The organism is Amycolatopsis keratiniphila (genome assembly GCF_000400635.2).
Taxonomy (GTDB): Bacteria; Actinomycetota; Actinomycetes; order Mycobacteriales; family Pseudonocardiaceae; genus Amycolatopsis; species Amycolatopsis keratiniphila.
The window spans coordinates 227157-339545 of record NC_021252.1 but is presented as its reverse complement, the minus strand read 5'-3'; the positions used below and the strand labels follow the sequence as shown (position 1 = coordinate 339545).

At 68.2% G+C, this 112389-nt stretch carries 110 protein-coding genes and 3 tRNA genes (2 of these 113 running past the window's edge); 50 read left to right on the top strand and 63 right to left on the bottom strand.

Going from position 1 to position 112389, the window contains the following annotated elements; genetic code table 11:
* Positions 1 to 36 carry the 3' end of a TetR/AcrR family transcriptional regulator gene (locus AORI_RS42615; protein ID WP_016330778.1) on the top strand. The gene continues 555 nt to the left of window position 1, outside the view, so 36 of the gene's 591 nt are visible here — the last part of the coding sequence; its start codon lies off the left edge, out of view; it ends in the stop codon at positions 34 to 36.
* A gap of 403 nt (positions 37 to 439) precedes the next feature.
* On the opposite strand, the gene AORI_RS42610 is transcribed toward AORI_RS42615, so the two are convergent.
* Complete coding sequence (locus AORI_RS42610; protein WP_016330777.1) at positions 440 to 943, bottom strand: GbsR/MarR family transcriptional regulator; 504 nt, start codon at positions 941 to 943, stop codon at positions 440 to 442.
* 94 nt (positions 944 to 1037) lie between these two features.
* Here AORI_RS42610 and AORI_RS42605 point away from each other — a divergent pair, with 94 nt between their 5' ends.
* Positions 1038 to 1934 carry an ABC transporter ATP-binding protein gene (locus AORI_RS42605; RefSeq protein WP_016330776.1) on the top strand — a complete coding sequence of 299 codons (897 nt, stop codon included), beginning with the start codon at positions 1038 to 1040 and terminating at the stop codon, positions 1932 to 1934.
* On the top strand, positions 1931 to 3565 hold the full coding sequence (locus AORI_RS42600) for an ABC transporter permease (protein ID WP_016330775.1): 1635 nt from the start codon (positions 1931 to 1933) through the stop codon (positions 3563 to 3565). The genes AORI_RS42605 and AORI_RS42600 overlap by 4 nt, the downstream gene beginning before the upstream one ends.
* A 44-nt stretch (positions 3566 to 3609) precedes the next feature.
* On the opposite strand, the gene AORI_RS42595 is transcribed toward AORI_RS42600, so the two are convergent.
* The 6 genes from AORI_RS42595 to AORI_RS42570 form a co-directional block, all read right to left on the bottom strand.
* On the bottom strand, positions 3610 to 3993 hold the full coding sequence (locus tag AORI_RS42595) for a hypothetical protein (protein ID WP_016330774.1): 384 nt from the start codon (positions 3991 to 3993) through the stop codon (positions 3610 to 3612).
* 35 nt (positions 3994 to 4028) lie between these two features.
* A complete protein-coding gene (locus AORI_RS82675; RefSeq protein WP_081809623.1) occupies positions 4029 to 4340 on the bottom strand; it encodes a hypothetical protein in 312 nt (103 codons plus the stop codon).
* Positions 4341 to 4393: 53 nt separating this feature from the next.
* Positions 4394 to 4951: a TetR/AcrR family transcriptional regulator gene (locus AORI_RS42585; protein WP_016330772.1), complete on the bottom strand. Its 558-nt coding sequence runs from the start codon at positions 4949 to 4951 to the stop codon at positions 4394 to 4396.
* Positions 4952 to 5014: 63 nt separating this feature from the next.
* Complete coding sequence (locus AORI_RS42580; RefSeq protein WP_016330771.1) at positions 5015 to 5800, bottom strand: metal-dependent hydrolase; 786 nt, start codon at positions 5798 to 5800, stop codon at positions 5015 to 5017.
* A 54-nt stretch (positions 5801 to 5854) separates the two neighbouring features.
* Positions 5855 to 6208 carry an STAS domain-containing protein gene (locus AORI_RS42575; protein ID WP_016330770.1) on the bottom strand — a complete coding sequence of 118 codons (354 nt, stop codon included), beginning with the start codon at positions 6206 to 6208 and terminating at the stop codon, positions 5855 to 5857.
* A 214-nt stretch (positions 6209 to 6422) separates the two neighbouring features.
* Positions 6423 to 6731, bottom strand: a complete 309-nt coding sequence (locus tag AORI_RS42570; RefSeq protein WP_016330769.1) for a WhiB family transcriptional regulator — start codon at positions 6729 to 6731, stop codon at positions 6423 to 6425.
* A gap of 136 nt (positions 6732 to 6867) precedes the next feature.
* Here AORI_RS42570 and AORI_RS42565 point away from each other — a divergent pair, with 136 nt between their 5' ends.
* The 3 genes from AORI_RS42565 to AORI_RS42555 all read left to right on the top strand — a co-directional run bounded on the left by AORI_RS42565 (position 6868) and on the right by AORI_RS42555 (position 8557).
* Entirely contained in the window at positions 6868 to 7284 is a 417-nt protein-coding gene (locus AORI_RS42565) for an ATP-binding protein (protein WP_016330768.1), read from the top strand.
* On the top strand, positions 7281 to 8054 hold the full coding sequence (locus tag AORI_RS42560; protein ID WP_016330767.1) for a SigB/SigF/SigG family RNA polymerase sigma factor: 774 nt from the start codon (positions 7281 to 7283) through the stop codon (positions 8052 to 8054). The genes AORI_RS42565 and AORI_RS42560 overlap by 4 nt, the downstream gene beginning before the upstream one ends.
* Before the next feature lie 77 nt (positions 8055 to 8131).
* The gene (locus AORI_RS42555) at positions 8132 to 8557 is read left to right on the top strand and encodes an ATP-binding protein (RefSeq protein WP_016330766.1); all 426 of its coding nucleotides are present in this window, start codon (positions 8132 to 8134) and stop codon (positions 8555 to 8557) included.
* Here AORI_RS42555 and AORI_RS42550 read toward each other — a convergent pair.
* Entirely contained in the window at positions 8526 to 9002 is a 477-nt protein-coding gene (locus AORI_RS42550; protein WP_016330765.1) for a MarR family transcriptional regulator, read from the bottom strand. The two genes, AORI_RS42555 and AORI_RS42550, sit on opposite strands and share 32 nt — an antisense overlap.
* A 55-nt stretch (positions 9003 to 9057) precedes the next feature.
* Between AORI_RS42550 and AORI_RS42545 the strand changes: the two genes are divergently transcribed.
* The gene (locus tag AORI_RS42545) at positions 9058 to 9693 is read left to right on the top strand and encodes a nitroreductase family protein (RefSeq protein ID WP_016330764.1); all 636 of its coding nucleotides are present in this window, start codon (positions 9058 to 9060) and stop codon (positions 9691 to 9693) included.
* Here the strand turns inward: AORI_RS42545 and AORI_RS42540 are convergent.
* Both AORI_RS42540 and AORI_RS42535 read right to left on the bottom strand, forming a co-directional pair.
* Positions 9671 to 10327, bottom strand: coding sequence for an alpha/beta hydrolase (locus AORI_RS42540; protein WP_016330763.1), 657 nt, complete (start codon positions 10325 to 10327; stop codon positions 9671 to 9673). The genes AORI_RS42545 and AORI_RS42540 overlap by 23 nt on opposite strands.
* A gap of 28 nt (positions 10328 to 10355) precedes the next feature.
* The gene (locus tag AORI_RS42535; protein WP_394329966.1) at positions 10356 to 11003 is read right to left on the bottom strand and encodes an HNH endonuclease family protein; all 648 of its coding nucleotides are present in this window, start codon (positions 11001 to 11003) and stop codon (positions 10356 to 10358) included.
* Positions 11004 to 11180: 177 nt separating this feature from the next.
* On the opposite strand from AORI_RS42535, the gene AORI_RS42530 reads away from it, so the two are divergent.
* Positions 11181 to 12173, top strand: coding sequence for an SEL1-like repeat protein (locus AORI_RS42530; protein WP_016330761.1), 993 nt, complete (start codon positions 11181 to 11183; stop codon positions 12171 to 12173).
* On the opposite strand, the gene AORI_RS42525 is transcribed toward AORI_RS42530, so the two are convergent.
* Positions 12170 to 13063, bottom strand: coding sequence for an SWIM zinc finger family protein (locus tag AORI_RS42525; protein WP_016330760.1), 894 nt, complete (start codon positions 13061 to 13063; stop codon positions 12170 to 12172). The two genes, AORI_RS42530 and AORI_RS42525, sit on opposite strands and share 4 nt — an antisense overlap.
* A 4-nt stretch (positions 13064 to 13067) precedes the next feature.
* Positions 13068 to 13736 carry an SDR family oxidoreductase gene (locus AORI_RS42520; RefSeq protein WP_016330759.1) on the bottom strand — a complete coding sequence of 223 codons (669 nt, stop codon included), beginning with the start codon at positions 13734 to 13736 and terminating at the stop codon, positions 13068 to 13070.
* 47 nt (positions 13737 to 13783) lie between these two features.
* On the opposite strand from AORI_RS42520, the gene AORI_RS42515 reads away from it, so the two are divergent.
* The 4 genes from AORI_RS42515 (at position 13784) to AORI_RS82665 (ending at position 17821) form a co-directional block, all read left to right on the top strand.
* Positions 13784 to 14341, top strand: a complete 558-nt coding sequence (locus AORI_RS42515; protein WP_016330758.1) for a TetR/AcrR family transcriptional regulator — start codon at positions 13784 to 13786, stop codon at positions 14339 to 14341.
* Between the two features lie 383 nt (positions 14342 to 14724).
* Positions 14725 to 16086 (top strand): DNA cytosine methyltransferase, encoded by a 1362-nt coding sequence (locus tag AORI_RS42505; RefSeq protein WP_123798240.1) that lies wholly within the window; start codon positions 14725 to 14727, stop codon positions 16084 to 16086.
* Positions 16087 to 16370: 284 nt separating this feature from the next.
* On the top strand, positions 16371 to 16847 hold the full coding sequence (locus tag AORI_RS82670; protein WP_081809622.1) for a DNA mismatch endonuclease Vsr: 477 nt from the start codon (positions 16371 to 16373) through the stop codon (positions 16845 to 16847).
* 125 nt (positions 16848 to 16972) lie between these two features.
* Positions 16973 to 17821, top strand: coding sequence for an Eco29kI family restriction endonuclease (locus tag AORI_RS82665; protein ID WP_081809621.1), 849 nt, complete (start codon positions 16973 to 16975; stop codon positions 17819 to 17821).
* 197 nt (positions 17822 to 18018) lie between these two features.
* Here AORI_RS82665 and AORI_RS42500 read toward each other — a convergent pair whose 3' ends face one another.
* From AORI_RS42500 to AORI_RS42490, 3 genes are read right to left on the bottom strand one after another with little or no spacing between them, the layout of a single operon-like run.
* Complete coding sequence (locus tag AORI_RS42500; protein WP_123798238.1) at positions 18019 to 18639, bottom strand: hypothetical protein; 621 nt, start codon at positions 18637 to 18639, stop codon at positions 18019 to 18021.
* 2 nt (positions 18640 to 18641) lie between these two features.
* Positions 18642 to 20300, bottom strand: coding sequence for a DEAD/DEAH box helicase (locus AORI_RS42495; protein WP_016330754.1), 1659 nt, complete (start codon positions 20298 to 20300; stop codon positions 18642 to 18644).
* Between the two features lie 4 nt (positions 20301 to 20304).
* The gene (locus tag AORI_RS42490; protein ID WP_016330753.1) at positions 20305 to 22635 is read right to left on the bottom strand and encodes an ATP-binding protein; all 2331 of its coding nucleotides are present in this window, start codon (positions 22633 to 22635) and stop codon (positions 20305 to 20307) included.
* A 548-nt stretch (positions 22636 to 23183) separates the two neighbouring features.
* Between AORI_RS42490 and AORI_RS83185 the strand changes: the two genes are divergently transcribed.
* Entirely contained in the window at positions 23184 to 24647 is a 1464-nt protein-coding gene (locus tag AORI_RS83185) for a PIN-like domain-containing protein (protein WP_123798236.1), read from the top strand.
* A 230-nt stretch (positions 24648 to 24877) separates the two neighbouring features.
* Here AORI_RS83185 and AORI_RS42480 read toward each other — a convergent pair.
* The 8 genes from AORI_RS42480 to AORI_RS42445 all read right to left on the bottom strand — a co-directional run bounded on the left by AORI_RS42480 (position 24878) and on the right by AORI_RS42445 (position 31882).
* Positions 24878 to 24951 (bottom strand) — tRNA-Arg (locus AORI_RS42480).
* A 42-nt stretch (positions 24952 to 24993) separates the two neighbouring features.
* A tRNA-Ser gene (locus tag AORI_RS42475) sits at positions 24994 to 25083 on the bottom strand.
* A 65-nt stretch (positions 25084 to 25148) separates the two neighbouring features.
* The gene (locus AORI_RS42470) at positions 25149 to 26798 is read right to left on the bottom strand and encodes a phosphatidylglycerol lysyltransferase domain-containing protein (RefSeq protein WP_016330751.1); all 1650 of its coding nucleotides are present in this window, start codon (positions 26796 to 26798) and stop codon (positions 25149 to 25151) included.
* A 30-nt stretch (positions 26799 to 26828) separates the two neighbouring features.
* Positions 26829 to 28805, bottom strand: coding sequence for an acetoacetate--CoA ligase (locus AORI_RS42465; protein ID WP_016330750.1), 1977 nt, complete (start codon positions 28803 to 28805; stop codon positions 26829 to 26831).
* 19 nt (positions 28806 to 28824) lie between these two features.
* A complete protein-coding gene (locus tag AORI_RS42460; protein ID WP_016330749.1) occupies positions 28825 to 29586 on the bottom strand; it encodes an ESX secretion-associated protein EspG in 762 nt (253 codons plus the stop codon).
* Positions 29586 to 30722, bottom strand: coding sequence for a PPE domain-containing protein (locus tag AORI_RS42455; protein ID WP_016330748.1), 1137 nt, complete (start codon positions 30720 to 30722; stop codon positions 29586 to 29588). Before AORI_RS42455 ends, AORI_RS42460 begins: the two co-directional genes overlap by 1 nt.
* On the bottom strand, positions 30722 to 31201 hold the full coding sequence (locus tag AORI_RS42450; RefSeq protein WP_016330747.1) for a hypothetical protein: 480 nt from the start codon (positions 31199 to 31201) through the stop codon (positions 30722 to 30724). Before AORI_RS42450 ends, AORI_RS42455 begins: the two co-directional genes overlap by 1 nt.
* 48 nt (positions 31202 to 31249) lie before the next feature.
* Positions 31250 to 31882: a dienelactone hydrolase family protein gene (locus AORI_RS42445; RefSeq protein ID WP_016330746.1), complete on the bottom strand. Its 633-nt coding sequence runs from the start codon at positions 31880 to 31882 to the stop codon at positions 31250 to 31252.
* Between the two features lie 97 nt (positions 31883 to 31979).
* Here AORI_RS42445 and hisC point away from each other — a divergent pair, with 97 nt between their 5' ends.
* On the top strand, positions 31980 to 33035 hold the full coding sequence (hisC, locus tag AORI_RS42440) for a histidinol-phosphate transaminase (RefSeq protein WP_016330745.1): 1056 nt from the start codon (positions 31980 to 31982) through the stop codon (positions 33033 to 33035).
* 49 nt (positions 33036 to 33084) lie between these two features.
* On the opposite strand, the gene AORI_RS42435 is transcribed toward hisC, so the two are convergent.
* The gene (locus tag AORI_RS42435) at positions 33085 to 33846 is read right to left on the bottom strand and encodes a sulfite exporter TauE/SafE family protein (RefSeq protein ID WP_016330744.1); all 762 of its coding nucleotides are present in this window, start codon (positions 33844 to 33846) and stop codon (positions 33085 to 33087) included.
* Between the two features lie 108 nt (positions 33847 to 33954).
* Entirely contained in the window at positions 33955 to 34581 is a 627-nt protein-coding gene (locus tag AORI_RS42430) for a GNAT family N-acetyltransferase (protein WP_016330743.1), read from the bottom strand.
* A 74-nt stretch (positions 34582 to 34655) separates the two neighbouring features.
* On the opposite strand from AORI_RS42430, the gene AORI_RS42425 reads away from it, so the two are divergent.
* A complete protein-coding gene (locus AORI_RS42425; RefSeq protein ID WP_016330742.1) occupies positions 34656 to 35348 on the top strand; it encodes a FadR/GntR family transcriptional regulator in 693 nt (230 codons plus the stop codon).
* A 77-nt stretch (positions 35349 to 35425) separates the two neighbouring features.
* A complete protein-coding gene (locus AORI_RS42420; RefSeq protein ID WP_016330741.1) occupies positions 35426 to 36241 on the top strand; it encodes a class I SAM-dependent methyltransferase in 816 nt (271 codons plus the stop codon).
* A 206-nt stretch (positions 36242 to 36447) separates the two neighbouring features.
* Here the strand turns inward: AORI_RS42420 and AORI_RS42415 are convergent, their stop codons facing one another.
* Positions 36448 to 36948: an FBP domain-containing protein gene (locus AORI_RS42415; protein ID WP_016330740.1), complete on the bottom strand. Its 501-nt coding sequence runs from the start codon at positions 36946 to 36948 to the stop codon at positions 36448 to 36450.
* Positions 36949 to 37032: 84 nt separating this feature from the next.
* On the opposite strand from AORI_RS42415, the gene AORI_RS42410 reads away from it, so the two are divergent.
* Positions 37033 to 38511 (top strand): adenylate/guanylate cyclase domain-containing protein, encoded by a 1479-nt coding sequence (locus AORI_RS42410; protein WP_043847846.1) that lies wholly within the window; start codon positions 37033 to 37035, stop codon positions 38509 to 38511.
* Here the strand turns inward: AORI_RS42410 and AORI_RS42405 are convergent.
* Complete coding sequence (locus tag AORI_RS42405; RefSeq protein WP_081809620.1) at positions 38498 to 39535, bottom strand: beta-ketoacyl-ACP synthase III; 1038 nt, start codon at positions 39533 to 39535, stop codon at positions 38498 to 38500. The genes AORI_RS42410 and AORI_RS42405 overlap by 14 nt on opposite strands.
* A 155-nt stretch (positions 39536 to 39690) precedes the next feature.
* Between AORI_RS42405 and AORI_RS42400 the strand changes: the two genes are divergently transcribed.
* Both AORI_RS42400 and AORI_RS42395 read left to right on the top strand, forming a co-directional pair.
* Positions 39691 to 40164 carry an Lrp/AsnC family transcriptional regulator gene (locus tag AORI_RS42400; protein ID WP_016330737.1) on the top strand — a complete coding sequence of 158 codons (474 nt, stop codon included), beginning with the start codon at positions 39691 to 39693 and terminating at the stop codon, positions 40162 to 40164.
* 280 nt (positions 40165 to 40444) lie between these two features.
* Positions 40445 to 40849, top strand: a complete 405-nt coding sequence (locus AORI_RS42395) for an SsgA family sporulation/cell division regulator (protein WP_016330736.1) — start codon at positions 40445 to 40447, stop codon at positions 40847 to 40849.
* A 75-nt stretch (positions 40850 to 40924) separates the two neighbouring features.
* Here AORI_RS42395 and AORI_RS42390 read toward each other — a convergent pair whose 3' ends face one another.
* Positions 40925 to 42019, bottom strand: coding sequence for a S1 family peptidase (locus AORI_RS42390; RefSeq protein WP_016330735.1), 1095 nt, complete (start codon positions 42017 to 42019; stop codon positions 40925 to 40927).
* A 472-nt stretch (positions 42020 to 42491) separates the two neighbouring features.
* On the opposite strand from AORI_RS42390, the gene AORI_RS42385 reads away from it, so the two are divergent.
* From AORI_RS42385 to AORI_RS42355, 7 genes are all read left to right on the top strand, one after another.
* On the top strand, positions 42492 to 45431 hold the full coding sequence (locus AORI_RS42385; protein ID WP_043848516.1) for an ATP-binding protein: 2940 nt from the start codon (positions 42492 to 42494) through the stop codon (positions 45429 to 45431).
* Positions 45432 to 45825: 394 nt separating this feature from the next.
* Positions 45826 to 46677, top strand: coding sequence for an ESX secretion-associated protein EspG (locus AORI_RS42380; RefSeq protein ID WP_016330733.1), 852 nt, complete (start codon positions 45826 to 45828; stop codon positions 46675 to 46677).
* 31 nt (positions 46678 to 46708) lie between these two features.
* On the top strand, positions 46709 to 47119 hold the full coding sequence (locus tag AORI_RS42375) for a hypothetical protein (RefSeq protein WP_016330732.1): 411 nt from the start codon (positions 46709 to 46711) through the stop codon (positions 47117 to 47119).
* An 11-nt stretch (positions 47120 to 47130) separates the two neighbouring features.
* On the top strand, positions 47131 to 49107 hold the full coding sequence (locus AORI_RS42370) for a WXG100 family type VII secretion target (protein WP_016330731.1): 1977 nt from the start codon (positions 47131 to 47133) through the stop codon (positions 49105 to 49107).
* The gene (locus AORI_RS42365; protein WP_016330730.1) at positions 49104 to 49433 is read left to right on the top strand and encodes a type VII secretion target; all 330 of its coding nucleotides are present in this window, start codon (positions 49104 to 49106) and stop codon (positions 49431 to 49433) included. Before AORI_RS42370 ends, AORI_RS42365 begins: the two co-directional genes overlap by 4 nt.
* Positions 49430 to 49954 carry a YbaB/EbfC family nucleoid-associated protein gene (locus AORI_RS42360; protein WP_016330729.1) on the top strand — a complete coding sequence of 175 codons (525 nt, stop codon included), beginning with the start codon at positions 49430 to 49432 and terminating at the stop codon, positions 49952 to 49954. The genes AORI_RS42365 and AORI_RS42360 overlap by 4 nt, the downstream gene beginning before the upstream one ends.
* A gap of 34 nt (positions 49955 to 49988) precedes the next feature.
* Complete coding sequence (locus AORI_RS42355) at positions 49989 to 54944, top strand: RHS repeat-associated core domain-containing protein (RefSeq protein ID WP_016330728.1); 4956 nt, start codon at positions 49989 to 49991, stop codon at positions 54942 to 54944.
* A gap of 69 nt (positions 54945 to 55013) precedes the next feature.
* On the opposite strand, the gene AORI_RS42350 is transcribed toward AORI_RS42355, so the two are convergent.
* From AORI_RS42350 to AORI_RS42340, 3 genes are all read right to left on the bottom strand, one after another.
* A complete protein-coding gene (locus tag AORI_RS42350) occupies positions 55014 to 56087 on the bottom strand; it encodes a GGDEF domain-containing protein (protein ID WP_016330727.1) in 1074 nt (357 codons plus the stop codon).
* A gap of 356 nt (positions 56088 to 56443) precedes the next feature.
* Positions 56444 to 57706 carry an MFS transporter gene (locus AORI_RS42345; RefSeq protein ID WP_016330726.1) on the bottom strand — a complete coding sequence of 421 codons (1263 nt, stop codon included), beginning with the start codon at positions 57704 to 57706 and terminating at the stop codon, positions 56444 to 56446.
* A 72-nt stretch (positions 57707 to 57778) separates the two neighbouring features.
* The gene (locus AORI_RS42340; RefSeq protein WP_016330725.1) at positions 57779 to 58495 is read right to left on the bottom strand and encodes a CTP synthase C-terminal region-related (seleno)protein; all 717 of its coding nucleotides are present in this window, start codon (positions 58493 to 58495) and stop codon (positions 57779 to 57781) included.
* Positions 58496 to 58571: 76 nt separating this feature from the next.
* On the opposite strand from AORI_RS42340, the gene AORI_RS42335 reads away from it, so the two are divergent.
* Entirely contained in the window at positions 58572 to 59420 is an 849-nt protein-coding gene (locus AORI_RS42335) for a LysR family transcriptional regulator (RefSeq protein WP_228688283.1), read from the top strand.
* On the opposite strand, the gene AORI_RS42330 is transcribed toward AORI_RS42335, so the two are convergent.
* Both AORI_RS42330 and AORI_RS42325 read right to left on the bottom strand, forming a co-directional pair.
* Positions 59408 to 60073 (bottom strand): hypothetical protein, encoded by a 666-nt coding sequence (locus tag AORI_RS42330; RefSeq protein ID WP_228688282.1) that lies wholly within the window; start codon positions 60071 to 60073, stop codon positions 59408 to 59410. The two genes, AORI_RS42335 and AORI_RS42330, sit on opposite strands and share 13 nt — an antisense overlap.
* 114 nt (positions 60074 to 60187) lie before the next feature.
* Positions 60188 to 61012, bottom strand: coding sequence for an SDR family NAD(P)-dependent oxidoreductase (locus AORI_RS42325; RefSeq protein WP_016330722.1), 825 nt, complete (start codon positions 61010 to 61012; stop codon positions 60188 to 60190).
* Between the two features lie 146 nt (positions 61013 to 61158).
* Here AORI_RS42325 and AORI_RS42320 point away from each other — a divergent pair, with 146 nt between their 5' ends.
* Both AORI_RS42320 and AORI_RS42315 read left to right on the top strand, forming a co-directional pair.
* Complete coding sequence (locus AORI_RS42320; RefSeq protein WP_016330721.1) at positions 61159 to 61920, top strand: trypsin-like serine peptidase; 762 nt, start codon at positions 61159 to 61161, stop codon at positions 61918 to 61920.
* Positions 61921 to 61927: 7 nt separating this feature from the next.
* Positions 61928 to 62146: an RNA-binding S4 domain-containing protein gene (locus AORI_RS42315; protein WP_016330720.1), complete on the top strand. Its 219-nt coding sequence runs from the start codon at positions 61928 to 61930 to the stop codon at positions 62144 to 62146.
* A gap of 77 nt (positions 62147 to 62223) precedes the next feature.
* Here AORI_RS42315 and AORI_RS42310 read toward each other — a convergent pair whose 3' ends face one another.
* A complete protein-coding gene (locus AORI_RS42310; protein WP_123798234.1) occupies positions 62224 to 63168 on the bottom strand; it encodes an Ldh family oxidoreductase in 945 nt (314 codons plus the stop codon).
* Positions 63169 to 63281: 113 nt separating this feature from the next.
* Between AORI_RS42310 and AORI_RS42305 the strand changes: the two genes are divergently transcribed.
* The 3 genes from AORI_RS42305 to AORI_RS42295 all read left to right on the top strand — a co-directional run bounded on the left by AORI_RS42305 (position 63282) and on the right by AORI_RS42295 (position 64088).
* Positions 63282 to 63569 carry a DUF2277 domain-containing protein gene (locus AORI_RS42305; RefSeq protein ID WP_016330718.1) on the top strand — a complete coding sequence of 96 codons (288 nt, stop codon included), beginning with the start codon at positions 63282 to 63284 and terminating at the stop codon, positions 63567 to 63569.
* Between the two features lie 23 nt (positions 63570 to 63592).
* On the top strand, positions 63593 to 63955 hold the full coding sequence (locus tag AORI_RS42300) for a DUF4190 domain-containing protein (protein WP_043847845.1): 363 nt from the start codon (positions 63593 to 63595) through the stop codon (positions 63953 to 63955).
* A 44-nt stretch (positions 63956 to 63999) separates the two neighbouring features.
* A tRNA-Ser gene (locus AORI_RS42295) sits at positions 64000 to 64088 on the top strand.
* 50 nt (positions 64089 to 64138) lie between these two features.
* On the opposite strand, the gene AORI_RS42290 is transcribed toward AORI_RS42295, so the two are convergent.
* Positions 64139 to 65863, bottom strand: a complete 1725-nt coding sequence (locus tag AORI_RS42290; protein WP_016330716.1) for an RICIN domain-containing protein — start codon at positions 65861 to 65863, stop codon at positions 64139 to 64141.
* Positions 65864 to 65966: 103 nt separating this feature from the next.
* Between AORI_RS42290 and AORI_RS42285 the strand changes: the two genes are divergently transcribed.
* Complete coding sequence (locus AORI_RS42285; RefSeq protein WP_016330715.1) at positions 65967 to 66374, top strand: YciI family protein; 408 nt, start codon at positions 65967 to 65969, stop codon at positions 66372 to 66374.
* Between the two features lie 8 nt (positions 66375 to 66382).
* Positions 66383 to 67516: an RNA polymerase sigma factor gene (locus AORI_RS42280; protein WP_043848513.1), complete on the top strand. Its 1134-nt coding sequence runs from the start codon at positions 66383 to 66385 to the stop codon at positions 67514 to 67516.
* Here AORI_RS42280 and AORI_RS42275 read toward each other — a convergent pair.
* The gene (locus tag AORI_RS42275) at positions 67506 to 68009 is read right to left on the bottom strand and encodes a MarR family winged helix-turn-helix transcriptional regulator (protein ID WP_016330713.1); all 504 of its coding nucleotides are present in this window, start codon (positions 68007 to 68009) and stop codon (positions 67506 to 67508) included. The genes AORI_RS42280 and AORI_RS42275 overlap by 11 nt on opposite strands.
* A gap of 539 nt (positions 68010 to 68548) precedes the next feature.
* Here AORI_RS42275 and ypfJ point away from each other — a divergent pair.
* Positions 68549 to 69460, top strand: a complete 912-nt coding sequence (gene ypfJ / locus AORI_RS42270) for a KPN_02809 family neutral zinc metallopeptidase (RefSeq protein ID WP_016330712.1) — start codon at positions 68549 to 68551, stop codon at positions 69458 to 69460.
* Positions 69461 to 69607: 147 nt separating this feature from the next.
* Here ypfJ and AORI_RS42265 read toward each other — a convergent pair whose 3' ends face one another.
* Positions 69608 to 71149 (bottom strand): M28 family metallopeptidase, encoded by a 1542-nt coding sequence (locus AORI_RS42265; protein ID WP_200870951.1) that lies wholly within the window; start codon positions 71147 to 71149, stop codon positions 69608 to 69610.
* Between the two features lie 80 nt (positions 71150 to 71229).
* Between AORI_RS42265 and AORI_RS42260 the strand changes: the two genes are divergently transcribed.
* A complete protein-coding gene (locus AORI_RS42260; RefSeq protein WP_016330710.1) occupies positions 71230 to 72207 on the top strand; it encodes an NAD(P)H-quinone oxidoreductase in 978 nt (325 codons plus the stop codon).
* On the opposite strand, the gene AORI_RS42255 is transcribed toward AORI_RS42260, so the two are convergent.
* Positions 72204 to 73403: a cysteine desulfurase-like protein gene (locus AORI_RS42255; protein WP_016330709.1), complete on the bottom strand. Its 1200-nt coding sequence runs from the start codon at positions 73401 to 73403 to the stop codon at positions 72204 to 72206. The genes AORI_RS42260 and AORI_RS42255 overlap by 4 nt on opposite strands.
* A 134-nt stretch (positions 73404 to 73537) precedes the next feature.
* On the opposite strand from AORI_RS42255, the gene AORI_RS42250 reads away from it, so the two are divergent.
* Complete coding sequence (locus tag AORI_RS42250) at positions 73538 to 74146, top strand: bacterial proteasome activator family protein (RefSeq protein ID WP_016330708.1); 609 nt, start codon at positions 73538 to 73540, stop codon at positions 74144 to 74146.
* Between the two features lie 69 nt (positions 74147 to 74215).
* On the opposite strand, the gene AORI_RS42245 is transcribed toward AORI_RS42250, so the two are convergent.
* From AORI_RS42245 to AORI_RS42225, 5 genes are all read right to left on the bottom strand, one after another.
* Positions 74216 to 75370 (bottom strand): epoxide hydrolase family protein, encoded by a 1155-nt coding sequence (locus tag AORI_RS42245; RefSeq protein ID WP_016330707.1) that lies wholly within the window; start codon positions 75368 to 75370, stop codon positions 74216 to 74218.
* 114 nt (positions 75371 to 75484) lie between these two features.
* A complete protein-coding gene (locus AORI_RS42240) occupies positions 75485 to 75730 on the bottom strand; it encodes a hypothetical protein (RefSeq protein ID WP_016330706.1) in 246 nt (81 codons plus the stop codon).
* A gap of 4 nt (positions 75731 to 75734) precedes the next feature.
* Positions 75735 to 77312, bottom strand: coding sequence for a hypothetical protein (locus AORI_RS42235; protein ID WP_016330705.1), 1578 nt, complete (start codon positions 77310 to 77312; stop codon positions 75735 to 75737).
* Entirely contained in the window at positions 77309 to 78277 is a 969-nt protein-coding gene (locus AORI_RS42230) for a spore coat polysaccharide biosynthesis protein glycosyltransferase (RefSeq protein WP_016330704.1), read from the bottom strand. The genes AORI_RS42235 and AORI_RS42230 overlap by 4 nt, the downstream gene beginning before the upstream one ends.
* Positions 78274 to 79020: a cytidylyltransferase domain-containing protein gene (locus tag AORI_RS42225; RefSeq protein WP_016330703.1), complete on the bottom strand. Its 747-nt coding sequence runs from the start codon at positions 79018 to 79020 to the stop codon at positions 78274 to 78276. Before AORI_RS42225 ends, AORI_RS42230 begins: the two co-directional genes overlap by 4 nt.
* Before the next feature lie 49 nt (positions 79021 to 79069).
* Here AORI_RS42225 and pseB point away from each other — a divergent pair, with 49 nt between their 5' ends.
* Positions 79070 to 80053, top strand: coding sequence for a UDP-N-acetylglucosamine 4,6-dehydratase (inverting) (gene pseB, locus AORI_RS42220; protein ID WP_016330702.1), 984 nt, complete (start codon positions 79070 to 79072; stop codon positions 80051 to 80053).
* Positions 80046 to 81179: a DegT/DnrJ/EryC1/StrS family aminotransferase gene (locus AORI_RS42215; protein ID WP_016330701.1), complete on the top strand. Its 1134-nt coding sequence runs from the start codon at positions 80046 to 80048 to the stop codon at positions 81177 to 81179. The genes pseB and AORI_RS42215 overlap by 8 nt, the downstream gene beginning before the upstream one ends.
* On the opposite strand, the gene pseI is transcribed toward AORI_RS42215, so the two are convergent.
* Genes pseI through AORI_RS42195 form a run of 4 tightly spaced genes read right to left on the bottom strand, consistent with a single transcriptional unit; the run spans position 81176 to position 83854 of the window.
* Positions 81176 to 82231 (bottom strand): pseudaminic acid synthase, encoded by a 1056-nt coding sequence (gene pseI / locus AORI_RS42210; protein ID WP_016330700.1) that lies wholly within the window; start codon positions 82229 to 82231, stop codon positions 81176 to 81178. The genes AORI_RS42215 and pseI overlap by 4 nt on opposite strands.
* Positions 82232 to 82240: 9 nt before the next feature.
* Positions 82241 to 82759 carry a GNAT family N-acetyltransferase gene (locus AORI_RS42205; protein WP_016330699.1) on the bottom strand — a complete coding sequence of 173 codons (519 nt, stop codon included), beginning with the start codon at positions 82757 to 82759 and terminating at the stop codon, positions 82241 to 82243.
* Entirely contained in the window at positions 82756 to 83190 is a 435-nt protein-coding gene (locus AORI_RS42200) for a hypothetical protein (RefSeq protein ID WP_016330698.1), read from the bottom strand. The genes AORI_RS42205 and AORI_RS42200 overlap by 4 nt, the downstream gene beginning before the upstream one ends.
* A 34-nt stretch (positions 83191 to 83224) precedes the next feature.
* Positions 83225 to 83854 carry a hypothetical protein gene (locus AORI_RS42195; protein ID WP_037333414.1) on the bottom strand — a complete coding sequence of 210 codons (630 nt, stop codon included), beginning with the start codon at positions 83852 to 83854 and terminating at the stop codon, positions 83225 to 83227.
* A 145-nt stretch (positions 83855 to 83999) separates the two neighbouring features.
* On the opposite strand from AORI_RS42195, the gene wzm reads away from it, so the two are divergent.
* Genes wzm through glfT1 form a run of 3 tightly spaced genes read left to right on the top strand, consistent with a single transcriptional unit; the run spans position 84000 to position 86677 of the window.
* Complete coding sequence (gene wzm, locus AORI_RS42190) at positions 84000 to 84944, top strand: galactan export ABC transporter permease subunit Wzm/RfbD (RefSeq protein ID WP_016330696.1); 945 nt, start codon at positions 84000 to 84002, stop codon at positions 84942 to 84944.
* A 3-nt stretch (positions 84945 to 84947) separates the two neighbouring features.
* Entirely contained in the window at positions 84948 to 85772 is an 825-nt protein-coding gene (gene wzt, locus AORI_RS42185) for a galactan export ABC transporter ATP-binding subunit Wzt/RfbE (protein WP_016330695.1), read from the top strand.
* Positions 85769 to 86677: a galactofuranosyltransferase GlfT1 gene (gene glfT1, locus AORI_RS42180; RefSeq protein ID WP_016330694.1), complete on the top strand. Its 909-nt coding sequence runs from the start codon at positions 85769 to 85771 to the stop codon at positions 86675 to 86677. Before wzt ends, glfT1 begins: the two co-directional genes overlap by 4 nt.
* Positions 86678 to 86731: 54 nt before the next feature.
* Here glfT1 and AORI_RS42175 read toward each other — a convergent pair whose 3' ends face one another.
* The 4 genes from AORI_RS42175 to AORI_RS42160 form a co-directional block, all read right to left on the bottom strand.
* The gene (locus AORI_RS42175) at positions 86732 to 88189 is read right to left on the bottom strand and encodes a hypothetical protein (protein ID WP_016330693.1); all 1458 of its coding nucleotides are present in this window, start codon (positions 88187 to 88189) and stop codon (positions 86732 to 86734) included.
* 10 nt (positions 88190 to 88199) lie between these two features.
* A complete protein-coding gene (locus AORI_RS42170) occupies positions 88200 to 88751 on the bottom strand; it encodes a DUF3558 family protein (protein ID WP_016330692.1) in 552 nt (183 codons plus the stop codon).
* A 6-nt stretch (positions 88752 to 88757) separates the two neighbouring features.
* Positions 88758 to 89234 (bottom strand): hypothetical protein, encoded by a 477-nt coding sequence (locus AORI_RS42165; RefSeq protein WP_228688281.1) that lies wholly within the window; start codon positions 89232 to 89234, stop codon positions 88758 to 88760.
* A 143-nt stretch (positions 89235 to 89377) separates the two neighbouring features.
* Positions 89378 to 90142, bottom strand: a complete 765-nt coding sequence (locus AORI_RS42160; protein WP_043848511.1) for an ESX secretion-associated protein EspG — start codon at positions 90140 to 90142, stop codon at positions 89378 to 89380.
* 114 nt (positions 90143 to 90256) lie between these two features.
* Here AORI_RS42160 and AORI_RS42155 point away from each other — a divergent pair, with 114 nt between their 5' ends.
* Complete coding sequence (locus AORI_RS42155; protein WP_016330689.1) at positions 90257 to 90499, top strand: hypothetical protein; 243 nt, start codon at positions 90257 to 90259, stop codon at positions 90497 to 90499.
* On the opposite strand, the gene AORI_RS42150 is transcribed toward AORI_RS42155, so the two are convergent.
* The 3 genes from AORI_RS42150 to AORI_RS42140 form a co-directional block, all read right to left on the bottom strand.
* On the bottom strand, positions 90496 to 91509 hold the full coding sequence (locus AORI_RS42150) for an acyl-CoA dehydrogenase family protein (protein ID WP_016330688.1): 1014 nt from the start codon (positions 91507 to 91509) through the stop codon (positions 90496 to 90498). The genes AORI_RS42155 and AORI_RS42150 overlap by 4 nt on opposite strands.
* Positions 91510 to 91642: 133 nt before the next feature.
* Positions 91643 to 93568, bottom strand: a complete 1926-nt coding sequence (locus AORI_RS42145; protein ID WP_016330687.1) for a glycosyltransferase — start codon at positions 93566 to 93568, stop codon at positions 91643 to 91645.
* 6 nt (positions 93569 to 93574) lie between these two features.
* Positions 93575 to 94057 (bottom strand): GtrA family protein, encoded by a 483-nt coding sequence (locus AORI_RS42140; protein ID WP_016330686.1) that lies wholly within the window; start codon positions 94055 to 94057, stop codon positions 93575 to 93577.
* Positions 94058 to 94158: 101 nt separating this feature from the next.
* On the opposite strand from AORI_RS42140, the gene AORI_RS42135 reads away from it, so the two are divergent.
* The 4 genes from AORI_RS42135 to AORI_RS42120 all read left to right on the top strand — a co-directional run bounded on the left by AORI_RS42135 (position 94159) and on the right by AORI_RS42120 (position 97741).
* Positions 94159 to 95529 carry a decaprenylphosphoryl-beta-D-ribose oxidase gene (locus AORI_RS42135; RefSeq protein ID WP_043848510.1) on the top strand — a complete coding sequence of 457 codons (1371 nt, stop codon included), beginning with the start codon at positions 94159 to 94161 and terminating at the stop codon, positions 95527 to 95529.
* Positions 95526 to 96281, top strand: coding sequence for a decaprenylphospho-beta-D-erythro-pentofuranosid-2-ulose 2-reductase (locus AORI_RS42130; RefSeq protein ID WP_016330684.1), 756 nt, complete (start codon positions 95526 to 95528; stop codon positions 96279 to 96281). Before AORI_RS42135 ends, AORI_RS42130 begins: the two co-directional genes overlap by 4 nt.
* Positions 96282 to 96461: 180 nt before the next feature.
* Positions 96462 to 97148: a hypothetical protein gene (locus AORI_RS42125; protein WP_016330683.1), complete on the top strand. Its 687-nt coding sequence runs from the start codon at positions 96462 to 96464 to the stop codon at positions 97146 to 97148.
* On the top strand, positions 97148 to 97741 hold the full coding sequence (locus AORI_RS42120; RefSeq protein ID WP_016330682.1) for a hypothetical protein: 594 nt from the start codon (positions 97148 to 97150) through the stop codon (positions 97739 to 97741). Before AORI_RS42125 ends, AORI_RS42120 begins: the two co-directional genes overlap by 1 nt.
* 4 nt (positions 97742 to 97745) lie before the next feature.
* Here AORI_RS42120 and AORI_RS42115 read toward each other — a convergent pair whose 3' ends face one another.
* The 5 genes from AORI_RS42115 to glf form a co-directional block, all read right to left on the bottom strand.
* Positions 97746 to 99251: a hypothetical protein gene (locus tag AORI_RS42115; protein WP_043848509.1), complete on the bottom strand. Its 1506-nt coding sequence runs from the start codon at positions 99249 to 99251 to the stop codon at positions 97746 to 97748.
* Between the two features lie 38 nt (positions 99252 to 99289).
* Positions 99290 to 99640: a hypothetical protein gene (locus AORI_RS42110; protein ID WP_016330680.1), complete on the bottom strand. Its 351-nt coding sequence runs from the start codon at positions 99638 to 99640 to the stop codon at positions 99290 to 99292.
* Between the two features lie 98 nt (positions 99641 to 99738).
* Entirely contained in the window at positions 99739 to 100698 is a 960-nt protein-coding gene (locus AORI_RS42105) for a decaprenyl-phosphate phosphoribosyltransferase (RefSeq protein ID WP_016330679.1), read from the bottom strand.
* Positions 100695 to 101210: a phosphatase PAP2 family protein gene (locus AORI_RS42100; RefSeq protein WP_043848508.1), complete on the bottom strand. Its 516-nt coding sequence runs from the start codon at positions 101208 to 101210 to the stop codon at positions 100695 to 100697. Before AORI_RS42100 ends, AORI_RS42105 begins: the two co-directional genes overlap by 4 nt.
* The gene (gene glf / locus AORI_RS42095; protein ID WP_007030611.1) at positions 101203 to 102429 is read right to left on the bottom strand and encodes a UDP-galactopyranose mutase; all 1227 of its coding nucleotides are present in this window, start codon (positions 102427 to 102429) and stop codon (positions 101203 to 101205) included. Before glf ends, AORI_RS42100 begins: the two co-directional genes overlap by 8 nt.
* Before the next feature lie 81 nt (positions 102430 to 102510).
* On the opposite strand from glf, the gene AORI_RS42090 reads away from it, so the two are divergent.
* A complete protein-coding gene (locus AORI_RS42090; RefSeq protein ID WP_016330677.1) occupies positions 102511 to 104520 on the top strand; it encodes a DUF6541 family protein in 2010 nt (669 codons plus the stop codon).
* A 282-nt stretch (positions 104521 to 104802) separates the two neighbouring features.
* Here the strand turns inward: AORI_RS42090 and AORI_RS42085 are convergent, their stop codons facing one another.
* Positions 104803 to 105696 carry an LLM class flavin-dependent oxidoreductase gene (locus AORI_RS42085; protein WP_043848507.1) on the bottom strand — a complete coding sequence of 298 codons (894 nt, stop codon included), beginning with the start codon at positions 105694 to 105696 and terminating at the stop codon, positions 104803 to 104805.
* Between the two features lie 82 nt (positions 105697 to 105778).
* Here AORI_RS42085 and AORI_RS42080 point away from each other — a divergent pair, with 82 nt between their 5' ends.
* Positions 105779 to 106579 (top strand): HAD family hydrolase, encoded by an 801-nt coding sequence (locus AORI_RS42080; RefSeq protein WP_016330675.1) that lies wholly within the window; start codon positions 105779 to 105781, stop codon positions 106577 to 106579.
* Positions 106580 to 106770: 191 nt separating this feature from the next.
* Here AORI_RS42080 and AORI_RS42075 read toward each other — a convergent pair whose 3' ends face one another.
* Genes AORI_RS42075 through AORI_RS42065 form a run of 3 tightly spaced genes read right to left on the bottom strand, consistent with a single transcriptional unit; the run spans position 106771 to position 110602 of the window.
* Complete coding sequence (locus tag AORI_RS42075) at positions 106771 to 107505, bottom strand: lysophospholipid acyltransferase family protein (RefSeq protein ID WP_016330674.1); 735 nt, start codon at positions 107503 to 107505, stop codon at positions 106771 to 106773.
* A gap of 53 nt (positions 107506 to 107558) precedes the next feature.
* Entirely contained in the window at positions 107559 to 108995 is a 1437-nt protein-coding gene (wsfD, locus tag AORI_RS42070; RefSeq protein ID WP_016330673.1) for a glycan biosynthesis hexose transferase WsfD, read from the bottom strand.
* On the bottom strand, positions 108992 to 110602 hold the full coding sequence (locus AORI_RS42065) for a hypothetical protein (RefSeq protein ID WP_016330672.1): 1611 nt from the start codon (positions 110600 to 110602) through the stop codon (positions 108992 to 108994). The genes wsfD and AORI_RS42065 overlap by 4 nt, the downstream gene beginning before the upstream one ends.
* A 261-nt stretch (positions 110603 to 110863) precedes the next feature.
* Between AORI_RS42065 and AORI_RS42060 the strand changes: the two genes are divergently transcribed.
* A protein-coding gene (locus tag AORI_RS42060) for a DUF6541 family protein (RefSeq protein ID WP_016330671.1) crosses the window boundary here: on the top strand, positions 110864 to 112389 show its 5' portion. The gene runs 412 nt beyond the window's last position; the window shows 1526 of its 1938 coding nt (coding positions 1-1526); it begins with the start codon at positions 110864 to 110866; its stop codon lies off the right edge, out of view.

Here is a 112389-nt window from a genome sequence, read left to right as displayed (position 1 = left end):
CTGGCGGGCACGCTCCTGGTCGCGGTGGCCTCGTGAGTGGCGATTCGGGCCAGAACCCGCCGTGTCCTCCATACCTACTGGTCCGAAGTCCGCGACTCGCGTGATCAGGCACGCAACTCCCGTGATCAGGCGCGCAACTCGCGTGATTGGATACCGCACTCACGTGTTCCGCCTCCGATCACGCGAGTTCCGGCTTCGATCACGCGAGTGCGGTCACCCGCGCGCCCGATGGCTCCACCGGCTCGGAGCTTGACGGCACCGGACGCTCGCCGCGACACGGTCGAGCCGAGGTCGGCCACTCGGCGTGCCTGATGCCGACAATGTAGGAATCGGGACGTTGAGTGTCCCAATTCCTACATCACCGAGGGGCACTCAGGGCATGGAGCCTGCCGAGGGGGCGGCTCCACCACGACAGATGGTCACTCGCGCGCCCGATGGCTCATTTGGCCTTTTCGGCCCGCATCTCGTGCCACTTCGCGTACATGTCGTTGAGCTCCTTGATCATGAAGCTCAGGAAGTCCCGCATCTCGGCGACCCGCTCGCCGGCGGGCGTGTCCGACCCCAGCGCCGAAACGCCCTCATCGGCCGCGTCGCGCCACATGGTGATCATGCGGTCGCGTTTCATGAAGGTGGCGTACCAGAGGTCGTCGAAGAGCCGGTAGTGATCGCGGCGCGAGCCGGGCTCGCGTTCCTTGGCGACCAGGCCGATCTGTTCCAGATACCGCACGGCCCCCGAGATCGCGGCGGGGCTCACCGAGAGCTGGTCGGCCAGCTCGGCCGCGGTGAGACGGCCGGCGTCGGTGGTCATCAACGCGGCGAACACCCTGGCGGGCATCCGCTGCATCCCGATCTGGGAAAGCGTGAGGCCCAGGTGCTCCACGTAACGGCGGACGGCGTCCTCGTCTCTCTGCGTGCTCGAAGCACTCTCAGGCGTCGTCGTCATGGGCACATCCTCTCTCACTTCCCCCAGAGTGATCACACCATCCATACGTTTTCTTAACTTCACAACTTCGTGAAATCACTGTACCTTCAGCTTCATGGAAAACGCCATCTCCATCTCCGGCCTCCACAAATCCTTCGGCCGGACCAAGGCTTTGGACGGCCTTGACCTGCAGGTACCCGCTGGGGAGGTGCACGGCTTCCTCGGCCCGAACGGCGCGGGGAAGTCGACCACCGTCCGGGTCCTGCTCGGTCTGCTCCACGCGGACTCGGGCGACGTCCGCCTGCTCGGCGGCGACCCCTGGAAGGACGCGGCGAGCCTGCACCGGCGCCTCGCCTACGTCCCCGGCGACGTGAACCTCTGGCCCAACCTCTCCGGCGGCGAGGTGATCGATCTGCTGGGGCGGCTGCGGGGCGGGCTCGATCAGCGCCGCCGCAAGGACCTCGTCGAACGCTTCGACCTCGACCCCAAGAAGAAGGGGCGCACCTACTCCAAGGGCAACCGGCAGAAGGTCGCGATCGTGGCCGCGCTGGCCTCGCACGTGGACCTGCTGATCCTCGACGAGCCGACCTCCGGCCTCGACCCGCTGATGGAGGCCACCTTCCAGTACGCGATCCAGGAGGAGCGCGAGCAGGGCCGCACGGTGCTGCTGTCGAGCCACATCCTGGCCGAGGTCGAGGCGCTCTGCGACAAGGTCAGCATCATCCGCAACGGGCACACCGTCGAGACCGGCACGCTGGCCGAGCTCCGGCACCTCACCAGGACGTCGATCTCGGCCGAGCTGGCGGGCCCGCCGAACGGGCTCACGAAACTCCGGAACATCCACGACCTCAAGGTCGAGGGCAACCGCGTCCGCTTCGACGTCGAAACCCGCTCCCTCGACGAAGCTCTGCGGCAGCTCACCCAGGTCGGCGTCCGCAGCCTGACCAGCCAGCCGCCGACGCTGGAGGAGCTGTTCCTCCGCCACTACACCACCGAAGCGAGCGCGAAATGACCGCGACGCTGGACCGTCCCGTAGCCACGGGACCGGCGCACGGACTGGTCGGCACCTGGCAGCTGACCAGGCTGGCGCTACGGCGGGACCGGATCGTCCTGCCGATCTGGATCGTCCTGCCCGGGATCATGCCCTCGACGTCGTCGGGCACGTTCGAAACCCTGTACCCGACGGCCGCCGAACGGGCCGGGCTCACCGCGGGCATGGGCGCGAACCCGTCGCTTTCGCTGATCTACGGCCCGGCCTTCGACCTCTCGACCGCGGGCGGGTTCACCGCGTGGCGGCTCGGCGGCTTCCTCGCCCTGGTCATCGGGCTGATGGCGGTTTTCACCGTCACCCGGCACACCAGGGCCGAGGAGGATTCGGGCCGCGCGGAACTGCTGGCCTCCGCGGTGGTCGGCCGGTACGCCCTGCTGACCGCGGGCGTGCTGGTGTCCGCCGGGGCGAGTGTCCTCATCGGACTCGTCGAGGCCGCGCTGATGATCGGCGCGAAGCTGCCCGTCGAGGGCTCGCTCGCGCTCGGCGCCGCCACCGCGGTGACCGGGCTGGTCTTCACGGCGATCGCGGCGGTCGCCGTCCAGGTCGCCGAGTATTCGAGGACGGCCAACGGGATCGGCGCCACCGCCGTCGGGGTCGCGTTCCTGCTGCGCGCGGTCGGCGACTCGACCTCCGACGCGAACTGGGTCTCGTGGCTGTCCCCGATCGGGTGGGCGCAACGGATCCGGCCGTTCGCCGACGAGCGGTGGTGGGTGTTCCTGCTGCCGCTGGGCGCGACCGTGGTCGTCGGCGCGGCCGGGTACGCGCTGCTCCCGCGGCGCGACGTCGGCACCGGCATCGTCCCGCCGCGTCCCGGGCCCGCCGAAGCCGCGGCGTCGCTGCGCAGCCCGTTCGCGCTGGCGTGGCGGCTGCACCGGGGTCCGTTGATCGGCTGGCTGATCGGCACGGCGGTCTGCGCCGCGGTGTTCGGCTCGGTGGCGAGCGGGATCGGCGACGTCGTCGGGGAAAGCCGGCAGGCGAAGGAGATCTTCCAGCGCCTCGGCGGAACGGACGGATTGATCGACGCCTTCATGGCGGCGATGAGCGGCCTGTTCGCGATGGTCGTCGCGCTCTACGGGGTGCAGGCCGCGTTGCGGCTCCGCGCCGAGGAATCCGCGGTGCGGGTCGAGCCGCTGCTCGCGACGGGTGTGGGTCGGCTGCGGTTGCTCGGGAGCCATCTCGTGTTCGCGTTCGGCGGCACGGCGCTGATGATGGTCGTCAGCGGTGTCCTTTTGGGACTTTCGAACGGGATGCGGTCCGGCGGTGTCGGCGACGCGGTCGGCGACATGGTGGTCGCGTCGCTCGCGCAGCTTCCGGCGGTGTGGGTGATCACCGGGCTCGCCGTGACACTCTTCGGCCTGGCGCCGAAGTTCACGACGGCGGCGTGGGCGATCGCCGGGCTGGCGTTGCTGCTCAGCCTGTTCGGCCCGGTGCTGAACCTGCCGCAGGCGATCGTGGACGCCTCACCGTTCTCGCATGTTCCGAAGCTGCCCGCCGCGGAGTTCACCGCGACACCGCTGGTCTGGCTGACCGGGGTCGCCGTGGTCGCGCTCGCGGCCGGGCTCATGGGCTGGCGGCGTCGCGACGTCGGCTAGCCACAGGGGAAACCGTGAAGGCCGCCCGCCGGGGAGGGCGGCCTTCACGGTACTTGCCGTACTCCGCCGTCGGGCGTCACGACCAGCTTCGCGGTCGGCACGCCGCCTCCGCACGCCTCGCCTGCCGGATAAGCGATCACCGGGGTCACGTCGAGGACGTGGGGTTTCCCGTCGTCGAAGGTCACCGTGGTCCGGACCGGCGTGGTCGGCAGGCCCCGGGTCGGGACGAAGACGTGCTCGCCACCGGGCGCTGACTCGGTCACGCAGGCACCCGCCCAGCACAACTCCAGCGACACGCGGGTGACCCCGGCGGCCGGGATGTCGAGGGAGATCCCCTCCGACAGGGCGATGGCCGGGCAGGACTTCTCACCGGAGCCGCACGCGGTCGAAGCCGTGAGCAGGAGCAGGAAAACGGGTAGTCGCCGCATACCGGGCAGACGAGGCGAAGGCCGCCCTGGTTGCATCAGTCGCTTCGGAATCCCGTGGTCGAACTGGGCGGGAGCTCCGTCGAGGTGGGTGAGGGTGTCACGGTCCTGGTCACCGTGCGCGGCGCCGGCGTCCTGGTGCGGGTGACGACGAGCGGCTCCGGGGTGCTCGCCGGCACGGTCACCGTGACCGGTCCGACCGAACGGGAGGTCGAGGCCGGGGCCGGGGTCGTGCCGACTTCGTAGACGCGGCGCTGCGGCTCGCGGCCGGCCACCAAGAGCGCGGCGACGAGCAACCCGGTCGCGATGCCCGCGATGGCCGCGACCACGACGGAACCCTGGCTCGACATCCGGCACCCCCTCGCCATGCGAAGCGCAGGTACGGGGACTACTCGCGTTGATCTTACGTTTCGTTACGCAACGTGCGCAATCCGTCGACAATGATCCGCACGAGATGCCGCTCTTCGAGTGAGTACCGTTCGGCGGCGAGGCAACCGGCGATCAGGGCGCGCAGGTCGTCGCCGTCGATGTCCTCGCGGACCGCGCCCGCGGCCTGTGCCCGGGTCAGCAGCGCCTGTGTCGCCGAGCGGAACTCGTCGCCCGCGCCCGCCTTGAAACCCAGTCCGGTCGTTTCGGCGAGCGCGTCGCAGAGGGCCCGGTTGCGGGACGCCTGCTGGACGACGCGTTTGAAGAAGTCGAAGAAGGCTTCACCGGGGTCTTCGGCGGCCAGCAGCTCGCGGGCTTCTCGCGCGAACTGCTCCAGCCGGTCCACCACGACGGCCTGGAAGAGCGCTTCCTTGCTGGGGAAATGCCGGTAGACGGTGCCCGCGCCGACCCCGGCGATGCGGGCGATCTCGTCGAGGGGGACGGCCAGGCCGTCGACGGCGAAGGCCTCCTCGGCGGCCGCGAGCACCTTCGCGCGGTTGCGGCGCGCGTCGGCGCGCAGCACGGGCTTGTCCACTGTTCCCCCTCCTCAACCGGGTCCGGCGTTCCGATTCAACGCCGACGGCGACGGGGGCATTCCTCACCGCACCGCGGTCTGCGTCCCGTCCGGTGTGAGGAGGCCCTGGACCGTGGTGAACAGGTACTCCCAGACACCCGGGATCAGCACCACCGCGGCGACCGCGAACACCGGGAAGATCAGCCGGTTCTCCACCTTCTTGCCGGTGCGGAACCGCAGCGGCTTCGGCGGCCGGATCTCGTACCAGGTCTCGCCCGCGATCGGGATCGGGAACAGGAACGGGCAGCCGGACTCGGTCAGCGCGTCCCCGAGGCAGTGCACGAAACATCCGGCCGCGACGGCGATGCCGAGCCAGCCGGAGATCTCCGCGAGCTGCGCCGCCTTGTCCGGCGGGGCGGTCCACACCCACCACCCGACGGCGGCGCCGCTGACCGGCAGGAGCCAGTCGCCGAGCGCGCCTTCCGCGAGCAGCAGGCCGAGGACGACGACGCCGAACACGGCCCATGGACCGCCCTCGGTGGTCCCCCAGGAGGTCAGGAAGCCGAGGCCGACGGCGAACAGGACGGTGTGCGAGAGATGCCGGTGCTTACCGGTGACCTTCTCGTCCCGAGGCCCCTTGGTCAGCGCGTAGAGCCCCGCCGAAACGCGGCGAAGCACCCATGAGATCGCGCCGGTGAACCAGCCGAGCAGCTTCGACGCGCGAGCGCCCGGATGGTCGAGATCGGGAAGGAGGGCGAACCCCGCCGTGGTCGCCGCGAAGACGACCGCCTGGTGCACCGTGCCCGCTCCGACGGCGGGCGCGAGCGCGAGGCCCGCGCACCACCCCGTCAGGGCATGCGTCCGCCCCATCATCTTGCCGCCCCCAGGTGTCGCGGATCACGAGCCCACGACCGTAGCGGGGGATCAGGCGGGGGGCTCCTCCGACACGCTGAGGTGCTCGGCGACGCCGGTGAGCTCGATCACGCGGCTCACCTGCGGGCTGGGCACCAGTTCGAGTTCGACCGCCTTCTCGGCGGCCTGGCGCTGCGCCTGGAGCACCACGTTCAGCGCCGAGGAGTCGAAAAAGGTCACGCCGGTCAGGTCGGCGACCACCCGGCCCGACGGTTTGTCCGTGATCAGGGCCCCGAGGGTCTCCTGAAGCTGCGGGCTCGTCAGCAGGTCGAGCTCACCGGTGACCACCACACGCGGTTCAGACGCGTCGGCGTCCAGCGTGATGCTGAAACCGGGCGGCGTGGTGTTCTGGTCCGCTGCGGGCATGCACATTCTCCTCATCAGGTGAGAACCGACGCTCAGCGCCGGAACGCGCCTGTGGTCTCAAGCGACGGCCGCGCCCAGTCCGGACACGGACGCACGCTCTTCTTCGGCGGGTAGGCGTGGCTGTCCCCGCAACGACAGTCCCAACCCTAACCCAGTACGGACGGGGCGCCACGATCGCCGTCGTGCGCGTCGCCGACCGGTGCCCCGGGCGCGCTCAATGCGCGGTCAAGGCCTTGCGCCCGGCGCGCCGTTCACGGAGGAACAGCTCGCGGCGCTCGATCTCGCCAAGACCACCCCAGATGCCGTACGGCTCCTGCACCGCGAGCGCGTGCTTGCGGCACTGCGCCAGCACGGGGCAGGTGTGGCAGATCGCCTTGGCCCGCGATTCGCGCCGCTCACGGGCCGAACCGCGTTCGTTGTCCGTGTGGAAGAACAAGCTGCTGTCCGCGCCTCGGCACGACCCACGGAGCTGCCAATCCCACTCTTCCGCCACCACGTTCGGCAGCCGGCTCACGTCAGCCATGTCGGTCCCCGCCTTCCAAGGAGATCGTTTGTCGCCGGTTACATGCCCGCCCCCTGCACGGCTCAAACGTGGGTTTGGTTTGCTCACACCAAGGGCATCTGACGGAGCGGCAGCGCAGCTCGAGAGAGGAACACACGTGGTGGACAACACCCCGCCCGGCGGGGAGGGCGCTCAACTCATCGAGGTACGCACGGCCGCGGTACCGCACGTGGTACCGACCCTCCGGACGATCGTCGCGGATATCGCGATGCGCCAGGACTTCGATCTGGACGCCGTCGAAGATCTCCGGATGGCGGTGGACGAGGCCTGCTCGATGCTGCTCCCGTCGGCCGCCGACGGCCATCTGACCTGCGTCTTCTCGTGGAAGGACGGGCGGATAGAGGTGACCGTGTCGGTGCTTTCGGACTCCCCGGAACCCGACGACGAGACCGGTCTGTCCTGGCAGCTGCTCACCGCGCTGGCGACGTCCGCGCGGCGGAGCGTCACCCCGGCCGACGGCGGCTACCTGTCCAGGGTCGAGCTCATCCGGGAGAGCGAGGCGGCCCGGCCGTGACCGAACCCGTCGAGCAAGACGGCGCGGATGTCCCGGTCCTGTTCGAGCGCATGTGCGCGCTGCCCCCGAACTCCCCCGAGCGCGAGGCGCTGCGGGACGAGCTGGTGCGCGCGCACCTCGAACTCGCGCGCAATCTGGCGCGCAAGTTCCGCAACCGGGACGAGTCGATGGAGGATCTGGTCCAGATCGCGACGATCGGGCTGATCCACGCCGTCGACCGGTTCGATCCCGGCCAGGGCAGCGATTTCCTGGCCTTCGCGGTCCCCACCATCTCCGGCGAGCTGCGGCACCACTTCCGTGACAACAGCTGGTCGGTGCGGGTGCCGCGGCGGCTCAAGGAGCTGAACGCGAACATCTCGGCCGTGCGCGAAGAGCTCACTGTCCGGCTCTCGCGCGCGCCGAAACCCAGTGAGATCGCCGCGCATCTCGGCGTTCCGATCGACGAGGTCTACGAGGGCCTCCGGGCCGGTCAAGGCCGGTACGGGGCCTCGCTGGACAACCTCCTGGAGAACTCGGCGCACACCCGCTTCGGCGAGGCGGACGCCAATCTGAGCCAGGCGGAGTTGCGGGAGGCGCTGCGGCCGATGCTGGAACGGCTGCCCGATCGCGAGCGCAAGATCGTCGCGCTGCGGTTCGGGTCCGGGATGAGCCAGTCGGACATCGCGCGCCGTGTCGGTGTCTCCCAGATGCAGGTGTCGAGATTGCTGGCCGCCACACTCAAGAAACTGCGTGAAGGACTGACCGAGACCGAACTCACCGACGGAGTCTGATTCGACCTCGGCCCTTGTGGGTATCAGGGAGGCGAACAGCGGATCTGGAAGTCTCTCGTGAGGGGAGGTGCGGAACCATGACGATGTCCAAGACGCGATCGGAGGGCTCGTTGCCGGTGGTCTCCCTGCCCCTGCCGGTCGACGTGACGGCCCCCGCTGTCGCGCGACAGGCCGTGCGGGCGACCCTCGCGAGCTTCGGTCTCGACGGGCCGGCGGTCGACGACGTCCTCCTGGCCACCTCCGAGCTCGTCACGAATGCTTTCGAGCATGGTGAGAAGCCGGACAGGCTTGAGGTCGAGTACTCCGGCGGAAGGCTCACCCTGCGGGTCTTCGACTCCGGGACGAACCGGCCCAAGCTGAAGGAGCCGTCGCCGATGGCGGCGCGCAGCCGCGGTCTTCAGCTGGTGCACGCGTTGTCCGAGGACTGGGGACACGAGCTCTGCTCAGGCGGGAAGTACGTCTGGGCCGTGTTCAATCTTGATCAAGCCGACGCTTCAGCTTGAGCGCGGCGTCCGTTTCGGCGATGCGTTCCCGAAGCGGTTTCCGTTCCAACGCCTCGACGGCGGCGACCAGCACCTCCCTGAGCGGGTACGGCAGTTCGGCTTCCAGCTGGGCGGCCGCGGCGCTGGTCGCCGCCCACTCCGCTTCCAGCGTCGGCATCAGCCGTCGGGTCTTCTCGGTGAGTGAGACGATCCTCTGCCGGGCGTCGGTCCCCGGCCGGAGCGAGACGAGGTCCTGACGCGCCATCTGCGCGATGGTCTGGCTGGCCGCGGAATGGGTGACGCCGACTTCGGCGGCGAGGTCGCGGATGGGCAGTGGCCCGTGCGCGACGATCGCGCGGACGAACGGCGTGAACCGCGGCCGGTAGTCCCCCAGGCCGATGTCCTGGAAGAACGCGGAGACGTCCGCCTCGGTCACGTCGAGGACGTGCCTGAGCAAAGTGCCCATCCCTCGTTCGCGCGGCGGCCTCCCCACCAGCGGATCATAACGACATACTTCTGAGATGACGCCCGAAGAGCTGCTGACGACCACCCGGACCGTCCGCAAACGACTGGACCTGACCCGGCCGGTGCCTCTCGAACTGGTCAAACACGCCCTGCAGGTCGCGCTGCAGGCGCCGAGCGGGTCGAACACGCAGCGCTGGCATTGGCTGGTGATCACCGATCCCGGTCAGCGGGCCGAACTCGGCAAGCTCTATCAGCGGGCGTGCCGCGAGTACCTGGATTCCCCTCGGGCGGCGGGAAAGCTGTTCGCGGACGACCCGCAGCGCTCGAAGGTGCAGAAACGCGTCGGCTCCAGCGTCGAGTACCTGGCCGACAAGATGGGCGAAGTGCCCGTGCACGTCATCCCGTGCCTGGAGACCGACAGCGCGGACCTGCCCGCCGGGAACCAGGCCGGGCTGTGGGGCAACCTGCTGCCGGCGGTGTGGAGCTACATGCTCGCGGCGCGGGCGGTCACGCTCGGCACGGCGTGGACGACGCTGCACCTCGCGTACGAGAAGGAGGCCGCGGAGATCCTCGGCCTGCCGGACAACGTGCACCAGGCCGCGCTCATCCCGACGGCGTTCTACACCGGGGACACCTTCAAGCCCGCCGCGCGTCAGCCGCTCGACGACGTCATGCGGCTGGATCGCTGGTGAGATAGGACTCCAGCCGGTCCGCCAGCTCCTTGGGGTGGCTCAAGGGCACGGAGTGGGAGCCGTCGATCTCGTCGGGCGCGAATCCGAGCCTGTCCTGGACGACCCGGCGCTGGAACTCAGGCGTGAAGAAGCGGTCTTCGCGCGCGATGAGCACCTTCGTCGGGACGTCCGGCCACTTGTCCAGCGGCCACGGCTCTCCCCATTCGGCGCTGACCTGGTTCCGGCCGTGCGAGCCCGCCTCCGCGACGATGTCCGCGGGGACGCCGTTGAAGAACTTCTCCTCGTCGGTGAGGCCGGGGGTGTCCTCGAAACCCGTGGCGCCCCACCAGTCCCCCGGCGACTCGCCCGGCTTCGGGACCATCGGCGTCAACAGCACGAGCAGCCGCGGCGAAAGCTTCTCGGCCACCAACGGCGCGGTGAAACCGCCGTAGGAATGGCCGAGCACGACCAGATCCCCGCGATCGCCGATGGCGTCCACGACGGCTTCGACGTGTTCTCCGAAGCCCGCTTTCTCGTCGTCGATCGGCAGGTTCACCGCGACGACGTCGTGCCCGCGTCCGGTCAGTTCCGCCTCGAGGAGGTGGAAGTCCCAGGCGCTGCCGCCACCGCCGTGGATCAGTACGAAGGTCGCCATGGCCACAGCCAACCCGAAACCGGGGAGATCAGCAACGACCGAGCATGTCGCTGAGCGCGCTCTTCTCCGCTGTCGTGATCGTGAGGCCGTAGTAGTGCTTCACGGTGATCCAGTCGGTGGCGTAGGTGCACCAGAACGAGACGAGCGGCGGCTTCCACTGGTCCGGCGCCTTGTCGCTCTTCTCCTGGTTGACGTTGTCGGTGACGGCGAACAGCTGCGGCCGGGTCAGGTCGTTCGCGAACTGGCGCCGCTTCTCGTCGGTCCAGGACTTCGCGCCGCTGACCCAGCTTTGCGCGAGCGGCACCATGTGGTCGATGTCGATGTCGGTCGGTTTGGTCCAGGTCTCGCCGTCGTAGACGCTCGTCCAGCTGCCGGAGGTCGGGGCGCAGTCGGAACCGGCCTTGACGTCCTTGCCGTCGCGTTTGAGCACGAACTCGCGGGTGTTGCAGTTGTTCCCCTGGTTGTCCCAGTGCGGGTACTTCTTGCGGTCGTAGCCGTCCATCGAACCGCGCGGGGCGACGGTGAGTTCGTCCAGTTGCTTGCGCGCGTCGGCCGCGCTCGCCGGGTTCGCGGGCTTCGGCTGCAACGCGTCGCCCTTGCCGCTCACGAACCAGAACACCGCGAGCACGACGGCGGCGAGGGTGATCAGCAGGAGCAACCGCTGAGCCGTGGTCATCTGGCTGGTACGCGTGGCCACCGCGCGGTTTCCTCTCGACGGGGATGGGGAGCGCCAAGTATCGCCGCGCGGCGCGGGGAAACCGCGCGCGACACGACGATGACACCCGGTAGTTGTTGTCACATCGGGGCCCTGAGCAGCGACTACCCCAGGGACGCTGCCGGAAGGAGCGGGCTTGTGGGCGCCGAAAAACGTAAGTGGAACACCCGGGTCGACGACTATCTGAACCGGAAGGCCGCGGAACGCGGGCACGTGATCGCCATGGCACGTATGGGATCCACCGCGCTGGAGCGTGGCGATCTCGACGAGGCGGAGACGTGGTTCCGCAAGGCCGCCGAGGGCGGGGACAGGGTCGCGATGGGCAACCTGGCGCATCTCCTGAACGAGCGCGGCGTGCCGGAACAGGCCGAACGCTGGTATCGCGAAGCCGCGACCGCCGGTGATTCGCATGCCATGTCGCATCTGGGAAATCTCTGCGCGCGCCGAGGGGACCGGGAGGCGGCGGAGGACTGGTGGCGCCGGGCCGCCGCCGAGGGCCGCGTCGAGTCGATGGCCGAGCTCGCGCGGTCCAGGCACCGCAGTGGCGATCTCGAAGAGGCCGAGTACTGGGCGGGCGAGGCCGCCGAAGCGGGCAACGTCGAAGGCATGATCACGCTCGGCGCCGTGCTGTGCGACACCGGCCGGACGTCCGAAGCGGATCCCTGGTGGCGCAAGGCGAGCGAAGAGGCCGACGCGGCGTCGCTGATCAAACTCGGCCACCAGGCACAACAACGAGGCGACCTCGCGCGTGCCGAAAGCTGCTTCCACGCGGCCGCGGCCGCCGGCGCCCCCGACGCCGCCGTCCGCCTCGGCCTGGTGCTGCACCGCCGTGGCGAACTCGACGCCGCCGAGCGCTGGTATCTCAAGGCGGCCAAACGGGGCGACGCCGCCGCGATGACGAACCTGGGCGTGCTGGCCAACGACCGCAACGATCCCGGCGAGGCCACCGCCTGGTACCGGAAGGCCGCGGAACTCGGCAGTGTTCCCGCGTACACCAACCTCGGCAGGCTGGCCGCCGACCACGGGAACTTCCAGGAGGCCGAACACTGGTTCCGCGCGGCCGCCGACACCGGCGACCAGGCGGGGCGACGGGATCTGGAGGAGCTGTACCGCAACCGGCAGCGGTACTAGGCCTTCCAGTTCCGCATTGCCGCGAACCCCTCACGCAGCCGCTGGAGCTTGCGGCTGCGGTACGGGTCCTCGCCGTCGTCGAGCCGCCACCGCTCCTCGACGCCGGCGCGGAACACCGCGAGCCCCTCGAACCCGAGGCCCGCGGTGAAGTCCGCGATGTTCACGTCGATCCGGCCGGAACCGTCGAGATCCAGCCGCAGCAACCACTCCGCGAGCTCCTTGGGCTCCGGTGGCGTGTCCGCGCAGGCTTCCGCGTACAACGCGAGCGCGCCGGAGACCTCGGAGCCGAGCGCGCCGAAGGAGTCCTCGACGAAGTCCAGCGCCTCCACCACCAGCTCGATGACGAGGCACAGCAGCGGCCCGTCCATGAGTTCCCTGACGGTGGCGAGCACCTCGCGCACCTTCTCGGTGTACGCGACCGTGCCCTGGAAACCGACGAAACCGCGCAACCGCAACGTTCCCTCGACATGGCGGCGCAACGCGTCGAGGTCGCCGCGGCCCGCCTTGAGCGAGAGCTTGCGGAACAGGACCGGGTCCTCGTTCGCGTGCCCGACGAGCAGTTCGACCAGCTCGTCGCGGTCGAGCGTCTCGACGTACCCGCGGATGTCGGCCGCCCCGCCGTCCGCCACCCCTTCGAGGACCAGCAGCCCGACGGCCACGCAGTGCTTGCAGAAGAAGCCGTCCGCCGCGTGCGGGCAGGAGCACTCGCCGACGAGCTCGCCGTCGACGTTGCGCAACCGGACCGTGTACCGGTCGGTGCCGCTGACCACGGCCGTCACCCCGCCCGCGACGTCGTCCAGCGTCTCGACCGACTCCCGGTATTTGGCGCCGCGCGCGAACGAGACGTCACCGGCCTGCCTGCGGAGTTCGTCCTCGCTGAACCACGTCACCGGCCTATTCTGCGCCTTGGCCCGGAGGACCGAGGAACAACCCGCCGCTCGCGTCGAGGACCTGCCCGGTCACCCATCGGGCGTCGTCGGAAACGAGGAACGCGACCACGTCCGCGATGTCCTCCGCGGCGCCGAGCCTTCGGTGCGCGGTGAGGGTTTTAACGGCTGCCTCCAGCTCCGGAGTGAAGATCCGGCCGTTGTCCGCGGTCCTGGTCGCGCCCGGCGCGACGGCGTTGACCGTGATGCCGCGGGGTCCGAGCTGGTGGGCGAGGGTGCGGCTCATCGTCTCGAGCGCGCCCTTGGTCATCGCGAAGGAGGTCTGCGCCGGGTTGGCCATCCTGGTGGCGACCGACGAGACGTTGACGATGCGGCCGCCGTCGTTCAGCGGTGCCCGTTGGATGAGGAAGTACGGCGCTTTGACGTTCACCGCCATCAGGTGGTCGAAACCCTCGGGCGTGTCGGTCTCGATCGGCCCTCGCGGCGCGGCCGCCGCGTTGTTGACCAGGATGTCCAGGCTGTCGATGCCCTCCAGGGCCTTGTCGACTCCCTCCATGGTCGACAAGTCGCCCTTGGTGCTGTCGTGTCTCAGGACTTCGATGCCGTCCCTCTCGAGCCGCCGCGCGATCGCCGCCCCGATCCCCCGCGACGCTCCGGTCACCAATGCCGTCTTCATCGCTCACCCCACATGTTAGTGACTAACACTTTGATAGTGTCTACCACGTGAGCCTCCGAGACCTCCAGCGCGCCGAAACCCGGCTCGCCGTCCAGACGCACGCCATCCGCCTCTTCACCGACGTCGGCTACGACGCGACCACCGTCGCCGACGTCGCCGCGGCCGCCGGCGTCTCGGCGATGACGGTCTACCGGCACTTCCCGACGAAGGAGGACCTGGTCCTCTACGACGAATACGACCCCGTGACCGCTTCGGCCGTCGCTGCCGCGCCTCCTGGCCCCTTGCCCGCGCGGATCGGACACGCGCTCTCGAAGACGGCCGCTCACGGGTCCTCGTCGGAGAAGGCGTTCCTGCTGGCGCGGTTGCGGCTGATGATCTCGGTGCCGGCGCTGCGGGCACGACATCTGGACAGCCAGTACGCGACGGCCGATGCGATCGTGGCCGCTCTCGGTTGTTCGCCTGAGGAGGAGTTTCGGGTGCGGGCTACGGCTATGGCTTGCCTTGGCGCCGCTCACGTCGCGCTGCTGCGGTGGGCGGAGACGGACGGGGAGGCGGATCTGGCGGGGCTGATCCGGGAGGCCCTGACCGGCGTGTTCGGAGGCTAGCTAGCCAACCGTTACCGCCCAATCTGGCCTTCGCCCCGCCCCTTGCGCGTGTGGCAAAGTGGACGGATGGCGAGGGTGACTGAGTTCTTCCAGGTGCGCGGCGACACGAAGCCGCATCCCACCGAGGTTGAATGTGGCTATAGGACTATTAACACTCCCACGGGGCCTTTGCTTCAGTTGAGCACGTACGGGTCCGACGAGAGACAGTCGGAGAAGAAGGTGAGCCAAACGTTGCAACTCGACCGCGAGAACGCTCTGCGCCTCGTCGCGATTATCCGTGAGACTTTTCCGGACCTGTGAGCGTGGTCGCAGGTAGCGAGTCCACCCCACACTCTGCGGCGCGTCCGGCACATTGACCTCAACCTCCGCGGTATGCTTCCGCCGTGCCTGAACCTCGAGAGCCCTACCGAACTTCCGTCGAGCTGTTCGCGGGCGGCGGTGGCCTCGCGATGGGAGTCGAACGGGCCGGCTTTCGCCCCCTGCTGTTCAACGAGTTCGCCAAGTACGCGTGCGAGACGCTCGATGTGAATGTTTCGAAACGGCACAAGGCGGACAGGATCCGCGTCCCGGCCCCGGGTAAGGATGTCGTAGCCGCGGGTCCCTACGAGGTCCCGCCCCCGGGGGCGGTTGTTCCGATCGTCGAGGGCGATGTCCAGCGCATTGACATGGGCAATTTGAATGGTCGGGTCGACGTTCTGGCGGGCGGCCCACCGTGCCAACCGTTCAGCCTCGGCGGCGTCGCCAAGGGCGACGAGGACAAGCGGAACATGTTCCCGCAGATGTTCAGGGCAGTCCGGCAGATCCAACCGAAGGCCGTCATCTGCGAGAACGTTCGCGGGCTCCTGAGGCCGTCTTTTAAACCGTACTTCGACTACATCCTGCGAGAGCTCGAGTTCCCGTTCGTTGAGCGGAGGGTGGACTCGACTTGGCAGGAACACGATGACGTCCTGAGGGCCATGGAGGAGCGTCGTGACGTTCGGCCAGACGAGCGTTACGACGTGATCATGACGCCCGTTAATGCAGCCGATTACGGTGTCCCCCAGATTCGGAACCGGATTATAATTGTCGCTTTCCGCTCAGACCTGAACGTCGACTTGGACACTTTTCGCAAGTTTATAACCCCTCAGTACTCTGAAGGCGCCCTATTCCGGTCGATACTGAATGGCGATTACTGGAAACGTCATGACCAGGTCCCGGAGCATGTCCGGGAGCGGGTTGTCGCGAGCGTGCCCAAGAATCTTCCCCTTGACGACGGAACCAAGCCTTGGCGGACTTTGCGGGACGCGATCGTTGGCATCGAGGACGGGGAGGGCGGGAAGCTACCGCCACTTCCCCCCATCGGGTGGGACAAGTTGGATCGCGTGGACTACAGGGCGGGGGGATTCCGTTACCACGTCGGCTGGCCCGGGGCACGGATCTACGACGGACATACGCCCAATGAATACGACCGTCCCGCGAAAACCGTCAAGGCTGGGGTTCACGGGGTACCCGGCGGGGAATCAGTGATGCTGACCGATGATTTACTAGAGCCGGATCCGGGCCCTCTCGCTGCCAAACGTTACAAGCATCGCTATATGACGGTGCGGGAAACGGCGCGTGTTATGACTTTTCCCGACGAGTGGGAGCTCGCGGGACCTCGCGGCGAACAGATGCGACAACTTGGCAACGCGGTGCCGGTTCTCCTAGGAGAGGTTTTCGCCAAGGCTGTCGCGGCGGTGCTCGACGAAGCTAAGTCTCGCGCGTGACCCCGACCCGTCGCGCCCAAAGCGCCTGGAAGGAGAACTCTCCACCGGCCACCGCGTGGAAGGGGCGGGCGGGACGGACCCGGGAGACCTTGGCTGCGGAACAGGATCTCGCGGCCGGGGGGCGCCACCGCCGGTTTGTGGACCTCGGCGACGGGCGCCTCGCTCGCGCTTCGGTTGAACTAAAGGTCCTACCGAACACCCGCCGAATTCGGGCATACCTTCGCTGGTCGGATAATGGCAAGTCTCCCGCGAAATACCTCGGGCAAGTTGATTACGGTACACGGATGGAAAACTTGACCGCAGCTTGGGCGATGGCCTGGGAAAAGGGGCTCGCCTGCGAACAGAGTCTTCCTGAGGGGTCATGGGCGACTTCGCCAGCCGTCAGGGCATCGATGCGCGGCAACCGAGGAAAAGACACAAGACCGGAAATACGGCTACGGAAGTTATTACACTCCAGAGGTTTTCGCTATCGGGTTTCCGCTAAACCGCTCGCGGGAATCAGAAGAACGGCTGATCTCGTCTTTTCCAGAGCGCGGGTTGCTGTCTTCGTTGACGGCTGTTACTGGCATGGATGCCCCGAACATCATCGCCCGGCTACGACCAATGCTGATTTCTGGCGAAAGAAGATCGAAGGCAATCGAGAAAGGGATCTTGAAACTAATCGACTTTTAAAAGAAGCTGGCTGGCGGGTCATACGAGCGTGGGAACACGAAGACCCGGAGGACGTAGCTCGCCGCGTAGGTGATTTGGTCCGCCGATAGCGCCTTTGAGAGAGGCTAGCCTGAGCGGTTAAGTGTCTGCCACCGCAATCGCGAGCACTGATTGGATGCGTACGCGTTCATAGCGCCATCATGAGCGTCGACGGCCTTGGCGCTATAGTAGCACTGTGACCAGGAAGCTCGAACACTTGCCGAAGCCCAGGCGGTTTAATCCTCTCGACCCTGCGGCGATTGGAACTCTACTCCGCGAGCGGCTGGAGCAAGAACAACCGCACTCGTTTCCACCCGCACCTTTTCGTGGCGCGGGGCTATACGCACTATACTACATAGGGGCACGAGTGGCCGAATACCGGCCGCTCACTGAAGCGTTTACAGCCGGGCATCAAATTCCCGTTTATGTCGGCAAGGCAGCTGCCGGGAACAGCAATTATGGCCAAGAACCTGACTACGACAACACCAATCTATACGATCGGATCGCTAAGCACGCGAAGTCAGTCTCTGAGGTCGAGAATTCCGGCATCCGCGGGAACTTGGCACTCAAGGATTTCCGAGTCAAGTTTCTATGCCTCGACGATGCCTGGATCGTACTTGGCGAGCGCGCGCTCCTGCGTGCTTACCGGCCTGTGCTATGGAATACTATTGTTAATGGTTTCGGGTCGAATGAACCTGGAACGGCCCGCGCTAACGCGCGCTCCGTTTGGGACACGATGCACCCGGGCAGGGGCCGGGCAGGCCCGCTGCCCCACCGCGGCCTTACGCTGGATGAGATGAAAGCTCGCGTCGCCGAGGGCGTGCGTATCTCGTTGATATCCGATAATGAATCTCGGGATGCGCGGCTGGACGCTTTACCTCGCCCATCCACGATATGGGTTCCCGCGAAGAAGCTTGATCCGGATAAGCGAATTTGGGTTCGAGATGAAGATCGCTTTCTCTCAGAAGTCAAACGAATGGGCTTGGCCACCCCACAGTATCGGACCGACTCAACTATGGGACTCCCCTTCGACGACGAGGAATAGACGCGCTGCCGTCAAGCAGCGCTAGGTTTGTCGATCGTCAGGTCTAGCAGACGCGCCCTCGGGGGATACAATAAGGTACCAATCCGGCGCATTAGGGTTACCGCCAATGACCGGCAAGCATTATTCGCCAACAGGATTGGCGAATAATGCCATTATTATCACTCGCTAAATTGATTCACTGGTCGACAATCTTTCTGTCAGCTTGACAGCGGGATGTAGTCAGGATTTGAAATCATTTGACGGTTCAGATAAACTACTTCAAAGTCACCTCGAGCACCTATTTTCTTCTGTAATTCCCTTTCCCCATCCGAGATATTCTCACCATCGCGGGTCGTCATGACGATCACCGCCTCGTCACCGCCTCCCTTGGTCGCCGTCAGTGCGGCCCAGAAGAGATCTTTGAAGCTACTGGGGCGCCCCCACACGACCAGCCGCGAAAAAGAACCCTTGATAGCCGTACAACGGTTCGGCTTGATGACCACCGAATCGGGCTTTACGGTCCACGATGAGTCCAGTGCGGCACTGACGATCTCTTCCGTGCCCTTGAAACGATTTGGAATATAACGCACATATGAGCCGATGCCTTCTTGGGCCCGCGCGTACTCCTTCATCGCGACGTCCTTGAGCCATACACGTACATCTTTCTCGGCCCCGTACCGAAGCATCGCCTGGCCGACCTCGTGGTCATCCACCCACTGACGGTACTGTTCGGTCTTCTTACTGTTCGAGAGCAGCTCCCAGTCAAGCTTCTCCGCTTGACTGTACATCGCGTAGAGAATCTGGTCGCGCAATTGTGGAGGTAGTTGCAAGGCAGCCACACTTACTCCTGGGCTTCAAGGATTTCAGGGAATTGAAGGCGGAACTCATCATACGCGGTTTCAAGGCTCGCGGCGTCTTTGATCCACTCTTCCATGAGAGCGGCGACGCGCTGGTCACTGAACTCGATATTCGATCGGCCCGATGTTTCTAGCACCTCGATTTCCTTACCACCGAGGGAACGTTTGAGTTTTAAGGCCGCCGCGATACGACGAAGATCACTGACAAAATCCAATACGACGACACGGTCCTTGCCGTCGCTAAGTCTGAGGCCGCGACCTAGCTGCTGGACGAAGATGCGGCGAGAATGCGTTACACGGGCGAAGCACAGGATGTTCACGTCAGGGATGTCAACACCCTCGTTCAAGATATCGACTGCGGTCAGGATTGGGATATCGCCTGCCCTGAAGGCGAGCAGTCGGCGTTGCCGCTCCCTCTTCGACAACGCGGCGTGCACAGCTTGCGCGCCGGACCATAAAGGGGTGTGGTCCAGCAGTTCCGCAAGCCGTTCCGCGTGCTCGACGGTACGACAAAAAACAATCGCCCTTGGCCGGCTAGTATTCGCCCATACGGCGGCAAGTTGCTCACGGATCGCTTCATCGCGCTGCGGAAGAAATAACCTGGAGTTCAGGTCAGCGAGCCCATAAGAGTGCGTGCTCGCGTCTTTCACTACGTCCCAATCGATATCGTCCACGAACAGCTTGTAATCAACTTGAGCTAGGTAGCCCTTGCGCATTCCGTCCTCGATACCAAGCTGGAAGCTCGGTGCCCCCAATTGTTCGGTGATGTCGTGCGCGTCCCCACGCCAAGGCGTCGCCGTGACACCAAACTGCCTCGATCGCTCTAATATCCGCAATAGCTCATCGTACTGGCCCTCGGCACCAAGATGATGCGCTTCGTCGATCATGACCAAAGCTGGCCGATATCCGAATTGAATGGCAGACAAGGCAGAACCAACGGTAGCGCATGTCACTCCGGATAAATCATCTACCTTGTTTTCACCAGTTAGCAACCTGGTTGGTATTTGCTTTGGGAGGTGGCGCCAGAGCGCGCGTTCGAGCTGGTGCACTAGGTCCTTGGCATGTGCCACGACCAGTACTTTATCCGTCGGGTGGCGAACCAGGTGAGCGTTAAGTACTTCGCCACCGACTACTGTTTTACCAAGCCCTGTTGCCAGGACTAGTAACGCGCGTCCGTTGGACTCGAGATCACTCTCTAGACGTGCGAGCGCCGTCTCCTGATACGACCTGAGTTCGACTCGACCAAAGCGATCGGGAAGCTTGTCAAACGCTGCCGCGAGGTCGTTGCCGGTCCAGAACAGGATCTGCGGACCAAGCCTGGTCAGCTCATCAGCACGACGTTTCGCCCCGAGACTGAACTGCGTGTTAGTCACGACTATCGCCCGGTGGGCTCTATAGGTCTCCCTGGCGAGGGCCACTTCGTCGATGGCCTCTGCTCCTACTGGTGTGCGCCGTTTCCATTTGCACTGGATAACCCAATCCTCATCGCCACGCCGAGCGAGGATATCGCCGCCATCGTCTCCTGGGCCGTCAATATTGACCACGAATGAGCAGCCAATATTCCATAGAAGCCTCTCGATCCGTCGAGGAAACTGCGACGGGCCAGCGTCGCGCAGGCTAATAGCGTCGAGGAAATGGCGCATGTCCCTAGTCGCTGTCCGCTAGGTCTCGTAAGATGAGTCGACAACTGGATCGCGCTCGCGTTAGTTCCTCGACATCGAGTCTTGGGCGATGCTGCTCAAGCAATGCGAGGTCACTCAGCGGGTTTACAAGTCGTTCGACTACGAGTTCCCTGGCGGTCGAATCTCCAATCGTCCGATAGGGACGGTTGAACACTTTACCGTCGAGAAAATTCTCCGGCGAAGCCTTGATAATACGGACCACCGCGTTGGCTTGCACGTATCGGACGAAGTCACCTCCGGCGATCTTATCGTCCCATCGTGTCGAGTACGAGGACTCGATCGCGTACCGCCGCTCCGCCCCGGCACGTTCGGCCTCGGTAAGTAGATCCCAATGCGCGCTTGGATCATCCGCAATATAGGCCACCATCCCTGACCGGACAAGATTGAGAATCCGTTCCGCTTCGTCAGCCAGAGTGGCCGGCGTCAGGGGGACCACGTTACTGATCGACTTCAAGGCCCGAACCACCCCAGTAAGGGGCTTTGCGACCCCCCTCTCTCGCACCCGAAGAAATTCGGCCGCCTCAACCAGGGCAAGATCACGGATGTCTGTGCCCTGCGTCTGGAACAACTCGTCATCGACGTCGACGAACACTTCCAAACGGGGCGGCCGAGCCATAAAAGCTACCGCAGGCGCGTCTTCGCCTTTTGTATCAATGAGTCGCTCACCACGCACAGCCCATACGGTGAGTACCACCGACCCAAGATCTTTTACCGTGTATTGACCAGCGAGATCGACTATAGACTCACCTGCGTCGCGATAGCGTTGAAGACGTTCAGCGAGGGTTTCCTCTTTCGGCTGAGGCACAGGCGGGGTAGGGGGTGTCCCGATCCCTTTTTGGCCAGCTGATCCAGGCTGTATAGGGTCTGGTACGTCACTCCCGATACCTGGGAGGATATCGCTATTATCATCGTCATGAGCTGGCATTTCCGAGACCGGGTGATCGTGCTGATATGCGGCCGCATACCAGATTTCGTCGGTCTGATACTCCTTGATTCCCTTGCGGAACTTTTCAGCCCAGTCAATCGCTTTCTCATGCAACGGGCGGTCGCCATCGCCCGGAATGAGGTAGTTTAGTCCAGCGTCCTGCCTGCGGTAGCCAGTATATAGCATCGCCAATGGACTGGAATTCTCGGGCAAACCCAGGCTTTTAGCTTTTTGTGGACGCAAAGGGCTGGAGCCACGGATCGTGTTAATCACCTGCCGCCACTCGTGGGTGTCGAACTCAAACGCGTTCTTCTGATAGTTTGGTGTCACATGATCACAATGAATCTCACCAACAATACGCCCGGTCGGAGATTTTGAATCGATAGGATACTCGAGCTCAGGTTCAGTAAGCTCGTCTTCGTCCTGCCAAGTAAATACTCTCTTGTCTTTAACAAGGATCTTACGACCGTTTCGAAGGAAGTCGATCCCGTAGTCAGATCGATGAACGTAGCGTTGAATGCCAATCCATCCCCAAATTTTACGCTCGCGCAACTGAAGCCGCTCTTGACCGCACTCTTCGCACGACTCGGTGTCAACTTGGTTCCAGTGCCCACATGAGAGACAGGCCTTTTTACTTTTCAATGTCAGATCAACCGGCAAGACCGCGTGTATATCGACGCCACGCCGAGTGACAAATCTAGATTCATCCCATACGCATGGCAATCGTGGTTCGACTTTCCTGTTATTAATCGTCAGAAGGAAGCCTCGCTCACGAAGAAGAAAGCTATAGATGTCGCCCAGCTTCTCCCTGATGATCGCTTGCGTCCTTGGACGTCGGAGCGTGTCGAACTGGTCAGATTTGAGGTCACTGATCGTAACCGTCGTACCGTGCTCGGCGGGATCAGCCTTGGGCACGAGGCGGTAGGGCGCCTGGTACTCCGCCGACTCCGCGATCTTGGGTAGATCGAGAACGACTTCCACCCAATTTGGGTCGCCCGCCCGACTCGAGCGCACCGTCGTGTGCCTGCCCAGGCGGGCGGTGGAGATATTAAATCCCATCCCGAACAAGCCAAGAGACCCGTAACGGCCGTTGCTCGTCCAGCCAGCGCTTATGGCGTTCGTGATCGCGTCCAGGCTCATACCTCGCCCGTTATCCTTCACGGTGATCGCAGCTGTGGAGCGTGTGGCGTTGGCGGCCGGCAACGTAATGGAAACACTTGGGCGGCCGACTACATCCCCTGCTGCTTGAAATTCATCGAACGAGTTGTCCACAAGCTCGGCGACGCACTGCCAGTGGGCGAACTCGATATCCCCGAGCACCCCGAGAATCCTCGGATGGGGTGTAACGTTGATGAACTCGCTCTCGCTCACGCGTCTCCTCGTTCCAGCCTTCACCTTCTGGACACCCTTGACGAGCGGGCTCGACAGGCAACCGGAAGCCAGCAGCGGCGATCAGGTCACGGCCCACACGCCCTCGCCACTTTAGTACTGTGTGAGCCCTATCGTGCACCGATCACGCTGATCTTGGACGACTCTTACCGTAATCGTGAGTCGCCTGAGAGCGTTACAACGTACTCTGCGGGCCTCTAGTGCCCAGGAGCACCTATACATGATCGCCGGATGGCGCGTGCTCAAACTGGTCACCTTGGTAGGGTCTCGCCCATGGTCAACCCACGAGCAGGGCACCAACAGCATCGTGCAACTGTCCCACTGCTCGCGTGCGGCACACTTGAGGACGACAAGCTAGTCGCGGCGGATCCGCCGCGGAGCGCGGACTTTCACCCGTATGGCCGCTGTACCAGAAGTTTGTCAAAAGATCGTATCTGGAATCCTGTTCGAGCTAGCTCGGGATGGGCAACACCGGGCGTTCTGAACGGCGGGTCTTGTCGAAGATTCGCAGGCATACGAGGGGAACTTCCGTGGGTGAGGATCCACATCATCTGACTCCCGACGGCTTTTCGACGGGTTTTGAGGGCTACCTGAACCCCTCGGACGCGGACTACCGGGCAGTCCTCGTGTCGGGCATGGTCGTGCTCGACACTAACGTCTTACTGAATCTCTACCGGTTCGACGACGACGCCCGAAACGACTTGCTCACGGTGCTTGAGCGGCTCCAGGACAACGTATGGATCCCGCACCAGGCTTTGGAGGAGTTCTGGCGTAACAGGGAGCAGACCATCCTCAGTCGGTCGAGCATTCGCCGCGACGCGCTCGAGGCCCTCAAGAAACCAATCCGCTCACTTGAGAGCGCCGTGGATACTTGGGCACGAAACGTCGGCCTGTCCCGTGAAAGACTGTCGGATCTCATCTCCTTGATCCATAAGACTCATAGCACGCTCAACGACGCGATCGAAGGACCAGCTACCCGAGATCCGCTGGTCGGTGCTCGAGACACGAACTTGGACCCTGTCCTCGCATCGCTCCATCCCCTACTCGCGGGCCGCGTGGGGACGTCGTTGCCTAACGAAGACTTCGTCGCGGCGCTAGCCGAAGCCAAACGTCGTGCGGACCAGCTGATACCACCAGGCTATATGGACCGTGACAAGCCCGATAATCGTGGGCCAGGCGACTACTTGGTCTGGGAACAAACCCTGTGTGAGGCCAGTCGACGGTCAGCCGATGTCCTCCTCGTGACTAGTGACGTGAAGGAGGACTGGTGGCGAAAAGTCCGAGGTGCGCCGGTGGGTCCTCGGGTCGAGCTAGTCGCCGAGTTACGGGCACGGGCGGGTACACGTCTGTTCATGCTTCAACCTCAGCAGCTTCTCAAAATCGCTGGCCGTCTCCTCGATGTAAAGGTGCGTCCTGGATCAGAGAGTCAGATCGCCAGCACGACAGCGATCGTGACACCCGAACGGGGAAGTGGCGAGGGAGACCGCGTAAGGCTGTATCTAACATCAGCTCTCGAACGAAGGCTATCCCCAGCCGTGGAGGTCAAAGCCAATACTGGGACTGGTGAGTCGGCCTGGGACGTATCCTTAACCGCCTCAGACGGATCGTCGGCCTTGGTCTGGATCTATGACCCGGTGAAGCCATTTAACGATCTCGCCACAGGCTCCGTATCTTCGACGGCGCGATCGATGGTCGCTCCATTCGAAGGTGCGTCGAACCGGCCCCGGTTAGCATGTGTAGTCGATTTGGCCAACCTGATGAGTCGGATGCGGATGGATGAAGCGCCTTGGGCGCGTACCAACGCTGGCGAGCTAGTGGCGAAGGTGTTCCAGACTTTCCAGCCACACGTCGACGAGCTAGACCAGGCGGGGTTCGATACCGTCCAGGTGATCGCGGGGGTGGACCAAGCCGAGTCACAAGCCGCAGAGGCCTTCCAGCGCATCGATCAGGTCGTCGAAACGGTCACACTCTGGTTCCATCCCGCCTCGAACTGAGATGCAGCCTTGGAACAAACCCAGGATGCCTATGCTGTCCTTCTGAACAGGATCAGGACGGCGCCCAAGCCAGTCTGAGTCAACGAAGTATGCACGGGAAGCGCCCCAACGTCCGTCAACCTGAGCGGATCATTCAACTTGCTAAGTCCCGCCTGAAGTAACCTCCACAACGGACAGACAAAAAGGCCCTCCCGCGAACGGGAGGGCCTTAGTGCTGTCTCAACCAGACGTGCGCCCGAAGGGATTCGAACCCCTGACCTTCTGATCCGTAGTCAGATGCTCTATCCAGCTGAGCTACGGGCGCTTGTTCAGTTATCAATCTAGCACCTGCCGGAACAGGCACCAGCGGAGGCTCCGGGATTTGAACCCGGGAGGGGGGGTTACCCCCAACCGCATTAGCAGTGCGGCGCCATAGACCAGACTAGGCGAAGCCTCCCAGGCCCAACGACCACTGCTCAAATAGGTTACACACCCCCTGGACCCCCTCGGAAGGCACCCCCCTTAGACGCGTTGCAGGGCTCTGAGCAGGCCCGATGGACGTCCGCCGAGTCCTTCGGCTTCGAAGACGGCGACGCCGACGCGCAGGAGGTCCCGGGCCGCGGGGTAGGCGAGGTAGCGCGGGACCCAGCGCGGCTGGAACTTCGCGTTGAAGCGGTAGAGGGTCTCGATCTGGATCCAGCGTGAGAAGAATCGCAGTGTCCGGGCGGACAGGCGGGCGACGGGGCCGGCGCCGATGCGCTGGCCTTGTTCCAGCACCGCGCGGAAGGCGGCGAAGTTCAGGGAGACGTGCTGGGCCGAGGTGCTCAGGAGCAGCTCGGAGATCATCAGCTCGTTGACGCCGTTGTCGGCGGTCCGGTCGCGGCGCATGACGTCCAGCGACAGGCCCTTTTCACCCCAGGGGACGAACTGGAGGAGGCCGCGCACCCGCCCGTCGTGTTCAGCGGTCACGAGGACCGAGCCCGGGTCCCCCATGCGGCCGAGGGCCATCGAGAAGCCGCGTTCCGTATCCGTGCCGCGCCAGGTGGCCGCGAGGGCGCGGAGTTCGTCGAGTTCCTCAGCCGGTAGGTCTTCGGCTTTTCGGATGCGCGCGGTGTAGCCGGCGCGCTTCGTGCGTGAGACGGCTTGGCGGACTCCGCGCATGACGCGCCCTTCGAGGGTGAAGGTGTCGGTGTCGACGACGGCCTCGTCGCCGATCTCCAGCACTTCGAGTCCGAAGCGGGCCCAGACGGTCGCGCCCAGTTCCGAGCAGCCCATGGTCGCCGGGGTCCACGCGTACCGCCGGCAGACGTCCAGGTACTCCTCGATCGCGCCGGGCCACGCTTCCGGGTCACCGAGCGGGTCCGCCGAGCACAGCGCGACCCCGGCGATCACCCGATAGGTCACCGCGGCCTTCCCCGACTTCGAGAAGACCACGAACTTGTCCCGGCGCAGCGCGAAGTACCCGAGAGAGTCCCGCTCCCCCAGCAGCCCCCTGAGCCGCTCGACCTCCTCGTCGGTCAGCTCCGGGGCGGGTTCGGCCGAGCGGAGGAGGAAGTACGCCGCCAGCAGCACCGCGCCGATCCCGAACAGCAGGCCGACCGCGGCCGACAGGTCTTCCAGCCACAGCGCGGGGAACGTCACCGGGCCGCTCACGCCGATCAAGGCCAGCGTCGACTGCGCCAGGCGGTCGCCGACTCCCGCGTCGACAGGCGCGACCGACAGCAGCGCGAAGTTGATCGCGACCCCGGCCACCGTCAGTTGCAGGAAGACCCGGATCGCGCGCCACCGGCCGGTCACCGGATCGGGGAGCGCGATGAAGTGCCGCCGCGTCGCGATCAGGGCGATCAGCAGCGCGAGCGACACGAGCCCAGCGCCGAGGGTGTGCCTCAGCCCGAGGTGCGACACCGTCAGCAGCGCGGCGGTGGCGACCGCCAGTTGCCAGGCGCGGCGCTTCCGTCGCTTGAGCCCGGTGGCGAGCAGCATCAGCAGCACCCCGGTCACCAGCGCGACCGTCGCCGCGCCGACCGTGGCCTCGTGCGGCAGTTCCAGCCAGGCGGCGACGTGTCCGCGCAGGGTTCGCCGCCCGGCCGGGACCAGCACCGAGACCAGTGCCAGCAGTCCGGCCAGCCGTGTCACCCAGGTGATCACCGCCACCGTGGTGGCGCCCGCCACCCGCCAAGCACCTGCCAAATCCCGCCCCTGTCAGCTCCTTGCCAGCTCCACGAACGGTACAAGGGCGTCGGGGTTCAGCAGGGCATCCCGGCTGACGGCGCGGTCAGGTGAAACCCCCGAAAGGATCTTCTTGACCGGAACCTCGCATTTCTTGCCGTTGAGCGTGCGGGGTACCTCGGTCACCTGGACGAACCGGTCGGGCACGTGCCGCGGCGACAGAGCTCCACGCAGTTCCTTGCGCAAGGCGGGTTCGACCTCGTCGAGCGACGCGCCCTCGGCCAGCACGAGGAAGCACAGCAGCTGCCCGTCCTCGTTGCCCGCCGCCGAAGTGTCGATCACCAGCGAGTCCGCGACCTGGTCGAACGACTCGACGACCCGGTAGAACTCGGCCGTGCCCATCCGCACCCCGCCGCGGTTGAGCGTCGAATCGCTGCGCCCGTAGATGACGGCGGAACCGCGGCCGGTGATCCGGATCCAGTCGCCGTGCCGCCAGATCCCGGGGTACATCTCGAAGTACGCCTCGCGCAGCCGCGAGCCGTCCGGGTCGTTCCAGAAGAACACCGGCATCGACGGCATCGGCTCGGTGATCACCAGTTCGCCGACCGTCTCCACCACCGGCTTCCCGTCCTCGTCGAAGGCGGCGACGGCGGCACCGAGCGCGCGGACCGACAGTTCGCCCAGCCAGACCGGGACGTCGGGGGCCGAAGCGACGAACGCCGCGCACAGATCCGTGCCACCGGACACCGAGCAGATCTGGACGCGTTTGCCGACCTCGTCGACGATCCACCGGAAGCCCTCGACGCTCAGCGGCGCGCCGGTGGACCCCAAGGCGCGCAACGCCGTCAGGTCGAACCGCTCGGCCGGTTTGATCCCGGCCTTCAGGCAGCTCTGGATGTACGGCGCCGACGTGCCGAAGTACGTGACGCGGTGCTGCTCGGCCAGATGCCACAGCACGTTGAGGTCCGGGCTGCCCGGGCTGCCGTCGAAGAGCACGATCGTGGTGCCGGTCAGCAGGCCGGAGATGAGGAAGTTCCACATCATCCAGCCGGTGGTGGTGAACCAGAAGAACCGATCGCCCGGGCCGAGATCGCTTTGCAGGGCAAGGGCTTTGAGGTGTTCGAGGGTGATCCCCCCGTGCCCGTGGACGATGCCCTTCGGCAGGCCGGTGGTCCCCGAGGAGTACAGGACCCACAACGGGTGGGCGAAGTCGACGGGTTCGAACGCCAGCTCCGCGCCTTCGTTGTCGGCGAGCAGCTTGTCCCAGTCGAGCGTGCCGTCGAGGCGGCCGCCGGCGTAGTCGATGAGCACGGTCGCTTCGAGCGTGGGGATCTCGTCGCGCAACGAGTTCACCGTCGGCCTGCTGTCGAACCACCGTCCATTGTAGACGTAGCCGTTGACCGCGATCAGCACCTTCGGCTCGATCTGCGCGAACCGGTCGGTGATCGCGCGGACACCGAAGTCCGGCGAGCACGACGACCAGACGGCGCCGAGGCTCGCGGTGGCCAGGAAGGCGATCAGCGTCTGCGGGCAGTTCGGCGCGAGCGCGACGACCCTGTCCCCTTTGGACACTCCGAGCTTGCGCAGTCCCTCCCGCGCGGCGGCGACGGAGGAGCGCAACGCGCCATACGTCAGCTGCGACGAGAGGCCGTCCTCGCGGTGGAAGATCACGGCGATCTCGTCGTCGGCCTTCGCGGCGCCCGCGACGCCGGGCATGAGCGAGTGCTCGGCGTAGTTCAGCGTGCCGCCCGCGAACCACTGCGCGTTCGGCATCTCACCGGTGAGCACCTCACCGGGCTGGTCGTGCCAGCGCACGCCGAGGAACTCGGCGACGGCGGACCAGAACTCCGGCCCCTGCCGCACGGAGAACTCCCACAACGCGTTGTAGTCGTCGACCTCCACGCCGCGTTCGGTGCGCAGCCACTGGCGGAACGCGTCGATCTTGGTGTCGGGCAGGCGGCTCGGCTCGGGGCGCCAGAGCACTTCCGGGGCGTCGGCGGTGTGAGTCACCCCGCGATGTTAACCCTCGTTAACCTGCTTGGCGAGCCCCCGTGAACAGCTCGTACGCCATCGACTTCAGGCGTGACGCGTCGAGCGGGGTGACCGTCAGCCACCCTCGGTCGCGCCGGAGCCCGTAGCGGCCGTCGGGGGTGTCCACCCAGGTCAACGTACCCTCCCCGCGCACCCAACGACCCTCCCAAGACTTCCTGACCGCGCCGAGCCGCCCGCTGCCGATGCGCTGCGTCGCGATCCGCACCATGACGATGACCTCGGGTTCCCGCAGCCCGGCGTCGCGCAGGACGTCGGAAAACGCCGGCTGCCCACCGCGCTCCCCCGCCTCGCACGCGGCCGTGTAGTCGTCGACGCGCAGGTTGACCGAGAGGCCCCGCCCCTGCTCGCACGGCGGCAAAGCCTGCAGCAGGGTCGCGGCGACGAGCGGTTCCCGCAGCGCCGCCAGCTCGACGTCGGTGCCCGAAACGCCGATCACTACCGCGCCGCGATCGGACACGCAGCCGACCGCCCGGTACGCCGGATCACCGTCGAGTCGAAGGTCGAGCGTGAGTTCGCTGTTCGCGACGGTGTGCAGCAGCCGCACCAGCTCGGGCGCGGGAGCGTCCACCGTGCCGAGGCCGCGGTCCGAGAGCGTCGCGCTCGCCGTGGCCACCAGCTCCGCCCGGAACTCCGGGGTCCTCCCGACGTGCGGGACCGCCAGCACCGCGGGCAGTTCGTCGCGTCCGTGCGCCGACCAGAGCAGGAACAGCTCGCCGACGTGCAGCCGGATCCAGTCCATCAGCGACCGCTCCTCGGATCCTCGCCGATGACCGGCGGGGTGACGTGCCCGCTGAGGCCCCACACGTCGGAATCCTCGACGAGGTAGTCCGGCGCCTTGTGCGCTTCCTCGCCCTGCCGTCCTTGCGCGGGCGCCATCCCCATCGGCATGCCGCCGAAACCGCCCATGCCCGCGGCCGCCGCGCGGGTCCCGGCCGGCTGGCCGGGCTGCCCCGACGGCCCGAAGCCACCGGCGCCGGCACCGGACCGGCCGCCCTGACCGAGCTGTTCCTGGGTTCCTCCGAGGGCACCGGGCGGCGGTGGCACGTAGGCACCGCTGCCCGCACCCGGCGCGCGCGGCGCCTCGACCGGCTCCCGCACCTGGATCGGGGCCGCGTCGTCGACCCCACTGCTGCGGGTCGAGTCGTCCGGTGGCGGGACGGGCTCCGGCTCCGGTTTCGGATCGGGTTCCGGCTTCGGTTCTTCGGGTGTCTCAAGGATCTTCGGCTGCTTGCCGTACGAGGTGAAGCTGGGAACGTTCTCGTAGACCTCGCCGGAGCTGAACTGCATCCGCGTCATCACGTCGGCGGCTTGGCGGTGCAGATCCTGCGAGCTCTCGTCGGTGGGTTCGGCGACGATCCGCCCGGCTTCGGCGAATTCGGAGCCCAACGGCGTCGAAGCCGACATGGCCTGCGTCGAATCGGAGACCGGGATCGGACGGCGCTTCGGCGGCTCCGGCAGCTTGGGACGCGGCGCGTATCCCGGCGGCTCGGGCATCGTGCGGCGCGCGGTTTCGGCGATGTCCGCCTGGCGGCGTACGCAGTTCGCGACGTTCTCCGCCCGCCAGCCCGTCTCGCCCGCCCACGCGACGAGCTTGACCGCGGCGTCACGGGCCCTGTCCGCACCCTCGCCCGTCCAGCCGTCGGCGGTGGCCGCGAGGGCCGCCCTGAGCTCGGAACCGACCCGGTCGAGGAAGGCGCTGATCTTCGTCCACTGCGCGGCGACGGCTTCCGCGCTCGCGAGGTCCAGCTCGTTGTGGACCATCGCGTAGAGCTCTCGATGCGAGTAGCTCATCCAGTCGATGTCGGCGGTGAGACTTTCGGGGCCCGGCTGCGGTTCGGGCTCCCGCGGCGGCCACGGCATGGGCAGGATGCGCATCAGTGCTCGTCCTTCCGCTCCTGGCCGACGATGTCCTCCATGTCGAACCGGCGGGCGACCCGTTCGAGCTGCTCCTGGCCCTCCTCGTCCGCGGCGACGTACATCTTCCGCGCCGCCATCACGGTGAGCTGGAAGTCCTTGAGGACCTTGGCGAAGTCCTTGAGGACGGGCACCGCCGCCTCGGTCCCCTTGTTCGCGGCGCCCTGGAAGCGCTCGCTCATGGTGTGACCGATGAGGTTGTCGCCCAGCTTCAACGGCGCGTTGAACTCCGTCGAGTCCTTGATCAGCGCGTTGAGCTCGTGGCGCGCCTTGAGCAGGGCGTCGACGAGCTTCTTCGCGGCGTCCTCGGAGACCTTGACGGCCCCCTTCTTGGCATCGGTCTTGGAATCCCGGATCTGACCCGCCACGGGAGCCAGCGCCGGAGCCGAAGCTCCGAACGCGGCTTGTGGCGTCACGGGCACTTTGGGCGACTGTGCCATTCGACCCTCCCCTGTCACATCTTGAGGGGAATGCTAGCGCGAACGGGGTCAGCGCAGGTGGGCGTCGAACCAATTCAACGTGCGCTGCCAGGCCTCCGCGGCCGCGTCCGGGTCGGCGTCGAAGCGGTGGTTGGCGCCCGGGTAGTGGACGACGTTCGTCGCGACGTTCGCCGTCGCCGCCGCCTCACGCAGCTGCTCGACTTCGGCGCCTCCGGCGGCGTCGCCCGCGTCGCCGTACATGCCGAGCCACGGGCTGGTGAGCCGTCCCGCGATCTCGACGAGGACCGGCAGCCCGGTGACCCCCTGCCCGCCGACGCTGACCGCCGCGCCCAGCCTGCGGTTCGACGCCACGACCAGCGCGGCCGTCCCTCCGAGGTCGAAACCGACGACACCGACGAGATCGGCTTGGACACCGCGTTCCGCGAGCCACGAAAGCGTCGCGTCGGTGGCTTCGAGCAGGTCCTGCTGGGTGAGGTCGTCCCGGTCGAGATGCGGGGTGACGGTGAGCCAGCCTTCGCCGGCGAGACCGGCCAGGAGCAGTCCCAAACCCTCTTCGACCTCTTCGGCCTCCTCGTGCAGCACCACGAGTCCGCCGCGGACGACACCATCCGGTTCGGCGAAGGTCAGGCGCAGCGTGTGGCCGTCGGCGTGCTGATGTTCCACGGTGGTCGTCAGGGTCATTCCTCCATCAGACCACTCTTAGGTAAATATTCGGAGCTTGCGCCCGCGCGGGAGGATACGGTGTCGGAGCCGTCCCCCAGACGTAGGAGCGCCGAAGATGTCACCTGTTTCGCCGCGTGCGGATCTCGAATCGTTGCCGAAGTACGTCCCTGGCCGGACAATCCAGGGTGCGATCAAGCTGGCGAGCAACGAGGTCCCCGGAGGCCCGCTGCCGAGTGTGGCGCAGGCCATAGCCGAGACGGCGCAGGGCATCAACCGGTACCCGGACATCACGGCTTCCGCGCTCGTCGAGCGGCTGGCCCGCGAGCTGAACGAGTCCGTCGACCGGATCGCCATCGGCTGCGGTTCGGTTTCCCTTTGCCAGCAAATGATCCAGGCCCTGTGCGGACCGGGCGACGAGGTCGTCTTCCCGTGGCGCTCGTTCGAGGCGTACCCGATCGTCACGCAGGTGGCGAACGCCGTGAGCGTGAAGGTGCCGCTCACGGCCGGGCACGGGCTGGACCTCGACGCGATGCTGGCGGCGATCACGCCGAAGACGCGGCTGGTCTTCGTGTGCAACCCCAACAACCCGACCGGGACGGTCTTGCGGCGCGCGGAACTCGAGCGCTTCCTCGACGCCGTGCCCTCGGGCGTACTCGTCGTGCTCGACGAGGCGTACAAGGAGTTCGTGACCGATGCCGAGGTGCCGGATGGCGTCGAGCTCGCGCGCGGCAGGGACAACGTCGCGGTGCTTCGGACGTTCTCGAAGGCGTACGGCCTCGCCGGCCTTCGCGTGGGTTACGCGGTGGCGCCGGAAGCGATCACCGTCGCGTTGAAGCAGGTCTACGTCGCGTTCTCGGTGAACATGATCGCCCAGGCGGCGGCCATCGCCTCGCTCGACGCGGCCGACGAACTGCTGGAACGCTGCAAGGAGATCGTCTCGGAACGCACCCGGGTTCGGGATGCGTTGGTGGCCAAGGGTTACGAGGTGCCGGAGACGCAGGCGAACTTCGTCTGGCTGCCGCTGGGCGAGCGGACGACCGCGTTCGCGGAGCACGCGCTGGAGCGGAAGCTGATCGTGCGGCCCTTCGCGGGCGAAGGCGCGCGAGTGACCATCGGGACGCCCGAGGAGAACGACCTCTTCCTCGAAGCGGCCGGGGATTTCCCGCGCTGACAAGGCTTCACGGCGGCCCGCACTTCGTGGACGGAGTGCGGGCCGTTTCCTACTTGAGGAGCAGCTGAACCATCGCGGCGAGGCCGATCACGACGATCACGCCGCGAAGCACCTTCGGCGAAAGCTTGCGGCCGATCTTGGCGCCGATCTGGCCGCCGATCGTCGACCCGACCGCGAGCAGCGCGACCACGGGCCAGCTGACCGGCGCGATGAAGGCGTAGATCGCGCCCGCGACGATGTTCACGACCGCGGACAGGGCGTTCTTGACTCCGTTGAGCCGTTGCAGCGACTCCGACATCAGCATCCCCATCACGGCCATCATCATCACGCCCTGCGCGGCCGTGAAGTATCCGCCGTAGATGCCGATCAGGAAGATCAGGAACAACAGGAGCGGCCCGATCTTGTGGACCTTCCCGTTCTCCTCGCGGCGCTTCGCGACCCAGGCGGCCACTCGCGGCTGGACGATCACGAGCACCACCGCGAGCCCGACGAGCGCGGGCACGACGGTTTCGAAAGCGTCCTTCGGCAGCGAGAGCAGCAGGATCGTCCCGCAGATCGCGCCGAAGAACGACGCCACGGCGAGTTTGACGACCTGGGGCCAGTAGCCCTTGAGCTCCTCCCGGTAGCCGATCGCCCCGCTCACCGTGCCGGGGGCGAGGCCGATCGCGTTGGAGGTCGTCGCCGTCAGCGGCGAGTAGCCGAGCGCGACCAGGACCGGGAACGTCACCAGCGTGCCCGAACCGACGACCGTGTTGATGGTGCCCGCCCAGAGCCCCGCGACGAAGATCACGACCGCGTGCCACCACGTCATAAAGCACTCACGTCCGCACCCTAAGCACCGTTACCTCCTTTCGCGCTGTGGATGTGTCTAGTCGAACATTCAACGAGCCCGTTATGTCCCGTTCGACGGGGAACCAATTCAGTTCTCCTCCGGCAGATGGGCCGCGGTGATCTCCGTGGCGACCGTCCAGCCGAGCGTCAGGTACAACGCGCGCCCCTGCCCCGTCGCGACCAGGACCGCTCGCTCCGCCCCGGCGGCGACCGCCACCTCGTCGAGCCTGCGCATCACGAACCGGCCCAGCCCTCGCCGCTGATGCTCGGGCTCCGTCACGACCTGATCGATCACCGCCGTGCCACCGGCTATCGCGACCCGGCCGGTGGCCGCGCGCGAACCGTCGGGTGCGCGCACCACGACGTCGGTGACGACGCCGTCGCCGACCAGCTCGGCCCGGTACGGCTCGGGCGCGGCCATGACCGGCCGCAGCGCGATCGGCGCGCTCATCAGGTACTCCGGTGGGCCGACCTCCCACTCCGGCGGCACCGTCTTCGCCACTTCCTCACGTGAACCGCTCACCTTCAACCACGTTCCGGGCTCGGTCAGCGAACGGGCCCGGCTCGCGACCGACCCGGTGTCCGCCAGCACGTACCGCACGCGATGCCCCGGACGCCCGACGTCGAGCCGGTAACCGTCCGGCTCGGCGACGGGGACCCCGACGCCGCGGGAGAGCGCCCAGCCGTGCACCCATGCCTTGATCAGCCCTGCCACCCCAGTCATCGTCAGAGGATGACATCCCGCACCGACAATTCCGGACGTCCCGCCGGGCCTGCCAGGATGGGGCCGTGGCCGACGACGAGCGCGAACAGGTGTGGAGTGCGACCGTCGATCATCTGCGCACGATGATCGACTCGGGCAGGCTCCCCGCCGGGTCGAGACTGCCCGCCGAACGGGCGCTCTGCGAGCAGCTCGGGATCAGCCGCGGTTCGCTGCGGCAGGCTTTGCGGGTGCTGGACTCCATCGGTTACGTGCAGGTGCGGCCGGGTTCGGGCACCTACGTCCGCGAGAACCTCGGCGAACAGCCGTTGCGCGGTTGGTTCTCCGAACACGAGCAGCTGGTCGAGAAGCTGTTCGACCTGCGGACCACGGTCGAGCCGACGCTGGCCGAGCGGCTCGCGCTCGAACACACGCCCCGGGTGCTCGCCCGGCTGGAAAGCACCGTCGACGAGATGGACCAGGCCGCCGCCGACGGCGACATGCTGCGCGTGATCGCGGCCGACGCCGAATTCCACCGGGTGATCGCGGGCAACGCCGGCAACGACGACGTCACCGATCTGCTGCGTTCGGTGCTCGCGCTGGTCGGCGAGGAGCGGCGGGCGGCGCTGCGGCTTCCGGGGCAGATCCGCAAGGCCGTCGACGAGCATCGCGCGATCCTCGAAGCGATCCGCCGGTCGGACGCGGCGGCCGCGCGCGAGATCACCTTGCGGCATCTGCTCGACGCCAAGACCTACGTCCACGATTACACGACCGGGGATTAACGCTTCCTCGATGGCGCGACAGCCCGCGCACGAGTATTCTTTTCAGAAGTTTGTGAAACTTCTGACGGGGGTGTGCGGTGGAGAAGGTCCGGTTCACCGAAGAGAAGGCGACGATGCTCGCCACGCTGTACGGCCGGGCGCTCGACGCCCGCAGCGAGAGGCCGATCCTCGGCGACAAAGCCGCCGACGAGGCGGTCAAGCAGATCGACTACGACTTCGCCACGCTGGGCGTGAACGCCGACATGGGGCTGACCGTCGCCCTGCGGGCCAAGCCGTTGGACGACTGGACCACGTCGTTCCTCCGGGCGCACCCGGACGCGACCGTCGTCCAGCTCGGCTGCGGGATGGACAGCCGCGTGTACCGCGTCGACCCGCCGCCCACGGTGCGATGGTTCGACGTCGACTACCCCGAGGTCGTCGACCTGCGCGCCCGGATCTATCCCGAACGGGACGCCTACCAGACCATCGGCTCCTCGGTGACGGACTTCGGCTGGATCGACGAGATTCCCTCCGACAAACCCGGTCTGGTGATCGCGGAGGGGCTGACGATGTACCTGCGGCCGCCCGAAGGCGAGGAATTGCTGCGGCGGCTGATCGCGCATTTCCCGCAGGGCGGCGAAATGGTCTTCGACGTCTTCAGCAGGCTCGGGATCAAACTGCAGAAGCTGAATCCCGTGGTCCGCAAAGCCAACGCGACGCTGTACTGGGGCATCGACGAGATCTCCGAATTGGAGCGGCTCGGGCTGACTCTGGTGTCGAAACTCGACTCGACGGATTACGCGACGCCTGAGGTGAAGGACCGGTTGTCCGCCTCGATGCGGGCGCAGTTGTGGATCGCGGGGCTGTTCCCGGCGTTCAAGAAGATGGGGCGGATCCTGCGGTTCCGGTTCTGAGGCGCGGTCGGTTCTATTGAGGGGTGAGGCAAAAGTGTCGTGGTCGCGGGCGGGTCGATGGCGGGGTGAAGGCTCCCTTCACCGCGTCTAATGCAGTGAAGGGAGCCTTCACCCCGGTCGCACATCCGCGCCGACATGGTCGCCGGGCGGTTTCGCGTGATCGGACGGACGACACGCGTGATCGGACGGACGGCAGGCGGTGTACCTCAGCGTGACTCGAGTACCCGCTCCACGAACCGGTGCAGCTTCTCCTCCAGCCGGAAGACGCGTTCTTCGAGCGACAGCGTTTCCGCCGGCTGCGGCACGTCCGACTTCAGCTCGCCGCGGATGTACTGGCTGCACGCCAGATTCGCGCACGCGTAGATGCCGAGCGTGTTGCCTTCGCGCCCGAGCTTCCCGGCGCGGCGGCCGGAGAACAGCGCGATGTCGGACAGCGGATGTGTCGTCGTGCACAGGCCGCACATGTTGCTCAGCAGGACACGGCCCTTCGGCCGGGGAGCGGCGCGCAGGGAAAGCCCGACGGTCTCCCCGCGGTACGGCAGCACGAGATACGCCCGCGCGGCGGCCTTCGGATCGCGCCAGCCGAGGAATTCCCTTTTCTCCCAAGGGATCTCTTCGGGCCGGGCGGGCAGTGTGACCCCTTTGGCCTCGCCTCGGGTGCAGTTCACGAAGGACGCCCTGATCTCGTCCTGGCCCAGCGGTTCCATACCCGCACGGTAGCCACCGCGTCCGGGAACAGGCGAACCGTTTTCCGCCGGAGGTCATACGATCACCGGGTGCGCGGGAAGACGATGTCGAGCCGGTTCCGGCTGGTGCTCAGGACCAGTCTCGGCTTCGCCGCGCTCGGCGTCGGGTCCAGTGTGTGCGGCGCCGGTGTCGTGGCGTTGCTGCTGCTCCTGCAGGGCCTCCCGAGCGAGGTCGGCGATCGCGGGTGGATCCTCGGCGTCACCGCGGCCGGGATCGTGGCGCTGTCGCTGATCGTCGGCACCGCGTGGACGGCTTGGCTGCAGCGGCGCACCGCGGTCTGGTTCGTCTTCGGCCGCCCGCCGACGAAGGCCGAGGCCGAGCGCGCGCTCCGGCTCCCGGTCGACATGGGGATCGTGAGCGGGACGCTCTGGCTGATCGGCACGATCGTGCTCGGTGCACTCGCGCGGGTGCTCGGCTCCTGGATGGACGCGCTCGGGATGGCGCTGGTCATCGGGCTCGGCGGGCTGACCACGGTCGGCCTCACCTATCTCGCCGCGGAATGGGTCGCCCGCCCGGTGATGACGATCGCGCTCAAGGTGACCCCGCCGAAGGGGACGCTCAAGGTCACCGTGCTGACCAGGGTGGTCGTCACCTGGTCGCTGGCGAGCGGGGTCCCGTTCCTCGGGGTGCTGCTGGTGGCCACGCCGCCGGATCTCGGCCAGGGTGACCACGTCGCGAGCCTGATCATGATTTCGGTGATCGGGCTCGGCGTCGGCGCGATCGGGACGGGCCTGCTCGCGAAGGCCGTCGCGACCCCGTTGCACCGCCTGCGGATGGCGCTCGACGAGATCGCCCGCGGCAACAAGGAGGTCGTGGTCGAGGTCGACGACTCCAGTGAGATCGGCCTGCTGCAGACGTCGGTCAACGACCTCGCCGCCGGGCTGCGCGAACAGGAGCGGATGCGGGACCTCTTCGGCAGGCACGTCGGAGACGAGGTCGCGCGGCACGCGCTCGAGTACGGCGCCTCCCTTTCGGGTGACGTGCGCGAGGTGACGGCGCTGTTCGTCGACGTCGTCGATTCAACGGCTTTGGCCAGCCGCACCCCGCCCGAAGACCTGGTGAAGATGCTCAACCGGTTCTTCACCAGCGTGGTGCACGCGGTCGGGGCACGGGGCGGGCTGGTCAACAAGTTCCAGGGTGACGCCGCGCTCTGCGTCTTCGGCGCCCCGACCCGGCTCGCGGACGCGCCGACGGCGGCGCTTTCGGCCGCGCGGGCGATCCGGGACGCCGTCCAGGAGACCGGCGAGCTCGACCTCGGCATCGGCGTCGCGAGCGGCCGGGTCTTCGCCGGTCAGCTGGGCACCAGCAGCCGGTTCGAGTACACCGTCATCGGCGACGCGGTGAACGAGGCCGCGCGCCTGACCGAGTACGCGAAAGCCGCCGGCGGCCGGATCCTGGCGAGCGAAGCGGTGCTCAAAGCGGCCTTGGAGAGCGAGCGTTCGCACTGGGAGCCGTACGCGGAGCTGGAGTTGCGCGGGCGTCAGGAACCGACGCACGCCTGGGCGGCGCTCAGCCCGGAATGACGTCCGGCCAGCGCAGCAACGTCGAACCCCAGGTCAGCCCGGCCCCGAACGCCCCCATCACGACGCGGTGCCCCGGCTGGAGCGCCCCGTCCTTGGCCGCGTCGGCCAGCGCGATCGGGATGGACGCCGCGCTCGTGTTGCCCACCTTCTCGATGTTCGAATACATCACGTCCTCCGCGAGCCCGAGCTGTTTCGCGCAGGTCTGCAGGATGCGGATGTTGGCCTGGTGCCCGATGAACCGGTCGACGTCGCCGACCATCCAGCCCGCGGAATCCAGCACCGCGCGCGCCGACTGGACCATCCGGGCGCAGGCGTGCCGGAAGACGGTCTGGCCCTGCATCACCAGATAGTGGTCACGCGGGTCGTCCGAGCGGCGGTTCTTCGCGCCACCCGCCTCGACCCAGAGCAGTTCGGCGAGTTCGCCTTCGCTGTGCAGGTCGAACGGGCCGAGCGCGCCGAGTTCGCCGGGGTCGCCCGCGCGCAGCAGCACGGCGCCCGCGCCGTCGCCGAAGATCGGCACCGTGCCCCGGTCTTCGGGGTCGATGAGCGAGGTGAAGACGTCGGCGCCGATCACCAGCACCCGCCGCGCGATACCGGCCGCGATCAGCCCGGCGCCGGTGCCGAGCCCGTAGACGAACCCGCTGCACACGGCGTTGACGTCGAAGGCGGCGACGCCGTTCAGCCCGAGCTTCGTCGCGACCTGCGGCGCGCTGGCCGGGCACAGCTGGTCGGCCGTCGACGTCGCGAGCACGACCGCGTCCGCCTCGGTCTCCCCGGCCGAGGCCAGCGCCCGTCGCCCCGCCTCGACGGCGAGATCCACAGTGGACGTCCCGGGATCGACGACCCGGCGCTCGGCGATGCCGGTGCGCGAGCGGATCCACTCATCGGAGGTGTCCAGCCGCTGGGCGATCTCCTCGTTGCCCACCACGCGCGGAGGCAGCCAAGAGCCGAGACCGGCGAGAACGGCCGCCTGAGATGAGGGCACCAAGAAATCCTTTCGCGGGACGAATGGGAGGTCTGCCATTCACTTGTAAGCGCTACCATTCAGTAGACCCGCCAGTTGTGTTCCGGGTCACAATTCAAAGAATTCTCACCTTCGCCCGGCGGCGTGACCGACGCCGCGTGAGGGCGCGATCAAAGAACAGGCGCCGGGGAGAGCCGTCCGGTTAGCCTGACCTGGTGCACACACCCGACCTCGACCGCCTGGACGTCGCCATCCTCGCCTGCCTGCAGTCCGACGCTCGCACGATCGCCGAGCACATCGGGGCGAAGGTGGGCCTGTCGGCGGCGGCCGTGCAGCGGCGGATCAAGCGGCTGCGCGAGACCGGGGTGATCGAACGCGAGGTGGCGGTGCTGTCGCCGCGGGCGCTCGGGCTGTCGATGACCTTCGTGGTGATGGTCGAGATGGAACGGGAGAACCTCGCGGTGCTCGACGGGTTCCGCCGTCAGGTGCTCGCGGACGACAACGTCCAGCAGTGCTACTACGTCACCGGCAACGCCGACTTCGTGCTCGTGGTGACCTGCCGGGACATGGCGGATTTCGAGACGTTCACGCGGCGGATGTTCTTCGACAACCCGAACGTGCGGCACTTCACGACGTCGGTGGCGATGGACCGGGTCAAGACCGGGCTGTCCCTGCCGCTGGAGCCCTGAAGGACGCTTTCCCCGCGTCTCATGCGACGAAAGCGTCCTTCGCCGCATCGCATGCGGGTATGGCGTCCTTCAGCCCCCGATCCAAAGAGGACTGTCCGGCGTCACCATGGGTATCCGCCCGGACGCAAGGGGTCTGTGCCCGGCGTTACACCACTATGGACATATGCAGCCGATAGCGTGAACGTCGCGACAGTCGCGTCATCCGGCCCGTGCCCGGCCATCTCCTCCCCGAGACGAAAAGTTCGCGCCGCGCGAACCACGAGAGCACTGAGGAGTGGCCGTGCACACCGACGCAATTCACCAGAGCCAGTTCGTTCTGCTGAACAACAGCAGCACGCCCGTTCTCTCCCGCCTGTCCTTCCACGCCGGCGAACCCTTCGCGGTCACCGTGTCGTTCCGGACCGAGCGCGGCCGGTGGGTCGAGTGGACCTTCGCGCGTGAGCTGCTCGTCACGGGCCTCACCGACCCCGCCGGGCTCGGCGACGTCCGCGTCCGCCCCGACCTCTCCGAGGACGAGGCGATGCTGACGCTCGAAATCGAGTCACCCGACGGTTATGCGTCGTTCGAGCTGGAGCGTGAGGACGTCGAGACGTTCCTCGAGTCCACCTACGACCTGGTCCCGCTCGGGTCCGAGAGCGAGCACTTCGACGTCGAAGCGCTGATCGAGGAGATCAGCAACGTCTGAGAACTTTCCCGCGGCACGAAAACGAAGGGCGGCCCGAGTGCGCTGGAGGCACTCGGTCCGCCCTTCGTCCTGTGTTCAGCCGAGGACCAGGGAGGTCCCGGTCGCGGACAACGCCGGCCGCACCGGGAAGAAGTAGGTCACCGAGCTGTTGCCGCCGGACAGCATGCCCTGCGCCTGGTTGCCGGCGATGAACGAGCCGCCCGAGTCGCCCGCCTGCGAGCGGACGTTGGTGGCGGTCATGCCGTAGACCGTGCCTTCGGCGTAGCGGACGGTCTGGTTCTTGGCGCCGACGGTGCCGCAGGTCCAGCCGGTGGTCGAGCCCGACTTGCAGACCGAAGCGCCGGTGGCGGCCTCGCTCGAACCACTCACCCGGGTGCCGTTGTTGATGACCCCGCGCGGCGTCCAGTTGCTGTTGACCCGGACGTGGCCGTAGTCGTTCCCGGGGAAGCTGGCGCGGGCGAACGAGCCCATCGCGACCCGGTTGTAACCGGTCACCGTGCCCGGGCCACAGTGCCCGGCGGTGAGGAAGCCGCCGTTCACCGAGAAGCCGATCGAGCACCGCGAAGAGCTGTTGATGTAGTAGGCGTCACCACCGCGGACGTCGTACTTCAGGGTCGGCACCGAAGTGGTCTCGACCACCGCGACGGCGGCCTTGTCCACCTTGGCCTTCTCCAGGTACGAGTCGACGACGCCGCTCTTGCCCGGCAGGACGTTCACCGTCACCCGGTTGGTCTTGGTGTCCACACCCCAGCCGGTGATCGCGCCGTCCGCCGCGCGCTCACTCGCGTTCAGTCTGTCCACAGTGGAATCGAGCTGGGCGGCCGAGAAGCGGACCAGTTCGGCTTCCGCGCCACTGGCGAGGACCTGGCCGAGTTTCGCCGCGTCCGTGACGCCGACGCGGAGCTTGCCGGTGGCCTCGTTGTAGCTCGCGCCGCCGAAGCTGCCGGCGAGCGCCGAGGCGAGTGCCTGTTCGAGCATGCCGGCTGCGGTCTCGCTCTGGATCCGGGCGAGTGCCTGGTCGGCGGTCAGGCCGAGGTCCCGTTGCAGGGCGGGGACCATCTCGGCGTTGAGCAGAGTGTTCGAGGTCGCTGCCGCGGGGGTACCCGTGACGAGCGCGCCGGTGGCCAATGCTGCCGTGGCGGCCACACCGAGGAGCTTCGTGATCTTCATGCTTCTCCCTCGTCATCACGCACGGCTCCGGTTCGCCATGCGATAGCCCTCCCCTGACGGGTGAGGGTTCTGGACTCCGGGGAAGGCCGCAATCCGGATCGGCGCGGGATAGGTATACCCATTCTTCGGGACCCGAATCCCCTGCTCCACGGGCGGCCACCTAGAGCAGGCACCCGGACGGACACGTCCGTAAGTAGGGTTTCGAGTGAATACCTTGCGTAGTCATTGCCACCCCCTGAACGTGGGATGAATCGCCGAATCGGGTTGGTGGCCGATGTTTCGGGTGCCTGGTGATTTTCCAACCGACGATCCGTCAGCCAACCGGTGACGCTGCGTCCCCGAACAGCCTCAGGGGGTGCCCGGGGTGTCCGTGTTGGGTGGTTTACGACCCGGTAGGCAGTGCTTAGGCTCCGCAGGACAACGCACAAGATCGTGTCGGGCTCAGCGGGAACTCCACACCGAGGAGCGCATGATGTGGCTTGCCACCCCTCGCCCGACCTCGGTTTCGGTCCGCGCCGGATCGACGGCATTAGTGGGCCGCGACGTCGAGGTCTCGGCGATCGTGAAGATCCTGCTGCGCCGTCCCGCCGCCGTGCTGATCGAAGGCGAACCCGGGATGGGCCGCAGCAGGCTGCTCGAAGAGCTGGCCGGACGTCGCGAGTTCGCGTCCGCCCGGGTGCTTTCGGGCGCCTGCCAGCCGATGCGCGAGCCGTTCCCGTTCGGGCCGGTGCTCGAAGCGCTGCGCTCGGCGGGCGACCGGCCACTCGGGCCGCTCAGCCCGGTCGCCGGGGTGCTGAGACCCTTGCTGCCCGAACTAGCCGAAAGCCTTCCGCCCCAACCGGAACCGCTCGCCGACCCGTGCGCCGAACGCCACCGTCAGTTCCGCGCCGTCCGCGAACTCCTGATCGCCTGCGGGCCCGCCCTCGTCCTGATCGACGACCTCCAGTGGGCCGACGAAGGCACCCGTGACCTCTTGCGTTTCCTCGCCGCCGCGATGCCCGCCGAGCTGGCCATCGTCGCGGCCTACCGGACCGGTTCCCCCTCCGGGCACGGTGCCGGCATCCCGTTCCGCACCCCGCCGAACGTCCAGACCGCCCGCGTGACGCTGGGCCCGCTCGACCTCGACGCCGTCGGGAAGCTCGCGGAGGAACTGCTGGACCTGCCGAGGGTTTCCGCGCCGTTCACCGCAAAGCTGCACGAAAGCACCGCCGGGATCCCGTTCGTGGTCGAAGAGACCCTGCGGGCGCTGCGGGACGCGGCGGGGCGGTTGCCGATCGGCGAAGTGCTGGGCGACCGTCTGCTGGAAAGCCTCGAAGTCCCGATTTCCCTGCGTGAGGCCATCACCGAACGGCTCGACGCGCTGCCCGAACCCGCCGTCCGGCTCGCCCGCGCGGCGGCGGTGCTCGCCGTCCCCTCCGAACCGGCGGTGATCGGCGAACTCGCCTGCCTCGACGGCGACGCCCTCCGCACCGCCCTCTTGTCCACTTTGGACGGCGGGGTGCTCGGCGAACTCGGCGGCGACCGCTACGGCTTCCGGCATCCCTTGGCCCGCAAGGCCGTCTACGACACGATCAGCGGCCCGGAACGGACTCTGCTGCATTCGCGCGCCATCAAGGTGCTCTCCGAGCAGCCCGCCCCGCCGCTGACCCTGCTGGCGAACCATTCGCGCGCGGCGGGCCGGACCGCACAATGGCGCCACTACGCCGAAGCCGCCGCCGACGAGGCCATCGCCCACGGCGACACCTCGCGCGCCATCGACCTGCTCCAGTCCGTGCTGGCCGAGGCCGGGCTCGGCGAGGACGACATCGCCCGGCTGGCCACGAAGCTCAGCCAGGTCGCGCTACGCGGCTTCCGCCCGGACGTCATCGAGACACTGGAGCGGATCCTCGAAGACCTCACCGACCTGCGCCCGAGCGTGCGCGGGACGATCCGGCTCAGCCTCGGGATGCTGCTGGTCCGCACGATCGGACGGCTCGGCCGCGGCCGGGTCGAGGTGGAGAAGGCGATCACCGAACTGGTCGACGAGCCGGAGCTGGCCGCGCGCGGGATCAACCTGCTCGCCCAGCCGATCGACGGGCTGACCCCGCTGTCCTGGCACGAGGTCTGGATGGACCGGGCCCGCGAGGTCTTCGACCGGATCGAAGACCCGGAGCTGCGGCTCGCGCTGCTCGGCGACCGGATCTCCACCCAGGCGCATATCGGCGACGGCTCGGCCTGGACCGAGTTCACCGAACTGGCCGACCAGGGCGGCGGGGTGGCCGAACGGGTCCAGCTGGCCCGGCTGTGGTGCAACCTCGCCGACGCGCAGTCCTGGGCCGGACACCTGACCAGGGCGGAAAAGCTGGTCACGGAAGGGATCCGCCGCGCGACCGACGCCGGAGCGCTCTACGCCGCCGGCCTCGCGCAGGGCACTAGGGTCCGGCTCGACTGGGTGCGCGGCGACTGGTCCGGGCTCGCGGAGGCCACCGAACAGCTCCGCGACGGCTATCCCGACCTGGGCCCGATCGTCATGGAATGCTCGCTCGTTCTCGGCGGGCTGGCCGCCGTGCGCGGGGAATTCGCCGCCGCGCAACGACATCTGGCCGCGGCGAGCGTGCACGCCCCGGAACACGGGCCCATCCCGGTGGTCCTTTCGGCGGCGGGCGTCCTGATCCGGGTGCTCCTCGCGACGGACGACGTCGACGGGGCGTGCGCGGCGGCCGACAACGCCGTCGCGGCGGCCCGGCGGAAGGGGGTCTGGGTGTGGGCGGCGGCGCTGGTCCCCGCCGCGGCCGAGGCCTACACGCGGGCCGGGCGCTGGTCGGAGGCGGACGCCGTGGTCGAGGAATTCGCCCGCGGCGTCGACGGCAAGGATTCGCCGGTCTCCCGCGTCGCGCTGCTCGCCGGCCGGGCCATCCTGCTCGACGCGCGCGGCAAACATCCCGCCGCGGCAACGGTTTTCGACGAGGCCGCGGCCGGTTACGAAGCCCTGCCGATGCCCTATCAGGCCATCGGCGCCCGCGAGCGGGCGGCGCTGTGCCGTCTGACCGCCGGACGGCTCGACGCCGGCCGTCTCACCGCGGGTGACCGCAAGGCGATCGAGGAGCTCGCGGCGGCCGCGGAGGCCTACGAGCGGCTCGGCGCGACCAGGGACGCCGGCCGCTGCCGCCACCTGCTGCGGGAACACGGCGCGTGGGCGCCTTCGCAGCGCGGGCGGCGCGGCTACGGTCAGGAGCTTTCGCCCCGCGAACTCGAGGTCGCGCGCATGCTTTCCGACGGCCGTACGAATCGCGAGATTGCGGACGGATTGTTCCTTTCGCCGCGTACGGTCGAACAGCACGTCGCCAAGGTCCTGCGGAAACTCGGCGCCCGTTCGCGGACCGACGTGGCCCGCCGGATGACGACCTACGCCCCCGCGGCGGCCGACCGGTAGCTTCGGCCTCCAGGGTGCCGGCTCTCCGTCTGAGGTACATGAAGGCCCCCTTCATGTACCTAGGCGCAAGGAAGGAGGCCTTCACGGACCGGCCCGAAGAAGTCCCTTGTGGACAGTCGCGAGCGTCGTGACGAGCCCCGGAGACGTCGCGAAAGCGGCTTTCGCGACACTCCGGACAAGGCCGGCCCACACCCCCTGCGGCGGCCGACCGGTGACGTGCCGATGGACGGCCGTTATTCCTTTAGGGGCAAGAAAAGTGCCCGATCGGGCACGGTGATCCATTCCATCGTGTTCAGCCGTGTACGTATGGTTCCGTAGGCTCATGCGCTGTGCTAGTTTGTTTTGGCCATTAACAAAGTCGGGGCCCGCCCCCGTGAGGGAGTAGCGCAGAAGCATGGCTGAGCGAGCCGATTTCGCGCTGGGGACGGTCGAGGCGACAGTGGTCGGGCGGGCGCTTGGCGTCGACGCCCGCTTGTTTCCGTTGCGCGTCCAGAACACTTCGATCGACCCGGAGCGCTACGCCGCGATCGTCCGGAAGGTCTACACCGATCTCGAACAGCGCCGCCTGTCGATCAACGGCGAGCTGAACAAGGCCGTCCGCACCGCGTTCGAGCTGCTCGGGAACCACCGGATCACCGTTTCGATCAACGGTATCGACGGCATCGGCCAGGACATCGCCGTCCTCGCGCTCACCGACGGCAGGCAGGCGCTCGGCATCACGCAGGCCCACGGCGAAGACCTCCTGCAGTTCGCGCTCTTCGACGACGAGGAGCTGGTCGAGGTCCTCTCCGGGGTGCTGCCGCGGATGCGCCCCGCGTCGACCGGCCGCCGCACGCTCGTGCAGAAGGAGGAGCGCGCCGTCTCCGCGATGGCCGCGCGCCGCCAGGCCGAAGCCGAGTTCGACGAGGAAGAGACCGACGCGTTCGGCAACCTCCAGTTCACCGGCGTCGTCCGCGCCCGGCCGGAAGCCGCGGCGCCGCGCAACGACGAGAGCGACGTCGAGGTCTTGGAGAAGGTGCTGTCCGGGACCCGCCTCGGCGGCGGATACATCATCGTGAGCGGGATCGGCCGCCGCGGCGAACGGCTCCGGTCGACGCCGTTGAGCTGGCTCGACACCGAAGACGGCCGGTACCTGATCCGGACCGAGACCGACGAGGCCTCCGGCGCCGTGATCGGGCACTACGACCCGGCGAGTCAGTCGGGCGTGGCGAACGCGATCCGGGACGCCATCGCGGACATCTACTGACCCTTCCTGAATCCGGCGAGAGGACCCTCCGTTGACCGAGGAAGCACAAGAACCGCAGCCGTTGATGGCGGCGCGCAAGGTGGCGTTCGCGAGCGCGCGGCTGAAGGAGATGGCCAAGCAGGGCGGCTTCGCCGTCGACGAGACCACCGGCCAGGAGATGATCCGTTCACTCCAGGGTGTGATCGACAGCCTCGAAGAGCGCTGGAGCGCGCTGACCAAGCTGCAGAAGTCGCCGCCGATGAGCTCCACCGCGACCGCCCGCTGGGTGTCCGAGCACATGCACGGCACCGCGACGGACGCGCAGGGTCTGCTCACCCAGCTCCAGGCCGCTCGCGCCGAGTTCCCCACCTACATCGAGGCGATCGAACTCGCCCAGCGGAACTACCGGGAACGCGACGCGGAGAACCAGCGCGACCTGAAGCGGATCGACACCGAGATCTGAAGGAGAGACCCGTGACCGAATCCGAGGAGAAGACGGCGAAGGTCTCCGACCCGAACTCGCCCGATTACGACAAGCTCGACCCGAACTACGACCCCACGGCCGACTCGTCGTCCGACTACTACGTCGGACCGCTGGCGGACGAGGCCGCCTCCGGCGACGAGCTCCGGGCCGGGGCCTCGGCCGGTACGGACCTTCTCTTCAACATCCTCGGCTGGGGTGACAAGGCGCTCAACGGCTTCAAGGACATGTTCACGCAGAAGATGTACGAGGGGCAGCTGGAGAAGGCGCGCGAGGGTCTCGACAAGAACCTGGACATCCGCAAACCCGGCGAGCCGCCGTCCACGATCTGGGCGAACGCCACCCACGAACAGATGCAGACCGCGATCGCGGACAACGCGGATCCGGCCGCGGTGGCCGAGACCTCCGAGGAGTGGATCCGGGCGGGCAACGACCTGGCCTCGCATCAGCGCAACCTGGCGAAGGCGATCAGCGCGAGCACGGCCAACTGGGAGGGCGAGGGCGGCGACGCGGCCCGCGAGCACCTCGCCGGTGTCGGCAAATGGCTCGGCTCGACCGCGAACGGCGCGACGCTGGCCGGGCGGCAGCAGCAGATCCACTCGCAGACGCTCAACGAGACGCAGAAGCAGATGGCGGCGAACCCGCCGGTGGTGTTCAACGTGCAGGAGGCCAACGCCAACCTGCAGAAGATCACCGACCCGTACGTGTACATGGCACAGCTCGGGAAGGACCTCTCCACCTTCAAGAAGCAGCAGGACGCGCGGGACCAGGCCGCGAAGGTGATGACCGACTTCGACACCACGGTCGGCTCGGCGATCGCCACCCCCGCGTTCCCCGCCCCGCCGAAGCTGGCGACGGCGACCAGGCAGCTGCAGGGCAGTCCCGCCGGCGGTGGCGCGGGTTCGCCCGCCGGCACGCTGCGCGACCGGATGTCGCCCGAAGGCGCCGACGGCACCCCGTTCAGCGCGACCACGGACCGGACGCGCCCGGACAGCCTCGTCGCTTCGATGGACGGGACGCCGCAGGGCGGGACCAGTGGCCCCGGTGGTGTGTCACCGTTCAGCTCGCCCAACGGCGGGCCGGGCGGCGGCCCCGGTGGTGGTCCGGGCGGCTTCCCCGGTGGCGGTGTTCCCGGTAGCGGTGGCCCCGGTAGTGGTGGCCCCGGCTCCAGCCCGGCCATGCCCAACATCGGCATCCCGAACGGGCCGACCGGCGGCGAGACGTACAAGCCCGCCGCTTCGTCGGGTCCCCACCTCCCGAACCTGCCCAAGTTCGACGACGGCACGAGCACCACGGGCTACACGCCCCCGTCCGTTTCGCCGCCGTCGTTCACCCCGCCGAACATCCCGATCCCGGAGAGCGGCGGACCGCGGCCCGGCGGCGGTCTTCCGTTCACGCCCCCGAACATCCCCATCCCGAACGGGCCCAACGTGCCCAACAGCGGCGGGCCGAGGCCGGTCATGCCGAACATCCCGCCGATCCCGCGGCCCGGTGGCATCGGCGAGCGGCTCACCGGCCCCTCGTTCCCCGACGGCAACTCGTACAAGGGCACGCCGTACAACCTGCCCAAGCTCGGTGGCATGCCGAACATCCCCGGCGGTGGCGGTACTGGCGGGACCAGCGGCTTCGGCGGCGGCGGTACCGGTGCCGGTGGCGCGGGCGGCGGCGGTCTCGGCGGCGCCGGACGGGCGTCCGGCTCGCTCGGCATGGGTGGTGCCGTCGGCGCGGGCGCGATGGACGCCGAGGCGGCCGCGGCCCGTGCGGCGGGCTCCGGCGGCAAGCCGGGTACGCCCGGCGGCATGGGCCCGATGGGCGGGATGGCCCCCGCCGCCGGCCGGGGTCAGGGCCAGGACGACAAGGAGCACAAGGTCGCCGACTACGTCGAATCCGACGACCCGTCCTTCTTCGCCGCCGACGAGGTCGTGGCGCCGCCGGTGATCGGCGACTGGAAGAACAAGGACTGGAAGTGACGGCTTCGTTCGAGGTCGATCCGGACGACCTGACCGCGCACGCGAGCCATCTCGACGGGCTCGTGGACCGGCTGAACACCGCGCATTCCGCGACCGGTTCGGCGATGTCGGCGGACGCGTACGGCCTGCTGTGCGCGTTCCTGCCGCCGATCGTCAACCCGGCGGGCGAACGCGCGGCGGAGACGATCAAGGCGGCCGCGGAAGGGATCCAGGCGACCGCCGACAACGTCCGCACCGCCGCGAAGTCCTATGTGGACGGTGACAAGACCAACGCGGAACCGTTCAAAGCGGACTTCGCCGCTTTGGACATCGGAGGTAAGAAGTGACCGGCGCGAACGAGCTCGGCGAGCTCATGCTGGACCCGGACGAGGCCCAGCGCAAAATGGATCGGTGGGCGGCGGGGCTGGAAGAGAAGGCCCAGCGGTACGCGGCCGCCCAGGAGCGGACCGAGCAGCTCCGGCTGTCCGCGTCCAGCGCCGACGGCGCCGTGAAGATCACCGTCGGCGCGGACGGCGGCGTGACGGACATCGAGTTCGGGAACAAGGCCAGGACGTACCCGCTGGAGGAACTGTCGCGGGCGATCCTGCAGACCATGCACCAGGCGCAGGCCGGGATCGCGGGCCGGGTCGCCGAGGTCATGCAGGAATCGCTCGGCGACGAGGACCAGGAGACCAGGGCGCTGATGATCGGCACCCTGCGCAGCCGCTTCCCCGAGATCGAGGAGGAAGAGCCGCCGTCTCCGCCGCCCGCTCCCCCGGCGTCGTCCGCCGACACGCCGCCTCCACCGCAGGCGCCTCGCGAGAAGCGTCACGAAGCACCGGACGACGAGGAGAACTCACCCTGGTGAGCTCCTCGTCCCCTGAAACACGAGGAAGGTCGTCGTGGGTAACCCGCTTGTCGCCGAGGTAAAGGATTCGACGAAGGCGTACACCGGCTCGTCACTGCTGGAGTCGGCGTTCGACCTGAAGTCGGCCATCGAAAGCGGCGACTGGGCGTCGGTGGCGCTGGGCGCCGTCGGGACCGCGCTCGACGCGCTGTCGATGGCGATGGATCCCTTCGGCGCGATCCTCGCGAACGGCGTCGGCTGGCTGATGGAACACGTCGGCCCGCTGAAGGAGGCGCTCGACGCGCTCACCGGCAACGCCGACGAGATCGCGGCGAACGCCGAGACCTGGATGAACATCGCGACCGAACTCGGTGACGTCGGCGCGGATCTCGCCGGGATGGTCTCCGCCGACCTGCAGAGCTGGACCGGGAACTCGGCCGACGCCTACCGTGCCCAGGCCAAGGACACGGTCACCCTGCTGGAGTCGGCCAAAGCGGGTTGCGAGGGCGCTTCCAGCGGCGTGAAGACGGCGGGCGAGGTCGTCGCCGCCGTCCGCGCGCTGGTGCGCGACATCATCGCCGAGCTGATCGGGCATCTGATCAGCTGGGCGCTCCAGGTGCTGTTCACCCTCGGGATCGGGCTGACCTGGGTGGTCCCGCAGGTGGTCAACGCGGTCGCGAAGACCGCGAGCAAGATCGCGAACCTGACGAAGAAGACCGTCAAGGCGCTTCAGGCGCTGATGCCGCTGCTGAAGCGGGCGGACGACCTGTTCGACAGCGCGGCCAAGGCGCTGAAGAAGCTCCAGCCGGGCAAGGGCGCGCCCGCGCCGAAGCCGAACAAGCAGGACGAAGGCACGACGCCCAAGAGCAGCCCCGACGGCGGGGGTACCTCACCGTCCGGCGCTGGGCCCGGCAAGACCGATCCGCCGCCGGTGAAGTCGGATCCGCCTCCGCCGCCGAAGAACGAGACCCCGGACGGATCGACCACGCCGTCCGGCTCGCCGCCTCCGCCGCCCAAGGACCGCGGCGCCCCGAAACCCGAGACGAACAACCGGATCAAGGACAACGAAACCACCCCGGGGGACCGCGTCCCGCCCAAGGACCGCGGCGGCTGCGGCGACCCGATCGACGTCGCGACCGGCTCGATGATGCTGACGCAGGACGACGTCGTGTTCGCCGGCGTCCTGCCGCTGACCGTTTCGCGGACGCACCTCTCGTCGTACCGCCTCGGCCGGTTCTTCGGCACGTCGTGGGCGTCCACTGTGGACCAGCGAATCGAGGTCGAGGCCGACGGCCTGCACCTCGCGCTCGCCGACGGGACACTTCTGTCCTACCCTGTCCCGGTTTCCGGCCCCGTTCTCCCGGAATTCGGGCAACGGCTGCCTCTGTCCAAAGTTGACGACGGCTACGCGGTGACCACTCCCGACGGGATGCTGCTCTTCTCCGGCCCCGGGGATTCCCTTCCCCTGCGCGCGATCGTGGACGGTGACGGTCACCGGATCTCGGTGCACTACGACGACAACGGCGTCCCCCGCGAGCTGGAGCATTCCGCGGGTTACCGCCTGCTCGTCGAGTCGAGGGATGGACTCATCACCGCCCTTCGGCTTCCCGGAGCCGAAACCGCCCTGCGCAGCTACCGGTACGACGAGCGGCGCCGCCTGGTCGAGATCACCGACGTTGCCGGGCAACCCCTGCAATTCACCTATGACGCCGAAGGCCGGATCGTGCGCTGGGAGGACGTCAACGGGCGCTGGTACGGATACGGCTTCGACTCCGCGGGCCGCGTCGTGCGGGCGCAGGGCACCGGCGGCTTCCTCGACGTCGACATCGAGTACGACCGGGAAAACCTGGTCACCTCGGTCACGAACTCGCTCGGCCACGTCACCCGCTATCAGCTCGACGAACTGCACCGGATCGTCGCGGAGACCGATCCGCTGGGCAACACCACGCGGTACGAGATCGACCGCTTCGGCAAGCTGCTCAGCCGCACCGACGCCTTGGGCCGCACCACGCGGTGGGAGATGGACGACGACGGGAACGTCGTCACCGTGCTGCAGCCCGACGGCGGCCGCGCGCTCGCCGAGTACTCCGCGCCCGGCCGCTGGACCAGCCGGACCGGGCCGGACGGCGCCGTCTGGCGCCGCGAGTACGACGAGCGCGGGAAGCTCGTGCGGGCCACGGATCCGACCGGCGCCGCCACCACCTACGGCTACGACGACGCGGGCAACGTCGCGGTCGTGACCGACGCGCTCGGCGGGGTCACCCTGATCGAGTCGAACGCGGCGGGCCTGCCGGTCGCGGTCACCGACCCGCTCGGGGCGGTCACCCGGTACACCTACGACGAGTTCGGGCAGACCACATCGGTGACCGATCCGCTCGGCGGGGTCACCCGGACGAAATGGGACGGCTTCGGCGAGATCTCCGAGCAGATCGACCCGGACGGCTCCGTGTGGCGCTGGAATCGCACCACGGCGGGTTCGGCCGACGAAGCCGTGGACGCCCGCGGGAACGCGGTGCGCACCGAGTACTCGCAGTTCGACCTGCCCACCGCCGAAATCGGCCCGGACGGCGATCGACTGTCCTATGTGTACGACACCGAGCTGCGGCTCGTGTCGGTCACCAACGAACACGGTCTCGTCTGGCGCTACGACCACGACGCGGCCGGGAACCTGGTGCGCGAGACCGATTTCAACGGCCGCACCACCCGCTACGGCTACGACGCCGCCGGGCAACTGGTGTCGCGTACCAACAGTCTCGGCCAGACGGTCGTCATCGAACGCGACGCGCTGGGCCGCGTCGTCGGGCGCCGGGCCGGCGACGACGTCGCGACGTTCACCTACGACGGCGCCGACCGGATGACCTCGGCCCGCAACGCGCATTCCGAAGTCACCATCGCCTACGACGCGCTGGGCCGCATCGTCTCGGAAGCGCTCAATGGCCGGGCCGTCCGCTCGGAGTACGACGCCATCGGCCGCCGCGTCGCGCGGCGCACACCGTCGGGCGCCGAGTCGTTCTTCGCCTACGACGCGGCGAGCCGTCCCGTCGCGCTGCGGACCGCCGGGCGCACCCTGCGGTTCGAGTACGACCCGGCGGGCCGGGAGGTGTCGCGGCGGCTGGAGGGCACGCCGGTCGAACTGCGCCAGGGCTGGGACGCCGCCGACCGGCTGACCTCCCAGACCGTCTCCACCGGCCGGGGTGTGGTGCAGCACCGCGAGTACGGCTACCTGCGGGACGGGCTCGTCTCGTCGATCTCGGATTCGGTGTCCGGGCCGAGGTCGCTGCGGGTCGACCGGGCGGGCCGCGTGGTCGACGTCCTCGGCCAGGGCTGGCGGGAGAGCTACGGCTACAACCTCGCGGGCGCGCTCACGCAGGCGGGCTGGCCGGGCGCGGATCCGGCCGTCGGACCGCGGCGCTACCAGGGCACCCTGATGACCGGCGCCGGATCGACGTCGTACCTGCACGACACCGAAGGCCGCACGATCGCGCGCCGGGAACCCGGCCGCGCCTGGACCTATCAGTGGAACTCCGACGACCGCCTGACCGGCGTCGTCACCCCGGACGGCGAACGCTGGCTCTACCACTACGACGCGCTCGGACGGCGGATCGCCAAGCAGCACCTCGACGTCCACGGCCGGATCCTCGAACAGATCGACTTCATCTGGGACGGCTCGAACCTCGCCGAGGAGATCCGCGGCGGCACCGCCGTGGTCTGGGATCTGGAGCCGGGCACGGAACGGCCGATCACGCAGATCGAACGGATCCCCGGACAGGACGCCCGGTTCCACGCCATCGTCACCGATCTCGTCGGCTCGCCGAGCGAGCTGCTCGACGAGTCGGGCGAGGTCGCCTGGCATCTGCACACCTCGTTGTGGGGCAAGGTGCTTTCGCCGCCGGGGCGGGCGTACACGCCGTTGCGCTTCCCCGGCCAGTACCACGACCCGGAAACCGGGCTGCACTACAACTTCAAGCGCTACTACGACCCGGCGACCGGGCGATACCTCTCGCACGACCCGCTCGGCCTCGAACCGGCGTCGGACTCGCTGGCCTACGTCGGCAACCCGACGGACATGATCGACCCGCTCGGCTTGGCGCCGACGAAACCCACGACGGGCACCTGCGGCAAAGGAACCCGCGGGGGCGGCGGCAAAACGAAATCGTCGGGCAACCGGGTCACCAAGCCGAAACCGACGCCGGGTCCGAAGAAGCCGCGGCGCCCACCGCAGAGCTACCTCGACGGTACGCACGGCGCGAAGAAGCGTGAGCAGAACCGGCTCACCGCGAAGTACGACAACGAACTCAAGGCCGACGGCCGGGAGAAGGTCTCCGGGGATTCCCACGAGTCCGAGCACCCGGTCCCCTACGAGGCGATCGGCCGGGGCAGTGGCGGCGCACGGGGTTCGAGTCACGACCAAAAGGACCTGGAGAACCACGCTTGGGCGTATCAGGAGGCCAAACCCGCGCACTCGTCGCATATCGGTACCGGTAACAAGGGCGACCAGGACCTGACCGAAGGTTCGGCGAAGCCGAGCGGCTTCAAGAACAGCCAGGACTACCGCGACTCCGAGCGCAACGCGCTGGAAGGCGGCGACGCGAACACCGCGATCCAGCTCAACCAGCTCGACTACGCGTTCCGGGACGGGTTCAAGAACACCGACGGCACCCTCGACGGCAAGATCGCGGACGACTCGTACCACAAGATGATCGACGACGCGCACGCCAGCGGTAAGGGCCTCACCTACTCGACCGGTCCCGGGACGACCGCGACCACGCCGCCGTTGTCCAGCCACGACGTCAAGGAACTGCACATGGCCCGGGACACCATCCGGGACGGTGACTGGCCCGAGGAGATGAAGCGGCAGAACCGCGAGACCTACGAGCAGGAAGTCGACCGGATCCACGACAACTACCCGGAGCCGAGCGCGGCCGACCGGGCGAAGTACCAGACCGGCGAGGGCGGCTGGGGCGACCTGGACTACGGCAAGAAGGACCCGAACGCGATGGACGTCGACTGACGCATTTCGTCCTCTGGATGCGGTAGTCGCGCACGCAAGGACCGCATTCAGAGGACGAAACGCGGGTCGTCAGGCCGCGGCGAGGGCTACGACGCGGTTCCGCCCGCTGTTCTTCGCCTGGTAGAGCGCGGAGTCGGCGACGTGCAGGAGCCGTTCCAGCACGGTCCCGCCCGACGGATACACCGCGGCGCCGATCGACACCGAAAGCCCTCGCACGATCCGAGGCCCCGAAGCGGTCGCGACCTCGACCTCGATCGCCATCACCGCCCGGCGGACCCGCTCGGCCACGGGGAGCACCTCGGTCTCCGTCGCGCCGGGAAGCAGCACGACGAACTCCTCACCGCCGAAGCGGCCGACGGAGTCGTAGTCGCGTACGTGCTCGGAGATCGTCTTCGCGACGACCTTGAGCACGACGTCACCCGCTAGGTGCCCGTAGACGTCGTTGACCTGCTTGAAATGGTCGAGGTCGAGCATCAGCACGCCGAGTTTGCTCTTCGCCCTCGCGGCCGACGAGAGCTCCCGTTCGCTCAGCGCGTGCCACGCGTGCGCGTTCAGGACGCCGGTCTTGCCGTCGATGTTCGCCGCGATCTCCAGCTGCCGCACCAGCACGCTGCGGTGCAGCACCAGCACCGGGAGCAGCACGAACGGGACGAGCGCCGGCGCGTGCACGATGCCCAGCGCGGTCGAGGTGCCGAGCACCAGGGTGGTGACTTCCAGCAGGTTGTCGTCGCCCGTGCCGAACAGCGCCCGCGGGGATCTGGCCCCGGTGTGCAGGTAGACCGAGAGCGCCACGATGAACGCGTTGGCCACGGTGAACACGGCCGCCGCCTCGACGATCTTCAGCGAACCGGCGAACCCGACGGGCAGTCCGTTCCACCCCGCGACGATGGCTCCCGCGGCGAGGCAGGAGATCACGATCGCCGCCGCGCAGTACACGACGCGGTAGGCCGGGCGGTGACTCATCCCCCGCCACACCCGGAACCAAAGATGCAGGTAGATGAGCAAACCGAGGGCGAGCGCGAGCCCGGACGGCAGGACGAGCACCCCCGCGAACGTCCACACCGAAGTCATGTTGATATGCGGCCGGTCGCACAGCGTGCGCCGCAACCGTTCCACCGAACGCGAAAGCTCGGCCTGCAGCACAGCGAGGCCGAGCAGTGATCCAAATCGGACGAATTCCGTAGTCTCGTAGTTCGATCGGAGCAAGGCGATTACGGCGACTGCCGCCGCGAGGCCTTCCACCACAAGAAAAACCGCAGGAACACCGCGTGGTCCGGACCATAATTCCCAGCGTCGGACCCTGGCTCTCAGACGTGTACCGGCCCCTTCTCCGGCGAGTTCCGTATCCCCCATAATCATCGTCACCGGTCCCCCTTCCGTACACATTTCAATGTATCCGAGGTAGTACTGAGGGTGGCTCGAGTCAATTCCGGAACACACAGATGGAGCAGTGGGAGGGAGGACCATCATGAACGGTCGCGAGGACTGATCCCACCAATTCAGCCGGTTCGGCTCCCGGCCGGGAGCCAGACATCGGGGCCGGTGGCGATGGCCCGTTTCCACGCCATCGCCATCGGTCCCGCCGAGACGACGGCCACCGTCGCGGCCACCCCGACGGCCACGAACGGACCGGTCAACTGGGCGAGACCGCCCGCGAGCATGATCCCGATTCCTTGCACGGTCACCAAACTCGTCGAGGTCAAGCCCATCACCTGCGCCCGGACGCCGTCCGGCACCGCGCGGGCCATCAACGCGACGGCCTGCAGGTGGTACGGCGCCGCGAAGGCCCCGCTGAGCCCGATCAGCACGAGACAGACGGGCAATGACGGGCGAAAGAAGACAAAGACCAAAGGAACGACGGATGCGATGGCGAGAATGCCGACGATTCGCGTTTTCCGTCGCGCCGGAACCCATTTCGTGAAGATCCACGAGCCTATTACCGAACCGATCGGATCGGCCGCGAGAATAAGACCGACCGCGAAACTGCCCGCCCCGAGCCCGACGGCGAGCGGCGCCGCGAGCCCCTCCGGCGCGATGGCGAACCCGGCGAGCATCTTCAACCCGAAGAGCACCCGAATTCCCTTGCCCTGCCACAGTTCCCTGACGCCTTCGCCACTGAAAGCCCGCGCCACAAGGCTTTTCACCGAAGATTCCGTGGCGGCGGGCCCCCGGCGGCGCACCCCGGCGGAGACGAGCAGCGCCGAGACCACAAAGGTCACCGCGTCGATCACCAGCCCCCAGTAGGGCGTCACGAGCCCGATCACCAGTCCGCCACCGCCGAATCCGGCCAGCTGTGCCGTTTGGATGGTGATCGTCCGGACGGCGAGCCCGGCGACGTACCGGTCGCCTTCGAGGACGTCCGGGAGCAACGCGAGCTGCGCCGCCCGGAACGGGCCGCCCGCCATCGTCAGGATCACCAGCAGCCCGGCCAGGACCGGCAGCGGCATCCCCGGCACGGCCATCAGCGCCGCGATCGCCGCGCGCAGCAGGTCGCAGACGATCATCACCGTCCGCCGCGAATACCGGTCCGCCAGACCGGCGAACAGGGTGCCGCCGACCAGGGTCGGCAGATACGTCAGGCCGTAGGTGAGCCCGGTCAGCCCGGCCGACGCCGTTCTTTCCCAGACCAGCACCGACAACGCGACCCTTGCCAGCTGGTCACCGGCCTGCGAAAGCGCCTCCGCCGCCCATAACGCACGGAACTCGCCGACCGCGAAAGCGGCCTTGAACGCGGTGCCCCGAGCGGAATCCCCCTTCTCCATGAGCCCCTCCCCTTGGCTCACGGTAGTCGATCACTTCCGCAGTGTCAGCGGCCATCCGGCCCACGACGACCGTCAGTGTCCACTGTGGACCGACAGTTTCGCGTGCTCCACCGCGGCCAGTGCGAAGGCCCGGACGATCGGATGCGGCCGGGTTCCGTCACCGGCGAGTTCCGGCTGGAACAGCGTCGCCAGGAAGAACGGGTGCTCCGGCAGTTCCGCGATCCGCGCGTCGCCATCGTCGTCGAATCCACTGAAGACCACCCCGTTCGCCGCCAAGGTGTCCAGATGCCGGGCGTCGAGACCGTACGAACAGTGATACCGCTCGACGGAACGTGCCGCCCCGAGCACCCGAGCCGCCAGGGTGTCCGGCGTGATGTGGACGGCGCCTTCGTGGCCGACGAGCGAGCACGCGAGCGGGACGATCAACCGCTCTTCCGCGTCCGGCGCGTTCTCCGCGTGCCCGATTCCGCCGAGACCACAGACGTTCCGCGCGAATTCCAGCAGCGCGTGCTGGAAGCCGGCGCAGGTGCCGAGGAACGGGATGCCGTTCTCGCGGGCGGCGCGCACGGTCTCCACCGCACCGGCTTCGGACCGGTAGGGGCTGCCGGGCACCAGCCAGACGGCGTCGAAACCGGTGAGGTCGCCGGCGGCGTCGGTCGGGATCCAGTAGGCGTCGAGTTCGAGGCCGTCGCGTTCGGCGAGCCGTTCGAAGAGCATCGGGATGCGGACGTGGGAGCGGACGCCGTCCGAGCGGTCGCCGACCACGGCGATCGTGGCTGTCTGTGTCATGCGGTCATCCTGACCCGCGAACCGAGTTCAGCGCCAACGATGATCCTTGCTGTGTCCATAAGCGATACTGATGCTCATGGAGACCCATCTGCTCCGCACCTTCGTGGCGGTGGCCCGCGGCGGCTCGTTCTCGCGGGCGGCTCACGACCTCGGCTACACGCAGTCCGCGATCTCCCAGCACATCGCCGCGCTCGAACAGGACCTCGGCACCGCGCTGCTCACGCGGCGGCCCGTCGCGCCGACGCGCGCCGGGGAACGTCTCCTCGAACACGCCGGTCCGCTGCTGACCCGGCTCGACGCCGCCCGCGCGGACCTCGCCCGGCTCACCGCGGCGCCCACCGGGCGGGTCGTCCTCGGGCTCACCCCGCTGTCGCTCACCGCCGAAGTCGCCGCCGCCGCGCGCCGCGGCACGGAACTGCGCGTTCTAGGCCGCGACGACGTCCTGCCGGAGGTCGCGACGGGCTCGCTCGACCTGGGTCTCGTCGACGGCATGACCGCGCCGAGCGATCCGCTCCCGCTGCCGGACGTCGGCCCGCTCACCACCACCGTCGTCGGCGAACGCCCGCTCGCGGTCGCGGTGCCCGACGGGCATCCGATGGCGGGGCGGGCGGTCCGGCTCGCCGAACTCGCCGACGCGGGCTGGATCGACGCGCCGGACACGGCGATTCCCTTGGAACGCTTGAGAAAGTTCGCCTCGACCGACGGATTCCGCGGCAGGCTGCGCTACACCGGGACCGACGTCCGCGGTCTGCTCGGCCTGGTCGCCGCCGGCCAGGGGCTGGCGCTGCTCCCGGCGGACGTCATCAACGGCGTGAGCGCGCTCTCCCTGTCCTCGCCGCGGGTGGTGCACCGGACCGAACTCGTACACGGGGATCCCGGCGAGGGTTCGGCGCTGGCCGCCGCGCTGACGGGTCAGCGGCCGTAGCCGTAGCTCACCATTCCCTGCGCCATCTGCATCGCCAGGGAACTCGCCACGACGGGGTCCATCATGCTCCGGATGTCCTGCGTGGGCTTCTCGCGCGAGCCGAGGTCGGAGCGCGGCTGCTCCGGCGGCCTGGTCTCGGCGGGCGGCAGGGCGACGACCCGTTCCTTGACGGGCTTCTTCTTCGTCGCGGGCGCTTGCTGCTTCACGGTGACCGGGACGTAGACGGTCACCGGGGCGGCCTGCGGCGCGGGCTGCGCGACCGGAGGTGCGGCCTGCTGGGTCGCCACGGCGGGCAGCGGCTGCTCGGGCAAGGCGGTGTCGTCGACCGGCTGGAAGGTGAAGGTGCCGGCGAACCAGCCGATCGCGAGCAGCGCCACCCCCGCCCCGCCGACCAGCCAGGACCGGGCGCGGCGGTGGATGACGACGGCCTTGGGGCGGAGATCCTTGTCCACCACCGGTTCGCAGACCGGCGGCCGCACCGGCATCGGCTCGGGCTCGGGTTCGTTCTCCGGGCTGCGCCGCCGTTTCGGCAGGCTCGCCGCGATGATCCCGGTCCGGTCCAGCAACTCCGCCGTCTCGACGGAGAGCGCGGCATCGGTCGGCGTACGGCGCTGGGCGGCGCGCGGCATGGGGACCTCCGGGAGGGGAATCACGAACTTCAGCATTGTGGTGCATTTCCGACGCCGCCGTAAGTAACGCACCCCGATCGAGTTATCCCGAGCCGCCCGGACCACGGAGGGTTACTCCGTTCAGTGGCTTCCGCTTTCTCAGAGATTCCGCATTCCCAAGCGCCCCAACAGCGCGAGCGGCCGCTGGTAAAAGGAGCCGAGCACACGGGGAATCGCGTCGATGGCGTACGCGTCCGGACCGATCAGGATCCGCGCCGTCCCCCGTTCGATACCACGGACGATGGTCTGCGCGGCCTTCTCCGGCGTCGTCCTCGCGATCTTTTCGAATCCCTCGGCGGCTTTGTCGATGTCCCGCTCGGCGCCGCCCCGCGCGTCACGGGCGATATTCGTCTTGATGCCACCGGGATGCACGCAGCTGACCTTGACCGGATGCCGGGCGATCAGCATTTCCTGCCGCAGCGCCTCGGTGAACCCCCGCACCGCGAATTTCGCGGCGTTGTAAGCGCTCTGCGTGGGCACGCCGATGAAGCCGAACACACTCGAAAGGTTGACGATGTGCCCGTCACCCGAAGCGATCACCTGGGGCAGAAACGCTTTCGTGCCGTTGACCACGCCGCCGAGATTGATCCCCATCAGCCAGTCGTAGTCGTCCCAGGTCATTTCCTCGACCGTGGCGCCGAGCGCGACCCCGGCGTTGTTCACCACGACGTTGGCACCGCCGAAATCGACGGCGACCTCCTCGGCGTGCGAGAGGACGGCGTCACGGTCGGCGACGTCGAGCTCGTACGCCTTCGCGGTCGCGCCCGCCTTCTCGCACTCCGCGACGGTGCCCGCCGCGCGGACGGCGTCGACGTCGGAGAGCGCCAGCCTGGCGCCCCGCCCCGCCAGCTCGATCGCGAGCGCCTTGCCGATCCCCGAGCCCGCGCCCGTGATCACCACGACCTTGTCCGTGAACGACTTCATACCCGCTCCCAACCCGCTCGACTGTTACCGGAGGTAACACATACTACGGCTGTGAGCTTGCTGTGCGTTGATCGATTCGGGCTGTGTTCGCACCCCGCTTATGGTGATCTGTAACCGGACAGCCGTGGACGAGCGAAAGGAAGACGATGCGCCGCGCCCTGTTGCTCGTGCTCTGTGTCGTTCTGTCCGGTTGCTCCGCCGCGTCGGATCCCGCCGCGACCGAAGACGCCGCCCCCGCCGCGACGGTGGCGGCCACCCCCGAAGCACCGCGGACCAATCCCGCGATCGGCGCGCTCTTCCTGGACGGAACGCATTTCTGTACGGCCAGCGTCGTCCACAGCGCCCCCGGCGACCTCCTGCTCACGGCGGCGCATTGCCTGCACGACGGCGAAGGCGGCGAGTACGCGACGGGGATCTCGTTCGCACCCGGCTACCACGACGGTGTCGCGCCGTACGGGTACTGGGAGGTCTCGGATCCGCAGGTTCCCGACGGCTGGGCCGAGTCCTCCGATCCGGACCTGGACGTCGGGTTCGCGACCGCCCGACAGGCGGGCACCACGAAGACCCTCGAAAGCATCACGGGCGCCAACACCCTGCTGACCGGCGGCGGATTCGCCCACGCGATCACCCTGACCGGGTATCCCGACGAACGGGAGGCGCCGGTCGTCTGCCACGGCACCAGCGCCCAGGCCGACACCTACCAGATGCGTGTCGCGTGCCCCGGCTTCACGACCGGCACCAGCGGCGGCCCGTGGGTGGTCGACCCGGACCCGAAGACCGAGCTCGGCACCGTCGTCGGCGTGATCGGCGGTTACCTCTACGGCGGGGACGATCCGGACACGTCCTACAGCAGCTACTTCGACACCGACGTCGCCACCTTGTACCGGAAGATGGACGCACGGGGATGATCTCCCCATGAGCATCCACGACGTCCCGATCACCGGTGAACCGATCCGCCTCGGCCAGTTCCTCAAACTGGCCAACCTGGCCGAAGACGGATCGCACGCCAAAGACCTCCTCGACGCCGAAGAGGTCACGGTCAACGGCGAGGTGGAGGTCCGGCGCGGCCGTCAGCTGACGAACGGCGACGTCGTGGAGGTCGGCGGCGAAGGCGGCCGCGTCGTCCTGGGCTAGCGGGCTGAAGGGGACCTTCCCCGCATGCGATGCGGGGAAAGCGCCCTTCACCGCGTCTTATGCGGGGAAAGTCCCCTTCAGCGGCCCTGCAACGGCGCCAGGCGCAACGCCTTCGCGAGTTCTTCGAGCTCCCGGTGCACCGGCTCGTTGAGCGGGACACCCAGTGCCTGGCACTGTTCGAGGTACTGCGCCTCGCGCCAGCCCGGATAGCGGACCGGGGTGCCGCCCTCCCAGCCGAGCAGGCTGCCGAACAACGCGCTCGCGGCCTTGTAGAACCCGTCGGCGCTGCGCAGCGTCGTCGGCGCGATGGCCATCACCATCAGCCCGGTGTCGTGGTCGTGGTCGCCGACCCCCGACAGCACCCCGGCGAAGATCTCCACCAGCAGGGCGAAACCGGCGATCGCGGCGCTGTCGACCTCAGCCAGCGTGTCCAGGTCGAGCACGAATTCGGGGTACGCGCCGGCGGGGGCGGCCATGCCGAGCGGGTTCGCGGCCGTCCCGCGCTCCCCGCCCGCCGCCATGACGAGCCCGATCATGGTGTGTGGCAACGCCCTCGCGGCATGATGCCCGGCACGGCCGAACGGCCCGACGCCGCGTACCGACATGAGCCCGACGCCGTACCGGCCCGCCCGCGACACCGCCCGGTCCATCGCGTCGCCGACGGCCCACAGGCCCGGCGCGCGGCGGTAGTCGATCAGGGCCGCGGCGCCGCGGTCGGCGATCATCAGCGGTTCGGCCCTCGGCCGCACCATCCCGTTGGCCAGCATCGGCAGATGGAGACGGGTCAGTTCGGCGACGCCGGACTCCGGTGTTCCGGTGAGATCGCCGTGGCACAACGCCTCCGCGGCCATCCTGGCCCGCGACCAAGGCAGGTCGTGCGCGGTGAAGATCTCGGTGACCAGGTCGATCAAGGCGTCGATCGGGACGCGCTGCCAAACCTGTTCCGGTATCGGGGAGGGTTCGGCCGGTTCGGGGATCGGCTCGACGGGCGCACGGCGGAGAGAGCGAGGTCTGAGGGGCACTCCGCCGAGGGTGCCCAAACGCGTTTTTCGGCGTCAACGAACCAGAGCAGCTTCTAACCGACTGTGTGATCGGAGCGCTCGGAAACGTCGGTGGGCGGACGTACGATCGGGGCATGTGCCGCAACATCACCACGCTACGAGGCCTGGAACCGGCGGCGACGCCGGACGAGATCGAGGCCGCCGCCCGCCAGTACGTCCGCAAGGTGTCCGGGGTGCAGAGCCTTTCCGACGCCACCCGCGAACCGTTCGAGGCCGCCGTCGCCGAGATCACCGAGATCACCCGGCGTGTGCTGGCCGAGCTGCCCCCGCGCCGTCAGCCGCCGACGACGGTGCCGCCGCTGCGCCGTCCCGAGGTCCAGGCCCGAATCGCGGCGAAGGCCGCGAAGAGCCAGGCATCCTGAGCGTCGCCGGTTACGGTTAGCGGGTGACATACCCGCAAGACCCCTACGGTCAGCAGCAGCCCTACGGCCAGCAACCTCCGTACGGGCAGCCGTACCAGCAACCGGGTTACGGATACGGCCCGGCGATGCCGCCGCAGGAACAAGGTCTGGCGATCGCGGCGCTGGTCGTGTCGATCGCGAGCCTCGTCGCGTGCAGCGGGCTGCCGTCGATCGCCGGCGTCATCATGGGGCACATCGCGCATTCCAAGGCCAAACGCGGGGAAGCGGGCGGCCAGGGGATGGCGCTCGCGGCGATCATCATCGGCTACCTCGGCGTCGCCATCATCCTGCTGCTCTTGGCGGGTTTCATCTTCGTGGGCATCCTGACCGACTGGGACTTCGACTAGATCCGAAGCGTTAAGGCAAAGACCCGTCGGATACCCTCGACAGCGGTAGCGTGTCCGAGCGGCCGAAGGAACATGTCTTGAAAACATGCGAGGGCTCTGTCCTCCGTGGGTTCGAATCCCACCGCTACCGCCAGCCTTGAAAACGAAAGCGCCCCAGGCCCTGTGGACCTGGGGCGCTTCGCGTCACGCGGGCACCAGCGCCCAGACGGTCTCGTCGCTACGGCCACCCAGGAACGGCCGCTGCTCCAGCAGCGAAGCCGTGCCGTTGTTGATCTGCCGCACCGCCAGGTTGCTCGCCCTGTTCACCAGCCCGTAGCGCATGTCGGCGCTCCGCAACAACTTCCACTGCTGGTTGACGGCCGAGCCGCAGTGCGTTTGCTCGAACTGCGCGCCCTCCGCGGTGCTGCCGGAGACCGGCCGCAGGCACTGACCGCTCCGCTCGTTGGAGATCCTCCAGTACCCGCCACCGACGTCGGTGAGCCGCCATTTCTGGCCGTTGTCGTTCTGCCTGGCCACATGGGTGATCTTCGCGCCCGCCGACGACGAGCCGTCGACGACCGCCGCGCTGTTGCCGTTGGTGGCGACGGTCAAGTAGTACTTCTTGCCCGCCTGAGGACCGGGATCGGCGACGGGGTTCAGAGTCCACTGCTGGTTGGCCGCCCCGGTGTAGGGCTGCTGGACCAGGGGCGCCGGGTACGCGCCGCCGTCGGTGATCGCGAATCCCGTCAGGTAGTTGAAGATCGCCACCTTGCCGTTACCGAGCGGCTGGAACGCCCACCGCATGCCGTTCTGGCCGTTGCAGTTGTACTGCAGGATCGGGGTTCCCGGCGCCGTCCCGCTCTGGGCGCTGTCGGCGCACAGCTGGCTGTTGGCGTTGACCAGCTGAAGGCCGGTGTTGTACCCCAGGATCCACTTCTGGCTCAGGGAATCGGTCCGCGAGCGATGGCTGAGGTTGACGAGCCCGCCGGTCGACGAGCCCACAACGTCGATGGCGTTACCGCTCGCTCCGGTGATGACGTAGGTCTTCCCGCCGCGCGCGTGGCCGTCGTCGTTGTCCGGAGTGTCCTTCTTGATCAGGAAGGCGCTGTTCGCGACGTTCCAGTGCGTCGCGAGCCAGCTGCCCGGGGTGGGGTTCGTGCTGAAGTAGTCGTCGTTGCCGCAGTCCAGCAGCCGGTCGAAGTCGCGTTCCGTGCAGTCGAAGGACTGGGTGTCGCCGTAACACATCAGGTCCCATTCCTGGGAGCAGTGCCCGCCGCCCTGGTAGTGCGGCGCACCCGGCAGGACCGCGCCGAGCATGTGGCCCAGTTCGTGGGCGGCGGCGTTGACACCCCAGCAGGGGACGGCGATCTCCGTGTAATGCCTGCCGTTGTTGAAGGCGTTGGCCGGACCGGGCTGGTCGTCGCTGTCGCCCCAGGTGCCCGCACAGGTGTGCGGATTGTCGGAGAACAGCATGTAGTCGCGGTCCGCGTTGAAGAAACCGGCCTCGATGGCGCGGTCGCGGATGGCGCCGGACAGATACGTGCCGTCGGGCACCACGAGATTCGCGACGGCGACCTGGCAGCCCGCGCCCGCGGTCGTCACGTAGCGGAGATGTCTGCTGCCGCCGGTCGCGGCGGCGCTGTCGTTGAACGAATCGTCGATCCCGGACGCGTACGCGCGCAGGGACGGCACCACGGTCGCGTACCGATCCGGCTGACCGGCCTCGCGGACGTAGACCAGCTCGACACGTTTGCCGGAAACCCCGTCGCCCTCGCAGACCACCGGGTTCGCGGCGATCAGCGCTTGAGCGACGGCTGGAGCGAGCGGGGCCGGGGCCACATCGGCGGCGCCCGCTTCTCCGGTGAGCAGGCCACAGATGAGACCGATGGTCACAAGCAGGCAGGCGGTTCGCCGTTTCGCCTTGGACAAGGGCTCTTCCTTTCGCGATGGAGGAACGCGATAACGACGCTAGAGATCGGATGTATGGCCGCGCCAGGCAGAAGGACCGGCAGTCTGCCGCTACCCTTCGGCCATGCCCAAGTACCTGCTGCTCAAGCACTACCGCGGCGCTCCGGCAGCGGTGAACGACATCCCGATGGAGCAATGGGCGCCGGAGGAGGTCACGGCGCATATCGACTACATGCGGGACTTCGCGACCCGGCTCGTGGAGACCGGCGAATTCGTCGGAGAGCAGGCTCTCGCGCCTGAAGGCACCTTCGTCCGGTACGGCGGCGAGGGCAAGCCTCCGGTCACCGACGGCCCCTTCGCCGAGACCAAGGACCTCATCGCCGGGTTCATGATCATCGACGTCGACAGCTACGAGCGGGCGCTCGAGCTCGCGGCTGAGCTGTCGGCCGCCCCGGGAGCGGGCGGGAAGCCGATCCACGAATGGCTCGAACTGCGCCCGGTGCTGGGCGAGCCGCTCGTCGGCACGGAGTGACCACCGAACTGGACGAGGCCCTGCTCCGGAGCCTCACGCCGAACGTCCTCGGGATCCTGGTCCGCCGCGGCGCCGACTTCGCGTCGGCCGAGGACGCCGTCCAGGAGGCACTGATCGAGGCCGTCCGCGTCTGGCCAGCCGACCGGCCGAAGGATCCGAAGGGCTGGCTCGTCACCGTCGCGTGGCGCAAGTTCCTCGGCATGGCACGGTCCGACGCCGCCCGCCGTCGTCGCGAAGACCTCGTCGACGAAGAGCCGGCTCCCGGGCCCGCTCCCGCGGTCGACGACACGCTGCAGCTCTACTTCCTGTGCGCCCACCCGTCGCTGACACCGTCTTCGGCGGTCGCGCTCACCCTGCGCGCCGTCGGCGGGCTCACCACCCGCCAGATCGCCCAGGCGTACCTGGTGCCCGAAGCGACCATGGCGCAGCGCATCAGCCGCGCCAAGCGCACCGTCTCGGGAGTGCGTTTCGACCAGGCGGGCGATGTCGCCACCGTGCTCCGCGTGCTCTATCTCGTGTTCAACGAGGGCTACTCGGGCGACGTCGACCTCGCCGCCGAAGCCATCCGGCTCACCCGGCGGCTCTTCGCCTCGATCGACCATCCCGAGGTCGCCGGGCTGCTCGCCCTCATGCTGCTCCACCACGCCCGCCGCGCCGCGCGGACGGCGGCCGACGGCGAACTGGTGCCGCTCGCCGAACAGGACCGCGGCGCCTGGGACACACGCCTGATCGCCGAGGGCGTCGAGATCCTGCAAGCCGCGCTGGCCCGCGACAAGCTGGGCGAGTTCCAGGCGCAGGCCGCCATCGCGGCGCTCCACGCCGACGCGCCCACCGCGGCGGAGACCGACTGGGTGCAGATCGTCGAGTGGTACGACGAACTCGCGCGGCTGACCGGCAGCCCGGTCGTCCGGCTCAATCGCGCGGTCGCCGTCGGCGAGGCGGACGGGCCGCGCGCGGGGCTGGCCGCGCTCGCGGAACTGGACGATTCTTTGCCGAGGTACGCGGCGGTGGCGGCGTACCTCCACGAGCGCGACGGCGATCTGGCGACGGCGGCGCGGCTGTACGACCAGGCCGCGGGCCAGGCGGCCGACCCGGCCGAGCGCGCCCACCTGACGCGTCAGGCCGCGCGGCTCAGGAAGTGATCGGCGGCAGCCGCGGCAGGCCGTCGATCTCCGACAGGTGCTCCAGCACGCGCCCGAAAGCCTGCCCCAGCACCCGCTGCTCCTCGGAGCTCAGCAGGTCGATCAGATGCTCCCGGACCCCCTCGACATGCGTCGGCGCCGCGCCCTCCAGCAGCTCCGCCCCGCTCTCGGTCATCTCCGCGACGACGCCGCGCTTGTCCGCCGGGTCGCGCGTGCGGCGGATGAGGCCCTCCGCCTCCAGCCGGACCATCTGGTGCGAAAGCCTGCTCTTGGTCGAGCCGAGCATGCTCGCCAGCTCCGTCATCCGCATCCGCCGGTCGGGCTGGAGCGAAAGGCAGACCATGACCTCGTAGTCGGCGAGGGTGACGTCGTGGCGCTCGGAGAGTTCGCGATGGAGGCGTTGCCTCAGCCGCATGGTGGCGACGATGTACGAGCGCCAGGCGACCATCTCGGACTCGGACAGCCAGCGCACTTCCTTCTGCTCCACCGCCATCCACGCAGAGTAGAGCGTTGATCGCACAAGGCGCATACCCACCGGTCACTTTTCGGCACCTGAAAAATCCGGTGGAACATTCGCCCGAAGGAGGGTTACGAAAAGGTTGAGACTCGGCGCGAAAAGGCGCATTCTGCTTGTCAGCGGATGGTCGGGCAAGTACCGGGCGAACCCGTGGAAGGGTCGCCGGACCTGCTCCCAGCCGGGAAGGGTCAAGGTGGTGGTATGGCGGGTGATTCTCGCGGTTGACCGCCTGCTGTGTCCCCGCGACCGGAACGGAACGGACCGGGTCGGTCGCGACTGTGAACAGCGACGAGCGCGGGCATCTCGGATGCGCTCGACAATTCTGGCGCATTCGGCGTCACTCCGGCCTGTTTCGGGTTAGCGGCCTCTTCGACCGCCTCGGCAGCGCCAGGACGCCGGCCCGGTGATCGCGGCCGACCGGCGATCGGAACAAGACAACCTCGGTAGTCCTGGGTGCGGCCGCCCCTCGCGGCCGCACCCAGGCGTATCCGGGGTCTTCCGGCTACGCTTTCCCCGTGCGATTCGACGAAGGCGCGGGCCTGGACACCTCCGAGGTCGAGGACCTGCGCGGCGGTGGCGGCGGGATCGGCGGCCGGGTGGCACTCGGCGGCGGCGGGCTCAGCGTGGTCGGCCTGGTCATCTACTTCCTCTTCTCCCAATTCGGCGGCGTGAGCCTGAACCCGTCCTCGAGCGGGCTCGGCGGCTTGGGCACCGGGCAGCAGATGGACAACACGTCGCTGGCACAGGAGTGCAAGACCGGCGCGGACGCGAACCGGAACCACGACTGCGCGATCGTCGCCATCATCAACTCGATCCAGGACTACTGGGGGCAGGAGTTCCAGCGGTCCGGGTCGACCTATCGCAAGGCCGTCACCAACTTCTTCAACGGCGGCGTGAACACGGCCTGCGGCAACGCGACCTCCGACGTCGGGCCGTTCTACTGTCCCGGCGACTCCGAGGTCTACATCGATCTCGGCTTCTTCAACGAACTCCGCACCCGGTTCGGCGCCCAGGGCGGGCCGTTCGCGGAGGCGTACGTGCTGGCCCACGAATACGGGCACCACGTGCAGAACCTCACCGGGGTGTCCAAGAAGGGCACCGGGAGCGGGCCGACGTCGGGTTCGGTGCGGCTCGAACTGCAGGCCGACTGCTACGCCGGCGTCTGGGCGAACCACGCCACCACCACCCCGACCGAGAGCGGGCGGCCGCTGATCACCGAGGTCAGCCAAGAAGACGTCAACTCCGCGCTGGACACCGCCGCGCGGATCGGTGACGACTACATCCAGTCGAAGCTCGGCGGGGGCCGGGTCGACGAGTCGAAGTTCAGCCACGGGACCTCGGCGCAGCGGAAGAAGTGGTTCACCACCGGCTTCCAGACCGGCGAGCCGGCGCGGTGCGACACCTTCGCGACCAACAGCCTGGGCTGAAACTCGCGGGTGCGTGTGAAGGAACCCTCCCCTCGGCTCAGCCGAGAAAACTCGACCATCACACCTTGCCTAAGTACCTGAAGGCCCCCTTCGCTGCGTCTAGCGCAGTGAAGGGGGCCTTCACGTACTCACGAGGCATCTAGAGGATCAGGCGGCGACGTGGTGGTCGTCGGCCTGGACCGAAGCCGTCATGCTTCGCTGCTGAGACCGCTCAGTCGCGCGAAGGGCCTTCGCCTTCGCAGTCGAGCTGCCCGACACACCGTTGATGTTCGCGGTGCTGGTCGCGTACACGCCCAGCGCCCACGCGACGGCGTCGGAGTTGCGCTCGAGCGCGACGCGGTCGACGTTGCCGAGGTTGTCGCACGCCTGGTGGTAGCACTTGTCGTAGGCGACATCGGCGCTACCGCCCCACTTCGCCGCCTGCGCCGCGGTCTTCACGCCTTCGGCACCGGTGAACAGGCCACCGGCCGGGATGCCGACCGCGATGAAGCGACCGTAGTCCGAGCGACCGGTGAAGTCCGTGCCCTCGACCGGGACACCCTTGCCGAGCTGGAGGTAGTCGACCAGGGTCTTTTCGAGCTGAGCCGAACCGTACGGGCCCGCACCCGCGCCGACACCGTCGGAGTTGTCACCGTCGTAGGCGAAGTACGCCGCGTTCGGCGAGCCGATCATGTCGTAGTTGTAGTAGAGCGCGATGTCGAGCTGCTGCTCGAAGCTCAGCGAGTTGACGTAGTAGGTCGAGCCGACGAGACCGAACTCCTCGGCACTCCACCAGCCGAAGCGGACGGCGTTGTTGGCCTTGGGCTTGCTGCCCAGCTGCAGCGCGGTCTCCAGCAGCGCGGCGGAGCCGGTGCCGTTGTCGTTGATGCCGGGGCCCTCGGTGACGCTGTCGAGGTGGGCGCCGAGCATCACGACGTTGTCCTTGCGGCCGGTCTTGGTCTCGGCGAGGACGTTGTAGCTGGTCCGCTGCTCCTGGAAGGCACGCAGGTCGAGGGTGACCGAGGCACCGGCCTTGCCGGCGAGCGCCTGGCCGTCGGCCTGGGTGATGCCACCGGTCGGGATCTTGGCCGCGGACGGGTCGCCCAGGGTGCCGTTGACCGGGCCCGGGACGTTGTTGTAGACGATCGCGCCGACGGCACCCGCCGCGGCGGCGGTCGCCTGCTTCTGCGCGAAGGAGCAGCCACCGCGCTGGATCAGCGCGATCTTGCCGGTGACTCCGCCGGCGTAGTCGGCCGCTTCGCAGCCGCTGGTGTCGTCGACCGGGACCACCGCGAGCGGGGCGGTGATTCCGCCGTCCGGAGTCGACGGGCTGTAGGACATGATGATGATCGGGACGTCGGCGCCCGCGACCGTCAGCTTCTCCGCGAGGGTTTCCGCGTAGGTGAAGGGGAACTCCTGCCGCGTGACCGTGAAGCCCGCCTGCTCCAGCTTCGTGGCGACGTACTCCGCGGACTTCTTGTGCCCTTCGGTGCTGGCGGCGCGGCGGCCGCCGTTCGCGTCCGAGATCCGCTGGAACGCGACCAGGTGCCGGTTGACGTTGTTCACGTCGACCTTGCTGACGAGCTGCTTCGCCAGCGCGGGACCGTCGATCCCCGTGGCCGCTGTCGCAGCGGGAGCCATTCCGACCGTGAGCGCGGCGGTGGCCATCACCACGATCGAGGGAACAATGCTTCTTCGCGAATATGACATGGGCGTCACCTTTGTGTGGTTTGCGCCACAGGTCAACCGACGTTCGGCGGACTTTACGACACCGGGATAGGGTCGTTTGTATGTACGCGATCACCATCCGTGAGCCCGGCGATCCCGATGTTCTCGAATGGACCGAGGTCCCTGATCCCGTGGCGGGTGAAGGCGAAGTCGTCATCGAGGTCGCCGCGAGCGCCGTCAACCGCGCTGACCTGCTGCAACGTCAGGGAAACTATCCTCCGCCGCCGGGTGCCAGCGAAATCCTCGGACTCGAATGTTCGGGCACGATCGCCGAAATCGGCGAAGGCGTCGAAGGATGGCGAATCGGCGACGAAGTTTGTGCTTTGCTCGCCGGTGGTGGCTACGGGGAAAAGGTCGCCGTTCCGGCCGGACAACTGCTTCCACTTCCCGCCGAAGTCGAATTGCTCGCGGCCGCCGGACTGCCCGAAGTCGCGTGCACGGTTTGGGCGAATGTGGTGATGCACGCCGGTCTGTCCGAGGGCGACGTCCTGCTCGTCCACGGCGGCGCGGGCGGCATCGGCACGCACGCGATCCAGGTCGCCAAGGCGCTCGGCGCGACGGTCGCGGTCACCGCGGGGTCGGAAGAGCGGCTGGAGAGCTGCCGCCAGCTCGGCGCCGACCTCGCGATCAACTACAAGGAGCAGGATTTCGTCGAGGTGCTGCGCGCCGGAACCGGCGGCGCGAACGTCATCCTCGACAACATGGGCGCCAAGTACCTCGGCCGCAACATCGACGCGCTGGCCATGGACGGCAGGCTGGTGATCATCGGCATGCAGGGCGGCGTCAAGGGTGAGCTGAACATCGGCAAGCTGATGGGCAAACGGGCGAGCGTGTTCGGCGCGGGTCTGCGTTCGCGTCCGCTGGCGCAGAAGGCGGCGATCGTCGCGGACGTCCGCGAGCGGCTGTGGCCGTTGGTGGAGCAGGGTTCGGTGAAGCCGATCGTCGGTCAGGTCGTCCCGATGGCCGAAGCCGCTTCCGCGCACCGGGCTCTTGAAGATGGCACCGTTTTCGGCAAGGTTCTGCTGGCAGCGAAGTCTTAGCGGATCTCTTCCAGCACTCGGACGAGCTGATTGACCTCGAAGACGTTCGAGTAGTGCGCGAGCCCGATGCGGACGGCGCCGCCGACTTCGGCGGCGCCGAGCGACCCGAAGACACCGCTCGTCCCGTCGTCGGCGAAGGCACAGAGCCCCTGGGACGCCAGGTATTCGGCGACCTCGGGCGCTTTCTTGCCCGCGACGGCGAACGCGAGCGCGGGGATCCTGCGCATGGCGTCGCCGATGACCATGACATGCCGCAGCGAACGCAGCTCCGTGGACAGCTGCGCCAGAAGGCCCGCGTGATACGACTTCGCCGAGCCCAGCGACGTCACCAGCTTCTCGCGCCGGGAGCCCAGCGCGGCGTCGTCCAGACCGGCCAGATAGTCGATCGACGCGATCAGCCCGGCCAGCAACGGGTACGCGTGCGGCCCCAGCTCCATCCGGGCCGGACCGCGCGCGGCCGGGTCAAGGGAGACCGACGGCAGCCGTTCGAGCAGTTCGGGATCGCGGAAGACCAGCGCCCCCACCGACGGCCCGCCCCAGGCCTGCGCCGAAACCACCATCACGTCGGCGCCGAGCGCGTTGAGGTCCAGCGGCACGAAGGGCGCCGCGTACGTCGCATCGACGACGACCAGCGCGCCGACACGTTTGGCGAATTCGATCACCGTCGGAACGTCGGGCCGCGTGCCGACCGAACCGGACGCCAGCGTGACCGCGACGGCCTTGGTGCGTGCGGAGACGAGGTTCTCGTACTGCCAGGCGGGCAGCTCGCAGGTCTCGATGTCGATCTCGCCCCAGCGCACGACCGCGCCGACGCGTTTCGCCGCGCGGCGCCACGGCGCGAGGTTGGCCTCCTCGTCGAGCCGGGAGACGACGACCTCGTCGCCGATCGTCCAGCGATCGGCCATCGCGTCGACGAGACGGCGGATGAGATCGGGCGCGTTGGGGCCGAGCACGACTCCGGCCGGGTCGGCGCCGACCAGGTCGGCGACCGCCCGGCGAGCGGCCGTGACAATGCTCTCCGCGCGCTGGGAGGCCGGAAACGCTCCACCCGGCCCGGACACCGGAGCGCGCATGGCCGTGGATACGGCCGAAGCGACCTGTTCAGGTACGAGCATTCCGGCGGCGCCGTCGAAGTGAATCCAGCCGTCACCCAGCGCGGGAAACAACCCACGGATACGAGCGACGTCGAACGCCATGGGGACACCGTACGGACGTGCGGTTTGGCGCTTTACCCGGGGTTGGCTGCCCGACCACGGGGCGCGACGATTCCCGCTACGCTCGGAGACGGCGCCGAAAACCACACTGCGCTTCGTGCCCGACGTAGGCCAGGATGGAGCACATGACCGACCCAGTTTCCCGCGAATCGACCACCCCCGGTGACGGCGGCGGAGACTCCCCACACCATGTGGTGGTCGTCGGTCCCGACGGCACCCCGGTCGGCACCGCACGTATCGCCGCCCCCGGCTCCGACTCCGGCGAGGAGGGGCAGGAGGAATCGCTCGGCGACCTCGTCGAAGAACCCGCCAAGGTGATGCGCATCGGCACGATGATCAAACAGCTGCTGGAGGAGGTCCGCGCCGCGCCGCTGGACGACGCCAGCCGCACCCGCGTGCGCGAGATCCACCAGACCTCGATCCGTGAGCTGGAGCAGGCGCTCGCGCCCGAGCTGCAGGACGAGCTGGAGCGGCTCGTGCGGCCGTTCACCGAGAACTCGACGCCGTCCGATGCCGAGCTGCGGATCGCACAGGCGCAGCTCGTCGGCTGGCTGGAGGGGCTCTTCAGCGGCATCCAGACCGCGCTGTTCGCGCAGCAGATGGCGGCGCGGGTGCAGTTGGAGCAGATGCGGCGGGGGCTGCCGGCGGGTCCTTCCGCGGGCGGCGCCGCTTTGGGTGGGCACGGGGCTGGCGGCGAGTCGCACGGGCCGGGCCAGTACCTCTGACACGCGCCATGAACGGTCCGTTTCTTGCAAATTTTGCAAGGAACGGACCGTTCATAGCAGCCGGAGGGGTCAGCGCAGGGGGCGGAAGAAGGTCCGCAGGTCCTCGATGAGCAGGTCCGGCACCTCCAGCCCCGGGAAGTGCCCCCCTCGGTCCGGAGTGGACCAGTGCACGACGTTGTCGGTGCGCTCGGCGAGGTGCCGGATCGACAGGCCGGTGTCCTTCGGGAACACGGCCACTCCGGTGGGCACTGTGGACTCCGGCGGCGGCGTACCCCAGGCCGGGCCCAGCGCGGCGTAGATCCGCGAAGACGAGTTCGCCGTGCCGGTGAGCCAGTAGAGCATCACGCTGGTGAGCAGATCGTCGCGATCGATCGCGTCCTCCGGCACGTCACGTGAGTCCGAATAGGACTTGAACTTCTCCACCAGCCAGCCGAGCTGCCCGGCCGGTGAGTCGGTGAGCCCGTAGGCAAGCGTTTGCGGCTTGGTCGCCTGGATCATCGCGTAGCCCAGCTCGCCGCTCTGGAACTCCCGCCCGCGCGCCAGCGCCGCCTCGCCCCGCGCGAGTTCTTCGCCGGTGAGTCCCGCGAGATCGGCCTCGGATTCCGGCACCGCGTGCGGCAGCATCGTCAGATGCGCGCCGATCACCCGCTCCGGGCACCGGACGCCGACGTCGCGTGACACGATCGCGCCCCAGTCACCGCCGTGCAGCCCGAACCGCTCGTACCCGAGGCGCGACATCAGCACTCCCCAGGCGTCGGCGATCCGGCCCGTGCCCCAGTCCGCGTCGGTCGTCGGCCCCGAGAAGCCGAACCCCGGCAGCGACGGCACGACGACGTGGAACGCGTCCCCCGGGTCGCCGCCGTACGCACGCGGGTCCGAAAGCGGCCCGATGACGTCGAGGAATTCCACAATGGACCCCGGCCAGCCGTGCGTGAGCACCAGCGGGATCGCGTCCGGCTCCGGGGACCGCGCGTGCAGGAAATGGACGTTCGCGCCGTCGAGGTTCGTCAGGAAGCCGGGAAAGCCGTTGAGGCGTTCCTCGTGGGCGCGCCAGTCGTAGCGGAGGCGCCAGTACTCGGCGAGCTCCTGGAGGTAGCCGAGCGGCGTCCCGAGGCCCCAGCCGACGCCGTCGATCTCGTCCGGCCAGCGGGTGTTCGCCAGGCGGGCGGCGAGGTCGTCGAGGTCGCGCTGGGGGACGTCGATCGTGAACGGCGTGATGGTCATGGGGACGACGGTAGGGCGGATCGAGGACAGTTACGGTCCTTGATCGAAGGTCAAACCCGGTACTCGGGCAGTCTTTCGCGAAAGGCGTTGTTCATGATTCCAGTGTCCGCGCCCTCACAAGCGATATTCCCGCGGAACCCAGTCCGACATCAGGTCGGCGACATCCGCGACACGGTCTTCTTCAGCCTCCCGGCCCTGCTCACGGAGAAACAGGATCGTGTCGAGCAGTTCTTGATACAGCTTCTCCCGCGAGACACCGCGCTCGAGCTCCGCGGCGAGCAGGGGCCGGATCTCGAAGATGGTCAGACCCGCGGCGACGAGCTCCAGAAGACGGGTCCGGAAATCCGCACTGACCCCCATGCCCTCATCCTCCCGGCAGCTGGGCACGCAGACGATCGAGCCAGCGGTCGATGGTGTCCTCGTACCGGCCGGGGTCGTTGCGGCGCTGCGCCTCGTCGACGGACGTGGTGACAGCGTCCTTGACCTGGGCCGCGTACTCCGGCAAGACGAAGATCTCCTGGAAATAGCCCTCGCGCATCTGGATGTCCGCGACGAGTTCGTAGTCCTTCGCCACTTCGGGCACGCTCATGCCGTACACGACGCCAGGGGTCGCCCTCGGGCCTTGGGCGGTGACGACGATGACCGTCGGGCGCGCGGCCTTCACGACGTCGGCCGGCCGGGCGCCTTGCGCGATCGCCTCGTCGTTGAGCCCGATGTAGTCGATCGCCTTCCAGCCGCTGTAGTACGGGATGGCCCCGGCGTCGGAGACCGCGAGACTGCGCGCCGCCTCGGGCACCCGCGCGGCGGCGAGGCCCTTGCCGATGGCTACATGTGCGCGCTGCAGGTCGGGACCGTAGTTGGCGGCCACGGGCAGCTCCACGGACGTCACGCCGGCGACCGCCACCCAGCCGACCGTGACGATGCCGGCCAGCGCCGCGATCACCCGGTGGCCGAGCCGCGCCGTCGCCAGGGCCGCGCCGAGGCACAGCACCGGGAACGCGTGGAAGGCGAAGCGGTACAGGTAGTCCATGGTCGGCCCGGACACCGCGTAGGTCATCCCGGTCAACAGGACGACCGAGCACAGCACCAGACCCTCTCCCCTGCTCTCCTTCCTGATCAGGAGCGAGGCGGTGAGCACCAGCAACGGCAGGAAGAGCAGCACCGTCGTCTCGAGCCACACCGAACCGGCGTCGAGGTTGCCGAACTTGACGTAGAAGGTGTTCGGGAACAGATGCCCGAAGTAGGTCCACCGCCAGGCGAAGTAACCGCCGCCGACGACCACGACCGCGGCGACCAGCGCCCACGTCCGGCCGTGACGACGGCGAAGCCAGCACCAGACCAGGAAGCCCGGCAGGGTCGCGAGCACCCCTTCCGGCCGGATCATCCCGGCGAGCAGCAGCAACAGCGGCGGCTCCCAGTCCCGCACGGCACGACCCTGGACGAGGTCCACACCGACGATCGCCGCGCGCAGCACGACGGCCGCGAAGGCGATGGTCTCCAGCCCCGCGGTGACATGGAAGTACGTCGGCACGAACAGCACCAGCGCACCGGCCGCCACGAGCGCACCGAGTACGCCACCGGCGCGATGCCCCGCGCGGACGAGTATCACGAGGATCCCCGCGCCCAAGACGACCGAAGTCACCTTGGCGACGGTCTCCAGCGGCAGGCCGGCGAGGGCGAACGGGACGTGCCACAGCATCCAGAGGAAGTTGGTGAACCCTTCGATCGGATCCTCGCCGACGTTCCACACCGGGCCGTGGCCGTCGGCCATGTTCGCCGAGTACCGGAAGGTGATGAAGGCGTCGTCGATGGTGAAAAACCACGCCGCCCAGCAACCCACGAGGAACAGCGCGCCGAAGACCGCGATGACGACGAGCGGGCCCCGGTTCGACTTCGGTTCCGGGGCGGTGCGGGTTTCGGCGCGCTCCATCGTGGACTTCATCCCGTCGTCACCATTTTCTCGATCCGGTCCAGCACGCGATCCACGCCACGGCCGTCCACGACGGACGACGCCGTCTCCGAGAAACGCTTCCGCGTCTCCTTGTCCAGCAGCAAGGTCCGCAAGGTCTCCACGGCGGCGCCGTCCAGCGCCGCCGCGCTCCCCAGCCCTGCCGCCAACCCGAGATCCAGCGCGCCCCGGTAGCCCGTCTCCTGGTTGTCGACCAGCTTCACGACGCCGGTCGGCACGCCGAGGCAGCATAACTCCAGCAGCGTCACCCCGGCCGCGCTCACCGCCACGTCCGTGTCCGCCAAAAGGTCGAGCAGGCCAGGGCCAGGGGGCTGGACTCGGAATTCCTGCCCCGGCAGGGCCTCCGGTACGACGGGTTCGCCACGTACGAGGACATCCGCGACAAAGGGAAGCCGAGTGTCGCGCAAGGCGTGCAGCAGAGCGCTGACCGTTCCGGCCCATTCCGTCCCGCCGCCGAGTACCACGGTCACCCGCGAGCGGCCCGTGGTCTCGCGGCCACCGCGCTTCTCGCGCGCGTCCCGGACGACGTCTCGCATCGGCGCGTAAGCCACGCCTCTGAGAAGCTCGCCGGAGCCGTCGTCGGGCCGCGGCGCGGGAGCGAACCCACAGTCGACGACGAGGTCCGCCGCGCGCCTGCCGAACACGTCGTCCTCGATGGACACCAGCAGCGCGCCCGCGGCGTTGACCTCTTCGCGCAACTCACCGAGGCCGTAGTGATCGACAACCACAGCGTCGAAGCCCTCGAAGGGGACAGACGGCAGCACCGGAACGGACAGCTCCGCGAACCGGGCCGCCAGCCACTCGGCGTTGTCCGCCTGACCCGAGAAGACGACCTCCCAGCCGCGCGCGACCGCGCGTTCGGCATAGGCGACCATGCGCGAGACGTGACCCGCGCCGATCGTCCCGGAGGCGTCGGCTCTCAACACCAGCTTCGTCACCCGGCCACCTTCTTCTGCTCCACGTGCCGGTTGAGCGCCGCGAGATCGGGTCGTGACCGCAGCACCGCGACCACCTCACGCCAGGCGCCGACGCGATCCCCGAGCTCCGCCACGACACCTTCGATGACAGACCAGTCCTCGACGGTGTCCAAGGTCACGCGCAGATCGTCAGCAGGCGGGCTGACCACGACACCGGAGCACGAGTACGTCTCCGGACGCGAGTAGATACCCGAAGTCACGTGCTCGCGATCGGCGCCGCGGGCGGTCTCGATCTGCTCGGCCAGCACTCCCGCACGCACGAGTTCCGCGTCGAAGCCCCGGGGCAGGGTACGGACGAGGGTGGTGCTCAGGTAGTCCAGCGACGGCCGCGCCCGCCACAGCGTGACGAGCTGCCCGATCAATTCCGGGTCCAGCAGCGGGCAGTCCGCCGTGAGCCGCACCACCGCGTCGGCCGGGTACGACTCGATAGCGACCGCGAAACGCGCGAGGACGTCGTCGAGCGGGCCCCTCGCGACCAGGGCCCCCTGCCGGGCGGCCTCCTCGGCCACCGCGTCGTCGTCGGCCTCCGTCGAGGTCGCGACCACGACGTTGTCGATCCCCGGCGAAGCGGCGGCGGCACGGACGACCCAGCCGAGGACGCTTCGGCCCGCCAACGGACGGAGCACCTTGCCAGGTAGCCGGGTGGACGACGCGCGTGCCTGGATGACGGCGTTGACCACGTGGGCCCCGGGGTCTGGATCCATGGGTGACATGATGTCCTGCGGCAGTAGCACCGAAACGCGGAGGTCAACGATGTCCGAGCTGGATGGCTCCAGCATCCTGCTCACCGGCGGGACCGGTTCGTTCGGCAAGGCGTTCATCACCTACGCCCTGGCCGAGCTGAACCCGCGACGGCTGGTCGTGCTCTCCCGCGACGAGCTCAAGCAGTACGAAGCGCGCCAGCAGTTCGGCAACGACCCGCGGCTGCGCTGGTTCATCGGCGACATCCGGGACCGCCGCCGCCTCGAGCGCGCCATGCACGGCGTCGACTACGTGGTGCACGCCGCCGCGCTCAAGCAGGTCGACACGGGTGAGTACAACCCGTTCGAATTCGTGCAGACCAACGTCGTCGGCTCGCAGCACGTCATCGAGGCCGCGATCGACACCGGGGTGAAGAAGGTCGTCGCGCTGTCGACGGACAAGGCGTCCAGCCCGATCAACCTCTACGGCGCCACGAAGCTGTGCGCCGACCGGATGTTCATCAGCGCGAACCACTACGCCGCGACGCATCCGACCAGGTTCTCCGTGGTCCGCTACGGCAACGTGATGGGCTCGCGCGGCAGTGTGATCCCGTTCTTCCGCGCGCTGGCGGCCAAGGGCGAGTCGCTGCCGATCACGCACAAGGAGATGACCCGGTTCTGGATCACGCTCCCGCAGGCCGTGCAGTTCGTGGTCGACTCGTTCGACCAGATGAACGGCGGCGAGCTGTACGTGCCGCGGATCCCGAGCATGCGGCTGGTCGAGCTCGCGCAGGCGATCGCGCCCGGTTCGCCGATGCACGAGGTCGGCATCCGCCCCGGCGAGAAACTGCACGAGGAGATGATCGCCCCGGACGACGCCCGCCGCACGGTGCAGCTGAGCGACCGCTACGTCGTCCAGCCGCATATCGCGGGCTGGGGGTACGAGCCGCCGTCGGACGGCAAGGCCGTCCCGGAGAACTTCGCCTACCGCTCGGACACCAACGACCTGTGGCTCGACGCCGAGGAACTGCGCAGCCTGGTCGAGCAGTATGGGTGACTTCCTTCCCTACGGCCGTCAGTCCGTTTCGGACGAGGACATCGCCGCGGTCACCGAGGTGCTGCGCGGTGACTGGCTGACCACCGGCCCCGCCGTCACCCGCTTCGAAGAGGACCTCGCGGAGCACACCGGCGGCACGCCCGCCGTGGCCGTCACGTCGGGCACGGCCGCGTTGCACGTCGCGTACGCGGCGGCCGGGATCGGCCCCGGCGACGAGATCGTCACGTCACCGATGACCTTCGTCGCCACCGCCGCGACGGCGGCACTGCTCGGCGGCAAGGTCGTGTTCGCCGACGTCGAGGCGGACACCGGGAACCTCGACCCGGCGGCGGCTTCGGCGGCCGTCACCTCGCGCACCAGGGTGGTCGCGGCCGTGGACTACGCCGGCCACCCGGCCGAGCTGGACGAGCTCGGCCGGATCGCGCACGACAACGGCGCACTGCTGCTGGAAGACGCCGCGCATTCGGTGGGCGGAAGCTCCCACGGCAGGCCGGTCGGCTCGCTCGCCGACCTCACGACGTTCTCCTTCTTCCCCACCAAGAACCTCACCACGGCCGAAGGCGGCGCGGTGGTCGCCGGTTCGGACGAGCTGCTGGCGCGCGCCCGCGGTTTCCGCAATCACGGGCTGGTGCGGGACAAGGCGGCGCAGCGGTATCCGGACGAAGGCGCTTGGCATCAGGAGGTGCACGAGTTCGGCCTGAACTACCGGTTGCCGGATGTGTTGTGCGCCTTGGGAAGCAGCCAGCTGCGCAGGCTCGCGGAATTCAAGGAGCGGCGTGCGGAGATCCACGCGCGCTACACCGCCGCACTGTCCTCATTGGACGGAGTGCTGACGCCCGCCGTGCGCGAAGGCGCGGATCCGGTGTGGCATCTGTACCCGCTGCGAGTCCTCGAAGGACGCCGCCGCGCGCTGTTCGATCACTTGCGCGCCAAGGGAATCGGCGTGCAGGTCAACTACATCCCCGCGTACTGGCACCCGGTGTTCGAGGACCTCGGATACCAGCGCGGAATGTGCCCGAACGCGGAGCTGTACTACAGCCAGGAGCTTTCGCTGCCGCTGTTCCCGGCGCTGACGGACGCCGACGTGGACCGCGTCATCGACGAGGTCCACGGCTTCTTCCGCTAGATCAGGCCCCAGGTGAGCGCGGTGCCCTTCGGGACATCGGACGAGAAGGTGCGGCCGAGCACGTTCACGATCTCGGCGGGCGCCAGCCCACCGGCCGGCCGGATCGACCGGACGTTCTCCCGCGTCACGGTGTCCCCCGCGCGCACATCTTCGACGACGTAAAGGGAACGGCGGAACCGCAGGCCCTCCTTCTCGCTCTCGCGCGGCCCGATCACGGCGGCGCCCAGCGCCTCCCACGCGCGGTGCGATTCGGTGACCAATGCGGCCAGCTCACCGGGCTCCAACGAAAACTCCGAGTCGACGCCGCCGTCGTTCCTGGCCAGCGTCACGTGCTTCTCGATGGCGACGGCGCCCAGCGCGACGGCCGCCAACGGGGCGCCGATGCCGGGCGTGTGGTCGGACAGGCCGACGAGCGTCCCCGTCACGCCCGCCAAGACAGGCAGGCCACGCAGGTTGCTCTCGGCGGGCGACGCCGGGTAGCTGGCGGTGCAGCCGAGCACGATCAGCTGGTCGTTGCCCGCCTCGCGCGCGGTCCGGACCGCCGCGTCGATCTCGGCGACGCTGGCCATCCCGGTCGAGATGATCAACGGTTTGCCGGTCTTCGCGCACAGTTCGATCAGCGGCAGGTCGACGATCTCCGACGAGGCGATCTTGTACGCGGGCGCGTCCAGCGACTCCAGCAGCTCGACGGCGGTGGGGTCGAACGGGCTGGAGAAGATCTCCAGGCCACGGGCGCGGGCACGCTCGAACAGCGGCTCGTGCCATTCCCACGGGGTGTGGGCGCGCTCGTAGAGCTTGTAAAGGTTCTCCCCGCCCCAGAGCGAATGCGAGTCGCCGATCCGGAAGTCCGGTGTGTCCACGTCGATGGTGATCGTGTCCGGCCGGTAGGTCTGCAGCTTGACCGCCTGCGCGCCGGTCTCGGCGATCGCGTCGACGATCTCCAGGGCCCTGCCGAGGTCACCGTTGTGGTTACCGGACATTTCGGCGATCACGAACGGCGGATGCACCGTCGAGAGAACATGTGCGCCGATGCGCACCTCGGTGGCGGTCATCGGGTGGGGCTACCTCTTCTTCCTGGTCCGGCGGTCGGCGGCACGCAGTTCGGTCCAGACGACCTCGCGCGGCTCACCGTCGACCTCTCGAACATACCTGCGTGTTTCGAGGAAGCCGAATCGCTTGTGGAGCTGCAGCACCTGCCGGTTGTCCGCGAGCGTCGCACCGCCGAGCAGATTCAGGCCGAGCACGTCGAAGCCGTAGTCGACGGCGGCGCCCTCCAGCTTCAGCCAAGCAGGGAGGATCTCCCGGCCGAGGCCCTCGACGTCCAGGTAGAAGTGCCATTCCGCGCTTCCGGCCTCGGTATCGATGTCACTGAACAGCACGACACCGGCGGGCACGCCGTCGTGCCGGTAGACGAGGACACGACGGCTCGGGTCCGCTCGGACGGCCTCGAACCAGCCACGGTGTTCTTCGACACCGATCTCGTGCGTGGTGAAGCTGACCTGCCGGACCGACGGATGGTTGCGCCACCGCCGGATCCGGTCGAGGTCCTCGTCCCCGGCCTCGACCAGCAGGCCGGTCATTCGCCTGCCGGGACGGTGATGGTGTCTTCGATCCGGCGCAGCCGGTCCTCGTACCGCGCGATCCCGGCGAGCCGGACGCGGATCTGGGCGTGCTGGCGCTGGATCTCCTGGATCAGGCTGCGCGCCTCGACCAGCTCGGGCTTGTCGGCGTGCACCGGCAGCGACAGCGACTCGCGCAGGTCCTCCAGCTGGGCCTCCTGCGCCGCGACGCTCGGGATCAGGCGGTCCAGTTCGGCGCGGGTCCAGCGCAGGTCGCCGCGGGCGTGTTCGAGACCGCTCTCGGCGCCGTCGAGCCGGCGGCGGTGGTCCGCGGTGGCGTGTTCGAGGTCGTTGACGCGCCCGTTGAGGTCGCGAAGCCGCTCGTCGATCCGGAAGTCGATGAGCCGGGCGATCCGGCCGATCACGCCGCTGCGGAGTTTCTGCACTGCCATGGGTGTTCCTTCTCGGGATGGGCTGGCTGGGAGTTCAGCGCAGGAGTTCGGTTTCGCCGGTCTTCGTCCACGAGTCCAGCAGCCTGCCCTCGGCGGCGATGCGGTGCTCGGGTCCGACGATGCAGGAGTCGCCCGCGGCGTGCTCCCAGTGGGTCTGGGCCGGGTCGTCGATGAACGAGAACCCGGACAGGACCAGATTGGCGTGCGGGAACGACGTCCGCGCGATCCACGCGGCCAGCGTCCCGGTGGTCGACCACAGGCCTTCTTCGCGGCTCGGCAGCCCGAGCGCGTCGGACAGCGGCAGGACGACCTCGCGGTTCGGCACCGGCACGTAGCCGAGGTCGCCGGGCCACCAGCCCGGGATGTCTTCGGGTTCCCAGTGCATCCGGCCCGGCTCGACCAGGAGGTAGAGCCGCTTGCGGTAGTCACGGAAGACGTGCTTGGTGGCGCGGACGGCGCGGTTGAACACCACGACGTGCACCCGGCTGCCGACCGTTTCGGGTCCGCCCGGCTCGTCCACGACGAAGCCGTTGACGCGGATCACGAGGTCGCACGCGTCGATGGCCTTCGCCCGCCGGGGGTCCGGCGGAAGCGGCTGATTCCCGACCACGGCCACCGAACGGGGCTCCGGCCGGTCGGCGTATGCGGCGAGCAGATTGACCATCAGGCTCGCGTCGCCGAGTGCAGCAGTCATGAGGGCAGAAAGTACCAGCACACGCACCGCGTTCGGGTTCGAATCCGACGGTAGCGTTCCGTGGTCGGGACGGGGCGCCCCAGGCATCATCGGCCCCATCGGTACCCTCGTTCCCGTGCATGCCACCAGCACGGTTCACGCCGCCGACGGTGCTGCGCCGACCTCGGTTCCGCCGATTTCGGACAGCAAGACCTTTTCGCGCGCGTTCGCCGACATCAAGACCGGTTTCGCCGCCAAAGAGCTGTGGGGACACCTCGGCTGGCAGGACATCAAGCAGCGCTATCGCCGCTCGGTGATCGGCCCGTTCTGGATCACCATCAGCCAGGGTGTCATCGCGCTCGGCCTGGGGCTTCTGTACTCACAGTTGTTCAACCTGCCGACGGCGACTTTCCTTCCCTACATCAGCACCGGGTTCATCATCTGGGGCTTCATCAGCGGCTGCCTGTCCGAGGGCATGGAGACCTTCATCTCCAACGAAGGGCTGATCAAGCAGCTCCCGGCGCCGCTTTCGGTGTACGTGCTGCGGACGGTCTGGCGCCAGACGCTGATGCTGGCGCACAACCTGATCGTCTACGTGATCGTGGTCGCGATCTTCTTCACCAGCCTGGACCAGCCGTACGCCATGAGCGGCGCGTGCGTCGAAGGCGCGCTTTGCCACCCGGGGCTCGGCTGGTACTCGCTGAGCGCGATCCCCGGCATCCTCGTGCTCGCGCTGAACGCCGGCTGGGTCACCCTGCTGCTGGGCATCATCTCGACCCGTTACCGGGACATCCCGCAGGTGATCAACTCGCTCATCCAGCTGCTCTTCTACATGACGCCGATCGTGTGGCCGATCGACCAGCTGATGGCGGGTGGCGCTCGTGACGGCGTTTCCTGGGCCTTGCCGTACGTCTACGGCAACCCGCTCTTCCACTTCATCCAGATCGTGCGCGCACCGCTGATCGGCCAGGCCGTCAGCATCAACAGCTGGTTCGTGGTGCTCGGCATCACCGTCGTCGGCTGGGGCCTCGCGCTGGTCGCGATGCGCAATTACCGTTCCCGCGTCTCTTATTGGGTGTGACAGATGGTCAGCATTGATGTGCACAACGCCTACGTCGACTTCCCCATTTTCGACGCGAAGACCCGCTCCATGAAGAAGAAGGTGCTGGGCAAGGTCGGCGGCAAGATCGGCACCGAAACCAAGGTGCCGATCATCGAAGCCCTGCACGACGTGAGCCTTCAGCTCCGCGAAGGCGACCGAGTCGGCCTTGTCGGCCACAACGGCGCCGGCAAGTCGACGCTGCTGCGGCTGCTGTCCGGCATCTACGAGCCCACCCGCGGCTCGGCGAGGATCTCCGGCAAGATCGCGCCGGTCTTCGACCTCGGCATCGGCATGGACCCGGAGATCTCCGGGATGGAGAACATCATCATCCGCGGCCTGTTCCTCGGGATGACCGCGAAGCAGATGGAAGCCCGCGTCGACGACATCGCGGAGTTCACCGAACTCGGTGACTACCTGCAGATGCCGCTGCGGACCTACTCGACCGGTATGCGGGTGCGCCTGGCGCTGGGTGTGGTCACCTCGATCGACCCGGAGATCCTGATCCTCGACGAGGGTATCGGCGCGGTCGACGCGGCGTTCCTCAACAAGGCGAAGGACCGGCTCAAGGACCTCGTGAAGCGGTCGGGCATCCTGGTGTTCGCCAGCCACTCGGACGAGTTCCTCTTCGAGCTCTGCGACTCCGCGATCTGGATGGACGAGGGGCACGTCAAACAGCGCGGTTCACTGCGCGAGGTGCTCACCGGCTACAAGGGGCGCGACCCGTTCGAGAACATGAGCAAGGAGACGCTGGAGCGGTTCGGTATCGAACCCGAGCCGGTGGCGACGACGAACGGTGGCCAAGGATGACCGACGAGACCCGGCAGTTACCCGAAGGCGCGGTCGTCGGCGTGGTCGTCACGCGCCATCGACGGGAACTGCTCGCGGACTCGCTCAAGGTGATCGCCGCGCAGACCCGGCCGGTCGACCACCTCGTCGTGGTCGACAACGGGCCGGACAAGTCGGCGCGGGACATCGTCGAGAACTACCCGCTGCCCTTCACGTACCTGCCCTCGCACCGCAACCTCGGCGGCGCGGGCGGGTTCGCGCTCGGCATGTTGCACGCGCTTTCCCTTGGCGCGGACTGGATCTGGCTGGCCGACGACGACGGCCGTCCCGCCGACGAGAACGTCCTCGCGATCCTGCTGGACGAGGCCGAGAAGCGGAACCTGGCCGAGATCTCCCCGGTGGTCTCCAACATCGACGCGCCGGACAAGCTCGCGTTCCCGTTGCGGCGCGGGCTGACCTGGAAGCGTTCGTCGTCGGAGCTGGGCGCCGACTTCCTGCCGGGGATCGCCTCGCTGATGAACGGCGCGTTGTTCCGGGCGTCCACTTTGGACGTCGTCGGCGTGCCGGATCTGCGGCTGTTCTTCCGCGGCGACGAGGTCGAACTGCACCGGCGCCTGGTGCGTTCCGGGCTGCCGTTCGGCACCTCGCTCAAGACCGCGTACCTGCACCCGGACGGCTCGGACGAGTTCAAGCCGATGCTGGGCGGCCGGTTCCACGCGCAGGATCCGGAGAACGAGGTCAAGCGCTACTACACCTACCGCAACCGCGGCTACCTGCTGTCGCAGCCGGGCATGCGCAAGATCGGCGCGCTCGAAGTGGTGCGGTTCGGCCTGTACTTCGTCGGGGTGAAGCGGGACCCGAAGGCCTTCCTGCAGTGGCTCAAGCTGGTTCGCCAGGGCCGCAAGGAGAAGTTCTACCGCTACTGAGCTCCACGTGAAAGGGGCCCCTCGCTCGCGCGAGGGGCCCCTTTTTTCGTCCGTCTACTCGCCGATGACCGGCGGCGCGGTGCGCATGTCGGTTCCGAACACCTCGTCGGGGTCACCCTCGACGAGGTACGTCGGACGCTGGTGCTCGGTGTCCTCGTCTCCGTCCGACTGCTGACCGCGGCCGCCCATCCCTCCGCCTGCCATCCCCGGACCACCGCGACCGGCGGCGCCACCGCCGAGACCGCCCATACCGCGGCCGGCGGCCGCTTCGGCGGCGCCGACACCGCCCGGGCGGGCCGCGCCGGACGCGGAACCCGAGCCGGGGGTGGAACCGGCGCCGCTGCCGGGGCCGAACCCGCTTCCGCCGCCACCGCGGCCGGTCCGGCTGTTGTAGTCCGAGTCACCCATGCCACCGCCCATCATGGGCGGCGCCATCGGCATGGGGCTGATCGGCATCGCGTTGTTGTTGGGGCCGGGCGTGGTGATCGGCGCCGGGTTGTTCTGGAAGCCGGACGGCGTCGTACCCGACGGGAGGCTGCCGGACCCCGTGGTGCTGCCCGGGCCGGGCAACTGGGAACCGTAGCCGCCGCCACCGCCTCCGCCACCACCGCTGCCCCCGCCACCGTTGCCGGGCGGGATGTAAGTGTTCCCGGGGTTGTTGGGGCCGGGCGTGTTCGAGCCGGGCGGAACCTGGTACGGCAGCGGCTTGCCCGGATCGTCGATCCCGCCACCGCCGCCCTCGCCGAACTTCGGCGGCTCGGCGAACGCCGGCTGCTTCGACGCGGCCTCGTACAAGGCCTTGTCGTAGCTGTTCATGGCGGAGGCCGCTTGAGTGTGGGCCTCCAAGCTGTCCTTCTGTTTCTGGATGGACTTGTCGATGTTCTCGCTCATGTTGAACGGGTTCGACGTCAGCCACCCCCCGATCTCTTCCTTCCAGCTGAAGGGGATCGGCTTGGGCATCGTGTTCTTCACGGTGGAAGCCGCGGTGCCCTGGTCGTAGATCGTCTCGGAGGCGAGCTTGGCGTTCTGCGAGTTCGTCTCGGACCACTTGCTGAGGCTCTTGAAGTAGCCCTGCGCGTTGCCCGCCGCGTCACCCTCCCAGGTGCCCTGCGAGGCGGTGACGGCCTGGTCCATCGTCCTCGAGAAGGTGTCGAAGGCCTTGTGGATCTCGTGGTACGCGTTCGAGACCTCGGAGACCTGCTCGACGTTCAGGTTGCTGTTGACGAACTGTTCGAGCTTCTCGTGGTCGTAGCCGAGGTAGTCGCCGTTCGGCGGCTCGAGCCCCTCGACGTACTTGATGTCCTTGTTCTTGGTCAGCTCGTCGACGGTCTTGTTCCCGACGTCTTCGGCCTGCTGCTGACCTTTGCCCTCGGCGATCAGCCGCTGGAAGACGGCGAACGGGCCGTCGCCGACGTTGCCACTCGCCTTGTCCCGGTAGTACTGGTCCCGCGCTTGGGGCGAAAGACCGGCGACGTACTCCTGCTCGGTCAAGTAGTCCCTGTCCGTGGTCATCCTGGTCCCCCTAGCCCTTCGGAAGCTTCGGTTCGACGATGTCGGCGATCTTCTCCGCCATCCCGCACGACTTCTCCGGATCCGTGCTGACGACCACGATGTCGGCCCGGGCCGAGGCACCGATTTCGAGCGCCATCAGGCAACCGGAAGGCGGCTTCGGGACGAGCACCGCTTTGCGGCCGTTGACGTTGCCGGTGGTCTTGCCGTTCCCACTGTCGGCGACGCTGTCGATGCCCTGCTTGTCACGGATGTCGACGCCGAGCGAAACGGCGTCCGCCGCCGACTCGGCCTCCTTGGTGAACTCGCAGCCACGGGCACCGGCGTCGTTCTGGGGAACCGGCCCCTTGAAAGTGCCGTACGACGCGAGATCGGCCACGCCGAGGAGCGAGCACGGATCGATCGACGCGGGGTCGGCACCACCGGTGGCCGTCGTCGGCGCGGTGGACTCGCCGCCTTGCGCGGGCGACGACGGCGCCGCGGACGGGGTGCCCGGCTTTTCGGTGGAACAGGCCGCGAGCACGAGCGCGGCCGCGGTCAGCGGTACGAGGAGCAGCTTCTTCATTCCGCCTCAGTTCTTGAGCCGATCGAGCGCCTCGACCGTTTCGTCTTCCTTCTTCTTGTACTGGCCCGACGCGCGCAGCAGCGCTTCTTCGGTGTCCAGCACCACCTGCTTGAACTTGCCGAGCACCGCACTCGCCGAATTGGCCGACTGGGCGGCACCCTTCTGGTCGTGGGCCGCGACGGTCCTGCCGTACGGGTGGTCGCCGAGCTGCGGCGCTTCGGAGAGCCGGATGGTCTGCCGCTCCAGCCTGGTGAGCTCGGCCCCCATGTCGCGCACCGCTTTGAGAAGCGGCTTGACGCCTTCGGCGGTGATCTTGAAGCCGCCACTCTTGGCGGCCGAGACCAGCTTCTGGGTCTCCGCGCTCACCTGGGCGACCGCGGCCGCGTTCAGGCCACCCGCCGCCACGTAACCGGCTGCCGCACCCAAGGCGGAGCCGATCGAGAAGTCCGGTGCCGCCTGTCCGCCGTCCGCTTCGAAAGCCATCGCCCGCCCCACTGCCTCGTCTGCTCGCCCGTGCGTATCGCCCGGCAGTCTACTAGCCGGGCACTCAGCGCGACGGTGATTCACCGATCGCCGAAGATCTCCGAAACTGTGACGAAACGGGCGTCACCCCGGTTCCCCGTCGTTCAGAACTGCCCTTCGAGCTGGGCGTACAGCTGCTGAGCGATCCTCGCGTTGTCGGCGGGAGCGTAGGTGAGCCAGCTTTGCCCGTCGGCCGCCTGGCGTGAGGTCATCATGAAGCGGCCCGCCTCGGTGTCGAACCACGCCAGCGGCGGGAACACCTGGCCGCCGCGGATGAACACGCTGAACTGGCCCACTCGCGTCTTCGGCTTCTCGAAGATCCGCTCCACCTGCCGCAGCTGCGGGTTCGACCCGTGCGACCGCGGCCCGCTGACGTTGGCGAAGGGGTCGTACGCGTCGTCGTTCCGGGGGCGCTTCGGCGCGCTCGCCGGCTTCGCGATGGTGACCGACTGACCGGGGCCCGCCGGGGTGAGCGGCAGCAGATCGACGATCGACGCGACGATCGCGGTCGGCCTGGTCTCCTCGAACACGAGCAGGTTCTCTTCCTGGCGCACGACGACCGCGAACTGCCCGTTCGTCGCAGCACGCGCGAACAGCTGCTTGTCCTTGTCCATCTGCGCGACCGCCCAGACGGCGAGCTGCGGATTGGCGAAGGTGGCGATCGCGAGTTCGACGTCGGCGTCGAGCCTGCCGCCGCGCATCAGGCCGCGGCCTTCGAGGTCGCGGAAGACGGCCTCGCGCACCATCGCGCGCTGATCGGTCGTCGTGCCGATGTGCGGGACCTCGAACGGGACGGGCGCCGGCCCGAACCGGCCGTGTTCGAGCAGGATGTCCACCGCCGCCAGCGACAACGAGAACGAATGCGGCATCGCCATTTCCCCCCGCGGGTGTCTTGTCCGTCGGGATGAACGTAGTCCACGCGCCCGATACGCCCGCAGCGAACCCGCTTGCCCGGTTGTGATCACGGCTGGTGCCATGGATTCATGGCAGACCAGAAACCCGCGCTCGTCCTCCATCTCGCCACCGGCGGGGAGCCACTGCTCTTCGCGCTCACGACGGAAGAAACCGAACGGCTGACCAAGGATCTCTCGCATTTCGTCCGCACCGGTTCGGTGCAGACGATCCAGACGAGGGACGACTCCGAGGTGGCGATCAACTTCTCCCACGTCGCCGCCGCCTACATCGACGATCTCAACCGCAAGACGAGAGTGTTCGGCCTCCACTAATCCCGGGAAAAGAGCTCCAGCAGACCGGATTTGATTTCCGGGCGGCTGGCGGCGACCAGCAGGAAGGTGGCTTCCCGGACGAGCCGCTGGGGGTGTCGTCCGGCGAGCACCGACGTGCTGCCGTTGGCCGCGACGAGCGCGCCCGCGGCCCGGAAGGCGAGCTCCGCGCCCGCCGCCCTGGCCGCGGGCAGCGACGGCGGATCGGCGAGGGCCGCGTCGAGCCTGCCGCGGACCGCGTCGATCTCGGCCCGGATCCCGGCGGCGACGCCGGGCTTCCCGAGCTCCTCGATGAGCCGCGCGGCGCGGGCGGCGAGGCCGAGGGGCGCGCAGCCGTTGAGCCGGGAGGCGAAGGTGTTGCCCGCGACGAAGTCCGAGTGCGCGATCTTCCCGTAGACGCGGTCATCGGGCAGGAAGTAGCGGGTGAAGCCGAGGTGCACGGTGGCCGTGCCCTGCGCCGCGACGAGGTCGAGCGGCCGGACCTCCAGCTGCTCCCCCGCCACCGGGTCGATGATCGCGCTCACCACGGTGTCGCCGTCGCGGGCGCAGAGCTGGAGCAGGTCGATGACGCCCCAGCCGCTGACGAACGGGGCTTCGCCGTCGAGCAGGTAGCCGCCCTCGACGCGTTCCGCGCGCAGCCTGGGCAGGGTCGGGATCACCGCGGCGAACGCGGCGCCCGCCTTGAGCTCCCCGCTGACCAGCCGCGGGAGGTAGCGGTCGCGCAGTTCCGCGTTGTCGGCCGTGGTGAGCGCGGCGACCAGGCCGTGGTGCTGGATCCAGGTGAACATCGTGCTGAGGCAGCCGCCCGCCAGCGTTTCGAGGACCTGGACGATCGTCGGGAGGTCGGCGCCCGGACCGCCGGTTTCCTTGGGCGCCGCGAGGCCGTAGAAGCCTTCGGCGGCGAGAGCGTCGAAGTGGCTTGAGGGCACTTCGCCCTTGAGGTCGACTTCGGTGGCGGCGGGGAAGAGGAGATCATCGGCGAGGGCTTGGGCGCGGGCGACCAGATCCGTCATGCGGGTAAGGGTACCCTTACTTGACCGGTTTTTCCTGGCTGCCAGGACCGACCCCAAACGTCATGAAAGGGTCGTTCAGGACGAAAAACGTCCTGAACGACCCTTTCATGACACTCGATAAAGCGAAGCGTGCTTACAGCTCGTAAAGCCGCTTCCAGTTGTCCCGCGAGGTCAGCTCGGGCATGGCGCGCTTGTACTGCTCCTGCACCGCCGCGCCTTCCTTGCGGAGCCGCTGGATCACCTTCGCGCCCCGGCGCGCCAGGTCGAACATCTTCGCGCGGTCGTACGAGCGGACCCGCACGCCTTCCTGCGAAGCGTCGGTGACGACGGCGGTGTCGAAGGTCGCGACGTGCCACCAGTGGGCCTCGTCGATCGGGATCGCGCCGAGCGAGTGACGGCTGCGGCCGAGCACCCGGTCGAGGATCCGCTTGATCAGCACCAGGCGCTGCATGCTGGGCCGCGGCGCGCTGTTGATGATGCCGATGTCGTTCGACGCGATACCCGGGACGTCGGTGGCCTTGTGCCGCTTGGTCTCGGGGTACTCGTCGCGGATCCGGCGGATCTCCTTCATCGCGGCGACACCGCCGTCACGCAGGACCTCCGGCCCTTCGAGGAAGTCCTCGACGGCCTTGATCAGCGTGGCGGACAGGCCGTACTGCATGCCGAGCAGGTACCGGACCAGCTGCGCGATGAGCACGCGCGAGAGCAGGTTCAGGTTGAACGGCGAGTGCAGCGCGGCGGTGATGATCGAGTTCCGCAGGTTGAAGTAGCGGTGCCACTCGTCCCAGTCCTTCCAGTGGAAGTCGGCGTGCCAGACGCCGGCGCCCGGAAGGGTGACCGTGGGGAAGCCGTGCGCGCGGGCGCGGTAGCTGTACTCCGCGTCGTCCCACTGGAAGAAGAACGGCAGCGGGTAGCCCGTGGCCTTGACGACCTCGTACGGGATCAGGCACGACCACCAGCCGTTGTACCCGGCGTCGAGGCGGCGTTCCTGACGGTTCGGCTTGAGGGTCTCCTCGTCGACGCCGAGCAGGTCGGCGGTCGAGAGCGAGTGCTGCACCGGCTGGCCGGGCTCCAGCGTGTTCAGCCGGGCGTATTCGGCGCCGACGTGCAGCTGGTTCGGGTGCAGCAGGTTCAGCATCTGCCCGCCGACGATGACCGGGTTGACCGTGCGGTTGGAGAACGCGGTCATCCGGATCACCAGATCCGGCTCCAGCAGCACGTCGTCATCCATGAACAGGACGTTCGCGTGCTCGGTCTCGGTGTGCCCGGCGACCTCGTAGAGGCCGCGGGTGAACCCGCCGGCGCCGCCGAGGTTCGGCTGCTTGATGTAGTGCAGCTTGTCGCCGAGGTCCTTGGCGACCTGCTCGAAGCCGTCGCGCGACTCGACGAGGTCGGTGCCCTGGTCGGCGACGTAGATCGCGTCGAGCGTCTCCAGCGAGGAGACGTCGGCGGCGAGCGCCTGCAGGTTCGACAGGCAGTCGTCGGCGCGGTTCATCGTGCAGATGGTCACCGCGGTCGGGCGGATCTTCTCCGGCGCTTCGACCGTCCAGCGGACCTTCTCGACGCGCAGCGACTGGCCGCCCTCGGTCTCGATGTCGAGCCAGAGCGCGCCGCCGTCGTAGAACTTGTCGAGCTTCGCGGTGAGCGTCACCTTCTGCTGCTTCGCACCCGCGACGACCTCGGCGGCGACGACCCGCGGGTCGCCCTCGATGTCGGAGGCGCCGACGGACAGCTGGCCGTCACCGGTGACGACGGCCTCGACCTGGACCTCGGTCACGTCGGTCCAGCGCTGCCAGTAGCTGGCGGGGAACCGGCCGAAGTACGTGTTGCCGGACACCTTCGACGCCGGCTCGATGGAGATGCCCCCGCGCTCGCGCACGGCGGTCCCCCATTCGAGCTCGGCGTAGAGGTCCTTGCTGACGATGGGGGCCGGGCCGGCGTAGAGCCCGCGCTGCGCGGTGAGACGGCCCTGCGGGGTGCGTTCCGCGAAGCGGGTGTCGTCGACAGTGCTCACCATGGCGCTCGGGGCCTCTCCGGTGACGGCGGCTTTACCGGGCATGAATCCTCAGTTCTCCTCTGTGCTGGTGGCGGTGGCGCGGGGCTCACGGAAGACGACCCACTTGAGCATGACGAAATTGATCACGGTCGCGGTTGCCTGCGAGACGACCCAGCCGAAGGTGGCCTTCCAGGCCGACTCCGGCAGGACGTGCAGCATCGTGCGGTTGACGCCGACGGCCACGAGGAACGTCACGGCGTACAAGAGCACGAAACCACCGATCTGACGCGCGCCCTCCTGGCGTCCACCGGCGAAGGTGAACTTGCGGTTCAGGAAGAAGGCGGTCGTGGTGCCCACGATGAAGCTGAGCGCGCGGGCGATGTCCACCCACGGCGTCGCGTCCATTCCGAGGGCACGAAGCCCCTGGTAGACGCCGAAATCGACCAGGGCGCAGAAGCCGCCGATGAGGCCGAAGCGGATGAGCTGCCCGAGCAGCCCAGGGGAGGACGGCGCTGCTGCCGTCACGCCGGCTTTCGGGTCGGTCGCCACCACTGCTCTACCTCATAAACTGCTGGGGCTGATGCGCAAAGTGTAGAAGCGAGCACTTCAGGGTCACGTTCCGGGCAGTGTTCGGCGTGGTTACCCTGGTCGGCGTGACCCAAGCACCCAAGACACAGCGGCAGTCGCTCATGGGCTGGGCAAGGACGTCGCCGAGTATCGCGAACGTCCTGAGCACCCCCGACGTGGAAGCCATCGCCCGCGCGGTGACGCGGGCCGGGGAACGCGGGGTCATCGCGCGTGGTCTCGGCCGCTCGTACGGCGACCCGGCGCAGAACGCGGGCGGCCTGGTCGTGGACATGACCGCGCTGGACCGCATCCACTCGATCGACCCGGATTCGGGCATCGTCGACCTCGACGCCGGGGTCAGCCTCGACAAGCTGATGCGCGAGGGCCTCCCCTACGGCCTGTGGGTCCCGGTGCTGCCGGGCACCCGCCAGGTGACCATCGGCGGCGCGATCGCCAACGACATCCACGGCAAGAACCACCACTCGGCCGGCAGCTTCGGCAACCACGTGGTGTCGATGGACCTGGTCACCGCCGACGGGCAGGTGCGCACGATCACGCCGGACGGCCCCGACGCGGAGCTGTTCTGGGCGACCGTGGCGGGCATCGGCCTGACCGGCATCATCGTCCGCGCCAAGATCCGGATGACGAAGACGGAGACGGCCTACTTCAAGGCCGACATCCAGCGCACCGCGAACCTCGACGAGACGCTGGCGCTGGTCACCGACGGCTCCGAGGACAATTACACGTACTCCTCGGGCTGGTTCGACTCGATCTCCAGGGGCGCGAAGCTCGGCCGCGCCGCCTTCCAGCGCGGTTCGCTCGCCAAACTGGACGAATTGCCGCCCAAGCTGCGGGCCGACCCGCTCAAGTTCAACCCGGGCACCCTGGCGACCCTGCCGGACGTGTTCCCGAACGGGCTGGCGAACAAGCTGTCGTTCTCCGCGATCGGCGAGCTGTACTACCGCAAGACCGCGAAGAACGCGCGTGACCAGATCCAGAGCCTCACCGCCTTCTACCACCCGCTCGACCTGTTCGGCGAGTGGAACCGGGCATACGGCTCCAAGGGTTTCCTGCAATACCAGTTCAGCACGCCGCTGAACGCGCACGAGCCGCTGCGCCGGATCATCCAGAAGGTCGCCGACTCCGGGCACGTGTCGTTCCTCAACGTGTTCAAGCAGATGGGCGAGGGCAACGCGGCGCCGCTGTCGTTCCCGCACCCCGGCTGGATGGTCTGCCTCGACTTCCCGATCAAGGACGGGCTGAGCCGGTTCTGCCAGGAACTCGACGAGGACGTGCTCGCGCTCGGCGGCCGTCTGTACACGGCGAAGGACTCGCGCACCTCCGCGGAGAACTTCGCGAAGATGTACCCGCGGCTCGAGGAATGGCGCAAGGTGCGCGCTTCCGTAGACCCCGAAGGCGTTTTCGCCTCTGACATGTCCCGAAGGTTGGAACTGTGATCGACGCTGTGGGCAACCCCCAGTCCCTGCTGCTGCTCGGCGGCACCTCCGACATCGCGCTCGCGATCGCGGAGAAGTACCTGTCCGAGAAGCCCCTCCGGGTCGTGCTGGCCGGGCGTCAGTCGCCGCGGCTCGACGCGGCCGCTCAGCGCCTGAAGGACAAGGGCGCCGAAGTGTCCACCGTGGACTTCGACGCGAAGGCCCTGGACACCCACCCCGCCGTGCTCGACAAGGCCTTCGAGGGTGGCGACATCGACGTCACCGTCGTGGCGTTCGGCCTGCTCGGCGACCAGGAAGAGCTGTGGCAGGACCACGCGAAGGCCGTCGAGGCGGCGACCGTGAACTACACGGCCGCGGTGTCCGTCGGGGTCGCGCTGTCGAACAAGCTCAAGACGCAGGGGCACGGCAAGGTCATCGCGCTGTCCTCGGTCGCCGGTGAGCGGGTCCGCCGGTCGAACTTCGTCTACGGCTCCTCCAAGGCCGGTTTCGACGGCTTCTACCTCGGCCTCGGCGAGGCACTGGCGGAGTTCGGCGTGCAGATCACCGTCGTCCGGTCCGGCCAGGTCCGGACCAAGATGACCGAAGGCCTCAAGGACGCGCCGCTGACGGTGGACGTCGAGCAGGTCGCCGAGACCGCCGTCGCCGCCTCGCGCGCCGGCAAGGAACTGGTCTGGTCGCCCGCGCCGTTCCGGCTGGTCATGTCCGCTCTGCGGCACATCCCCCGGCCGATTTTCCGGAAGCTGCCGATCTAAGGTCCTGGGTCCGACGTTTGAACACTTAGCCTGGTGGCGCGCAGGGCTCGTGAGTGAAAATGATCGTTCTAACCCTCATTGGCACTCACGACCCCCATCTCACGCGACGAAGGACGCTTTACCCACGTCGCATGCGGCGAAAGTCCCCTTCAGCGAACTTCCGACACAGGACACCAGGGAATGAACCTCGGCTATCCGCTCGGGGCCGCGTCGCAGGCCCTGCCTTCACTGCGCCTGGGCGAACGGCTGTTGTGGGCCGCGTACGGCCGGACGCTGAACTACGACGTGCGCGGCCTCGATCCCTGGGGTGTGCCGAAGAAGAGCGTGCTGAGCAAGCTCGGCTCGGGCGCGGCGAACTTCGCCGGGGACATGGTCGGCGCGGCGCTGGGCGGGGGCGACGACAGCGGCCGGTCGAATCCGCCGTCGCCGCAGGTCGTCGTGTTCGGCGAGCAGGGTGGCCTCGCGCACGCGGCGGTGCGGGGGCTGTCCACCAGCGGATCGCTCGCACGGCTGTGGGCGCTCACCAGCGCGCGGCTGCTGGTGCTGGAGAAGTTCGTCGCGCCGGAGAAGCCCTCGGAGAAGTCGTTCCTGTCGAAGGCGATCGGGTTCGGCAAGGACATCGCCGCGATCATGACCACGAAGACCTACGGCGAGAACGCGGCGGGTGTCCCGATCGCGCGGCACGAGATGGTGCCGTGCGCCGAGATCCCGCGCGAGTCGATCGCCGGGTTCGCCGTGGCCGAGCACGGCAAGAAGCGGCGCCCGTGTCTTCGTGCGTCCTTTGTGGACGGATCGGGGATGGATTTCCTGTTCGACTGCGACGATCCCCGGCAGTTCGCCTGGCTTCACTCGGTGACGGTGAGCTGATGGAGAACACGCTTCCGATGGCGAAGTCCGTCGACGAGATCGTCGAGAAGGAACTGCATCAGTTCTGGCTCGCGCCCGGTGAACGCCTGATCATCGGCTGCCCGCCCGCGCACGGCTACGTGGGTCTCGTGCTGGACGGCGAGCTCACGCTGCCCTACTCGGCGGCACGCGAAACCCCTGCGGTGACCGGGAAGACGCGGTGGCCGCTGCCCGCTTCGGACGTCCTCGAAGGCGACTGGACCGACGACCCGACGATCGCGTACTGGGTCGTCGCGCGGACCGCGGACCAGACCGCGGTGCGGCTCGCGGACCATCTCGCCGGGGGCAAGGGCGAGGCGCGGCTGACGCTTTCGGATCGGCGGCTGGCCGTCGTGTACCCGGCGCGGCTGCTGGAGGGCGAGGATCCCGCCCAGCCGTTCCGGACCTTCGAAGAGATGCCGTCGGGGGTGGTGCGTTCGGTGTCCGCGCTCTACCTGGGGCGGAGTTTCCCGCCGCGGCCGGTGCTTCAGTTCGTCTTCGCCGACGGGTCCATGATCTGCCAGCGGGACATGCTGGCCGTCACGAAGGCCGACCGGGCTCGTTCCCGCCGCTGACCCCTCAGCGGGCCGGGAGCAGGTACAGGCTTTGCGTGCCCATCCACGGCGAGTGGATGGTCCAGCTCGCCAGCGCGTTCGCGGGCGGGGCCTTGCTGGTGGTGGCCAGCACCAGATCCGGCGTCGCGGGCGGGACGCTGTGATCGAAGAACCGGAAGTTCGCCGCCAGCAGCGCCTTCCCCAGATCGCTGCTGCGGTTCTTCGTCTCGACGATCGCCGGATCGACCGACCCGCGGTCGGAGAACTGGTCGACGATGTCGCAATCGCAGGAGTACGCGAGCGCGCCGACCTCGCCCGCGCTCTCCACCTTGCGTCCCTTGGTCAAGACACCCAGTTGCGAGCCGATCGCGCGGTATTCGTCCGACGCCGCGTGATTGCTGGTGATGGGCGCGAACCGGCGCGGCAGTTCGGGAGCCGCGTAGGCGACGGCGCTCGTCAGCAGGAACGCGCCCGCGAGGATCCCCGCCCCGAGCCGGGCCCGACCGGGCACCGCGCAGGCAGCGGCGGCGAGGAACACCGTCGCGCCGATGATGCTGGGCGCGTAATACCAGTGGTACGGCGGGACGTTCAGCCAGCAATAGGCCAGATAGTGCGCCGCGCCGGCGATGGCGAGGGTCGCGAACGGCAGCAGGCGCTTCGCCCGCTCCGAGCCGCGCCGGAAGTGGAATGTCCACAGTAGACCGGCGAGCGCGCCGATCACGAGCGGCAGGAAGGAAAGTGTCGCCGCCACCGGGAAGTTGCGCCAGTACAGCAGCGGGCCGTTGGTGAAGCTGAACGGTCCCCACGAACGCTGCATGATCTTGATGACCAGGGTGTCCGGCACCGCCGAACCCAGCACCAGCCAGCTGAACACGAACCACGGCAGCATCACCGCGAGCGCGGCGAACGTCATCCGCCAGATGCCCACCCAGAATTCGCGGCGCCCGAGGAACAACACGAACGCGATCAGCAGCAGATCGATCCGGATCAGCGCGATCAGGCCGATCACCGCGCCCGCGGCGGCGGGCCGTCGTTCGTGGAGGAACACCATCGACCAGACGACGGCAGCCGCGCCGAGGGCGACTTCGAGGCCGACCGACGACAGCAGCAGCGGGTTCACCAGCAGCAGGCCCAGCGCCAGCGGGGCGAACCAGCCCGAGAGACCGGTCGCGGCGCCCATACGGCGGAGGCCGAGGACGAGCGCCACCTGGCTCGCGACGAAGACGATCCCGGCGGCGAAGACGGCGTCGCGCACGATGAAGGTGACGAGCGCCAGCACGAGGACGTTCAGCGGCGACGTCGCGGTGTTGGCGGTTCCCTCTTCGATCAGGCCCCAGTGGCCGTGGAAGGCGAGGTTCTTCGCATACGAGAGCGTGATGTACGTGTCGTCGATCAAATGCCCGCTGACCAGCACGAACACCAGGGCCGACGCCACCGCCGCCCCGGCCGGGAGCACCCAGGGTCGGGTAAGGACGGCGGCTCCCGGCAGCGCACCGGGAGCCTGGGGCAGATCGGCGGAGGCGCTTCGCATCACGAACACCGTACACGGCGGCGTGATGATTCCGTTATCTACCCGCCGTGGCGCTGGTCACGCCAGCCGGGGCCGTCACGGAAGTCGCGATCCATGCCATGGCCACCCGGGCCACGGTGTTCCCGGGAGAAACCGGGCCGGTCGCCGTCGCGGGAGGCCAGGCCGACGGCGGTGCCGATGATCCCGCCGCCGAGGACGAAGCCGAGGGCGCCGACCGCCACCAGCTGCGTCGCGCGGTGCCCGGCGAACCGGCGGAATCCGCCCTTCCGGGGCGGGGCCTGCACCACCGGCGGAGGCGCGGCAGGCTGCTGCTTCGGGGTCTCATCCGCCACTGAAGGCTGCTCGACCGTCTTGTCCTCGTCTTCGGACGGCCGCTGCTGGTCGCTCATTTTTCGCTCCTCAGGCTGATGGGGGCGGGCTGTGTGCCCGCCCCCATCACCGAGGATCCGTGCGCTTCCTATGGATGCGCTGTGTGTGAGCTGTCGAATCAGAGATAGAACGACAGGAACAGCGTGACGACCCAGCTCGCGCCGAGCACCTGGAGCACGCGGTCCTTGAGCGCGATCTCCTCCGGCTCGCCCGCGTTGCCGCCGTCGACGTCGACGGCGTACCGCAGGACGGCCACCACGAACGGGACCATCGAGACGACCGCCCACACCGAGTTGTGCTCGACCTGGCGGATCTCGAACGCCCACAGGCAGTAGGACATGATCAGGATCGCCGCGGACGTCGCCCAGACGAACCGCAGGTAGCTCGCCGAGTACTTCTTGAGCGAAGACCGGATCTTCGCCCCGGTGCGCTCGAAGAGCATGATCTCGGCGTAGCGCTTGCCCGCCACCATGAACAGCGAGCCGAACGCGGTGACCAGCAGGAACCACTGCGAAAGCGCGATACCCGCGGCCACACCACCGGCGATCGACCGCATCAGGAAGCCCGAGCCGACGATGGCCAGGTCGACCACCGGCTGGTGCTTGAGCCCGAAGCAGTAGCCGAGCTGGACGGCCTCGTAGACCGCCAGCACGACCGCGAGCTGCCAGCTGGCGAAGAACGAGATGCCGAGACCGGCGGCGAAGAACACGCCCGCCGCGACGAACGCCACCGGCACCGGCACGATCCCGGCCGCGATGGGGCGGTTCCGCTTGGTCGGGTGCGCCCGGTCGGCCTCGACGTCGATCGCGTCGTTGATGAGATAGACCGAGGAGGCCACCAGCGAGAACGCCGCGAAGGCGATCAGCGCGGCGATCAGCAGGCCGGTCCGGTCCGTCGACTTCGAAAAGGCGAAGAACGGTGCGGCGAACACCAGCACGTTCTTCACCCACTGGCGTGGGCGTGCCGTTTTGATGATGCCGCCGACGAGACCGCCGGCGACCTTCTTCGGTTCGGCGGCCTCGGCCACGGGTTCTACGTCGTCAGGCTTGGAATCGGCCTTCTCGGTCGTTTCACTCATCGTCGCTTCAGCTTCCTACGTATCAAGCCGCCGACTACGCCCCCAAGGGCCGCTCCGGCCAGAACGTCGGTCGGGTAGTGGACGCCGAGCACGAGCCGGGAGGCCAGCATCGGCGGTACCAGGGCCGGGACCAGGTTACGCCCGGTCAATCCGGAGTAGAGCACCGCCGCCGCCGTAGTCGAGGTCGCGTGCGAGGACGGGAAGCTCAGCTTGCTCGGCGTGGAGACCAGGACCTCGACGCTCGGGTGGTCCGGTCGTGGCCGCCTGACCACGCGTTTCACCGCGATGGACGCGGCGTGCGCGCCGACGACGCCGGCCGCCGCGACCAGCCAGTCCTTGCGGCGCTTCTTGTCGACCGCGGCCCCGACGAGCCCCAGCGCGAACCAGCCCGCGCTGTGCTCGCCGAAGTGCGAAAGACCGCGTGCCGCCTTCACCGTGACGTCGCTCTTCAGGACGCCCTGGGCCTTGGCCAGGACGGCGACTTCACCCGTGGGAGTGCCCTTCTCAAGCATCGAGGGATCCGTCCAGAGGCGCGCCATCGGTCAGGTGCGGCGCGATCTTGTTGTCGAACACGGACAGCGCCGAGCCGATGGCCATGTGCATGTCGAGGTACTTGTAGGTACCGAGACGGCCGCCGAACAGCACGTTCTTGTTCTTGGCCTCGGCCTTCGCCAGCTCGCGGTAGGCCTCGAGCTTCTCGCGGTTCTCCGGGGTGTTGATCGGGTAGTACGGCTCGTCGGCCTCGCCGGCGAAGCGGGAGTACTCGCGGAACACGACCGTCTTGTCGTTCGGGTAGTGCTTGCGCTCCGGGTGGAAGTGCCGGAACTCGATGATCCGGGTGTAGGGCACTTCTTCGTCGTTGTAGTTGACGACCGAGGCGCCCTGGAAGTCACCCGTCTCGACGACCTCGGATTCGAAGTCCACGGTGCGCCAGGTGAAGCGGCCCGCGGAGTAGTCGAAGTAGCGGTCGAGCGGCCCGGTGTAGACGGTCGGGGTGCCGGCGGGGATGTGCTCGCGGACGTCGAAGTAGTCGACGTTCAGCCGCACCTCGATGTTCTCGTGCTCCGCCATCTTCTCGAGCCACGCGGTGTAGCCGTCGACCGGCAGACCCTCGTAGGTGTCGTTGAAGTAGCGGTTGTCGAAGGTGTAGCGGACCGGGAGCCGGGTGATGATGTCGGCGCCGAGGTTCTTCGGGTCGTTCTCCCACTGCTTGGCCGTGTAGCCGCGGATGAACGCCTCGTAGAGCGGGCGGCCGATCAGCGAGATGGCCTTTTCCTCGAGGTTCTGCGCGTTCGCGGTCTCGAACTCCGACGCCTGCTTGGCGATCAGCTCGCGGGCCTCGTCCGGCGTGTGCGACTTGCCGAAGAACTGGTTGATCAGCGCCAGGTTCATCGGCAGCGGGTACACCTGGCCCTGGTACTTGCCGAACACGCGGTGCTGGTAGTTCGTGAACTCGGTGAAGCGGTTGACGTACTCCCACACACGCTTGTTGGAGGTGTGGAACAGGTGCGCACCGTAACGGTGCACCTCGATCCCGGTCTCGGGCTCGGCCTCGGAGTAGGCGTTGCCACCGATGTGGTGCCGCCGCTCCAGCACGAGGACCTTCTTGCCGAGCTCGGCCGCGGCCCGTTCGGCGACGGTCAGCCCGAAGAAACCGGACCCGACCACGATGAGGTCGTAGCCGGTGAAATCGGCTTCAGTAATCTTGTCGGGGTTCGTGTGCGCGCTCACGGGCGTCGAGGGTACGCACGTCGACTCCGTGCCCTGCAGCGAGCACCGGTTTTCACCTTCGACAGACACATTTAGGAAGCAGTGCCTACTCCGGACACCTTCTGGTCGTATTTCGGTGCGACCCTCACCTACCTGGCCGTCCTCGCGGTCCCCGGCGGGCTCGTCGGCCGGGCCGCCGGCCTGCGTGGCTGGGCCCTGGCGGGGCTGGCTCCGCTGCTGTCCTACACGGTAACCGGACTGGCCGGTCCGTGGCTGGCACTCGCGGGCGTGTCGTACAACCCCCTCACCGTGGCGGGCGTCACGGCCGTGCTCGCCGGGATCGGCTTCGGCCTGCGCAAGCTGGGACAGAGCCGCGGCTGGATCAAGCCGGGCGCCGAGGAGCCGCCGAAGAAGTGGCACCCGCGCGCGCACTACGCCGTCGCGGCCTGCGTCGCGCTGGCCGTCGGCATCTCGATCCTCGTGGTGCTCTCGGCCCGCGGCGGCACGACGGCGGTGTTCCAGCGCTGGGACACCGTGTTCCACGCGAACGGCATCCGCTACATCGCCGAGACCGGCGACGGCTCGCTGACCGGCATGGGCACCATCAACTGGTACCCGGACGGCTCGTTCTATCCGAACGCGTATCACCTGGTCGGCTCGCTCGTGTACTCGATCTCGGGCACGACGATCCCGGTCACGCTGAACGCCATCACCATGCCGGTCGCCGGGATCTTCGCGCTGTCGATGGTCGCCCTGATCCGCCAGCTCGGCGGGCGCGCGGTGTTCGCGGGCTGCACGGCACTGGTGGCCGCCGCGGCCACCACCGGCGCGTACGAGTCGGTGTCCAGCGGCCTGCTGCCGTTCGCGCTGGGGATCGTGCTGACGCCGCTGGCCGTGGTCGCGCTGGCCCGCTTCCTCGCGCGGCCCGGCCTCGACACCGGCTACGTGCTCGCGCTGACCGCGGTCGGCCTGCTGGCGGCGCATTCGTCGGCGCTGTTCGGCGCGCTGCTGTTCGCCTTCCCGCTGGTGGTGCAGCGCTGGTACCGCGCGCTGCGGCACAAGCCGGTCGACGGCGTGCCCGAGGGCCGCGGCGGCTGGCGGGTCATCGGCGGCGACGTCGTCAAGATGGTGCCGGTGATGGCGGGCAGCGGGCTGCTCGCGGCACCGCACATCCTCGGCGCCCTGAAATTCACTTCGGGTTCATACCCTTATTACGCGTGGGGCTCCGACCTGCCGGTGCTGAAGTCGCTGGGGCTGCTGGTGACCTTCCGGCAGGTGCTGAGCGCGCCGCAGGTGTGGCTGACGGTGCTGCTGGCGATCGGGGTGCTGAGCCTGTTCCGGCTCGGGCGGATGCGCTGGGTGGGGCTTTCGGCGATCGGCTTCTCGGCGCTGTTCGTGCTGGTCGCCTCGTTCGGCGCCGAACCGTGGGTGATCTCGCTGTCGCGGCCGTGGTGGAACGACCGGTACCGGCTGATGGCGCTCGCCGCGATCCCGCTGTGCCTGCTCGCCGGGCACGGGATGGCGGAGCTGCAGCGCTGGTTCGCGAAGTGGGCGAGCGGCCGGTCCTGGGTGAAGAGCCGTCCCGCGCTGCCCGCCAGGCTGGGGCTGGCGACCGCCGTGTTCGTCGTGGCCGCGTCGGCCGTGCTGACCAAGGGTTTCTATACCGAGTCGAACGCGCACGCGGTGTCGTTCCTGTACTACAACGGGCCCGAGGGCGAGGTCACGCCGCCGGTGAGCGCCGACGAGCTGGCCGCGATGAACGAGCTGACCAAGATGAACGTCGGGCCGGACGAGAAGGTGCTCAACGAGCGCTTCGACGGGACGGCCTGGCTGTACGCGATCACCGGGATCCACCCGGTCGCCGGGCACTACGACCCGGGCGTGCCGCCGCCGGACGCGAAGTACCTGGCGCTGCACTTCCGCGACTACGACACCGACCCCGAGGTGCGGGCCGCGGTGCGGCGGCTGAACATCAAGCACGTGCTGATCGGGAGCACGCCGATCAAGATCGGCGAGCCGCCGGCGCCGGGGCTGCGGGATCTGGACGGGCTGGGCTTCCTGCGGAAGGACTTCTCGAACGCGGGGGCCTCGATCTACACGCTGACGCGCTGACGGCAGCCCTTCACGGATGTCATGAAAGGGTCGTTCAGGACATCTTTTGTCCTGAACGACCCTTTCATGACATCCGGACCGGTGTCGCGGCCGAAAGATAAAAGGCTCGCGTGGTCGTGGACTGCCCCTGCCACGACCACGCGAGCCTTTCGTCCCCCATTCACCCCCGGGGTGACCCATGAGGGGCAGCCGTCGTCGGCCACACCCACTCGCTGTACTTGTTCTTCAGACGACTACTGGGCGGAACCGGTTTACCCGGCTCGCCAACGTCACCCGATCGGCCTAGTCGCTTCTTCCCTGGAGTACCGGGAGTACGTCGCTGACGACCGCTTCGAGCGTCGACTCGCGGCCGACGTAGTAGTCGCCGGACCGCGGCCAATGCGTGACGATGTCGGTGAACCCGAGTTCACCGGCCCGCCCGGCGGCGTCGGTGAACGCGCCCACACTGTCGAGCGAGAAGACCGGCGCCGCGTCGAGGCTCAGGAACCGCTGCACGCTCGCCTTGTCCCGGCCCACGGCGTCGAGCCGCTCGTCGAAGGTCTTCACGAGCTCCGCGACGCCCTTCCACCACTCGTCCTGGGTGTCCGCCTTGACGCCGGTGGTGGCCCAGCCCGCGCCGAACCGCGCGGCGAGCGTCATCGTGCGGGGGCCGTTCGCGGCCACCAGGAACGGCAGCCGCGGCCGCTGCACGCAGCCCGGCAGGTTGCGTGCGCCCTTGGCCCGGTAGTACTCGCCCTCGAAGTCGAAGCCGTCGGTCATCAAGAGCCCGTCGAGCGATTCGACGAACTCCGTGAAGCGGTCCGTGCGCTGCTTGACCGACAGTTCGGGGCCGTCGAGGACGGCGGCGTCGTAGTGGGTGTCCGGGACGCCCGCGCCCACGCCGAGGATGAAGCGGCCGTCGGAGATGTCGTCGAGGGTGGTCAGCTCGCGGGTGAACGGCACGGGATGCCGGGCGACCGGTGAAGCCACGAAGGTGCCCAGTCTGATCCGCGACGTCACCATCGCGGCCGCCGTCAACGTTGGCATCGCACTGAACCAGGGGCCGTCGACGAGAGTCCGCCAGCCGAGGTGGTCGTACGTCCAAGCGTGGTCGAAGCCGTATTCCTCGGCGGCCCGCCATTTCGGCTCGGCCGCCCACCAACGATCTTCCGGAAGGATCACGATGCCTACGCGCACACCCGGGAAGGTACTGGTCCAGACCGACACTTCGCCCGATGGGCGGATCTTCGGGGACAATGTGCCGGTGGATAAGCCCCTCTTGATCGCATCCGACGTCGACGGCACCCTGCTCGGCCCGCTGGAGGTCCTGTCCGAACGCACGATCGACGTCGTCCGGCGCGTCACCGAGGACGGAGTCCCGTTCGTGCTGGCCAGCGGCCGTCCGCCGCGCTGGATCGCCCCGATCGCGAACCCGCTGGGCCTGACCGGGTACGCGGTCTGCGCCAACGGCGCGGTGCTGTACGAGATCGGGACGGACCGGATCGTGGCGGTCCACGGCCTGCTGGAACCCCAGCTGCTGCACGACACGGTGAGTGCTCTTGATCACGCTCTGCCCGGCTGCCGGTTCGCCGCGGAACGGGTCGGCGAGTCCGCGCTCGATCCGGAGATGCGCAATTTCGTGATCGAGCCGGACTATCACAACCCGTGGGGCAACCACGAGGGCACGGAGGCACCGCGGGCCGAGGTGCTCGGGCATCCGGCGATCAAACTGCTGATCAGCAGGCGCGGGATGAACTCGGACGAGATGGCGCGGGCGGCGCGCGAGGTGCTCGACGGCTCGGTGGACATCACCTACTCGACCAACACCGGCCTGATCGAGGTCGCCGCGCACGGCATCACCAAGGCGACCGGGCTGGCCGAGGTCGCCGCGCGGCTGGACGTCCCGGCCGAGCGGGTGATCGCGTTCGGGGACATGCCGAACGACGTCGAGATGCTCGGCTGGGCCGGGCACGGCGTCGCGATGGCCAACGGGCACCGCTACGCCCTCGACGCCGCCGACGAGGTGACGGGGCCAAACTCCGAGGACGGGGTCGCGCAGGTGCTGGAGCGCTGGTTCTGAGACGCGACATCCATCTGATCACGCGTGTCGTCCATCCGGACACGCGTGTCGTCCGGCTGATCACGCGAACCCGCCGATGAGGGGTGCGGCAAAGATGACGCGACTAGGTCGAGGCGGACACGCGTGACGGGATGGACGGCTCGCGTGACTGGACGGACGGCACGCGTGATCAGACGGACGGCACAGGCGGTCTAGCGGCCTTCGCGGTCGAGCTTCGCGGCCTCTTCCGGCGTCGGCGCGGTGCCGCCGAGGTGCGCGGGCAGCCACCAGCGCTCGTCCTCGGAGGCCGGCTTCTCCGGATAGTCGGCCTGGACGCGGTCCACGAGCGCCGACATCCGCACGCGAAGGTCCTTCGAAAGCACTTCGGCGTCATCGTCGGCCTTCGGGTGCATCGGCTCGCCGACGAGGATCGAGATCGGGACGTGGCGTTTGGTGAGGTCCTTCGGACGGCCCTTGGTCCACAGCCGCTGCGTGCCCCACAGCGCCATCGGCACGACCGGGACACCCGCCTCGGCGGCCATCCGGACGGCACCGGACTTGATGTCCTTCACGGTGAACGACCGGCTGATCGTCGCTTCGGGGAACACCCCGACGACCTCGCCGGCCTTCAGGCGCTCGACGGCTTCCCGGTACGAGGCGAGACCCGCGCCGCGATCGACGGAGATGTGGTGCATGCCGCGCATGAGCGGTCCGGCGATGCGGTTGCTGAAGATCTCCTTCTTCGCCATGAACCTGACCAGGCGTTTCGCCGGCTGCGCGCCGAGTCCGCAGAAGATGAAGTCGAGATAGCTCACGTGGTTGCAGGCGATGACCGCCCCGCCCGACGACGGGATGTGCTCGGTCCCCTCCACCCGGATGCGGTTGTCCAGCACCCGGAACATCAACTTCGCCGCCATGATGACGGGCGGGTAAACGAGCTCAGCCATTCGTTCAGGTTACGCTACCGTAGGGTAACCAACCTACGGTCGCGTAGGTCACATCACTCCGAGCGCTCCGGGCGTGCGAAGGTCACCACCGCCAGGACGACGCCGAGCAGCGTGCAGTACAGCGCGATCACCTGGTGTTTGACGTTCTCCAGCCCGTCGCCCAGCGCCGCCAGCACGAACTGCCCGGCGGCCACGGCGAGCAGGAAGCCCAGCACGACACCCAGCGCGGTGCGCCGGGTCTTCCAGCCACGCCAGGCGATCAGGGCCCATATCGGCAGCAGGGCGAAGAAACCCAGTGGCGCCAGCAGTTTCGTCGCGGTCGAGACGATCGGGACGCGGTATTCCTGCGCTTCCGGGGCGAAGCCGGCCGACTGGTCGAAGCTGCCGAGGTAGGGCGGCCGCGCGGTGAGCAGATCGCCCGCCGCGCGGTCCAGGATCTCCACGGTGCGGAAGGGATGCGTCGCGAAGTACTCGATGACGTTGCGCCTGCTGATCTGCTCGCGGTACTTCGGGTACTCGGGGTCCAGTGTCGCGGGCTTCGGATGCCACCAGCCGTTGCCCGCGTACTGGCCGAACGAGGCGGGCAGCCCCAAGGCTTCGAGGTCGGCTTCGGTGTCGTGCCGACCGTCCACAATGGTCAGGAAGATCGTGTTGAACATGTTGATCTCGCGCGAATCGTCGCCCGGACGCGCGGCGAGGGAGCCGTCGGGCAGCTTCGCGGGCTCGACGGTCTGCTGCGCGTAGGCCGTTCCCCCGGCGAGCGCGCCGATGACGAACACCACGGGAACCCAGCGCTTCAGGCCGTGGACGCCCGCAGGGCGGACGAGTAGCGCGGCGAGCGCGAGCAACGGCAGGATCATCAGCGTCTGGACCTTGGCGTTGACCGCGATCACGCCGCCGAAGAGCAGCACGGCCAAGCCCGCGTAGCGCCACCAGCCGGGCCTCGCGGACACGAGGAGGCCGCCGACGGCGAGCAGGAGACCGAGGAACGCGGCCCCTTCACCGAGCACGGATGCGAAGTAGCCGAAGAAAGCGGAGTCCGCGACGACGAGCAGCAGTCCCACGGCCGCGAAGCCGCGGACGCGGCGCGAGTACGGCAGCCCGACGACGATCAGCGCGACCGCCGCGGCGGCGAGCACGCTGGTGAGCACGCCGAGCACCACCAGGCTGAGCGTCGATTCGAGGCCGAGCAGCCCGCCGATCGACCGCGCGATCCGCGCGAACCAGCTCTGGGTGAGAAGATAGGTGGCGTCGCATTCACCGGCCGGGGCGGTGTAGGCGAGGTGGACGAAGCCCTCCGGCTTGCCCTTCCACGGGATGCCCGCGCCGCACAGCACGCGGAACCCGTCCCCGTTGTCGGCCATCGCGACCGGCCTCGGCACGAGGAAACGCACCAGCAGCACGGTGAGCGCGGCGGCGAACACACCGACGCCGAACAGGCGCGAGGATGCTTCGAGCGCTGCCGGTCTGCTGGGGGAAACGACACTCACGCAGGGCACGGTACGTGGCGGAAATCGGGCGAGCGGTCGAGGGCCGACCTGACCGCCCGCTCGACGTCCGCCCGCAGGAACACGGCGATCCACGACGAGCTGCCTTCACGCGCGAAAGTCGCGACGCGGTACCTCGCCGCGTACGCCGGGTCGATCACGCAGGATTGCTTCGTCGCGTAACCGCTGTCGGTGATGACGGCGATCGTCGGATGGCGCCGGGAGACGACGGCCTCCCCCGCTTCCTCCGTCTGGCCGCGGACGCCGACGATCTGCAGCTGCGTCCCGGCGTGGTACGACAGCACGCCCGGCGCCGACGTGCTCACGACCGAACCGGGCGGCAGGTAGGCGTCGAGCCAGCGGCCGATCTCCTCCATCTGCGCGCCGTGGTCGTGCCAGGCACGCACCCGGCCCAGCATCTCCGGGCTGAACACCGACACCAGCACCGCGAGCCCGGACAACGTCACCGCGGCGGCGGGCATCAGCCGTTGGATCGGCGGCCGGGGCCTAGGGCTCGGCTTCGCGGTCGCGACGAGCACGCCGTAGACCGAGACCGCCGCCGCCGACAGCAGCGGCGGGATCGGCGCCAGCAAACGCCAGGCAGGCCCGGCGTCGCCGCCGAAGAAGACCACGAAACCGGTGAGCCCGACGGCGGTGCCGAGCATCAGCCAGGTCAGCGACCTGGCCTCGGCCTCGTGCGGGGTCCGGCCGGTGCGGCGCAGTGACAGCGCCCCCACCGAGATCAGGCCCAGCAACAGGAATCCTTGGTGAGCCACCGAGAAACCCGATAGGTACTGCCAACCGCGGTCGATCCGCGACTGGACGTCGAGGTCGAAGGGGATGACGACCGAGGTCGGCAGGACGTGGTCGTAGTAGGTCACCCGCCAGGCCGTCCAGGGCGCGGCGAAGACGAGCCCGCCGAGCAGCCAGCCCACCGGCGACCACCAGGTGTACCGGCCGCGCAGGGCGGCGACGACCAGCCAGCATCCCACCAGCACCGCGAGCAGGATCCCCGCCGGGCGCGTCATCATCGTGAAGGCCACGAGCACCCCCGCGACCACCGGCCGCCGGGCCGCGAGCGCGGCGAAGACACCGAACACGAGCAGCACGAACAAGGGCGTCTCGGTGCCGGAGCCGCCGTACGCGGCGAGGCCCCCGGCTCCGGCGACGAGCACCGCCGCGGCCACCCCGTAGGCGGGCCGCGACTCGCCGGCGGCCCGCGCGACCACCCGGTTCACCGTCACGTACGCGAGCAGGACGGCGCCGAGCGTGGCGAGAACGCCGAGCACGACCGCGGAAGCCTCGATATCGGCCCCGAAAGCGGCCTTCGGCAACGCGATCACGATCATCCAGAGGAAATTCGTGTAACCCTCGATCCGCTCGCCGGTGTTGAACACCGGCCCATTGCCGTCGGCGATGTTCTGGGCGTATCGGAAGGTGACGTACGCGTCTTCCGCGATGGTCGAAAACACCAGCTGGTGCACCAGCGAAAAACCGAGGGTCAGCAGCAACGCGACGGCTCGCCAGCCCTTGTCGGCGCCGATCTTGGGCCAGGCCACCAGCACGAAGATCGCGACCGCGGACCAGGCGACGACAAGCGCGACCACCACCTGATCCCCACCCTCCCGGGCCGAGCCACTCCCCTGACCGAAAGACTACGGTCAAGTATCGATCACCGCGGCAAGGTGTTTCTTTCGGCGCAGTCAATTGACACGAATGGGCCAGCAAGTGTGCGCAAAGTAGGCAAAGTTCCGCCGGTTTGCCCGGCAGGATGTGACTCCTTCGGGTAACGGTGCCCGGCGGTTAATCTGGCTTCCCATTCCGTTCCGCACCTCGGGGGTTCCGTGCGGATTCCCCATCCGAGGTAGCCCGTGCCCACCCACACCTCCCTGTCCGCCGACGTCCTCACGGTGGTCGTCGCGCTGCTCGTCATCGGCCTTCCCGGTCTGCTCACCGGTCTCGCCGCCGGCCTGCGCGGCTGGGTGCTCGCGGGGATGACGCCCTTGCTGAGCTACGCCATCGGCGGTCTCGCGGGCCCGTGGACGGCCGCGCTCGGGCTCCCGTTCAATCCCGTGACGTACGCGGTCGCGACGGTGTTGTTCACCGGTGTCGCGTTCGGCCTGCGACGGCTCACGCTGCGCCGGTGGCCGCCCGCCCCGGAGGAACCGCTGTGGGGACGGTCCGGGCACCTCGCCGTCGGGGCGTGCCTTCTGCTCGCGGCCGCCGTCGGGATGTACGCGGTGGTACGCGGGATGGGCAGGCTGGACGCCATCCCGCAGGGGTTCGACGCGGTGTATCACGCGAACGGCGTCCGGCAGATCGCCGAAACCGGGGACGGCAGCCTGTTCGGCACCGGCGAGGTGAACTGGTACGGCGACGCGGCACCGGTGTTCTATCCCAACGCGTACCACCTGCTCGCGTCCGTGGTGTATCTGCTGAGCCCGGCGACCATCCCGCTGGCCTTGGACGTGAACACCGCGCTGCTGCCCGCCCTGCTGGCGTTGTCGCTGGTCACGATGGTGCGCGTGTTCCGTGGGCGCGCGGTGTTCGCGGGCGCCGTCGCCCTCGTCTCGATCGCGCCGGTGATGGGCCTGTACGAATCGATGAGCAGGGGACCTTTGCTCCCGTTCCTGCTCGGCCTCGCGCTGACGCCGCTGGCCGCCGTCGCGGTGAAGCGCTACCTCGACCGGCCCGCGCCCGACACCGGCTTCATGCTGCTGGTGAGCGCCGTCGGACTGCTGTGCGTGCACTCGTCGGCGTTGTTCGGCGCGATCCTGTTCGCCGGCCCGCTCCTGCTGCAGCGGTGGCTCGAGCCCGGGGAACGGTGGCGGCGGATCGGCCGGGACCTGCGTGCGCTGGCGATCGTCGGTGCCGTCGCGATCCTCGTGGCGTGTCTGCAACTGTTCGGCGCGATCGGGCTCGCGAGCGGCGAGGTGCCCTACCGCAGCTGGCCGGTCGAATGGCGGGCGACGACGGCGCTCGGCGCGCTGCTGGGCTTCCAGCACTACGAGCCGTATCCGCAGATCTGGCTTTCAGCGGCGTTGTTGCTGGGCTTCATCTTCTTCTCGCGCGCGGGCGCGCTGCGCTGGATCGGGGTCACGGCGCTGATCACCGGGCTCGCCTACATCGTGGTGACGTCGTCCGAGCAGCCGCTCGTGCTGACGCTGTCCCGGCCGTGGTGGAACGACCCGTACCGCTTCATGTCGATGGCGGCGATCCCGCTGTCGATCATCGCGGCGCACGGCCTCGCCGAGACGCAGGCGTGGCTACGGGACAACGTCGCGCACCGGAAGGTGCCCGCGTTCGCCGTCGCGGTGGTGGTGTTCGGCGCGTTCGCCTTCCTCAGCAACGGTTTCTACGCGCCGTCGAACGCGGAGAAGGTCGCGCCCGGCTACGC

Excerpts from the sequence above, each read along its gene's own strand:
- AORI_RS42610 (WP_016330777.1), bottom strand. The coding sequence starts at position 943 with ATGACGACGACGCCTGAGAGTGCTTCGAGCACGCAGAGAGACGAGGAC.
- AORI_RS42605 (WP_016330776.1), top strand. The coding sequence starts at position 1,038 with ATGGAAAACGCCATCTCCATCTCCGGCCTCCACAAATCCTTCGGCCGG.
- AORI_RS42600 (WP_016330775.1), top strand. The coding sequence starts at position 1,931 with ATGACCGCGACGCTGGACCGTCCCGTAGCCACGGGACCGGCGCACGGA.
- AORI_RS42595 (WP_016330774.1), bottom strand. The coding sequence starts at position 3,993 with ATGCGGCGACTACCCGTTTTCCTGCTCCTGCTCACGGCTTCGACCGCG.
- AORI_RS82675 (WP_081809623.1), bottom strand. The coding sequence starts at position 4,340 with ATGTCGAGCCAGGGTTCCGTCGTGGTCGCGGCCATCGCGGGCATCGCG.
- AORI_RS42580 (WP_016330771.1), bottom strand. The coding sequence starts at position 5,800 with ATGGGGCGGACGCATGCCCTGACGGGGTGGTGCGCGGGCCTCGCGCTC.
- AORI_RS42575 (WP_016330770.1), bottom strand. The coding sequence starts at position 6,208 with ATGCCCGCAGCGGACCAGAACACCACGCCGCCCGGTTTCAGCATCACG.
- AORI_RS42570 (WP_016330769.1), bottom strand. The coding sequence starts at position 6,731 with ATGGCTGACGTGAGCCGGCTGCCGAACGTGGTGGCGGAAGAGTGGGAT.
- AORI_RS42555 (WP_016330766.1), top strand. The coding sequence starts at position 8,132 with ATGACGATGTCCAAGACGCGATCGGAGGGCTCGTTGCCGGTGGTCTCC.
- AORI_RS42550 (WP_016330765.1), bottom strand. The coding sequence starts at position 9,002 with ATGGGCACTTTGCTCAGGCACGTCCTCGACGTGACCGAGGCGGACGTC.
- AORI_RS42545 (WP_016330764.1), top strand. The coding sequence starts at position 9,058 with ATGACGCCCGAAGAGCTGCTGACGACCACCCGGACCGTCCGCAAACGA.
- AORI_RS42540 (WP_016330763.1), bottom strand. The coding sequence starts at position 10,327 with ATGGCGACCTTCGTACTGATCCACGGCGGTGGCGGCAGCGCCTGGGAC.
- AORI_RS42535 (WP_394329966.1), bottom strand. The coding sequence starts at position 11,003 with ATGACCACGGCTCAGCGGTTGCTCCTGCTGATCACCCTCGCCGCCGTC.
- AORI_RS42520 (WP_016330759.1), bottom strand. The coding sequence starts at position 13,736 with ATGAAGACGGCATTGGTGACCGGAGCGTCGCGGGGGATCGGGGCGGCG.
- AORI_RS82670 (WP_081809622.1), top strand. The coding sequence starts at position 16,371 with ATGGAAAACTTGACCGCAGCTTGGGCGATGGCCTGGGAAAAGGGGCTC.
- AORI_RS42495 (WP_016330754.1), bottom strand. The coding sequence starts at position 20,300 with ATGCGCCATTTCCTCGACGCTATTAGCCTGCGCGACGCTGGCCCGTCG.
- AORI_RS42460 (WP_016330749.1), bottom strand. The coding sequence starts at position 29,586 with ATGGACTGGATCCGGCTGCACGTCGGCGAGCTGTTCCTGCTCTGGTCG.
- AORI_RS42455 (WP_016330748.1), bottom strand. The coding sequence starts at position 30,722 with ATGCGCATCCTGCCCATGCCGTGGCCGCCGCGGGAGCCCGAACCGCAG.
- AORI_RS42450 (WP_016330747.1), bottom strand. The coding sequence starts at position 31,201 with ATGGCACAGTCGCCCAAAGTGCCCGTGACGCCACAAGCCGCGTTCGGA.
- AORI_RS42445 (WP_016330746.1), bottom strand. The coding sequence starts at position 31,882 with ATGACCCTGACGACCACCGTGGAACATCAGCACGCCGACGGCCACACG.
- hisC (WP_016330745.1), top strand. The coding sequence starts at position 31,980 with ATGTCACCTGTTTCGCCGCGTGCGGATCTCGAATCGTTGCCGAAGTAC.
- AORI_RS42435 (WP_016330744.1), bottom strand. The coding sequence starts at position 33,846 with ATGACGTGGTGGCACGCGGTCGTGATCTTCGTCGCGGGGCTCTGGGCG.
- AORI_RS42415 (WP_016330740.1), bottom strand. The coding sequence starts at position 36,948 with ATGGAACCGCTGGGCCAGGACGAGATCAGGGCGTCCTTCGTGAACTGC.
- AORI_RS42410 (WP_043847846.1), top strand. The coding sequence starts at position 37,033 with ATGTCGAGCCGGTTCCGGCTGGTGCTCAGGACCAGTCTCGGCTTCGCC.
- AORI_RS42405 (WP_081809620.1), bottom strand. The coding sequence starts at position 39,535 with ATGGCAGACCTCCCATTCGTCCCGCGAAAGGATTTCTTGGTGCCCTCA.
- AORI_RS42390 (WP_016330735.1), bottom strand. The coding sequence starts at position 42,019 with ATGAAGATCACGAAGCTCCTCGGTGTGGCCGCCACGGCAGCATTGGCC.
- AORI_RS42385 (WP_043848516.1), top strand. The coding sequence starts at position 42,492 with ATGTGGCTTGCCACCCCTCGCCCGACCTCGGTTTCGGTCCGCGCCGGA.
- AORI_RS42380 (WP_016330733.1), top strand. The coding sequence starts at position 45,826 with ATGGCTGAGCGAGCCGATTTCGCGCTGGGGACGGTCGAGGCGACAGTG.
- AORI_RS42345 (WP_016330726.1), bottom strand. The coding sequence starts at position 57,706 with ATGGAGAAGGGGGATTCCGCTCGGGGCACCGCGTTCAAGGCCGCTTTC.
- AORI_RS42340 (WP_016330725.1), bottom strand. The coding sequence starts at position 58,495 with ATGACACAGACAGCCACGATCGCCGTGGTCGGCGACCGCTCGGACGGC.
- AORI_RS42335 (WP_228688283.1), top strand. The coding sequence starts at position 58,572 with ATGGAGACCCATCTGCTCCGCACCTTCGTGGCGGTGGCCCGCGGCGGC.
- AORI_RS42325 (WP_016330722.1), bottom strand. The coding sequence starts at position 61,012 with ATGAAGTCGTTCACGGACAAGGTCGTGGTGATCACGGGCGCGGGCTCG.
- AORI_RS42320 (WP_016330721.1), top strand. The coding sequence starts at position 61,159 with ATGCGCCGCGCCCTGTTGCTCGTGCTCTGTGTCGTTCTGTCCGGTTGC.
- AORI_RS42315 (WP_016330720.1), top strand. The coding sequence starts at position 61,928 with ATGAGCATCCACGACGTCCCGATCACCGGTGAACCGATCCGCCTCGGC.
- AORI_RS42305 (WP_016330718.1), top strand. The coding sequence starts at position 63,282 with ATGTGCCGCAACATCACCACGCTACGAGGCCTGGAACCGGCGGCGACG.
- AORI_RS42285 (WP_016330715.1), top strand. The coding sequence starts at position 65,967 with ATGCCCAAGTACCTGCTGCTCAAGCACTACCGCGGCGCTCCGGCAGCG.
- AORI_RS42275 (WP_016330713.1), bottom strand. The coding sequence starts at position 68,009 with ATGGCGGTGGAGCAGAAGGAAGTGCGCTGGCTGTCCGAGTCCGAGATG.
- AORI_RS42265 (WP_200870951.1), bottom strand. The coding sequence starts at position 71,149 with ATGTCATATTCGCGAAGAAGCATTGTTCCCTCGATCGTGGTGATGGCC.
- AORI_RS42260 (WP_016330710.1), top strand. The coding sequence starts at position 71,230 with ATGTACGCGATCACCATCCGTGAGCCCGGCGATCCCGATGTTCTCGAA.
- AORI_RS42255 (WP_016330709.1), bottom strand. The coding sequence starts at position 73,403 with ATGGCGTTCGACGTCGCTCGTATCCGTGGGTTGTTTCCCGCGCTGGGT.
- AORI_RS42250 (WP_016330708.1), top strand. The coding sequence starts at position 73,538 with ATGGAGCACATGACCGACCCAGTTTCCCGCGAATCGACCACCCCCGGT.
- AORI_RS42245 (WP_016330707.1), bottom strand. The coding sequence starts at position 75,370 with ATGACCATCACGCCGTTCACGATCGACGTCCCCCAGCGCGACCTCGAC.
- AORI_RS42240 (WP_016330706.1), bottom strand. The coding sequence starts at position 75,730 with ATGGGGGTCAGTGCGGATTTCCGGACCCGTCTTCTGGAGCTCGTCGCC.
- AORI_RS42235 (WP_016330705.1), bottom strand. The coding sequence starts at position 77,312 with ATGAAGTCCACGATGGAGCGCGCCGAAACCCGCACCGCCCCGGAACCG.
- AORI_RS42225 (WP_016330703.1), bottom strand. The coding sequence starts at position 79,020 with ATGGATCCAGACCCCGGGGCCCACGTGGTCAACGCCGTCATCCAGGCA.
- pseB (WP_016330702.1), top strand. The coding sequence starts at position 79,070 with ATGTCCGAGCTGGATGGCTCCAGCATCCTGCTCACCGGCGGGACCGGT.
- AORI_RS42215 (WP_016330701.1), top strand. The coding sequence starts at position 80,046 with ATGGGTGACTTCCTTCCCTACGGCCGTCAGTCCGTTTCGGACGAGGAC.
- pseI (WP_016330700.1), bottom strand. The coding sequence starts at position 82,231 with ATGACCGCCACCGAGGTGCGCATCGGCGCACATGTTCTCTCGACGGTG.
- AORI_RS42205 (WP_016330699.1), bottom strand. The coding sequence starts at position 82,759 with ATGACCGGCCTGCTGGTCGAGGCCGGGGACGAGGACCTCGACCGGATC.
- AORI_RS42200 (WP_016330698.1), bottom strand. The coding sequence starts at position 83,190 with ATGGCAGTGCAGAAACTCCGCAGCGGCGTGATCGGCCGGATCGCCCGG.
- AORI_RS42195 (WP_037333414.1), bottom strand. The coding sequence starts at position 83,854 with ATGGTCAATCTGCTCGCCGCATACGCCGACCGGCCGGAGCCCCGTTCG.
- wzt (WP_016330695.1), top strand. The coding sequence starts at position 84,948 with ATGGTCAGCATTGATGTGCACAACGCCTACGTCGACTTCCCCATTTTC.
- glfT1 (WP_016330694.1), top strand. The coding sequence starts at position 85,769 with ATGACCGACGAGACCCGGCAGTTACCCGAAGGCGCGGTCGTCGGCGTG.
- AORI_RS42175 (WP_016330693.1), bottom strand. The coding sequence starts at position 88,189 with ATGACCACGGACAGGGACTACTTGACCGAGCAGGAGTACGTCGCCGGT.
- AORI_RS42170 (WP_016330692.1), bottom strand. The coding sequence starts at position 88,751 with ATGAAGAAGCTGCTCCTCGTACCGCTGACCGCGGCCGCGCTCGTGCTC.
- AORI_RS42165 (WP_228688281.1), bottom strand. The coding sequence starts at position 89,234 with ATGGCTTTCGAAGCGGACGGCGGACAGGCGGCACCGGACTTCTCGATC.
- AORI_RS42160 (WP_043848511.1), bottom strand. The coding sequence starts at position 90,142 with ATGCCGCATTCGTTCTCGTTGTCGCTGGCGGCGGTGGACATCCTGCTC.
- AORI_RS42155 (WP_016330689.1), top strand. The coding sequence starts at position 90,257 with ATGGCAGACCAGAAACCCGCGCTCGTCCTCCATCTCGCCACCGGCGGG.
- AORI_RS42150 (WP_016330688.1), bottom strand. The coding sequence starts at position 91,509 with ATGACGGATCTGGTCGCCCGCGCCCAAGCCCTCGCCGATGATCTCCTC.
- AORI_RS42145 (WP_016330687.1), bottom strand. The coding sequence starts at position 93,568 with ATGCCCGGTAAAGCCGCCGTCACCGGAGAGGCCCCGAGCGCCATGGTG.
- AORI_RS42125 (WP_016330683.1), top strand. The coding sequence starts at position 96,462 with ATGAACCTCGGCTATCCGCTCGGGGCCGCGTCGCAGGCCCTGCCTTCA.
- AORI_RS42120 (WP_016330682.1), top strand. The coding sequence starts at position 97,148 with ATGGAGAACACGCTTCCGATGGCGAAGTCCGTCGACGAGATCGTCGAG.
- AORI_RS42115 (WP_043848509.1), bottom strand. The coding sequence starts at position 99,251 with ATGCGAAGCGCCTCCGCCGATCTGCCCCAGGCTCCCGGTGCGCTGCCG.
- AORI_RS42110 (WP_016330680.1), bottom strand. The coding sequence starts at position 99,640 with ATGAGCGACCAGCAGCGGCCGTCCGAAGACGAGGACAAGACGGTCGAG.
- AORI_RS42105 (WP_016330679.1), bottom strand. The coding sequence starts at position 100,698 with ATGAGTGAAACGACCGAGAAGGCCGATTCCAAGCCTGACGACGTAGAA.
- AORI_RS42100 (WP_043848508.1), bottom strand. The coding sequence starts at position 101,210 with ATGCTTGAGAAGGGCACTCCCACGGGTGAAGTCGCCGTCCTGGCCAAG.
- AORI_RS42075 (WP_016330674.1), bottom strand. The coding sequence starts at position 107,505 with ATGGCTGAGCTCGTTTACCCGCCCGTCATCATGGCGGCGAAGTTGATG.